Raw genomic sequence first — 100,952 nt, 5'->3', positions numbered from 1 at the left:
GTGGGGGGGGGGGGGGTGCGGTTGCGGGGGCATTGACGCCCCCCCCCCTGCGGGGGGGGGGCCTCCCCGCCAAACCCCCCGCCCTCCCGGGCCGGGGCACTACCATCCTGCCTGTTACTTCTTGTTCGGCACTTCAAAGCCAAGCTTGTCCACCTGTTGCGGGTGCTGCGGTACGCGCTTGAGCTTGTCGGTGTTGACGTCGTACTTGTCGCGCAGGCGGAGGGCCAACTGGCGGTAGGTGGCGTTGTCCATGTCCGGTTCGCGGGCGAAGATCCAGGCCATTTCGCGACCCGGGTAGCCAATCAGCGCCCAGGAGTAATCCGGCGCCACTTCCAGGATGCGGGTATGGGTGGGCACCACCCGGTAGAACCAGGTGCGCCAGCGGCGGTTGCCACTGTCTTCGTCAACCTTGGCGCGGATCTCGATCTCTTCTGCAGGCTCGGCAAACCCGTCACGGAACTGGTACTGGATCGAAACCTTGTTGTCGTCGCGCAAGGTATAGGTGTTGACGCTGGCCACATGGCCGCGCTCGATGAAATTGGGCACCCGGCCAATCACATACCAGCGGCCCATGAAGCGCTGCAGGTCAATCGGCCCCTCGGCAATTCCCTCCACCGTCGCCGTCGGGGCAGTCTCCTGGGCGTATGCCGGGCTCAGCGGCAGGGCCAGACTCAACAACAAAACGGACAGGAAGACGGGAATCGGTCGCATTACGGGTAGGGCACCTATGAAGGTCAGGGCTGCATGTTCGGCGGGCAGTGATGCGCCCGTCAATGGCAGGTCGCAGTCTGTGAGATGGCGGCCGCCGAGGATGCATTCCAACACAGCCATGTTGCCGGAGAACGTCATGACCAAGCCGCTCGCATCGTCATCCCGTCGTAGCACGCCTGAAGCGCCCGATCCTCGGGTGTTGCGGTGCGTCAGACAGGCGGCCCTGGCGGGGCTGGCGCTGGTCCTGGTCTGGCCGGCGGCGCGTGGTCACAGCACGTGGATCGGCTGGATGCCGTTGTGGCTGTTGGGTATGCCGCTGAGTGCCTGGTGGGCCTTGTACCGCTTTCGCCTACCCGCAGCTTGGCGGAATCGCCACGCCAAGCCGCGTAAGCGCGGGCCGCAAGCCACCCGTGGCCGTCGCCCGGCCCGGCGCCGTCTGCCGCAGGCGGCCTGACCTTCGACACGTGGGGCAGGGGCGGGGCCTGTGCTAGCGTTCGCGGCCTATGACCGCATGGAGCCAACATGTCCCGACTCACCTCCGCCTGCCTTGTGGCAGGCCTGCTTTCCACCAGCCTGGCCGGTGCCGCCGTGGCCGCTGAAGACACCCAGGACAAGTACGCCTGGCTGGAAGACGTCACCGGCGACAAACAGCTGGGCTGGGTGAAGGAGCAGAACGCCAAGTCCGAAGGCCGCCTGGCCGTGACCCCGCAGTTCAAGGCGATGGAAGCCGGCATCCGTGAGGTGCTGGATTCGGACGCCAAGATCCCGGGCGTGGAGAAAATCGGCGACTACTACTACAACTTCTGGAAGGACAAGCAGCATGAGCGCGGCGTGTGGCGCCGCACCACGCTGGTCGAATACCGCAAGGCCGAGCCGTTGTGGGAAACCGTGCTGGACCTGGACGCGCTGAACAAGGCCGAGGGTGAGAACTGGGTATGGCACGGCGCCAACTGCCTGCGCCCGGAATACAACCGCTGCCTGATCGCGCTGTCGCGCGGTGGCGCCGATGCCGATGTCACCCGCGAGTTCGATGTTTCGAAGAAGGACTGGATCAAGGACGGCTTCTTCCGTCCGGAGGCCAAGGGCGGCCTGGGCTGGATCGACCAGGACAACGTCTTCGTCTATACCGATTTCGGTGATGGCTCGATGACCACCTCCGGCTACCCGCGCGTGGTCAAGCGCTGGCAGCGCGGCACCCCGATCAGCGCCGCAACCACCGTGTACGAAGGCAAGCCGGAGGACATGTACATCTCGGCGATGCACGATGACACGCCGGGCTTCGAGCGCAACTTCGTCAGCCGCACGATTGCCTTCTACAACAATGAGCTGTTCCTGATCGGTGCCGACGGCAAGCTGACCAAGGTGGACGCGCCGAATTCGGCCGAGAAGGGCATCCGCCGCGAGTGGCTGACCCTGGAGCTGCGCGAGCCGTGGACCGTGGGTGGCAAGACTTACACCGCCGGCTCGCTGCTGGCGACGAAGTTTGATGATTTCATGGCAGGCAAGCGCGAGTTCGACGTGCTGTTCGCGCCGACCGACACCACCTCGCTGGCCGGCACCACCTGGACCAAGTCGCACGTGGTGTTGAACGTGCTGGATGACGTCAAGAACCGCCTGAAAGTGCTGACCCATGGCAAGGACGGCTGGGTGAGCAGCGATTTCACCGGCGCACCGGCATTCGGCACCATTGGTGTCGGCGCGGTGGACGCGGATGAAAGCGATGCGGTGTGGATGACCGTCACTGATTACCTGACCCCGACCACGCTGGCCCTGGCCGAAATCGGCAAGCAGCCGGAAGTGCTCAAGACCATGCCGGCGTTCTTCGATGCCAGCGACAAGGTGATCGAGCAGCACTTCGCCACCAGCAAGGACGGCACCCGCGTGCCTTACTTCGTGGTGCACGACAAGGCGATGAAGCTGGACGGCTCCAACCCGACCCTGTTGTACGGCTACGGTGGCTTTGAAATCTCGCTGACGCCGAGCTATTCCGGCGGCATGGGCCGGGCCTGGCTGGACAAGGGCGGCGTGTATGTCGTGGCCAACATCCGTGGTGGTGGCGAGTATGGCCCGCGCTGGCACCAGGCGGCGCTGAAGCAGAACCGTCACAAGGCGTATGAGGACATGGCGGCGGTGGCGCAGGATCTGGTCACCCGCAAGATCACCTCGGCCAAGCACCTGGGCGTGCAGGGCGGCAGCAACGGCGGCCTGCTGACCGGCAATATGCTGACCCAGTACCCGGAGCTGTTCGGTGCGGTGGTGGTGCAGGTTCCGCTGCTGGACATGAAGCGTTACAGCCACCTGTTGGCCGGCGCCTCGTGGATGGCCGAGTACGGCAACCCGGATACGGCCGATTGGGACTTCATCAAGACCTTCTCCCCGTACCACCTGTTCGACCCGGCCAAGAGCTACCCGCCGGTGCTGTTCACCACGTCCACCCGCGATGACCGCGTGCACCCGGGCCACGCCCGCAAGATGGCGGCCAAGATGATCGACGCTGGCAAGGACGTGACCTACTACGAGAACATCGAAGGCGGCCATGGTGGTGCGGCGAACAATGCGCAGGCCGCGCATATGTCGGCACTGGCTTACAGCTTCCTGTGGGAACAGCTGAGCAAGAAGTGATGCCTGGTTTGAAGTGATGCAAAACAAACGCCACCGAAAGGTGGCGTTTGTTTTTGCTTCGGCTTAAGCCCCTCTCCCGCCTGCGGAAGAGGGGTTGGGGTGAGGGCAGAGCGGAGTCTTGTTAGTGAATTGCGGTAGGCATTTCAAAAGCTCAAAAGCTCAAAAGCGTCCTCCCATCCGCCCTCCGGGCACCTTCCCCCGCAAGCGGGAGAAGGGAATGGCGAAAGCCCAAGCCCAAGCCCAAGCCCAAGCCAAAGCCAAAGCCAAAGCCAAAGCCAAAGCCAAAGCCAAAGCACTCCTGCTTGCTGTTTGATGCCTTGCTTCTGCTCCCTCCCTTTCGCCACGGGCGAAGGGGAGGGCTGGGGAGGGGTGCCTTTATTCTTCTAGCTTTTAGCCCTCAGCTCTCAGCCAACTTTCCGAGCCAACCAGCTCTCCAACCCACGCCCAATCCGCTCCACCGCCTCCTGCAAACGCCCAACATCCTGCGTATACGCAATCCGCACATGCTGGTTGGCGCGGTGGTTCCCAAAATCCAGGCCAGGCGTAAACGCCACATGCTCGGTCTCCAGGAAGTGTGCACAGAACGCCTGCGCATCATCGGTAAACGCGCTCACGTCGCAGTACAGGTAGAACGCACCTTGCGGCTCCACATCAATCCGGAACCCAAGCCCCCGCAACGCCGGCAACAGATAATCCCGCCGCTGCCGGAACTGCTCGCGTCGCTGCTCGAAGATCGAAATCGTCTCCGGCTCGAAACAGGCCAACGCCGCATGCTGCGCCATCGACGGCGCGCTGATGTACAGGTTCTGCGCAAGCTTCTCCAGCTCGGGCACCGCGCGCGGCGGCGCCACCAGCCAGCCCAACCGCCAGCCGGTCATGCCGAAATACTTGGAGAAGCTGTTCAGCACGAACGCCTCGTCATCTACCTCCAGCACGCTGGGCGCATCAAAGCCATAGGTCAGGCCGTGGTAGATCTCATCCACCACCAGATGCCCGCCACGCTCCTTCAGTGCGGAAGACAAGCCAGCCAATTGCCCGGCATCCAGGGTGGTGCCAGTCGGATTGGCAGGCGAAGCCACCAATGCCCCAACGCTGCCAGCATTCCAATTGGCCGCAATCGAGTCCGGGGTCAGCTGATAGCCACTTTCAGGCCCCACCGGCACCAGCTGCGCCGCACCTTCCACCAGCCGCAGGAAATGCCGGTTGCAGGGATAGCCGGGATCGGCCAGCAGCCAGTGCTTGTCCGGGTCCACCAGCAGGCTGGAGGCCAGCAGCAGCGCGCCCGAGCCGCCCGGGGTGACCAGAAACCGCTCCGGGTCGATATCCAGGCCGTAGCGCTGGCCGTAGAAGCCCGAGATGGCCTGGCGCAGGGCGGGCAGGCCGCGCGCCGCGGTGTAGCGCGTATGGCCGGCCGCCAATGCGGCTTGGCCGGCGCGGACGATGGGCTCGGCGGTGGTGAAATCGGGCTCGCCGATCTCCAGGTGGATCACGTCGTGGCCTTGCTGCTCCAGCGCGTTGGCGCGGGCCAGCAGCGACATGACGTGGAAGGGCGCGATCTCCTGACTGCGGCGGCTGTATGGGGCGTGCGGGGTGTGGGGCGTGTTCATCGCTGCATGATAGGCGCCGTTGATGGCAGCGGGGCAAGCGCCGGGCATGGCACACTGTGGCCTGCTGCACTGGATGCACCACCGCTGTTCCGGAGCGAACCCGATGAAACCTCTTCTTTGCCTGTTGGTTGCAAGCCTGATGATCAATACCGCCGCCGCGTCCCAGCCCACCCCGCCCGATGTCGAGAAGCGCCCGCATACGGTGACTGCCCCGTTTGGTGCGCAACGCGAGGATGTGTACTACTGGCTGCGCGACGACGAGCGCAAGGAGCCGGCGATGCTGGCTTACCTCAACGCCGAGAACGCCTATACCGACGCCCTGATGGCGCCGCTCAAGCCGCTGGAGGACAAGCTGTACGCCGAGATCGTCGGCCGCATCAAGCAGGACGATGCCAGCGTGCCGTACCGCGAGCGCGGCTACTGGTACTACACCCGCTACGAGACCGGCAAGGATTACCCCATCCACGCCCGCCGCAAGGGTGACATGCAGGCCCCGGAAGAGGTGCTGCTGGATCTCAATACGCTGGCCGAAGGCAAGGGCTATTACGCCGTCAGCGACATGGACATCAGCCGCGACAACACCTTGCTGGCCTATGCCGAAGATGGCGTCGGCCGCCGCCAGTACACCATCCGCTTCAAGGACCTGGGCACCGGCAAGCTGCTGGATGACGTGATCGAAGGCGTTTCGGCCAATGTGATCTGGGCCGATGACAACCGCACCCTGTTCTACGTCGAGAATGACCCCGAAACCCTGCTCACCGTGCGCGTCAAGAAGCACGTGCTCGGTACCCCGACCAGTGCCGACGTGCTGGTCTACGAGGAGAAGGACGACAGCTTCTACATGGGCATCGGCCGCACCCGCGACGACCGCTTCATCACCATCGGCGTGGACAGCACCGTGTCCTCCGAGCTGCGTTACACCTCGGCCGCCAACCCGGGCGAGTTCACCGTGCTGGCCAAGCGCGAGCGCGACGTCGAATACGACGCCGACCACTACAACGGCCAGTGGGTGATCCGTACCAATGCCGATGGCGCCACCAACTTCAAGCTGGTCACCGCGCCGGAAGGTGCCACTGACCGCAAGCAGTGGAAGGATTGGGTCAAACACGATCCGCAGGTGCTGATCGAAGGCTTCGAGCTGTTTGACGGCTACACCGCCATCGCCGAGCGCGCCGAAGCGCTGGAGCGCGTGCGCCTGCTGTTCGCCGATGGCCGCAGCGAGTTCGTCAAGGCCGATGAGCCTGCCTACTCGATGGGCCTGTCAGTCAACGCCGAGCCCGATACCGAGTGGCTGCGCTACACCTATACCTCGCTGACCACCCCGGCCACCACCTACGAACTCAACGTCAAGACCGGCGAGCGCCGTCTGCTCAAGCAGCAGCCGGTGATCGGCTATGACCCGAGCAAGTATGAAACCGAGCGCGTCTGGGTGACCGCCCGCGATGGCGCGCGCATTCCGGTGTCGCTGGTCTACAAGAAGGGCTTCAAGAAGGACGGCACCGCCGCCCTCTACCAGTACGCCTATGGCAGCTACGGCATGTCGATGGACCCGGGCTTCAACCAGAGCGTGGTCAGCCTGCTCGATCGTGGCGTGGTCTATGCCATCGCGCATATCCGCGGCGGCGAGGAAATGGGCCGCAGCTGGTACGAGAACGGCAAGCTGCTGCACAAGCAGAACACCTTCAACGATTTCGTCGACGTGACCCGCGCGCTGGTCGCACAGGGCTATGCTGCCAAGGACCGCGTCGCGGCCTCGGGCGGCAGCGCCGGTGGCCTGCTGATGGGCGCGGTGGCCAACCAGGCCCCCGGCGACTATCGGGTAATGGTGGCGCAGGTGCCGTTCGTCGACGTGGTCACCACCATGCTCGACGCCAGCATCCCGCTGACCACCAACGAGTACGACGAGTGGGGCAACCCGGAGCAGAAGAAGTACTACGACTACATGCTCAAGTACTCGCCGTACGACAACGTCACCGCGCAGGCCTATCCGTCGCTGTTCGTCGGCACCGGCCTGTGGGATTCGCAGGTGCAGTACTGGGAGCCGGCCAAGTGGGTGGCCAAGCTGCGTGACGTCAACACCGGCAGCCAGCCCATCGTGTTCCGCACCAACATGGAGGCCGGCCACGGAGGCAAGTCCGGTCGCTTCCAGCGTTACAAGGAACAGGCCGAGTCCTTCGCCTTCGTGCTGTGGCAGCTGGGCCTGGCCGATTGATGCAGCCGGGTCGTAGCGATGCCTGATACACCACCGCCACGCGATCCTCCCGATCCACGCACGCGCCCACCGCGCCTGCGCTGGGCGTGGTGGCTGCTGGCCTATGTAAGCCTGGGCGTGGGCATCGTCGGCATCTTCGTGCCGGGGCTGCCCACCACCGTCTTCGTGCTGATTTCGGCGTGGGCGGCCTCGCATGGCTCCGAGCGGCTGCACCGCTGGCTGCTGGATCACCCGCGCTTCGGCCCGGCCATCCGCGACTGGCAGGCGCACGGCGCGGTCAGCCGCAAGGGCAAGTGGATGGCCAGCCTGACCATGCTGGCCTGCGCCCTGATCACCCTGTGGTGCGTGCCGCTGGCCTGGGTGAAATGGACCTCCATCAGCATCATGGCCTGTGTCTGCCTGTGGCTGTGGCTGCGCCCCTTGCCCCCCGGCGAACGCTGAACGGAACGCGCCTGCCATTCGGACTTCATGGTCCAGTGGCTATACTCCGGGGATGAACACGACGTCCCGTTTCCTGATTCTCATCCCGGCGGCCCTCCTGCTGCTGGGTCTCAGTGCCTGCGGTAACAAAGGCCCCTTGGTGATGCCGCAGAAGCCGGTGCCGATCGAGGAACAGGAAGTCATCCCGGCCGAGCAGCCCGCTGCCGATCCGGCCACCGACAAGGTTGACCCGGCTGCCGACAAGAAGGCAGATCAGGCGCTGGACGATGCAACCGGTGGTGATGGCGTCAATGAGTAAGTCGGCAACAGGGCGCCTGCAGTTCAGCAAGATGCATGGCGCCGGCAATGATTTCGTGGTGTTGGACCTGCGTGATGGCAGTGCGCCGCCGGATGCAGCGCAGGCAGCGCTGCTGGCCGACCGTCATCGTGGCGTCGGCTGCGACCAGATCCTGACCATCGAGGCCCCGCGCAGCGAAGGCGCGGTAGCGTCCTACCGCATCTGGAACTCCGACGGCTCCACCTCCCAGCAATGCGGCAACGGCGCGCGCTGCGTGGCCGCCTGGCTGGTACGCGACGGCGCGGCGCAGGGCGACGATTTCATCATCGACAGTCCCACCCGCACCCATGCCGTGCAGCGCCTGGCCAATGGCGAATACGCCGTGGCCATGGGCAAGCCCGAATTCGAGCCGGCACAGATTCCGCTGCTCGGCTTCCCGCGTGCGCGCGAGGAGTACATGACCTCGCTGCAGGGCGAGAACGTGCGCTTTGGCGCCGTATCGATGGGCAACCCGCACGCCGTGCTGGAAGTCGGCTCGGTCGACGCCGCACCGGTCGAGCGGGTAGGGCCCTTGCTGCAGCAGAACCCCTCGTTCCCGGAATCGGTGAATGTCGGCTTCGCCCAGGTAATGGATGCCGGCCACGCCCGCCTGCGCGTCTACGAGCGCGGCGTTGGCGAGACCCTGGCCTGCGGCAGCGGAGCCTGCGCGGCGGCGGTAGTGCTGATGCAGCGCGGCCGCCTGCAGCGTGACGCCTTGATCTCCTTGCCCGGTGGCGACCTGCGTATCCAATGGCCGGCAGACGATGCCGAGATCGTGATGTCCGGCCCGGCAGCATTCGTATTCGACGGAGAGTGGATGGGATGAACGACACAGTCGAGAAAATCGGTGCCCATGAAGTCGCAGCCTGGCTGCGGCGTCATCCGACCTTCCTCAAACAGTTCCCCGATCTGGCACTGACCATGGTGGTGCCGCGCGACGACGGCCCCACCGCCTCGCTCGCCAGCTACCAGCTGGAAGTGCTGCGCGACAAGAGCCGCGAGCTGTCGCGGCGCTTGGCCGACCTCGGCGCCAACGCGCAGATCAACGAGCGCCTGGCCGTGCGTACCCACCAGCTGACCCTGGCGCTGATGCGCCAGACCAGCGCCGCCGACACCCTGCGCGCGATGGCCGCCTCGCTGGAAGAAGATTTCGCCGGCGACCTGGTGCGCATCGTCTCCTTCGACGACGTGCCGGAACTGGCCGAAGCACCGTGGCTGCAGGTCATCGCCAAGGACGACGCCAAGCTGGCGCCGTTCCACGACTGCCTGCAGGACGGCGAGCCCATCTGCGGCCGCCTGCAGCAGGAAAAGAACGTCGTGCTGTATGGCGAGCGCGTAAACGAAGTGTCGTCCACCGCATTGTTGCCGCTGCCGGGCGTCGGCCTGATCGCGGTAGGCAGCTACGACCCCAACCGCTTCTATCCCGGCATGGGCACGCTGTTCCTGCGCATGATGGGCGAATCGCTGGTGGCCGGCCTGCAGCGCTTCCGCAGCGCTTGAGTGGAGTGACGCGGCGATGAGCGCCGTCCAGGCATTCCTGTCCTATCTGCAGGTCGAGCGCCGCATGTCGGCGCACACGCTGGACGCCTACCAGCGCGACCTCGCCGCGCTCACGCAATGGTGCGAAGCGCACGACGTCGCCGATCCGCAAACCCTGCAAGGCGACCAGCTGCGCGAGTTCGTCGCCAGCGAGCACCGCCGCGGCTTATCAGCAAAGAGCCTGCAGCGCCGCCTATCGGCCTGCCGCAGCTTCTACGCTTGGCTGCTGAAGAACAACGTCATCGACAACAGCCCCGCAGCCGGACTGCGTGCGCCCAAGGCACCGCGCAAACTGCCGCAGGTGCTGGACGCCGACGAAGCCGTGCAGCTGGTCGAACTGCCCACCGACGCCCCGCTGGGCCTGCGCGACCGCGCGCTGTTGGAACTGTTCTATTCCTCGGGCCTGCGCCTGAGTGAACTCTGCGCCATGCGCTGGCGCGACCTCGATACCGCCACCGGCATCGTGCTGGTGCACGGCAAAGGCAACCGCGAACGCACCGTGCCGGTCGGCTCGCATGCAATGAACGCATTGCAGGAGTGGCGCAGGGAAAGCGGCGGCACCGGCGAGAAGCCTGTGTTCCCGGGGCGCAGCGGCGGCCCCATCAGTCAGCGCGCCGTGCAGATCCGCATCAAGCAACTGGCGCAACGCCAAGGGCTGTTCAAGAACGTGCACCCACATATGCTGCGGCACAGTTTCGCCAGCCATATTCTGGAATCCTCAGGCGATCTGCGTGGTGTGCAGGAACTGCTGGGGCATGCGGATATTGCAACCACGCAGATATATACGCATCTGGATTTCCAGCATCTGGCCAAGGTTTATGATGCTGCGCATCCTAGGGCTAAGCGGAAGAGTTGAGACCGGCGAAAGCCCCCTCGGATCATGAATAGGTGGATGATACAAACCACTTGGCTTTTTCAGGTTTATATGCCCTGAAGAATGAGCTGTTGATAAGGTGGGGCAACTTACAATGAACGGCTCGCCCCCTCTGGGGCTTGGAGGGCATGCTATTTATTTGCTTTATTTACTTTCGGCTAGTACCTCCAGGGGCGTTCAGCTTTTTTTGCCATTCCGTTGGATGTTCTTCATTGGACCTGTTGTGAGGGTGTTTTCCGCTTCCCTCTCCTTTTAGGACAGCTTCGGAGAATACTTTGATGACGAAGTGGCGAAGGCAGATGGATGAGGCGATAACTAGGATTGCTGAAACAGCGACTTCCCAACTGGATGCGGTGTCTGACGTGACGCGGAGAGGCATTGCGAACGGCATCGTTGGCGGGAAGAATGAGAGGGCAACGATAAAACCATTGTCGGGCTCCTTCGCGCCACCGAGGCAAAGTAGAAGGCATGTCATTGGCAACAGGATCAGTGTGTTCCTTATCGGGGATGTAGAGTTGGGGAGCAGCGCTGAGGCAAGGGAGAAAATGAGGCTCCAGAGCAATAGTCCCAGTGCTCCACTTGCTATGGCCATCGACAGATGCGCCCAGCTTCTAACCGCTGCGTAAATGTCGGATACTTCGAGGATTCCAAGTATCACTGCTGTGGCTATGCCGTAGGCAGCGTACGCGGCAATTGTCTTGAGTCCATGTAGACCGGCTGCGATAATCTTCCCATCTAACCAGATCGCCGGTGTGATAGCGGCGAGTACGATCTCGCTGATTCTCCCGAACTTCTCACCTGCTATCCCTTGCATTATTAAGGAGAGCGCGGAAATGACGCCCATAATCGTCAGTATCATTATGCTTATGGAGATAATGTAGCGGTCGGGCCTGGCTTTTCCCAATGCTCCCTTTGTAGTATGCGGGATCAACTGAAGGGGGCGGATGATCTCGTTGAATTGTTGCTCTGATACTCCTTCGCGCTTTGAGCTGATCTTTAGGTGGAAGGGTGCGAAGCTCTCTATAAGCGCTTCCTGCCAATACACCCTTTTGCTTGTGTACAAGCGGTAAACAGCAGGCTCCTGCTCTACTAAAAGACCCGCCAACTCCCCATTCTCAATTTTTTTGAGAGAATCTTCGTGAGAGCTGGCAGACGTGGGGGTGAAGTTGAATCGTTTGGATGAAGAGGCAGGGAATAGGTCGACGTTTGGTGTCTCTATGCCGATATTTATTCCTGTAGGTGCTGATAGCGCTATCATCGCGTCGCCGCCGAAGCGAATAAGTGCTATCAGTGAAAGGATCAAAAGGCTGATTATTTCTCCCCTGATGTCAAAGAATCTAAGAAACTCGAAACGGGCGACGTCTAGTACTCTACGGTCCATCCTTGACTCCGGATCGGTTGGATGCGATGGCGGATACGTAAGCTTGGTGGAGGTTGGGACGGGTGATATCGATGTCCAGGACGGCATCGTGGCGGCTAATTTCGACGAGTGCGGTGGTAAAGGCGCTAAGGGCTATTTCAGGGAACTCAATTGTCAGTCGATTTTTCACGTGTCCAGTCACGCGGTGGGGCGGAAGGTTGCTGAAGCTTGGGGCAGCGCCCTGTTTTACTCGTAATGTGACGGTGCGCATGGATGGCTCCACATTTTCAGTGCACCCCATTTCATAACCGCTGATAGTTGAAGTGCGCCCTGATTGAATGAGCGTGATGTTTGAGGTGATACGCTCAACCAGCGCGAGCTGGTGCGCGGAGATGAGAACTGCTGCCCCCTCGCTAGCGCAATCAATAAGCATGTCAGATATGAAATCTTGATTGATGGGGTCCAGTCCTGAGAATGGTTCGTCCAGTACTAGAAGGCTTGGGCAATGCATCAGGCATGCGGCTAGCTGCAATTTTTGTTGATTTCCTTTTGATAATGATCTGACCTTTTGATTTCTCTTCGGATGGAGGTCTAGACGGTGAAGCCACTGCTCCAGTAGGTCCGGTATTCGACGGGTCCTAATTGCTCGTAAGCGCGCCCAGTATTTCAATAACTGCTCTACTGCGACATCTTGATATAGGCCACGCTCTTCGGGTAGAAATCCTAGTTGTTCTTTTGCAAGCGCGATTTGTATGTCTTGACCACGCCAGATTACGCGCCCAGCGTCCTTGCGAGTAAGCCCAGCGATGATGCGAAATGTCGTGGATTTTCCAGCTCCATTGGGGCCGATGAGCGCCGCGATCGATCCCTGTTCAACGGCGAACGAGGCATCATCAACAGCCATGGTTTCGCCGAAATGCTTTCTTACTGATTCAACCTGGAGCAATTGAGTGCCTCCGTTCGTCATTCAAGCAAAATTTTCGATCTCGGCCGTACGAACTTGACGCCAGCCCCTGAGGAAGGCTGAATCGCTGTCGCGCACCGCCGACCAGACATCCAGAGCTTCTTCCCGTCCAGACGCAGCGTTGGCCAGCGCTTCGAATGCGGCGAGACGGATGCGTTCGATTTCATGCTTTGCAGCGATGAATCTGAGGATGTCTTTGTGTTCGTCGTTCCCTAATGCAGCTGCCGCGCCGAATACGGAGCCTGCAGATGTGCGGTTGATGAGTGCTGAAATTCTTCCGCTGTTCAGGTCAAATGCATACTGATCCATCACCGAAGCTCTTATAGAGTTCTCCATGATGTTCAATGAAACCGAGAACGAGGTTGGGGGTAGTTGATTATGAATGTCTGTAAAAGCACGATAGAGGAGTATTTTTCCTCTGGAAAGACTGCTTCTCTCGATGTATCGAAGATTAACCTTTTCGCCGTTGACTCCATCGCACTCTTCGTAGTCGTATTCGTAGTAGTCACTTTCATAGCCAGGGCCTTGGTAGCCGACGGTCAGGAAATTGAAGTTGTGGTCGTGCGGCTGGTGGTAAAAAAATGGTTCCGTACCACTGCTCTTTACCATTTGGTCGTCAATCGCTGGCCATAGACAGGCTCTTAAAAAAAATGGCTGCCCATTCCGCTGCGGTGGATACATCATGAAAACTTGTGCGGAATAGCTATTTGCTGCCTGAAGATTGCGATAGTCCTTTAGCTCGGAGCAAATCATTTCTGCGAGGAATTTTCGATTGTTCGACAATTTCTTCAGCGCAGTTGACGCGGATGCCAGTGAATCCTGGTCCATGGGCTGAATATTGTTCTCAAACAAGAACTCAACCAGGTCGCCAAGTTCGATCGAAGTACTGTCGTCACAATCAATTTTTATCGGCATTCTCATATACCTTCATCAATGCAACGGTCTTTGCGGCGGCTTCACGAACTTGCGGGTTGCGGTCCTGATCTTTCATATGGGTAAGGAGCGGAGCAGACGCGCTTGGATCCAAGACAATAGCTTCTCGCATGGCGTGCCATCGGACGAAATGGTCAGGGTGGTCCTTCGCTATCTCGATAAGCGGATCTACGCCAGGATGCCAATCCAATTCTCGTAGTAGCGTTGCGAGGAGTTGAATGCGAGAGGATTTCATATCTGCTGCAGTGAAGGAATGAAGCTGTCCTTCAATTCCATAATGAACATTCACTGCTGCTCTGGGGCTGTTGCGAGTTGCAATGGCAAAAAGAACAGGGGAGTCGCAATAGGCAATGGACATCCCGGTCGAACCGCCCTCCAAAAATAATATATCTCCGTCTGCTACCTTTTTATTTGGTTGCCGTTGCATTTCACGGAAGCAAAGCGGGTCTTCGCGGTGGAACGGTGTTGCCGACCATAAGTTAAGCGTAGCGTTGCCACCTTTGATGAACTTGATGGCTGAGTCCGTGCCTTGCATGGTTACGCCGGATACTCGGGTCTTGCTCTTATTTCCCTTCTTGATACGGTGAGAAACCGGACCCATGGAGACCAATGAGACGCGCAGTTCGTCGCTATCGAAAAGCACGATTCCGGTAAGCGCATCGCTGTCGATTGTTTTTGCCGCCGTGGCATAGAGGGGATGGTTGGCGAACCGGAGCAACTCCTCGGAGATCAATGTTTCTATGCGTTCGGCGGATACTAGAGATACTGCTTCGCACAGCTGTTCTCGCACAGCGTCTACTTTATCTTCGTGGGATAGTGATTCTGCGATTGACCTCATTCTGCTTGTTGCGCCGATTGAATCCAATCGCCCCTCCAAGCCAAGTGTCTCGCTTGATAATCTGAAGAAGTTTGTTTGGTTGTCGATGTCATTGCAGATGGCTAGAACTTTAGATGGATCCTTCATCGTGTCGCTCGCCTCTTTGTGCCGACGCAGGAAAGAAACCTGCGTCGGCGGTCACTTAGTTGATCTGTCGATTGATGAATACACCTGCCACGACGCCCAGCGCGAAGCACGCGGGACCAGCTGTTTCATCAAAGCCCGCCTTGCCATGGATGGCGACATCGCACGGGAGTGTTGGCAATTCGCGAATGCTCGGCATTTGTATCTCCATTTATTTAAAGGACGGCCACGATTACCATGACAACAACGGATACCGGTTCGATGGTTGACTCTATTTGCGAGCTGCCATTGATGCCCACTTCAAACGCCAAGCTGGGTAAGCCTGAGTGTATTGCCTGCTCCATTTTTGGCTCCTTTGAGAAATGAATACTCCTAGATGTCACAGGCCGGGCAGTGCTACGCGGCGAGCTGTGACGATCTTGTTTTATCTGCGCCGGGGAGATTTCGCAAACTCTCAAAAATTTTCGAGGGGCGCCATTTCTCATGTTGCGGTTCCCCGGGATCCGAGTATTTCAGGCGGTTCTGGAGCGCGAATGGGCGATGCCTACACTAAAGTGTTGGTTACTCTTGCTCGAAGTTAAATAGTGGTTCTTACCCATCGCTGCGAACTAACGGAAGACGCTGCGCCGTTTCTCAATGTGTACCGCATGCCTGACTACGCCAGGTCGGAAAACCGGTTTGTGCATAAACATGACTCTTGGAAAGACCGAAATTGGATAGGTCGGCGTCCACGCAGTCATAGGAGTACCAAAAATTTTTAGGGGAGCTGGGGGGCGCGTGTTATGGTAAACGGGGAGGCATAGGTCAGATTGATTAGAGAGACGTCGAGATCAGAGAAAGATTGATTGCAATAGGCGCTAATCATTGGTACGCGGAGGAAGTATGAAGATTTTATTCTTTAGGCTTCCGGTGTCACTGACGTCCGCTGCACTTCTGTCCTTTTTGTTCTTGGTGGCCTTCACGACGGGGTGTTCCCGGCGCGCCGTCGAGAAAGCTCCAGATTGCAGTGCCGAGTACTCGGCCATAGTGGAGTCCGTCGGCCGTGATCCTGAGTTTGTCAAATACACGAACGTGAGGATCACTGATGAAGTTGTCATCCTTTGGGAGGATGTTGCTTCTCATCAAAAGGCGTGCCCCGGTAATCACGGAAGCCTCCGTATCATTGCTTCATCACATCCTGATTTCAATTCACGCAGGCCTTTTGTATTTGTCGAGCGGCTTTATTACGACGAAGATGCGGCGTTTATCGGCCTTCACCTTGTACCCTCCGGGAAGAACGTTGACGCCCTGATGAGAAAGAAGAACGGGAAGTGGAGAGTTGTGGAGAGTACTTTTAGGGAGGAATAACCATTTTTCGGTAGCACGCATATGCGTTCCTCTACTACTGCGCGCTGATTTCCTGCCGCGCCAGTCGCAGTGCCATGTATGCCTGACAGAGCCGTTGTTGAAGTAGGCTTCGTCGAGGTTTGAGTTCGATGAAGGCTTGGAGTAAGGCTGCGTCTTGGTTGCTCACCTGCCAAATTCTTCTGCAACGTGATGCGGGTGTTGAGCAATAGCTCCAGGTTCACCCCATTGCGGGGTTTGAACTAGGATGAACTTCCCGTTCTGACAAGGATGTCGGCCATGCAGCGCATAGCTCTCTTTTTTCTTATTGTAATTTTCAGCGAATGGGCAGCTTCAGATACGGTTTGGCGAGGCACCAGCCCTCAATCATCCGTCAACGGCTCGGGGGATATTACGGGGCCGATGGGTGCGGCCGTCAGTTTGTCCGGTGAGTCGACCGGTACAGAGGGCTTTATTGGAGCCATCACTTCGATTGACGCGCATGGCTACCGAGGGCAGGAGGTGGTTCTTTCCGGCACATTGCAGGTGAAACAAGGCGTGGGGAGTGCCAGCCTCTGGGGGCGCGCTGATGGACCCAACGGACGGATTGCGTTCGAGAGTTCCGCCGGTGAGCCGGTGCGCTCCGGTGATGGGGCCCAAACGAGGGAAATTAGGCTGTATGTTCCGTTGGACAGCACCCGTCTGAAGCTTGGTGCGACGCTTGCGAGTGCCGGGCATGTGGGCGTCGAGCACGTCACGCTCAAAGCAGAGCCCGTCACTGTGAACGGCGTGTCAGCCTACGACATGCTCGACCATGCCATCGCCGTCATCCAGGCAAATGCGTTGAATGCAAGCCGGGTGGATTGGAATGCAGAGCGGGCCGTGCTTCTGACAGACGAGCTGAAAGCACTGCCATCACAAGAGGCTTACAGCAGAATCCAGAAAGTACTTGTCACATTGGAAGATCGCCACAGCTCCATTCGGGCGCCGAAGCGTGCAATGGCGCTCCGTGAAAGTGCCATTGCAACGCAGCCGATTGAAGCCAGGAGCATGCAGGACATCGGCTACCTGCTCGTTCCCGGACTAAGCGGAACCGATCTGGTCGCTAGCCGGGCTTTCAGTGCCTTGCTTTGCAAGCAGGTCGCAAGCCTCGCGCCGACATCACCGAGAGGTTGGATCATCGACCTGCGTGCAAACCCCGGGGGCAATATGTGGCCGATGATCAATGGGCTGCACTCATTTCTGGGCAGCGCCAACGTCGGCGCGATCAAAGAGCGCGATGGGGTTGTAACCCCATGGCAATCCAGGCGCTCGGATGCATGCAGCGTGGAACTGTCGCGCAGCCGTGTTGCTGTTCTTGTCGGGCCGAGGACGGCAAGTTCCGGGGAAGCGGTGGCGGTTGCTTTCCGTGGTCGCCCTGAGACCAGCTTTTTCGGCGAGCCAACTGCGGGACTCTCAACCTCCAATAGAAGCTTTGGTCTTCCTGATGGCGGCGTGCTTGCGTTGACGACCGCGGTATTCACCGATCGATCTGGGGTTGAGTATCCACGCGGTATACAGCCCGAGAATTTTGTGCCGGCTGATCAGAATGTGATTCAGGCAGCAACGGAATGGCTGCGCGCGTCGCCTTGATAGCATGCAGCGGATGGGTAGTTGTAGCAGCGGCTGGTTGAGTGGTAGATGCACCCCGCAGAATAAGCGCCTTGTAGGCGATGGTGTGGGAGCATCGAAGCCAGCGGTCCGAGTGATTTGCACAGACTCGGCTTGAAAGAGCCGATTCAATGCAAGAATCTTGCCGTGCGTTCCTGCGAATGGACCTGCTTCTACAAAGATGCCCGGCCTTTGTTGGAGGCTTGTTGCCTGGCTTGAGGGTTCAACTCAATTTTCAGGGCCGCGGCGAACAATGATCATCTCCTTTGCGTGGTGCTTCTCCAGATCCATTCGATCCAGCTCCAGATACTTCGGATAGAGCTCGCACCTGCGGGCGATTTCCTCGGGCATCGAAGCCTTCATTTCTGTTCTCATGGCATCGCCCATGTGGGAAAAAATCGCTTCCACTCCAGAGATGAACCTTGCATGCTTCTGCGGATCTCCGTCGGCGCTTTTCAAGGCAAAAGATGACATGGCAGCCTCGATTTCCTCCATGAAAGGGAGATGGCGATGTTGCCAGGCCGCGTAGCTGTCCGAGTTTGCTTTGCCTTGGTCTGGAAACCTCTCCGTACAGAGTTCCCCAATCATCTTGGCTGTACGAATGGCGCCATAGACTCTGCTGAGATTTGTTTCATAGCTTTCGCTGGCGGTACTTGCCGGAGTTTCCTGGGCGCAGGCGCTGGAGCAGCAGATCAGCGCGAGCAACGTCAATGTCATTCCCTTCATCATCAACCAAGTTTCATCGCGGCGGGGAAGTTTAGTACACCGCTATGTCGGGTGCAGCAGGCAGCCAGAGCGGGAAATTTGGGGTCAGAGTCGGGTTGCTTGAAGCTTGGTTTCGATACTCCACATGCAGGACCATCGCTTGACGTGGTGAATAGGCCGAAACCGGACCTTCAGTTGACGGCTGGAGGTGACGCCGTGCTGCTCGTTGGGGCATAGAGGCCGTCATAGCCGGGTATCGATCCAGCTGCCGGCAGATAGCCCCTGTTGTCGCCAACGAAGCGGTTGTTCTGGATCGGCGTGACACCGCATTCCGGTACGCAAACCCAAGCTGTGCCGGCAGGCCCGCGCACATAGACGCTGTGGGGACTCAGGTCGGACAGCAGGTATCCGGCCGGCTCATAGTAGGGTGCTGACTCTCGACCTTTTTGACGGCTGGCATGGACGTTTCCAAGCAGAGCAATCACCGTGGCTCCCCCGCCGTGTGCTGAGCGGATGTGCCTGGCCATACCTGCGTCCCTTGATCCGGCCATGCCATCGTCCACGGCCAGCACGCTGATTGCTGCACCTTCAGTACGAAGTGTTCGTAGACGATGCAGCAGTTTCAACATGGCCACGCTGGATCGCCCGTCCTGAGGCTGGCGTGCCCAGAATTGGGTGGCTAGAAATGCCGCCTGGTCCGCATCGGAACCCTTGCTTGCCAGGAAGTTGTCCAGGCTTGTCTGCTCTTCGATTGGAATCTCCAGCGCGACTACCACTGGACTTCCTGACGTTGCGCTGGCGCAGGCGAGGTCGCCAATCAGTGCTGGTGTCTCGTTGGTGCCATGGACTTCACCTACCAGCAGCAGGCTTGCAGCGGGCATGTTCAGAGGCCAGCTGCAGTTGGTGTTCTCATTGGCTGAAGCAACGTCATTTGCGAATGCACCTGACGCCAGCAGCAGAAGTGGAAGGAGTGACTTCATGTCGAGACCCTTTGTCGAGATGCATCCGTGGCACGCCCTCACTGTACACGGTCGCGGCCGGCTGCCGCCGCTGTGGAACAGGCGTGGGACGTATGATGCAGGACTTGGCTTTCCTTCGCTTGATCGCTCGGCATCCCCATGACCAAACTGCTCATGACAAGAATCGATGTGCCCGGCTGGGCACGTCCGTTTGCAACCGATGTCGATGCGGAGTTTGACGCACGGCTCCATCAGGCCGCCGAGTCTCAGATGGCCGAGATCCATGCCGCTGCCCATCAGCTGGTCCAGCGCTACGTTGACCAGGTGGCGGATGACATGCTGTTCCCCGACAAGGGAAGAATGACCGGTGATTACTGCGTTTCCGAGCTGCGTTATGACGTTTTGAGAACTGATTCTTTCCAGAAGGAGGAAGCGCACCGGCTAAGCCTGTTTGTGCGCTGCCTGGAACATCCCTCCGCGCAGCAGCAAATAGATCTCGATTACCTCGGGCTTGAGGTGCACTTCCTCTGGAATGAAGAAAGCGCAAGCTTCGAAGCTACCGGCGATATCGATTCAAGCTCGATCTGAGCAGGCCGGTGCCAAGTGACCATCGGATTTGAACTGCCACTTTGAAAACAACGTCACCAGCGAGAATCGCGCTTCAAGGTGGGATCAGGTGATTGCAGCTCCCGTGCCCCGGCATTTCGGGAAATTGCTGCAGCCAAGGAAGCGCTGCCCCGTGCTTCTATTGACCCGCTGCACCAATGCACCTCCGCAACGAGGGCATGGCGCGGCATCGGGCGCTGGGTGCACTGATGTCTGCAGCGTTGGTTCCGTGCGCTGATTGATTGGCACGGGTGCATCTTCCACTGTCTTCAACGACTGGATCATTGCCAGCAGTTGTTCGCCGCCGATCAGTTCGATGGGCTTCTCGCGCGCGAAGGCCTCCGCATCCGGAGTGAACGTGCCGATACAGACAATCTTGACGGACTGCGCTTGGTGATGGGCAAGAAGCCCGGCCATCTCGCGCACCACGCTGACGCCTACCTGTTGGCGCTTCCACTGTTTGCATTGAACCAGCGTGCGCCGGCCGTCCTTGCGCAGGATGAGGTCGATTCCGCCATCGGGGCCACCCAGCCCGGTCTCTTCCACCGCATAGCCCTGGCGGCGGAATGCTTCGCCGACGAGCTGTTCGAACTGGCGCCAGCCGCCGGCCGCCAGGCTTTCGAGCGTGGTGCGTGTGTCCAGGAAGCGGCGGCGTTTGCGGGCATTGAGGTAGGAGGCCAGGGCCGCGAACCAGCAGATGCCGAGCAGCACCCATGCCAGCGGCACGAAGACAGGACTGGATTGTTGGGCAAAGGCTTGCGCCAGCATGCCGCCTTGAAGGGACAGGAACCATTGGATGCCGTAGCGCACCAGGATGAAGCCGATGATCCCTGCGAGGATGCCTACTGGCCACGGCGTGGTTGCCAATGTGCCGATAGGAGATTGTTTTGTTCTGCGTCCCATGCGAACCCCCTGCTCCAGAGGGCAAGTTAGCGCTTGGGTGGGGTGTTGTCATCAGGTTGGTCGATTTGTAGGAGTGCGGTGTAAGGCGCGAAGCTTGTTGTATTGGGTGTTTGGCAGCGGGTTGTGCTGGTGGTGTTTTTGCTTCGCGGCTTACGCCGCTCCTACAAATGCGGCGGGGCTGTTATCGGACTGGCAACGCTATCGGGCGTAGCGGGGCTGCGTCACCGCCGCGGATCTTCAATGGGCCGCCGATGAAGGCGAATTCGTAGACCTTGTCGCGGGCCAGTTCGTCCAGCGCGATCAGCTCGATGATCGGTGCGCCTTGCTGGGCCAGCAGGTAGGTGTGCAGCGGGACGTAGTCGTCGGCCACTTCCGAGGGGAAGGTCTCGAAGCTGAGGTTGTCGGCGCCCACGATCATCGCGCCGCCGTCCTCCACCAGGAAGCGTGCCGCATCCAGGCCCATGCCCGGCGGGTTGGCCATATAGGCCTTGGGCTGGTTGAACAGCTGCATGCGTCCGGTGCGGATCAGCACGATGTCGCCTTGCTGCAGGCTGACCTTCTGCCGGCGCAGTGCATCCTGCAGGTCCTGGCGGGTGACGCGGTAGCTGTCTGGCAGCATGTCCACGCCCTTGGCGCCGGCGACGTCGATCAGGATGCCGCGGGCAACCAGCGGTGGAAACTTCTCGATGCCGGTGACCTTCCAGCCGCGATCACCGAGGTGTTTGCTGGCCTCGAAGCCGTTCCAGATCTTGCCGTGGATGCCGAAGTGGTTGAGCGCGTCGATATGCGTGCCGGTGTGGCTGTACATCGAGAATGCGGTGCCGGTGTAGCTGCGGGTGCTGTTCATTGTTTCGCCCACGCCCATCGGGTCATCGATCACCGTGCCCTGCGGCGTGTGGGTCATCCAGAACTGGTAATGCGGATCGCCGGCGTCCTGCCAGCTCGGCATGCCGACGTAGTAATCGGTGGCCAGGTCGTAGACCTTACCGCCGCTTAGCCGCGACAGGATCGCCGCGCGTGATGCTTCGGTGATCAGGTTGAGCCGGCCGATCTCGTCGTTCGGGCCCCAGGGGCTGACACCGACCTGCTGACCGGAGCGGAGTGGCTCGGCCGTGGCTGAAGGGTGCGCCGACGAGGGCAGGGCGGTGGCGGCCAGCAGCAGGCCGAGCGCAGTGGTGAGGTTGCGGATATTCATCGGAAAAGCTCTGTGCGGGGGAACGACGCGATGGCGTCGCAACAGGCACGCGGTGGCGTGCACGGGTCTCCGTTTTGCAGCAGGGCCGCCGCGCGCAATGCGTCGGCTGTCGGTCGCGTTGCTGGTAAGGGCAGCGCGCCGACATCAGGCCCGGCTCAGCGGGAGAACGCAGCTTAGGTAGCCGTCGCAGCGCGAAACAGCGGCTGCCGGGCAGCTCAGTATTCGCTGGGCGTCAGCAATCCAGGCCGGCGCAGCGGGGCAGGGCGTCGTGCAGGAAGTCGATGAAGGCGCGCACCTTGGGCTGCAGGTGGCGCTGGGTCGGGTAGACCGCGTAGACGATGCGCTGCGGGTAGTGATGATCCGGCAGCACCTGCTGCAGCTGGCCGCTGGCCAGGGCGGGCGCGGCCAGGAAGGAAGGCAGCGCGCCGATGCCGGTGCCGGCCACCAGCAACTCGCGCAGCAGCAGGCTGTTGTTGGCGCTGACGCGGGTCGGCTGGGTTACCGTCACCTGCCCATCGGGGCCGTGCAGCGGCCAGCTGCCGGGCGAATCGGACAAGCTGTAGGCCAGCAATGCGTGCTCGCCCAGCTGCGCTACCGTGGTCGGGGCTGGATGCTGCTGAAGATAGGCGGGCGCAGCGCACAGCACCTGCTGCAAGGAGGCCAGGCGGCGTGCGACCAGGCTGGAGTCGTGCAACTCGGCGCGTATCCGCAGCGAGACATCGAAGCCTTCGCCCACGGCGTCCACCACCCGGTCTTCCATCACCAGGTCCAATGCCAGCTGCGGGTGCGCTGCCAGGAACCGTGGCAGCAACGGCGAAAGCGTGCTCAACGCGAACGAAAGCGGTGCATTGACCCGCAGCCGTCCGCTGACCTCGCCGCTCTGCTGGGCGATGCCGCGTTCCAGCGCATCCAGCTCATCGAGCAGGCGGCAGCACTCCAGGTAATAGGCCTGGCCGGTATCGGTCAGGCTCATGCGGCGGGTGGTCCGCTGCAGCAGCACCACGCCCAGATGCGCTTCCAGCGCACGCAGCTGCTTGCTCAAGCCTGCCGCCGACATGCCAAGGTCTTCGGCCGCACGCGCCAGGCTGGCACGCTCGACAATCCGCCGGAAAGCACGCATCAGGTTGAAGGAATCCACGGCAAGCCTCACGACAGAACGCGCACAGGGTAAAGAAAACCGGGGTCAGAGTCAGGTTTGAAGGCTGCAGGGATTTCTTTCAACAGTCCTGCGCAATGCCGACAAGACCGGGCAGCCGTGCTCGCGATCGACGTTCCGCCAGCGTCATCATACTCCTGTCGCGTCGCTTCATAGGTGCTGCCGCCTCGTTGCAAGGAGAAGCCGCTGGCCTTGCCGGGCTCCCACGCGGCGATGCAGAAATTGTCAGGCGTCCTTGCTCAGGGTGTAGGCTCGCGTTGCGTCGCAGGCGGGTTGCTACGCGTCGTAGATCAACGCTGGTTTCTGCTGCCGAGGAGTTCGCATGACGGTCAAGCGCATGGACAACGTTGGCATCGTGGTCGAGAACCTGGATGCCGCCATCGAGTTCTTCACAGAACTCGGCCTGATCCTGGAAGGGCGCATGCCGATCGACGGTGAGTGGGCTGGGCGTGTCACCGGTGTGCGCGGCCAGCGTGTCGAGATCGCCATGATGCGTACGCCTGACGGGCATGGCAGGCTGGAACTCTCATGTTTCCACGCTCCGGCCATCGCTGCCGATCACCGTGCTGCACCGGTGAACTCGTTGGGCTATCTGCGCATCATGTTCGCGGTTGAGGACATCGACCAGACCCTTGCCCGGCTCAGCAAGCTTGGGGCCTCGGTGGTTGATCAGGTAGTCAACTACGAGGATACGTATCGGCTGTGCTACATCCGTGGTGTGGAGGGAATCCTGATCGGCCTGGCCCAGGAGCTGGTGCCCCGCAGGCCCGGTGATACCTGACATTGGGGAGCTTTGCCGGAGCGCTGGCCGCAGTCTGCCAGCGCGTCTTGATTGGGCGGTGGTGAGTTTGGCTGCACGCGAATGCACGGGGAAGCTGTTGTTGGTTGGCGCCAGGCAAGCGCGCCGCTTGACGGCATCAGGGTCCGCTGTGACTATCCGCGTATTCATCAGGGCTAGCAAGGTTCCCCATGTCTGGCTTGCTTGGCGGGTTGATAGAGGGCGTTGTGGATTTCGTGACGGATATATGGGTGCTGCGCAGGCAGCGTTCGGGCAGGAATCTGCCGACGAAGTCCCTTGGCAGGGATGCTGCAGACGTGGTGCTGTTCGATATCTGGGCCTTGCTGCTGTCGATCCTCGGCTTTGCCTGCTTCGCGGCGATGTTCTTCGCGGCCGAATTGCCGTTGTGGATCAGCCTGGTGCCCGCGGCGGCGGTGGTGATTTACCTGCTCTATCGCTGGTTCGCGCTGGTGCGCGCGGAATAGTCATCGCTGCGCGGACGCATTGGCGGATGACAGGTCCGATGATGGCGAGCCTTGGATTGCAGGCGATGCGATGCTGCGGGCCTTCAATCACCGAGATGCACCATGGCGTCCTTTCAGCTGCGCGGGTTGGATCCTGAACTTTTCGCTGGGCTTTTTGAGCTTGATGATGCGGCGCTTGGCGCACGCCAGATCGTGCGCGTCATCGCGACCGGGACATCGGGCTTTCCCTGCCGGGTGAGCCTGGCCGATGCGCAGGTGGGCGAGGAGCTGTTGTTGCTTCCGTTTCAGCACCAACCGGCGGACTCGCCGTATCGTGCCAGCGGCCCCGTTTTCGTACGGCGTGGGGCCGCGCCCGCGAAACTGCGCGTCAACGAGGTGCCAACCCAGGTGCAGCGGCGTCTTGTTTCCTGGCGTGCCTACGATGCCGATGATCGGATTCGGTTTGCCGAGGTCTGCGAAGGTATCGATGTCGGCGCCGGTTTGCAGCAGGCCTTCGATGATCCGGGCGTGGCTTATGTGCACCTGCATTTTGCACGTTATGGTTGCTATTCCTGCCGCGCGGACCGGGTGTGAGAGCGGTGGCGGGCAAGCGTTTGATCCCCTGCTCCTGCGCGCTGCACTGCACGCGGCGAAACGGCGAAGGTACCTTGCTGACGAATAGGGGGAAGGCGTTGCAGGTGGCGACAGGCCTGCAAGGGGATGGATGGTTGCTGGAACCCTCCTGTGCAGGATGGCCCGGCACTGCGTGTTGTCCGGCTGGGGTTTGCGACTAGACTGGGCCGACGAATAAGGAGATTCCGATATGGGCTATGGATCCGGGCAAGCTGTTGGCGGTTCTGTGAGTGCGCAGGAAAGTCGTTGTGCCGTGTTGTTGCTGCTGGATACATCAGAGGCAATGGGGCGTGAGCGCATTGATCGGCTCAACGCCGCGCTCATGCAGTTCAAGCAGGCCTTGTATGCCGATCCGGAGACGGCAAAACGCGTTGACATTGGAATCGTCAGCTACGGCCCGGTACGCACGGCGACCGATTTCGTGGCGGCGCAGAGCTTCTATCCCCCGTTCCTGCTCACCGCCGCGGATGCGCCCATGGGGGCGGCGATCGAACAGGGATTGGCGCTGATCCGTGAGCGCAAGGAGACCTACAACGACCGGGGGCTCAGCTACTACCGGCCGTGGCTGTTCCTGATCAGTGCGGGAGCGCCCAGCGATGATTGCCAGCGGGCTGCTGAAGGTATCAGCGACGGTGAGGCCAACAAGGACTTCCAGTTCTTCGCGGTAGGCGTGGAGGGAGCGGACATGCAGGCACTACGACAGGTATCGGTGCGCGCGCCGTTGACCTTGAAAGGCCAGCAGTTCGATCAGCTGTTCAGTTGGTTGTCCGCTTCCATCGCTGCCGTCGTTCGTTCGGCACCGGGCGATACGGTGCCGTTGAGCAACCCGACTGCGGGCGGCGGCTGGGCGGCAGCATAGCGGTGGCCACAGGCGCCGGCGCGTTCGCAGCAACGGCGCAAGCCGCAACCCGATATCAGTCGCGTCGCCCGAGTACCTGCAATCCCGGCAACCGCCGGCTTCGCGGTCAACGCCGCTCCTGGCAGGTGTTGCATGCGTGGGGAAGCCCTGCCGGGCACGGCTTGGCACTACATGGTGGAGGGTGGCTTGATCCATGTCAGTGCACCTGTTGCGTGCGCGGCGCATGGTTGTCCTCCAAGCGTGGAGGCGTCGCGATGGCCAAACCTTTTCCGTTGAACCCCAAACACCCCGAGCGGATCTGCTGGGGCTGTGACCGCTATTGCGCCACTGATGCGCTGGCCTGCGGCAATGGCTCGGGGCGCACGCAGCACCCGGCGGAGCTGCAGGGTGAGGATTGGTATCTGGCGTGGGGAATCGAACCGGAGCCGGGGCGGCCGGGAAGGGCGGCGCTGGAGAAGAAGTTGTAGGAGCGGCATGAGCCGCGAAGCTCGCGGTTTGTCAGGTCACGGGCTCTCTTGCGGCTCCAGTGGTGTCGGCTTCGCGGCTTGCGCCGTTCCTGCGAGGTGATCGGTTGGATTGCTTGGAAGGCCTCTGCCGAGCATGGCTCGGCACTACATGAGGCGTCGGTTTTCTGAATGGTGGCTGTCGCTGGCGGGCGGAGGCTTGATCGCGACGCTGACCGGCCCCATTACCGGTGAACAGTATTCCGGAGGCCGTATGGACCCCAGTCAGAACCCGAACGTGTTTCATGCCACCACCATCTGCTGCGTGCGTCGCGGCGAGCATGTGGCGATTGCTGGCGATGGTCAGGTCACCCTGGGCCATACGGTGATGAAGGGCAATGCGCGCAAGGTGCGCCGGCTTGGTCGCGATGGCCAGGTGCTGGCGGGCTTTGCCGGTGCAGCCGCGGATGCCTTCACCCTGTTCGAGTTGTTTGAAGCCAAGCTTGAAAAGCACGGCCAGCTGACCCGCGCTGCGGTGGAGCTGGCCAAGGATTGGCGCACCGATCGCCGCTACGGCAAGCTCGAAGCCCTGTTGGCCGTTGCCGACCGCGAGACCTCGCTGATCATCAGCGGCACCGGCGATGTGATCGAGCCGGAGGACGGCATCATCGCGATTGGCTCGGGCGGTTCCTACGCGCTCAGCGCGGCGCGGGCTTTGCTCAAGCACACCGATCTGGATGCACGTGGCGTGGCCACCGAGGCGATCAACATCGCCGGCGGCATCTGCATCTACACCAACACCAACGTCGTGGTGGAAGAGCTCTGAGCTCTTCGGCCATCAACCGCGAGTACCCCATGAGCCATAAGATCGAAGTTTCCTCCGCCACCATGACGCCGCGCGAGATCGTGCAGGAGCTGGACCGTCATATCGTCGGCCAGCACGACGCCAAGCGCGCGGTCGCCATCGCGCTGCGCAACCGCTGGCGCCGCATGCAGTTGCCCGTCGAGCTGCGCAATGAAGTGATGCCGAAGAACATCCTGATGATCGGCCCGACCGGCGTCGGCAAGACCGAAATCGCGCGTCGCCTGGCCACGCTGGCCAATGCGCCGTTCGTCAAGGTTGAAGCTACCCGTTTCACCGAGGTTGGCTACGTCGGCAAGGACGTGGAGCAGATCATCCGTGACCTGGCCGATACCGCGGTCAAGCTGTACCGCGAGCAGGCCAAGGTGCGCGTGCGCACGCAGGCCGAAGAGAAGGCTGAAGACCGTATTCTTGATGCCTTGCTGCCGCGTCGCAGCGTCGGCATTGGCTTCGACCCGGAAGCGGCACGCAACGAGCCGTCGGCCGCCGATAACGAAACCCGCATCAAGTTCCGTCGCATGCTGCGCGCCGGTGAGCTGGACGAGCGCGAGATCGAACTGGATGTTGCCGCCAACGTCAGCATGGACATCATGACCCCGCCAGGCATGGAGGAAATGGGCCAGCAGCTGAAGTCGATGTTCGCCAACCTGGGCAGCGCCAAGTCGAACAAGCGCACGCTGAGCATCAAGGCCGCGCGTCCGCTGCTGATCGAAGAGGAAGCCGGCAAGCTGGTCAACGAGGACGATATCCGCAGCGCGGCGATTGAAGCCTGCGAGCAGCACGGCATTGTCTTCATCGACGAGATCGACAAGGTTGCCAAGCGCAGCGATGCAGGTTCGTCCGGCGGCGATGTCTCGCGCGAAGGCGTGCAGCGCGACCTGCTGCCGCTGGTGGAAGGTTCCAACGTGTCGACCAAGTACGGCACGGTGAAGACCGACCACATCCTGTTTATCGCCTCCGGTGCGTTCCATCTGGCCAAGCCGAGCGATCTGATTCCCGAGTTGCAGGGGCGCTTCCCGATTCGCGTGGAACTGGGTGCGCTGAGCAAGAATGATTTCGTGCGGATTCTCACTGAGCCGAAGGCGGCGTTGACCAAGCAGTACGAAGCCTTGTTGGCGACGGAAGGCGTCAAGGTCAACTTCACTGCCGAGGCGGTGGACCGTCTGGCGGAGATCGCGTTCCAGGTCAACGAACGGCAGGAGAATATCGGTGCACGTAGGCTGCACACGGTGCTGGAACGCTTGCTGGATACCTTGAGCTATGAGGCACCGGATCGTGATGGCGACAGCATTGCGATCGACCCGGCGTATGTGGACAAGCACCTGGGTGAGCTGGTGAAGGACCCGGATCTGAGTCGCTATATCTTGTGATGATTGGTTTGGGTTGATGAGAAGCGGCGGCACGTTGGTGCCGCCGTTTTTTTTTCGTGTGTTTTGTTTGTTGGCATTGCGAGCCAGGCCCTTGCCGAGCATGGCTCGGCACTACCTGTGCACGGCGGCGCCTGGGCTTTAGCCCTCCCTTTGCCGCAGGCAAGGGGAGGGTTGGGAGGGGTGTTTTTGCCTTTGCCTTCGCCATCGCTTGCTTCGCGGCTCACGCCGCTCCTACAAGGCTGCTGCGGCGCTGTGACCTTGTTCGGTACGGCCTCTGTCGAGCACGGCTCGGCACTACCTGTGCACGGCGGCGCCTGGGCTTTAGCCCTCCCTTTGCCGCAGGCAAGGGGAGGGTTGGGAGGGGTGCTTTTGCTTTTGCCTTTGCCTTCCCCATCGCTTGCTTCGCGGCTCATGCCGCTCCTACAAGGCTGCTGTGGCTCTGTAACCTTGCTTGGTACGGCCTCTGCCGAGCATGGCTCGGCACTGCAGGTCTTGCTTAGTCTTCGTCTGGTGGTGGCAGCGGCGAAGGATCAGCGCCGGGTATGAACACGCCGGGCTGCACGTAGTGCGCCATCAATGCGTCCAGCATCTCGCGGCTGTCGCGCTCCAGGTCGAACTGGGTGGGCTCGAGCATGGCGCTGTACAGCACGCCGGTCAGGCCTGCATGGAGGATGCGCGCGCTGGTTGCGGTGTTCACGCCATCGCGCAATTGGCCCAGTTCGCGCGCGCGTTCAAAGGCTCGGCGGAAAATCGCCATCTCTTCTTCGACGCTGTCGTGCTGGAGTTGCTGCATCGCCAGGCTTTCGGTGGACAGGTCGTTGCGCAGCATGATTTCCATCATCTCGCGCAATCGCGGATCGGTGGCCAACTCGCTCAAGGACACCAGCATCGCCGAGCGCAGGTCCAGGATTGGGGTGTTGCGCAGTGGCGAGTAGGTCTGGCGCAGGCGCTTGATGAACGGCACGCGCTCGCGGTTGATCATCGCTTCCAACACTTCGGTCTTGTTCTTGAAGTGCCAGTACACCGCGCCACGGGAAACGCCCACGCGCTCGCCAATCGCGGCTAGCGAGCTGCCTGCAACGCCGTGTTCATGGAAACAGGCCAGCGCGGCATCCAGGATGCTTTCGCGCGTGGCCGCTGCCTCTTCTTTGGTCTTTCTGGCCATTGCTCTGTGCAAATGCTGGATGAAACCGACCTGAATTGTACCCGTTTACAAACATCCGTGTATGTATGTATATTTCCGCGGCTTGCTCTGCAGGATGGCCGTGATGTGCGTAGTGGTGGCGGTTGCCACGGCTGTGCCCGTAACGTATGTGGTACGGAAGGATATGCCCGGGCGTATCTCATGTTCCGCCCGATCCTCGAGCGCCACTTTTCCTCATTGAGCTCCTCTCCCATGCCTGCTATCAGTCGCTACCGTCTCGTCGCGCTTTCCCTTGCACTATCCGTCGCGCTCGTTGCCTGCAAGGGCGGCGGAGAGCCGCCGCAGCAGGGTGGGCCGGGTCAGGTCACCGTGGTCACGCTGAAGCCGGAAACGGTCACTTTGACCCGTGAATTGGCCGGCCGTGCAAACGGCTACCAGGTTGCCGAAGTGCGCCCGCAGGTCAGTGGCATCGTCGCCAAGCGCCTGTTCACCGAAGGCAGCGTGGTCAAGGCCGGCGATCCGCTGTACCAGTTGGATGACGCCGCTTACCGCGCGCAGGCCAACAGCGCCCGCGCGCAGCTGGCCCGTGCCGAAGCCAGCGCCAATGCTGCCCGACTGGCCGCGCGCCGCAGCAGCGAGCTGGTCAAGTCGCGGGTGATCAGCGTGCAGGATGACGAGAACGCACAGGCCGCCTGGAAGCAGGCCGAGGCAGACGTGCTTGCCGCCCGCGCATCCCTGGATGCGGCCAACGTGACGCTGGGTTATGCCCGCATCACCGCGCCGATCAGCGGCCAGATCGGCAAGTCCTCGGTCACCCAGGGCGCGCTGGTCAGCGCCGGCCAGGCCGAGCCGCTGGCCACCATCAACCAGTTGGACCCGATCTATATCGACGTCACCCAGTCGTCGGCCGAACTGCTGCAGCTGCGCCGCGAACTGGCCGCCGGTCGCCTGGAAGGCGCCTCGGAACTGCCGGTCGACATCGTGCTGGAAGACGGCAGCACCTTCGCCCACAAGGGCAAGCTGGAGTTCTCCGAAGTCAGCGTTGATCCGGCCACCGGCAGTTACCTGATGCGCGTGCGCGTGGAGAACCCGGACCAGGTATTGATGCCGGGCATGTTCGTGCGTGCCGTGCTGGGCAGTGGCGTGCGCCCGAACGCACTGCTGGTGCCGATGCAGGGCATCGCGCGCGATCCCAAGGGCGATACCTCGGCGATGGTGGTGGATGCCGAGGGCAAGGTTGCCGTTCGCCCGGTCAAGGTCAGCCGCACCGTCGGTGACAAGTGGCTGGTCGAGGACGGTCTGAAGGCAGGCGACAAGGTCATTGTCGAAGGCCTGCAGAAGATTGGCCCGGGGATGCCGGTGCAGGCCACCGAGAAGGGTGCCGAAGCCGCCAAGCCAGCTGCCGCGCCCGCCGCGGCGCCGGCTGAAAAGCAGTAAGCGGAGAACTACATGGCACGCTTCTTTATCGACAGGCCCATCTTCGCGTGGGTCATCGCCATCATCATCATGCTTGCCGGCGCGCTGGCAATGCTCAAGCTGCCGATCTCGATGTATCCCGAGGTCGCGCCGCCCGCGGTGTCCATTTCCGCCAACTACCCGGGCGCTTCGGCCAAGGTGGTCGAAGACTCGGTGACGCAGATCATCGAGCAGAACATGAAGGGCCTGGACGGCCTGATGTACTTCTCCTCCAACAGCTCCTCCAACGGCCAGGCCAGCATCACCCTGACCTTCGAGAGCGGTACCAATTCCGACATCGCCCAGGTGCAGGTGCAGAACAAGCTGCAGCTGGCGATGCCGCTGTTGCCGCAGGAAGTGCAGCGCCAGGGCATCAACGTTGCCAAGTCCAGCTCGGGCTTCCTCAACGTGCTGGGCTTTGTTTCCGAAGACGGCAGCATGGATGAGAACGACATCTCCGACTACGTCGGTTCCAATGTCGTCGATCCGCTGAGCCGGGTGCCGGGCGTGGGCTCGATCCAGGTGTTCGGTGGCAAGTACGCCATGCGCATCTGGCTGGACCCGACCAAGCTGCAGACCTACAAGGTCTCGGTTGACGAGGTCACCGCTTCGGTCAGGGCGCAGAACGCGCAGGTTGCCGTGGGCCAGTTGGGTGGTGCGCCGGCAGTCAAGGGCCAGCAGCTCAACGCCACCATCAATGCGCAGGACCGCCTGCAGACGCCGGAGCAGTTCCGCAACATCGTGATCCGCACCGAGAGCGACGGCTCCACCCTGAAGCTGGGCGATGTCGCCCGCGTCGAGCTGGGCGCGGAAACCTATGATTTCGTCACCCGCTACAACGGCAAGCCGGCCTCCGGCCTGGCCATCACCCTGGCCACCGGTGCGAACGCGCTGGAAACCGCCGAGGGCGTCAGCAAGACCCTGGACGAGCTGAAGGCCAACTTCCCGGCTGGCATGACTGCGGTGATTCCCTACGACACCACGCCGTTCGTGAAGGTGTCGATCAAGGGCGTGGTCAAGACCCTGCTGGAAGCCATCGTGCTGGTGTTCGTGGTGATGTATCTGTTCCTGCAGAACTTCCGCGCCACCCTGATCCCGACCATCGCCGTGCCGGTGGTGTTGCTGGGTACCTTCGGCATCCTCGCGGTGCTGGGCTTCTCCATCAACATGCTGACCATGTTCGCGATGGTGCTGGCGATCGGTCTATTGGTCGATGACGCCATCGTGGTCGTGGAAAACGTCGAGCGCATCATGTCCGAGGAAGGACTGTCGCCGCTGGAAGCCACCCGCAAGTCGATGAGCCAGATCACCGGCGCACTGGTCGGCATCGGCCTGGTGCTGTCGGCGGTGTTTGTGCCGATGGCCTTCATGAGTGGCTCCACCGGCGTCATCTACCGGCAGTTCTCCGCGACCATTGTTTCGGCGATGGCCTTGTCGGTGCTGGTTGCCATCGTGCTGACCCCGGCACTGTGCGCCACCATGCTCAAGCCGCTGAAGAAGGGCGAGCACCACGTTGCCCACACCGGTATCTCGGGCCGTTTCTTCAACTGGTTCAACAACGGCTTTGACCGCACTAGTGGCACCTACCAACGCGGTGTGCGCGGCATCCTGCATCGTCCGGGCCGTTTCATGGCGGTGTTCCTGGCACTGGCGGTGGTGATGGGCCTGCTGTTCGCGCGCCTGCCCAGCTCGTTCCTGCCCAACGAAGACCAGGGCATCCTGATGGCGCTGGTCAATGCACCGGTCGGCGCCACCCAAGAACGCACTCTGGAGTCGATCTACAAGCTGGAAGACCACTTCCTGAAGAACGAGAAGGACGCGGTTGAATCGGTGTTCTCGGTGCAGGGCTTCAGCTTCTCCGGCATGGGCCAGAACTCGGGCATGGCCTTCGTCAAGCTCAAGGACTGGAGCGAGCGCAGTGCCGACCAGGGCGTTGGGCCGATCACCGGCCGCGCGATGGCTGCCCTTGGCCAGATCAAGGACGCCTTCATCTTCGCCTTCCCGCCGCCGGCCATGCCGGAGCTGGGTATCGCCTCGGGTTACACCTTCTTCCTGAAGGACAACAGCGGCGCTGGCCACGATGCACTGGTCAATGCACGCAACCAGCTGTTGGGCATGGCGGGCGAAAGCAAGCTGCTGGCCAACGTGCGCCCGAACGGCCTGGACGACACCCCGCAGCTGCGTCTGGACATCGACGTGGCCAAGGCCGGTGCGCACGGTCTGTCGCTGGACACCATCAACAGCACGCTGGCCACCGCCTGGGGTTCGAGCTACGTCGATGACTTCATTGATCGTGGCCGCGTCAAGCGCGTGTACGTGCAGGCCGATGACGGCTTCCGCATGAACCCGGAAGATTTCAACCTGTGGACGGTGAAGAATTCCTCGGGCGAGATGGTGCCGTTCTCGGCGTTCGCCAGCCAGCGTTGGGATTACGGCTCGCCGCGCCTTGAGCGTTACAACGGTGTCTCCGCACTGGAAATCCAGGGCGAAGCCGCACCGGGCGTAGCCTCGGGTGACGCCATGCTGGAAGTGGAAAAGCTGGCCAAGCAGTTGCCGCCGGGCTTCAGCATCGAGTGGACCGCCGTGTCCTACCAGGAACGCGAAGCCGGTTCACAGACGCCGCTGCTGTACACGCTGTCGCTGCTGATCGTGTTCCTGTGCCTGGCCGCGCTGTATGAAAGCTGGAGCGTGCCGACCGCGGTGCTGATGGTTGCCCCGCTGGGTATTCTCGGCGCGGTGCTGGCCAACACCATGCGCGGCATGGAGCGCGACGTGTACTTCCAGGTGGCGATGTTGACCACTGTGGGCTTGACCTCGAAGAACGCGATCCTGATCGTCGAGTTCGCCAAGGAGCACCTTGAGAAGGGTGCAGGTGTAATCGAAGCGACGATGCATGCGGTCCGCGACCGTCTGCGTCCGATCATCATGACCTCGCTGGCCTTCGGTCTGGGCGTGTTGCCGCTGGCGATCGCCTCCGGCGCGGGTTCGGGTGCACAGCGCGCCATCGGTACCGGCGTGTTGGGCGGCATGGTGGTGGGCACCTTGCTCGGCCTGTTCTTCATCCCGCTGTTCTTCGTGGTGGTGCAGCGCTTGTTCAACCGCAAGCAGCTGGCCAAGAACGGCGACCTGCCGCAGCAGTAACGGGGCAGGGCAGTTGCAAGCAAAAGGCGCCGAAAGGCGCCTTTTGTTTTTTTAGCCCCTCTCCCGCCTGCGGGGTGAAAGAGGGGCGTTTACAAACCATCGGTTTGTGCCCCTGTTGAACGAACTTGCGCCAGCGCAAGGGCCGGGGCGCGGAGCGGGGGTTGCGGTGAGGGCAGCTATGGGTCTGGAAAGCCCCAAAAACCAACCCCTCCTCAACCCTCCCCTTTGCTGTGCAAAAGGGAGGGGGCTGGAAGCAAGGCAAAAAAAAACCGGGCCAAGCCCGGTTTTTCCTATGCTTCGTTGACCGCCAGCTCCAGTAACTGAGCCTTCTCAACCGCGCCCAGACGTTGGGCAAATACCGCCAGGCGGTTGCAGAGCTCGGCCTGGTGTTCCGGATATGCCGCTACCAGTTCACGCTGAACCTGTTGGTAGGCATCCCAGAACGGGGCCGAGCAGCGATGTTGTGCGTACTGCTGTCGCAATTGCTCCCCAGCACGCTGGAGGGATTGGCGACTGCTGTGTTGGATGGGCGTTGTATACATCGCTTCACCTCGATGGCAGTGCCCCTGTACCCCGAGCATAGCGCTGTTTTTCTTACGATCTGGCTACAGCGTCTAATTTCACTGTGAGATTAATAGGGTTTTATTCAGATTCGGCCCCGTTATTCGCCGATATCTTCATTCCAGACATCCGGGTTCTCGGCGATATAGCGGCCCATCATCTCGATGCAGCTGGCGTCATTCAGGTCGATGACGTTGACGCCGTTCTCGCGCAGCCAGTCGATGCCACCCGGGAAGCTGACCGATTCGCCCACCACCACGGTGCCGATATTGAACTGGCGGACCAGCCCGCTGCAGTACCAGCACGGGGCCAGGGTGGTGACCATGATGGTGTTACGGTAGCCGCGCTGGCGGCCAGCCTTGCGGAAGGCGTCGGTTTCGCCATGGATGGAGGGATCATCTTCCTGGATGCGGCGGTTGTGGCCGCAGCCGAGCAGGCGGCCATCGTTGTGGTACAGCGCCGCGCCAATCGGGATGCCGCCTTCGGCCAGGCCCTGGCGGGCTTCGGCGATGGCGGTTTCGAGCAGGGCGCGGTAGTCCGGAGTGGTGATCATGCAAGGTCCTTGTGGTGCCGTGGCGATTATCATAGCGGCCGGATTCAGCCTGCTGGCGGCGCAATCGGGCTGTCGGTGCGATAATCAGCGGCATGAGCGAATCCCCCTACAAGACCGGCACCACCCACTTCGGCTTCCGCGATGTACCGGCCAAGGACAAGCAGAAGCTTGTCGGCCAGGTGTTCACTTCCGTGGCCGACAACTACGACCTGATGAACGACCTGATGAGCCTGGGTATTCATCGGCTGTGGAAGCGCTACTTCGTCGCTACCGCGCAGGTGAAGCCGGGCGACCGCGTGCTGGATCTGGCCGGCGGTACCGGTGACATCGCGGTGCTGCTGAAGGAGCGCATCGGTGCCGAAGGCAGCGTGGTACTGGGCGATATCAACGCCGGCATGTTGTCGGTGGGACGCGACCGTCTGACCAACCGCGGCCAGGTCTCAGGCTTCGAGTGGGTGCAGCTCAATGCGGAGGCGCTGCCTTTCCCGGACCAGAGTTTTGATCTGGTGACCATTTCCTTCGGCCTGCGCAATGTGACCGACAAGGAAGCGGCGCTGCGCGAGATGTACCGCGTGCTGAAGGTAGGCGGGCAGGCGCGCGTGCTGGAGTTCTCGGAAGTGACCGTGGACTGGTTCAAGCCGGTCTACGATTTCCATTCGTTCAAGGTGCTGCCGAAGCTGGGCAAGCTGTTTGCGCGCGGTGATGCCGACAGCTACCAGTACCTGGCTGAGAGCATCCGCAAGCACCCGCCGCAGGAAGAGCTGAAGGCGATGATGAGCGAGGCCGGTTTTGGCCGCTGCCATTACAAGAACCTGAGTGCGGGGATTGTTTCGATTCACTCCGGTTACAAGCTTTGAGGCTTGGTTGCTGGGTGGGTTGAGGAAAGGGCGGCCATGGGCCGCCTTTTTCGTATGGGGAAGCGGTGCTGCTGGTTTTGTTTTTTGCGGGTAAGGCCCCTGCCGAGCACGGCTCGGCACTACGCCTTTGCCCCCTCCCTTTGGCCGCAGGCCAAGGGGAGGGCTGGGGAGGGGTTGGCTTTTCAGCTTCTGGCTCTGCTGGTAAGGCTCCTGCCGAGCATGGCTCGGCACTACGTCTGTGCTCCCTCCCTTTGGCGCAGGCCAAGGGGAGGGATGGGGAGGGGTTGGCTTTTCAGCTTTTGCCTTGGCCCTTCTCCCGCTTGCGGGAGAAGGGTTGGGATGAGGGGCGCTTTTGATCTTGCTGGCAAGGCCTCTGCCGAGCATGGCTCGGCACTACAGGCGCGCGCGTTGAAGCCCTCCCTTTGCCGAAGGCAAGGGGAGGGTTGGGAGGGGTGCTTTTGCTCTGCTCTTGGTCGGGATCATGACGCAATGCGAAGAGCGATCCCCGCCTTCGCGGGGATGACGGGATCAGGCATTTTCTGGCGCGGACCTTGCCGCACCCGTCGGTTGCCGCACTGCCGCATCCATCAAAGACTTTCGGGTTTAAAATCAACGGTTGTTCCCTGAACCGGTTCCAGATCAATGCGTTCTTCGTTCCTGATGCTGCCCTTGGCCGTGGCGCTCGTCGCTGGCTGCGCCAAAGAGCCCGCAGCCCCCACCGTCGACCCCGTCGCCCAGAAGCCCGCCGCCGCCGTGAATACCGTCAGCCGCAGCCACGATGAAAGCTCCTATGCAGAGCCCGAAAAGGTCGTCATCAAGGACGTGGCGCTGGACCTGAAGGTCGATTTCGACGCCAAGCAGATCGGTGGCACCGCCACTTATACGCTGGAGTGGAAGGACAAGGCGGCCAAGCAGCTGCTGCTCGACACCCGCGAGCTGAGCGTGGAGAAGGTCGAGGCCCTCGCCTCGGACGGCGCTGCCACCCCGCTGCAGTTCGCGCTGGCACCGGCTGACAAGGTGTTCGGCAGCAAGCTGAGCATCGAAACCCCGGCCCAGCCGACCTCGGTGCGCATCACCTACCACACCGCGCCGACCGCTTCTGGCCTGCAGTGGCTGGAGCCGTCGATGACCGAGGGCAAGAAGCTGCCCTTCATGTTCAGCCAGTCGCAGGCGATCCACGCCCGTTCCTGGGTGCCGTTGCAGGACACCCCGAGCGTCCGCTTCACCTATAGCGCGCATGTCACCAGCCGCCCGGACGTGATGGTGCTGATGAGCGCCGACAACGATCCGAAGGCTGCACGTGATGGCGATTACGCCTTCAAGATGCCGCAGCCGATCCCGTCCTACCTGCTGGCCATTGCCGCCGGTGACCTGGTGTTCGAGCCGATCTCCGAGCGCTCCGGCGTATGGGCCGAGCCGACCATGGTCAGCAAGGCCACCAAGGAATTCGAAGACACCGAAAAGATGATCGGTGCTGCCGAGAACCTGTACGGCGAATACCGCTGGGGCCGTTACGACATGCTGGTGCTGCCGCCGTCGTTCCCGTTCGGTGGCATGGAGAACCCGCGCCTGACCTTCGCCACCCCGACCGTCATCGTTGGCGACAAGTCGCTGGTGTCGCTGGTCGCGCACGAACTGGCGCATAGCTGGTCCGGCAACCTGGTGACCAACGCCAGCTGGAAGGACATCTGGCTCAACGAAGGTTTCACCACCTACGTGCAGGGCCGCATCACCGAGGCGCTGTATGGCACGGAGATGGCCGAGATGGAGCGCGAAATCGACCAGACCGATCTGCTCAACGAAGTGAAGGACATGAGCCCGGCCGACCAGGCACTGGCGCTGCCGCCGCTCAACGAGCGTGATCCGGACGAAGCGCTGAGCAATGTCGCCTACGTCAAGGGTGCCTGGTTCCTGCAGTTCCTGGAGCAGCGCTTTGGCCGTGCGGTGTTTGACCCGTTCCTGCGTGGCTGGTTCAACGACCATGCCTTCCAGAGCGCCAACACCGACCAGTTCGTCGCGTACATGACCAAGAATCTGCTGCCGAAGAATCCGACGGCGGTTACCGAGGCCGAGCTGAAGGCATGGCTGGAAGAACCGGGTATTCCGGCGTTCGCCACCAAGGCGCGTTCGCGCAACTTTGCGGTGGTCGACACGGCACGCATCGCCTTCCTCGGCAGCAGCGCGCTGCCGAGCAACCAGGTGACCCGCGAGTGGAACACCCAGGAGTGGGTACGCTTCATTGACGGCCTGGGTGCAACCCAGCCGATCGAGAAGCTGGCCGCGCTGGACAAGGGTTACCACTTCACCGGCACCCCGAACGGCGAGATCGCGATGCGTTGGTATCCGCTGGCAATCCGCAGTGGCTATACCGATGCGCAGGCGGCCGCTGGCGAGTTCATCCAGAAGGTGGGCCGTCGCAAGCTGGTGCTGCCGATCTACGCTGAACTGCTGAAGACGCCGGAAGGTCTGGCCTTCGCCAAGGAAGTATTTGCCAAGGCCAAGCCGGGCTACCACCCGATCACCACCGCGTCGGTGGAAGACATGATCGCCAAGGCGGAAGCAGCACCGAAGCAGGACGCTGCGCCGAAGCAGTAATCGGCTTCAGCGGGCTTCAACCCAGACGGCGAGCTTCGGCTCGCTGTCTGTTTTTGTGCTGCCTCAAATTCTGCAGGTAGTTGTAGCCCGGGTAAGCGCAGCGCAGCCGGGGCCGTTTGCGCGGAGCCTTTTTGTAGAGCCGAGCCATGCTCGGCTGGGCGTTACCGGTAAGGCCTCTGCCGAGCATGGCTCGGCACTACCTGGCGGCGGCGTTGTTGTGCAGGTTGTACGACACGCCCGAGCGCGTCGGCTTCCTGCGTCGTAGCCGCAATCAGACTCGACCGCAGCCCTCAATTGTGGCTCTTTGCCGCCGCAAGCGGCAGCTCCTTCAATATCGCCTTGTCGATCTTCGCCGCCACCCCAACACTGCGACCGGCAAGATTGACCACGCTGTACTGCACCGCCACGCCCAGCACCTGGGTAGCTTGCGACATATCCAGCCCGTAGGACTGGCGCAGCCATTGCAGCATCCCCGACGTCGCCAGCCGCAGCGCATCGTCGCTGGAACCCGACTGCCCCAGGGTCATGATCTGCGTGGGGGATTCAACGCGCGGTGTGGCGATGGACTGTTTCTTGATCAGCTCCACTTTCAGCACCACGTCCAGCGAGGTCTCCAGTGCCCATTGGCTGGTTTCACCGTCGCCCTGCAGGGCATGGCCGTCGCCGACGTATAGCAATGCGCCGGGTTGCTGCACCTCAAGGTAGACCGTGTTGCCTTCGACCATGGCGTTGAAATCCATGTTGCCGCCAAAGTCGCCGGTGTCGCCGGTGGAGAACGGCGGGTAGCCGAAGCCCGGCGCAACGGCGAGGCCGCCGAGCATCGGCTTGACCGGGATCTCGAAGTTCTTCAATGCGCCGCTGGCGCCCTGCGGACGCGCCATGCCGCGCATGCGATCCAGTTCCCAGCGCACCGGCTTGCCCAGCGACGCGGTCTCGGTGGCAATGCGCGGTGTCTTCAGGCGGCCGACGATACCGTCGAGGCTGTCGGCGTAGTCGCGATTGAGCTTGAGCGAACGGAGGGTGATCGCCAGCGTGTCGCCGGGCTCGGCACCGGCGACGAAGAACGGCCCGACCTGCGGATTGCCGAACAAGGCACGGGTGATGCCGTGCTCGTCGACGCCACCGGAGTCCAGGGTTTTGGTCTGCACCGAATCGCCAGGCCAGATCACCAACGCCGGCGCGCGCTCGGCGCTGAAGGTATTGGAGTAGTCGCTTGGGGTGAAGTCATGCAGGCGCGGTGCCTTGTCCGGCCGTGGCGGCACTCGCCAGGCGCTGAAATCATGCGTTGCACGCGCGCTGCGGTTGTTGGTGTCCGGCTCATCGCTGCGGCCCTGCATGTGGCTGCCATCGATGCGCCCGTCGTAGTGATAGACCTGACCGTCACTGCCGGTTGCGGTGAACTTCAGCTGCGCGCCGTTCAAGCTGCCGCTGATCGGGTCGCCCCCCAATGTTCCGCTGACCTGCGTGCCTTGCACATCCAGATTCAAGGTCTGCCTGGCGCTGTTGCCCCATAGATCGGTGGCCAGGATCCATTGATCGGCGGCGAGGGCATGGAGCGGGAGTACGGACAACAACAGCGATGACCATCTCAGGGAAGTGCGCACGTTGCGTGTGTCTGCGAAGGGCCCGGCGGGCGTGTTCGCGGAGTGTACGAACGGGCAGGTCGCCGTCGCAGTGTCAAAGGTAACTACATTTGTAGTCAGTCCGGCTGTTCGTGCAGCCGGGTGATGATTCCTGCGGCAGGCTGCACGCTACCGGAGTGGGCGTGCGCTGCGCTCAGGGCGCGCGCGCACCGCCAGGAACATGTCCACGCAGTCGTGCATCAGCCGCTGCTGCGCGCTGGCGTCCAAGGGCGCGGCACCCATGGCGATCTGGGGCCAGAACGCGAACGCCTTGACCATGCCCTGCAGCTGATGGGCGGCGTCGGCCGGGGTGATGTCGTCGCGCAGGCGGCCATCGGCCTGTGCTGCGCGGATCCAGGTGGTCAGGCCTTCTTCCTTCTCGGCCAGCTTGTCCATCATCACCCGTGCCCGTTCCGGTGCATGCACCAGCTCGGCCATGGCCACCCGCGACAGATCGATGAAGCTGATGTCGCTGAGCAGGCGCAGCTTCTGCGCGACGAAGCCCAGCAACTGTTCGCGCAGTGGTCTGGCTGGATCGTAGGCGAGCGCGTCCAGCGACTGGCTGGCTTCCCACAGTTGCCAGAGGATGGCGGTGAACAGCTCGTCCTTGCTGGCGAAGTGGTTGTAGACGGTGCGCTTGGATACCTCGGCGGTGGCGGCGATGCGGTCCATGCTGGTGCCGGCAAAGCCCAGTTCACGGAACTCGGCCACTGCCGCGCGCAGGATGGCCTCGCGTTTGCGGTCGGTCAGGCGGAGCGGGCGCTTGGAATCGGTCATCCGCTTATTTTACACCGTTCAGTTTACTTTCCTCGAAATGGAAGTAAACTCATTGGTGTACTTTTATCGGCAAGCCCAGCCATGAAGCGTCGCCTGCCTCGTTTCCTCCTCCTCATTACGGTGCTGATTGCCATGTCCATTGGCCTGCTGACCTGCGGTGCACGTCCCGCCGCTTCCTATGACCAGTCGCCGCAATACGGCGAGGGGCGTTTCCACAACGTGGCCAAGCAGGCCCCGCTTGGTTTCGTGCGGGGTGCCAAGGTGTGGTGGCGGTTCCTGTTCGACAAGCCGGCCGATGCGACGCCGCAGGTGGCGATTCCGGTACATGCCTTGACCCGGCAGGCCTTGCTGGACGCACCGGACGACAGCCTGTGGCGGCTGGGTCACTCGACCATGCTGATGAAGCTGGATGGTCACTTCTGGCTGACCGACCCGGTATTCTCCGAGCGCGTTTCGCCGTTCTCGTTCATGGGGCCCAAGCGCTTCCATGCGCCGCCGCTGTCGATTGATGAGTTGCCGGAAATCACCGGCGTCATCATTTCGCATGACCACTACGATCACCTCGACCACGACGCGGTGCTGGCGCTGGCGCCGAACGCGCGGCACTTCGTCACTGCGCTGGGTGTGGGCGATCGCCTGCAGGCCTGGGGCGTGCCCGAGGAAAAGATCACCCAGCTGGATTGGTGGCAGGAAGCCCGGGTGGAGGGCCTGAAAATCGCGGCCACACCTGCGCAGCATTTCTCCGGTCGCGGTTTGTCCGATGGCAATCGCACCCTGTGGGCATCGTGGGTGATCGATACCGGCAGCACGCGGATCTTCTTCAGTGGCGACAGTGGTTACTTCGATGGCTTTGCGAAGATCGGCGAACGCTACGGCCCGTTTGATCTGGCGATGGTCGAGACCGGTGCCTACGACGCCCAGTGGCCCGGCGTGCACATGCAGCCGGAGCAGAGCCTGCAGGCGCATCTGGATGTACGCGGCAAGGTGATGATGCCGATCCATAACGGTACGTTTGACCTGGCTTTGCATCCCTGGACCGAGCCGTTCGAGCGGATCACCGCATTGGCGGCAGAGCAGGGCGTGCTGCTGACCGCGCCGCAGATGGGTGAGCGTCTGGATATCCGTGCGCCTGCGCCTTCGACGCATTGGTGGCGGATGGGCGGGGAGTGAGGGCTGCGGTTGTAGTTGTTGCTGTTGTTGTTGCCGCTGTTGCTGTTGCTTCTAGTGCCGTCATTCCCGCGCAGGCGGGAATCGCTCTTGTTGTTGCCCTTGCCTTTGCATTTGGTGTTACGCGAAGCCAAAGAGCCAGAGCGATTCCCGCCTGCGCGGGAATGACGGCATAAAGGCAGGGCAAAGCAAAAGCGCAGGCAAACGCGAATGCGGAAAAGGATCGTGCCTCCCAATCCCCAACATGCTCTAAAGTGAAGCCCATCGCGCTCACCACGCGCCCTGTTCACCGGAGCTGTTTGATGAAACCCCTGATCCTCGGCGCCCTGTGCGTCTTTGCCCTCGCCGCCTGCAGCAACCCGGAGGCCGAGCGCCAGCAACAGGAGGCCGCTGCCGCGCAGGAGCGCGCCAAGCGCGAAGCCGACGCCGAGGGCATCGGCAAGCTCTACGACACGGCGGTTACCGGCGCCGATTGGGAGCGGGCGCGGATCCATGGTGCTGCATTGCTTGACCAGTACCCGGACTCGGAAACCGCCAAGCGCATCGAGCCGGGCTTTGCCGAAGTGCGGGAGAAGGCTGTAGCCGCTGGCGAACTGCGCCGCATGCAGGCTTTGTGGAGCTACAACCAGGTGCCGGTCAAGGGCGGTACCCAGCGCTCGGCCGCGATCCTCAGCAAGGACCGGGTGGAAGTGGATAGCACCGGTCCCAAGCAGGTGAACCTGGTGTTCCGCGATCACCCGGAGTGGAAGCGCCACGCCTACCTGGTGCTGCAGTCCAGTGACTTCGCCAAGGCCTGCTACCGTGCCTGCCAGGTCAAGGTCAGCGTCGACGGCGCGCCCGCCCGCAACATGGCTGCGCATCGCCCGGATACCGACGAGGCCATCGCCATGTTCATCGATGACAACCGCGGCCTGTGGCGGCAGGCACGCAAGGCCAAGGTCATCGAGATCGAATTCCCGGTGCAGGCTGGCGGCACCCGCAAGGCGGTGTTCGAGGTCGGTGGCTTGGACGGCAGCCAGATGCCGAACTGGGATTGAGGCCGGTGCTTGCAGACAGGGCGGGGCGTTGCGACGTCGCCGCCAGCCGTCATTGGGTGTTCGACATGGACGGCACCCTGACCGAGCCGGTGCATGATTTCGAATTGATCCGGCGCGAGCTGCAGATTCCTTCCGGTGCGGACATTCTTGAACACCTGGCCGGCCTGCCGCCGCAGCTGGGCGCTGACAGCCACGCCTGGCTGATGCAGCACGAGCGGGAGCTGGCGGAGGCCTCGGTCGCAGCGCCGGGGGCGGTGGCCCTGGTTCGCGCGCTGCATGCCGCTGGTTGCCGGCTGGGCATCCTTACCCGCAATGCACGCGAGCTGGCGGAAGTGACCCTGGCGGCGATTGGTGTGGCGGATTGCTTTGCCAGCGAGGAAATCATCGGCCGCTGGGAAGTGGCGCCCAAGCCGTCACCGGCTGGCTTGCAGTTCTTTGCCGCGCGCTGGCACGTGTTGCCGGCGCAGATGCGGATGGTTGGGGATCATTACTACGATCTGGCCACCGCGAAGGCTGCTGGCGTGCCGGGCATCCTGATCAATGTGCCGGATGACCCGTGGCCGGGCATGGCGCAGTGGCAGTTGCGCGATTGTGCGCAGTTGCTGCAGCAATGGCAGGCCGCAGAATCCCGGTAGAGCCGAGCCATGCTCGGCTGAGGCGTTACCGGTGAAGCCTCTTGTGGGAGCGGCGTAAGCCGCGAAGCCGGGAATGCTGGGTCGCGGGTGTGTGCTGCAATCTGGTGGTGTGCGAGCTTCGCGGCTTACGCCGCTCCCACAAATGCCATGTGGCCGGAAGATTGCCGGTAAGGCCTCTGCCGAGCGTGGCTCGGCACTACGCTTTGAGCCCCTCTCCCGCTTGCGGGAGAGGGGTTGGGGTGAGGGGGAGCTTTTCGCTTGTAAAGCCCCTGCCGAGCATGGTTCAGCACTACAGAAAAAAACGGCGCCGAAGCGCCGTTTTTCTCAGAGGCTGTAGCCGAACTGCTGCTTGAACTGCTCGTTGAACTCGGCGAAGTCGAAGCGCTGGTTCTGGGTGCCCGGGTGTTCCACCTTCAGCGCGCCCATCAGGTTGCTCATGCGGCCGACGGTCAGCCAGTCCATGCCCTTCTCGATGCCGAAGATCAGGCCGGCGCGGAAGGCGTCGCCACAACCGGTCGGGTCGACCACGCGGCGCTCGTGCGCCGGCGGGATGTCGAAGCTCTTCTCCGGGGTGTGGATGATGGCGCCGCGCGGGCCCTGGGTGGTGATGTAGGCCTTGGTCCGGGCGACGATGTCGGTCTCGCTCCAGCCGGTGCGCTGCTGCAGCAGGTTGGACTCGTAGTCGTTGACCACCACGTAGTCGGCCTGCTCGATGAATTCGCGCAGTTCCGGGCCGTTGAACAATGGCAGCGCCTGGCCCGGATCGAAGATGAAGGGGATGCCGCATTCCACGAATTCGGCGGCGTTCTGGATCATGCCCTCACGGCCGTCCGGCGCGACGATGCCGAAGGTGACGCCCGGCACATCGCGCACGTGGTTGTCGTGCGAGCGCATCATCGCGCCCGGGTGGAAGGCGGTGATCTGGTTGTTGTCGTGGTCGGTGGTGATGAAGCACTGCGGGGTGAACATGTCTTCCAGCACCCGCACCTGGCTCAGGTCGATGCCCATGCGCTCGAAGTGCTCGCGGTACGGGCCGAAGTCCTGGCCAACGGTGCCCATCGGGATCGGGCTGCCGCCCAGCAGCTTCAGGTTGTAGGCGATGTTGCCGGCGCAGCCGCCCAGTTCGCGGCGCATGCGCGGTACCAGGAACGACACGTTCAGGATGTGCACCTTGTCCGGCAGGATGTGGTTCTTGAACTGGTCCGGGAACACCATGATGGTGTCAAAGGCTAGGGAACCACAGATCAAAGCGGACATTGCGAACAGGCCTATACGTAAAAGGGAAAGGCCGTCGCGCACGCGCAGACGACCCGGCGCGATGGCGCGCCAAAGTGCGTAAGGTTACCGGCTGCGGCGGCCCACGGCCACAAGCAAGGATGTACCGCAGCTGCCCGGCGTGGTCGAAAGCCTCGATTTTCCGTGGATTTTCCTTGCTCGGGCGGGGGTGGGTTGATAGGCTAACTGCCCTCATTTTCTGCCCATTTTTTCGCCAACCGGCGTGGGCGCGACACCCCTCAGGATCACTTCCCAGATGTTCAAGAAGCTGCGTGGCATGTTCTCCAATGACCTGTCCATTGACCTGGGCACGGCCAACACCCTCATCTATGTGCGCGGCCAGGGCATTGTGCTGAACGAGCCATCCGTCGTCGCCGTGCGCCAGGACCGTGCCATCGGTGGCACCCGTTCGGTGGCTGCCGTCGGCGCCGAGGCCAAGCAGATGCTCGGCCGTACCCCGGGCCATATCACCACCATCCGCCCGATGAAGGACGGCGTCATCGCCGACTTCACCTATACCGAGGCGATGCTCAAGCACTTCATCAAGAAGGTGCACAAGTCGCGCGTGCTGCGCCCCAGCCCGCGCGTGCTGGTCTGCGTGCCGGCCGGTTCCACCCAGGTCGAGCGCCGCGCCATCAAGGAATCGGCCGAGGAGGCCGGTGCGCGTGATGTGTTCCTGATCGAGGAGCCGATGGCAGCTGCGATCGGTGCCGGCATGCCGGTCACCGAGGCGCGCGGCTCGATGGTCATCGATATCGGCGGCGGCACCACCGAAGTGGCAGTCATCTCGCTGAACGGCATTGTCTATTCGGCCTCGGTGCGCATCGGCGGCGACCGTTTCGACGAGTCCATCACCAATTACGTGCGTCGCAACCACGGCATGCTGATCGGTGAAGCCACCGCCGAACGCATCAAGGTGGAGCTGGGCTGCGCCTACCCGCAGGCGGAAGTGATCGAGATGGAAATCTCCGGCCGCAACCTCGCCGAGGGCGTGCCGAAGATGATCAAGATCAGCTCCAACGAAGTGTTGGAAGCCCTGCACGAGCCGCTGTCGGGCATCGTCTCGGCGGTCAAGCTGGCGCTGGAGCAGACCCCGCCGGAACTGTGTGCCGACGTCGCCGAGCGTGGCATCGTGCTGACCGGTGGTGGCGCCCTGCTGCGTGACCTGGACCGCCTGATCTCCGAGGAAACCGGCCTGCACGTGCAGGTGGCCGATGACCCGCTCACCTGCGTGGCCCGCGGTGGCGGTCGTGCGCTGGAGCTGGTCGACATGCACGGCAACGAGTTTTTTGCGCCGGAGTGATCCGCAGGGAATGGGGGCTGGGGAAGCGGGAATGGGGGGCAGGGCTTCCTGCATCTGGTTCCACTCTCCGGCATCCGCTTCCCCGAACCATCGGCGTGACGCCAGTCGCGCCGTTTCCATACCTGATTCTTCATTTCCCACTCCCAGCCTTCTGTCGTGCCCCCTTACGCCGGTCCTCCCGTAGCCTCCCGTCAGGGGGATGCCAGCAGCACGCTGCGTCTGCTGGCGTACCTGGCCTTGGCCATCACCTTGATCGTGCTGGATGACCAGGGCGGCTGGATGTCGCGTCTGCGTGCCCAGGCCAATGTGCTGGTGCAGCCGGTCTGGGCGCTGGCCGGTGTGCCGGGCCGGGTGGGGGCCTCGGTCAAGGACAATGCGGCCAGCCATAACCAACTGGTCAGCGAGAACCGCGAGTTGCGCAACCAGCTGTTGATCGCCAATGCACGCCTGACCCGGCTGCAGACCGCCGCGCTGGACAATGCCCAGCTGCGCGAGCTGCTCAACGTGGCCGAGCGCAATGGCCTGGACGTGCAGCTGGCCCCCATCCTCGATATCGACCTGGACCCGGTGAAGCAGCGTCTGGTGCTGGATTCGGGTAGCCGCGCGGGCGTGCATGTCGGCCAGGCGGTGATCGATGCCGGTGGCCTGATGGGCCAGGTGATCGCGGTGACGCCTGCACATTCGACCGTGCTGCTGCTGACCGATCCGGACCACGCGGTACCGGTGGCGGTGGCGCGCAACGGCGTGCGGCTGATCGTCTACGGTCGTGGCGACCGCCTGGAACTGCGCGACATCCCGCTCAGCGCGGGCGTGGAAGTAGGCGATGAGATCGTCACCTCCGGTCTGGGCGGGCGTTTCCCGGCCGGCTTCCCGGTCGGCAAGATCCTGAAGCTGCGTCCGGACGATACCCATGCGTTCCTGGTCGGCGAGCTGGAGCCGGCGGCCAAGCTGGACCGTGGTCGCAACGTGCTGCTGCTGCGTTCGGTGCCGGCGCTGCCGCAATTGCCGGACAGCAATGCAGGCGAATCGGCGCCGGAAGCCACGGCCGCAGGCGGCCCATCCATGGCTCCGGTCAACCGCATGGGCGCGGCAGCTGCCGTTGTTCCTGCCGCCGGCAACGCCACCAATCCTCCGGCTGCGGCGGCCACGCAGGCCCCGTCAAGCACGCCAGCGAGCGAGCCGGCTGCTGCAGGCCCAGCGCCCGCCCCGGCGACAACGCCCGCCACCGAGCCCACACGCCCGGCAGCACCTGCGAGCGCTGACAACCCAACCCCGCCGCAGGTGCGCCCATGAGTCGTCTGCGCAACAAGGGCTGGGTGATGCCGGTCAGTTTCGTGCTGGCCTTGCTGCTGGCGTTGATCCCGCTGCCCGAGCTGCTGCTGCCGGTGCGCCCGTACTGGTTGGCACTGGTGCTGGCCTATTGGGTGATCGAAACCCCGGACAAGGTCGGATTGGGCTTCGCTTTCTGCATCGGTCTGCTGGCCGATGTGATGTTTGGTGGCATTCTCGGCGAGCAGGCGCTGCGGCTGGTGGTGATGGCCTTCATCCTGCAGCGCTTCCGCGCCCGCATCCGTTTCTTTCCGCTGTCGCAGCAGGCCCTGGCCATGGGCGGGCTGTTGTTCAACGATCGCGTGATCGATGCTGCCATCCACCTGCTGGTGGGTGAGCCGCTGCTGCCGTGGAGCTACTGGGTGGCACCGCTGCTGGGCATGGCCTTGTGGCTGCCGCTGTATGTACTGCTGGATGCGGTGCGGCTGGGCAAGCGCGGGCGCTGACGTATGGCGTCGCGCCGCCAGAGCAAGAACCCGCATGCCGAGGCCGAGCAGTTCCGGCGGCGTGCGGCCATCGGTTTTCTCGGGGTGGTACTGGCCCTGGGTTTCCTGGCGGCCTGGTATTTCAAGCTGCAGGTGCTGGACCACGACATCTACGCCACCCGCTCCGAAGCCAACCGCATCAAGGCGCGGCCGGTGGTGCCCGGGCGTGGCTTGATCTACGACCGCAACGGCCGCCTGCTGGCCGAGAACGTGCCGGCCTTCCGCCTGGACGTGACTGCCGACAAGGTCACGGACATGGACGCCACCCTGGCCGGGCTGCAGAAGATCTTCTCGCTCAGCGAAGAAGACATCGAGCGCTTCAAGCAATCGCGCAAGGCGCGCCGCGGCTTCATGCCGGTGACGCTGAAGCTGCGGGTCAGCGACGACGAGATGGCGCGCTTCGCCGTGGACCGCTGGCGCTACCCGGGCGTGGAACTGGAACCCTATCTGACCCGGCGTTACCCCTACGGCGATCTGTTCGGCCACATCATCGGCTACGTCGGCCGTGTCGACGATAAGGATCTGGAAGAGCTGGGCGAGGGCAATGCGGCACTGACGCACATCGGCAAGTCCGGGTTGGAGCGTTTCTACGAAACCCAGCTGCGCGGCAAGATCGGCTACGAGCAGGTCGAGACCAATGTGCAGGGCCGTGCGATCCGTACGGTGGGGCGGGTGCCGGCGCAGTCGGGCACCGATCTGCGGCTGTCGATCGATGCCGACCTGCAACGCGCCATGGTGGCGGCGTTCGGCGAGCAGGAAGGCTCGGCGGTGGCGATCGATCCGCGCACCGGCGAGATCCTGGCCATGGTCAGCCTGCCGTCGTTCGACCCCAATCTGTTCGTCAACGGCATTTCCCACGCTGACTTCAAGCGTCTGAACGAGAACCCGTCGCGGCCGCAGTTCAACCGGCTGGTGCTGGGTGGCGTGGCGCCGGGTTCGACGGTGAAGCCTTTCCTCGGCCTGGCCGGCCTGGACAGCGGCCTGCGCCGCCCGGAAGACAAGATCCTGTCGCGCGGCATGTTCTACCTGCCGGGTGTCAGTCGTGGCTGGGGTGACGCCAACCGTGGCGGCCATGGCTGGACCGATCTGCGCAAATCGATCACCCAGTCGGTCAATACCTATTACTACCAGCTCGGTATCGACATGGGCATCGAGCGCTATGACGACTACATGGGCAACCGCTACGGCTTTGGCCAGCCCACCGGCATCGATCTGGCCGGCGAGATCGGCGGGATCCTGCCGTCGCCGGCGGCCAAGCTCAAGTCCAACAAGGAGCGCTGGTATCCGGGTGACACCGTCAATGCCAGCATCGGCCAGGGCCTGTGGAAGGTCACGCCGTTGCAACTGGTGCGCGGTGTTGGCGGCCTGGCCACCGGCCAGCTGCGCAGACCGCATCTGGTCATGGAGCAGCGTGCCGGCTTCGACCACGACTGGGCGCCGACGCCGCAACCGGCGAGCCGGCCGATCAGCCCCAATCCGGCCAACGTGCAGGCGGTGCGCGAGGGCATGATGGGCACCATGCAGCCCGGCGGCAGTGGTTGGCGGTCCGCAGCCGGTGCGCAGTACCGCATGGCAGGCAAGACCGGTACCGCCCAGGTCATCAGCCGCAAGGGTACGGCTGCCTTGAATCCGCGCAGCCTGCCGATGCATCTGCGCCATCGCGCGCTGTTCGTGGGTTTTGCGCCGGCCGAGGAGCCCGTGATCGCCATTGCCATTGCGGTGGAAGGCGGCGGCTATGGTGGTTCGGCCGCCGCGCCTATCGCGCGCAAGGTGTTTGATGCCTGGTTGCTCGGGGTGATGCCCGAAGGCCTGCAGCCGCTGGATGCCGAGCGCGGCACGGTGGCGGTGGGCGTGGCCACCTTTGATACCGAAGACGCGGGTTGGCGCGCGCGCGGTGAGTTGGTGGCGCCGCAGTTTGCCGATCTGCCGATCATGGTCGGCGCGCCTGCGCCGTTGCCGGGTGGGCCGCCGCAGCCGGTGCCTGAGGCGCTGCCCGGCGTTGCGCCGGCGACGGCACGTCCGCCGACGCCGGCAGCAACGCCTGTGGAGGCACGTCGATGAGGGATTTCCTGCGCTGGGCGTTGGAGATGGGCCAGCGGCTCAGCCGTGGCCTGGACTGGCCGCTGCTGTTTGCCCTGCTTGCCTTGATGGCCATTGGCCTGTCGGTGCTGGACAGCGCCGGTGGCAGCGGCCTGGTGATGGCGCAGGGTGCCCGCTTCGCGGTGGGGCTGGTGGCCATGTGGGCGATCGCGCGGGTATCGATCCTGCGCATCCGCGCGTGGACGCCGATGATCTATGCATTCTCGATGCTGCCGCTGCTGGCGGTATTCGTACTTGGCACCGGCAAGTACGGGCGACAGTGGTTGAACCTGGGCCTGTTCTACCTGCAGCCGGCCGAGTTGTTGAAGGTCAGCCTGCCGATGATGGTGGCCTGGTACCTCAACCGCATGCCCTTGCCGCCGCGCATTCCGGTGGTGCTGGTGGCGGCGGTGATCATCGGCGTGCCGACCGGGCTGGTGATGTTGCAGCCGGACTTCGGTACCGGTGTGCTGATCGCCGCCAGCGGTGCCTTCGTATTGTTGCTGGCCGGCCTGCCGTGGTGGTGGGTGGGCGTGGGCGTGGGCGGTGTTGCCGCAGCCGCGCCGGTGGCCTGGTTCTGGCTGCTGCGGCCGTACCAGAAGGACCGCATCATGATGTTCCTCGACCCCGAGAGCGATGCGCTGGGCGCGGGCTGGAACATCATCCAGTCCAAGATCGCCATCGGTTCCGGTGGGCTGACCGGCAAGGGCTGGGGGCTGGGCTCGCAGTCACACCTGAACTTCATCCCCGAGCAGACCACCGACTTCGCCTTCTCGGTGCTCAGTGAGGAGTACGGCTGGGTGGGCGTAGCCGTGGTGCTGGCGTTGTACCTGTTCGTGATCGGGCGCTGCCTGTGGATCGCGGTGGATTCGCGCGATACCTATTCGCGCCTGCTGGCCGGCGCCACCGGCCTGGCGTTCTTCGTCTACATCCTGGTCAACGGCGGCATGATCTCCGGGCTGTTGCCGGTGGTGGGTGTGCCGATGCCTTTGATCAGCTACGGCGGCACCTCGGCGGTGTCGCTGCTGGCCGGCTTTGGCCTGGTGATGGCGGTGCGTGCGCATCGGCCGGTGCACGGCGGCTAGCGCAACGCTGTTGCGTGAATTGCAGATTCATCTCATGCAATGTTGCGAGCTTTGATCCAGATCAAACACCTGGTTTCACTAAACCTTCACACTATGTCCCGTCACTGGCGCGCGCATCGCGCTGTGACTGCCAGCTCGCCGTATGGGGCAGCTGGCAGGTTGGCATCTGGCGGGATGACGGGGGGAGCCGTCGTCCCGGGTCCCCCGGGCGCTGACGCGAGTGTCGGTCATCTCTGCGGGATGGGGAGATGGCCGACGCTCCTTTTTTACCTTTGAGCGCCGCTTGTGAAGCTGTCGCCGGCGCTGTCACGCGCCCTTTCTACATGGCTGGTAGCCGTCACTGACAGGACAAGCCTGCCAGCAAACTGTTGTCTATGCCGCCAACGTAGTAGGGGTATCCGGGTGCGGCGTCGCTCTCATCTTCGGAAAGATGGACATAGGCCAGTTGTTTTGGCGGTTTCGACATATGCCAGAACGTCCCGATACCGGTTTTCTTGTCCAGCATGCACACATCAAACGATGCCGTTACCCGCGCATCGCCTGCACTGTAACCGGCAAAAAATGCCGTCAGCAGATCAAGGTGGTGGCGATGGAACGCATGGATATCATCAAAGAAGAACGCCGGGCGCAGCTGCTTGTTGAATGCATTGTATTCGGCTTGTTCAAGCAGCTTGTCTGCGGACGAAAACTGCGTGACGAAAGGTTTGATGATCTCGCAAAGGATGCGGTCTGTTTTGACTGATACGCAATGCAGCTGAAACCCTACGCGTCCAGGTGCGGTGAAGAAGATATTTCCGTTGGAGATATCAGGTGGGACACCGCTGTTTGTACGGATCTGTTTGGCAGTTTTGGCAAGCTGAGCAAGATTTATGGGGCCGCCATCGCTCACGTTTTTTAAGAATAATCTCAAAAAATTGATCTTCAGAAAAACATCGCCGGAAGCGGCGATAGCACCGTATTTCCAAGGGTAAACCTTGCGGTAATTGGTGAGCACACACTCCGGTGCACCTGGGTTTGACTGCTGCGTCAATACTGCGCAATGATCTCCGGCGAGGATTAGATGATCCTGCGTATCGGCGGCGATGATCAGCGTCACTGCTATAAATCTCCATGGAAGTGCATCGTATATAAAGGAACTATGACATGCCCGGTAACTTCATCGTCAAGGCCAGTGACCACCCATTTCTGCAGGGCGAGTTCAGGGTAATTGGACTGCCAAAGTTACCGGACACCCGGCTCAAGTTGTTCGACGAAGGTTTTGTGCTGAAGGACAAGACAAGCGGCGAGCCTCTGCCCAACGTTTCCTATCGCATCCTGCTCGAGGACGGCAGCTATCTGGAGGGCATCACCGATGCGTTCGGACGCACGCAGGTGGTGAAAACAGCAAGCTCCGAAATGCTGTCTTTGGAAGTGAAGGGGGTTTGAACCGATGATCATTGTCCCTGTCGCGCAGCACATCTTTCGCCGCATTGCCGAATCCGCCACCTCGCCCATATCCAAGACGGCGCGCAGGGAAGTTCGGGTCGAAAGGCCGGAGAACGTGCTGCATATCGACGCCATTGCGCTTGCACCGGAAATCTTCGAGGAAGATAGCGAGGCAGACGAAAACCGTGTGGCAATCGAAGGCTCAACCGAGCCGCAGGCGATCCCGCATAAACACCCGATGGTCAAGGTCGAGCCCGTGACCAACCGGATCGCGCACCGCGAGCTGAAGATTCGCATCTGGAGCGAAGGCCGCCCCGACAATCACCATGCAGGCAAGACGGTGACATGGACGATGGTGCCGCTGTTCGTGCGCCCTGTGGCAGAAGGCGAGGAGGCAGCCGCTGCTGTTTTCCGGGGTGATTGGGCGCAGGCGGCAGTCGCGCATCGTGACCGCTTCGAGGCGCCAGCCGAGTTCACCGCCACTGGGTTCGCTCGCGTCAGTCAGGAGCAGGCAACCACCACCGTGGACGATACCGGCCACACCGCCATCCGCACCAACCTGCCGCCCGTTGCGTTCAATGCTGCGCGCATCAGCGTGCAGTTGGAGGGCGAGGCTGCAGCAGTCGAGCTGATTGACCTGGAAGTGCCGGGCATCATCGTGATCGACCCGGGGCATGGGGGTGCAACCAACGTTGATGGCTCCTCGGCCAACAATGCGACTTCACACACCAGCCGTGTTCTGGAAAAGGAACTGACGCTTGATTTGGGCCTGCGGACCAGAACGGCATTGCGCGCGTTGCGTGTCGGTGAGAATCAAAACCTGCGGGTTCACATGACGCGAGCCGGTGACGAAAATAAGAAGGGAATTGATCGTGCAAAGATCGGCCAGGACAACGGCGCTGATGTTTTATTAAGCATCCATTTCAATGGAGCAAATACGGTGGCGCGAGGCACCGAGACGCTGGTCCGCCCTCGCGCGAGTAACGTAAATTTTGACCAAGACACCGCGTTGGCGCGAAGAGTAAATGACGCAGCTTACAACGCAATTCTCGCGCATGACGCTGGGGCAAGAAATCGGGGGATTAAATCTGAAAGGGATCTTGCGGTTTTAGGTGATAAGCCGTTGGGGAATACCTCCGTCTATCACCCTTTGCGCGCTGCACTTTTGGAGGTGGAGTTCATCGATAACGAGAGCGTCGACAAGCTGCTCAGCATCGATGAGGGCTACGAGCAGGTCAGACAGGATATCTGCGATGCCATCGCCGGCGCATTGCTTGAAGATTTGAGGATGAATCAATGAACCATTTGCGCCTATTGCGGAACAATGCGCTCTTTCACAGCAGCCGGGTGCTGCTTTGCCTGATTCTGTTTGGCGCGTTTCTCGTGACGGGTTGTACATCCGAAGCGGTCGCGGTGGCGCCGTCACCTGCTGAGTCTCCCCTCACAACGTCGCCGTCGCCGACGGAACAGCGGGCAGTTCGTTATCTACTGACAACGGTGCCCGTGGACGAGGTAGCACCGCGACGGCTAGCAAAATTGCCAGACATGCTGGCCGGATCCGGATCCGGATCCGGATCTGAGCGCGCGCGGATCATTAGACACAATCTGGGCGTGATAAGGTCTGCTTCCCTTTTGGGCAGAATTTCTGGCGCTGAAGTCAGCCCAGATCAGAAATGGGTTTTGGTCTCTATCGGTGAAATGGGGTATGCGATTGCTTCCGCTGAATCATTGGCCAAATCATTCGCAGATATCGCCAAGCCGCCGAGGATCCCCGATGGTTTCGATGACGCAACCGCTATTGGTTGGATGATTCTCGACGATGATCACTTGATCGGGCAGGCCGACCTTCCTTCACTGGATCCTGGGGTGGGGATGACCCTTTCCGAAAAGGATTCGCTTCCGCCCCGGGATACGCTGATTTATATCTACGCCCTCTCCAGCGGGAAAACGACGCGCGCCGAGATTGACGGAACATTACCGCGCCCTCTCAATATTTATAGAGATGCTGAAGGTCGTCTGCTTGTTTTGGATTCTTCCTATGACGAATGGTCTGGCGCGAAGGTCATTCAGATTCCGGAGCCTTGATTCCGGTCCGAAGACCGCGTTTGTATGCTTCCGTGCGTGCCCGAGCGTTATGCACCGCCGAGGTTTTCTGGAAAGAGCGGGAGTTTATCCGGGTTGCATCAGGTCGGTCGGAACCTCCGCGATGCCGTCGCCGGCGCATTGCTTGAAGATTTGAGGATGAATCAATGAAGCAGCTACGCCTATTGCGGAACACGGCACTCTTTCACAGCAGCCGGGTACTGCCTTGCCTGATCCTGTTTGGCGCGGTTCTAGTGACGGGCTGCGCATCCGAAGCGGTCGCGGTGGCGGCGTCATCCGCTGAGCCCCCCGGCACAACATCGCCATCGCGACCGCCGACTGAACAGCGGGCAGTTCGCTATCTGCTGACAACGGTGCCAGTGGACGAGGCATCACCACGACGGCTAGGAAGGTTGCTAGACATGCTGGTCGGATCTGGATCTGGATCTGGATCTGGATCTGAGCGCGCGCGGATCATTAGACACAATCTGGGCGTGATAAGGTCTGCTCCCGGTTGGGACAAGATTTCTGGTTCTGAAGTCAGCCCGGATCAGAAATGGGTTTTGCTCGATATCGGCGAAGCGGGGTATGCGATTGCTTCCGCTGAATCACTGGCCAAATCATTTGAAGATATCCCCAGGCCGCCGAGGATCCCTGATGGTTTCGATGACGCAACCGCTATTGGTTGGATGGTTTTCGACGACGATCACTTGATCGGGCAGGCCGACCTTCCTTCATTGGATCCGGGGGTAGGGATGACCCTTTCGGAAAAGGATTCGCTTCCGCCTCGGGATACGCTGATCTATATCTACACCGTTTCCAGCGGAACAACGACGCGCGCCGAGATTGACGGAACATTGCCGCGTCCTTTCGATATTATCGAAGGTCCTGGGGGCCGTATCGTTATTGCAAATAATTTTTAATCTCGAATTGCTTGGCGCGAAGATTATTCAGATTCCGGAGCCTTGATCCCCTGGCTCCGAAGAGCGCGTTTGTATGTTTTCGTGTGTGCCCGAGCGTCATGCGTCGCGGGTATTTTTGAAAGAGCGGGTGCGTGTCCGGATTGCAGCAGGTCGGTCGGAACATCCGCGATGCCGTCGCCGACGTATTGCCTGAAGATTTAAGGATGAATCGATGAAGCAGCTACGCCTATCGCGGAACAGTGCGACCTTCTTTCACAGCAGCCGGGTGCTGCTTTGCCTGATCCTGTTTGGCGCGGTTCTCGTGTCGGGTTGCACATCCGAAGCGGTGGCGGTGGCGGTTTCGTCACCGGAAGAAAAGCCTGCAACGTTGTCATCGATAGCGTCGCCGGACCAGCGGGCAGTTCGCTATCGGCTGACAGGTGTGCCAGTGGACGAGGTAGCACCGCGACGGGTAGGAGAGTTACCCGACATGCTGGTCGGGTCTGGGCCTGAGCGCGCGCGGATCATTAGACACAATCTGGACGTGATAAGGTCTGCTTCCCTTTGGGGCAGGATTTCTGGTTCTGAAGTCAGCCCGGATCGGAAATGGGCTTTGCTCTATATCGGTGAAGCGGGGTATGCAATTGCTTCCGCTGAGTCATTAGCAAAATCATTCGAAGACATCGCCAGGCCACCGAGATTTCCCGATGGTTTCGATGACGCAACCGCGATTTATTGGGTCATTCTCGACGACGATCACTTGATGGGGCAGGCCGACCTTCCTTCGCTGGATCCGGGAGTAGGGATGACCCTTTCGGAAAAGGACTCGCTTCCGCCTCGGGATACGCTGGTTTATATCTACACCCTCTCCAGTGGAAAGACGGCGCGCGCCGAGATTGACGGAACATTGCCGCGCCCTTTCCGCATTTCTGCAGATCCTGAAGGTCGTCTGCGTATTTTGAGTTTTGATGATCTTGAAGAGTTCGGCGCGAAGATCATTCAGATTCCGGAGCCCTGACCCGCAGCGATTGCGGGATTCCCAGCCCGAGGCGTCGGCAGTGGGTGCAGCTGCTTTGTGAAGGACTGCAACGCCATCAGGCCGATTCGCCCGTGGTTGCCACCCATCAGAAGTGGAAGGCACCGGTACGGCACTCGCAAGATCGAACCACCCCGCTGGGCAGTCCGGGCGGGGCGGAGGGCTTGCGTTCCATTTGGGGGCCAATGCCGTGTTTGGGAGAGTTGGCCGCCTGTCTGGCGCATTCACCTTCAAAGGTCCCCAGCAGGCAGGGGCCGAGCGCTTCAATCCTGTTGTGATTCATGGTCTTATTGATGGAAATTCATCTTTGACCTGCTAATCTCGCCCGATGATTAGACGCGCCCTGGTTTGTTGCCTCACCCTCGGCATGGTTGCCTGCGCAACCCAGCCGAAGTCTCCTGCCCCCCTGCCGGCCCCGGCGGAAACGCCGGTCAAGCCCAATGCCGGCCCGGCCGAGGCCGTCCCCGAGGCCCAGGCAAGCCTGCCGCCGGTGGATCTGACCCCGGTGCCGTTTGAAACCGCCCGCGCCAATTTCGTGCGCGATACGGCGGCCAAGTACCGCATCGACCCGGCCTATATCGAAGCTACCCTGGCCCAGGCGCAGATCCGCGAGCCGATCATCGCGGCGATGTCGCGTCCGGCCGAGCGGGTCAAGCCGTGGAACGAATACCGGCCGATGTTCATCACCCAGGCCCGCATCGATGGCGGTCGTGCCTTTCTGGCGCAGCACCGCGATGAGCTGATTCGGGTGCAGGAGCGCACCGGCGTGCCGGCCGAAGTGATCGTCTCCATCATTGGCGTGGAAACCAGCTACGGCCGCAATGCCGGCAACCACCGCGTGCTCGATGCGCTGTACACCCTGGCCTTCAAGTACCCGCGCAGCGGCGACCCGGCCAAGCTCGAGCGCGAGGTGCGCCGCGAACTGTTCTTCCGCGATGAGCTGGCCAAGCTGTTCGAGTTGAGTGCGCTGGAAAAGCTCGACATCACTTCGCTCAAGGGCAGTTACGCCGGTGCGATGGGAATGGGTCAGTTCATGCCGTCCAGCTACCTGGACTTCGCGGTGGACGGCAATGGCGACGGCCGCCGTGACCTGTTCAACAGCTATGACGATGTGTTCTCGTCCATCGCCAATTACTTCGTCAAGAAGGGCGGCTGGATCCGCGGTGGCACCGTTGCGGTACCGGCGACGCTGCAGGCCGGCTTCGAGGAGTTCAATCCCACCGACTGGACCCCGACCTATACCGTTACCGAGCTGGCGGCGCGTGGTTACCAGCCGGTCACGCCGGTGCGCGCGGTCAACGCCAAGGCCACTCCGGTGACCTTGGAAGGCAGCGACGGCAAGCAGTACTGGCTGGGCTTCCAGAACTACTACGCAATCACCCGCTACAACATCTCCAAAATGTACGCGATGGCCGTATTCCAGCTGTCCCAGGCCATCGCCGGCAAGGAGCTTCCCCCGGCATGAACATCAAGTGGCTGGTCCCTGCGTTGATCGTGCTCGGGCTGGCCGCCTGCAGCAGCGCCCCCAAGAAGTCGGCATCCGGTACAGCGGGTGCCAGCTCGGCATCGCGGCCGGCGACGGTGGTGCACGGGCGTGGCAGTGCACGCGGTGAATGCCCTGAGGGCTCACCTTATGCCAAGGCGCAGGAAGACCTGTCCACCCGTGGCAACTACACCGCTGGCGGCCTGTACAAGCCCGGTGTAAGCGACTCCACGCCGAGCTATATACCCAATGTGGACTGCATTCCCGAGCCGGTGGTGACCAACGAGGCGCGCTCGGCGGTCGGCAATCGGTCGCCGTATACGGTGCTGGGCAAGCAGTACCAGATCATGGATCGCGTCGATAACTACGTGGAGCAGGGCACTGCCTCGTACTACGGGCAGAAATTCCACGGGCGCCTCACCTCCAACCGTGAGGTGTACGACATGTACGCCTTCACCGCCGCGCACAAGACCTTGCCGCTGCCGAGTTTTGCGCGGGTGACCAACCTGGACAACGGCGAGTCTGTGATCGTGCGCGTCAATGATCGTGGCCCGTTCCATGAAGGCCGGGTCATTGACCTCAGCTATGCCGCTGCCGTGCGGTTGGGCATCACCCAGCGCGGCACCGGGCGGGTGGAGGTGCATGGCCTGACCCCCGGCAGCGAGAACCTGCAGGCCTCCGGCGACAGCCGTCGTGCCCGTCGTGAGCGTGCTGCTGCGACGGTTGCCGCCGCAGTGCCGGCAACGCGGCCCGCAGCAGCGGCACCCAGCCGCATGGACCAGTTGGTCGAGAAGCTGCCGGCCGCCCCGGCCCGACCGGTTGCCGGCAGCGCCGACCATTTCGAAACCTGGATGAAGGACAACGGGGTGCGTGTCGCCACCGGTCGTCCAGCCACCACCAGCGCGGCCAGCACGGCGGCAGCCCCGGTACGCGTCCAGGCATTGCCGGCATCGTCGGAGCTGCTGCAGTTCACGCCGCCGGCCGGCGGCGCGGTGGCCGCAGCGTCGGTGCCGAAGGCCGCGCCAGTGGCACAGCCTGACCCTGCTTCCCGCGCGCTGGGCGCGATCCTGCTGCAGGTGGCCAGTTTCTCCAGCCGTGACAATGCAGCAAGGGCCTTGGGCCAGCTGACCTCGGCCGGTATCGTCGGGGCCAGCCTCAGTGACATCGTCAGCGGCGGCCGTACCTTGTGGCGCCTGCGCGTGCCGGCCAGCGACAACAACAGCGCCACGGAACTTGCCGGGCGCATTGCCGGTCTTGGATTTGGCCTGCCACAAGTGGTCCGCGATTAACCCCAGCCATACCGGGGTGCCGCCGTCTGGCTGGCGGCGCCCTACAATGACCGCCCGAATTTTTCTTCCTCGTCCATCAGGAACCGTTTTCCGATGAAATTCCGTTTTGCCGCCGCTGCACTGGCCACCACGCTCGCCGTGGGTCTGGCCTCCGCCCAGACACCCACCCCGACGCCGACGCCGACGCCTGCACCGGCCGCCGCTGTCGCTCCGGCACAGGTGGCAACGCCGCCTGCACCGGTTCCGACCACGGCCACGGCATGGGTGCTGATGGATTACGCCACCGGCCAGGTGCTGGCGGGCGAGAACATCCATCAGCCGGTACCGCCGGCCAGCATCACCAAGGTGATGACGTCCTACGTGCTGGCTGCCGAGATGAAGACCGGCAAGATCAAGCCGGACGACCAGGTGATGATGAGCGAGCGCGCCTGGCGCGAAGGCGGCGCAGGCACCGATGGCAGCTACAGCGGTTTCCCGGTCAACCAGACGGCGCGTCTGGAAGACATGGAAAAGGGCATGGCAATCCAGTCCGGCAACGATGCGGCGATCGCGTTGGCCGAACATGCGGCCGGCAGCCAGGAAGCGTTTGCGGCGTTGATGAACAGCTACGCCGCCAAGATCGGCATGAAGGACTCGCACTTCGTCAACGCACACGGCCTGAACGCCGAGGGCCACCAGTCCAGCGCCTACGATCTGGCGCTGCTGGGTCGCGCCTTCGTGCGCGACTACCCGGAGACCTATGCCTACAACAAGATCAAGGAATTCACGGTAGGCAAGATCACCCAGCCGAACCGCAACCTGCTGTTGTGGCGTGACCAGAGCGTGGACGGCATCAAGACCGGCCACACTTCGGCTGCCGGCTACTGCCTGCTGAGCTCGGCCCAGCGCGGTGACCAGCGTCTGGTCGCGGTACTGATGGGCGGCGCGTCGGAGAAGCAGCGTGCCGATGACAGCCTGGCGTTGTTGAACTGGGGTTTCCGTTTCTTCGAAACCCATCGCATGTATGAGCCGGGCAAGGCGGTGACCACGCAGCATGTGTGGAAGGGCGCGGCCGATGAGGTGCAGTTGGGTGTGGCGCAGCCGATGCTGGTGAGCGTGCCGCGTGGCCGTTACAACGATCTGAAGCCGTCGATGGACGTGCCGAAGGAGTTGGTGGCGCCGATCACTGCAGGTCAGCAGATTGGTACGGTCAAGGTGTCGCTGGATGGCAAGGTGGTTGCCGAGGCACCGTTGGTGGCTGTGCAGGCGGTGGAAGAGGGCGGTTTCTTCAAGCGTCTGTGGGATGCCTTCATGATGTGGTGGAAGTCCGAATAAGGGCTCTTACCGGCTGAAAAGCCGAGCGGCGTTGCGGTGTTCTGTCGACTGGAACTGAGTCGATGGGGCGCAGCAACGCCGCTTTTGTTTTGCCGGCGGAGCGCCGCTCAGTCGCCCCTTGGCCAAGTGCAGCTCAGCTCCAGATGCCGTTTTGGCCCCAAGTGCAGCTTTGCTCCCTCCCTTTGCCGCAGGCAAGGGGAGGGTTGGGGAGGGGTAGCTTTCGCAGTTGCAGCTGCAGTCGCGGTTGCTTTGGACTTTGACTTACCGGGCCCCTTCCGCAGCGACGGAGCCAGTGGGAAGAACCCGAAGGGCGACGTGCATGGATGCACGTCGTTTTTCGCCACGACAGGGATGTCTCGTCGAAAAACGACGCACATCCGTGTGCGCCGCCCCGTTCGGGGTCTTGTCTGCCAGCTCCGTCGCTGCGGAAGGGGCCCGGTAAGTCAAAAGCTGAAGAGCGGAAGCCGAAGCAAAAGCCGGAGCGAAAGCGCCCTCACCCCAACCCCTCTCCCGCACGCGGGAGAGGGGCTGGCAATGCGTCGGCTGCTAGTACATTAGCCCCTCTCCCGCGTGCGGGAGAGGGGTTGGGGTGAGGGCGCTTTTTGCCTTGTCGCTTTTACAGCGCGAGTGGCTGCAATTGTTCACCGCTGCAATCAAAGCGTGCGACTGATGGTGAAGCTGCCGAATACCGGGGTCTGTTTCTGACCGTCAAATTCGCGGGTGCGGTGGTAGCGGGCCAGGGCGAATTTCCATTTGCCACGCATCACCGCAACGCCATATCCGATGTCGCCTACCAAGGCCCGCTTGTCCACGCTGTGACTGTTGCGGAAGGTGTTGCCATCCAATGTGATGTCGCGCAGTACCCAACGCGCGTCACTGGTGACGAACAGGTGGCTGGACCAGCCTTCGGCGCGGCCGCGGCGGGTGGGTGCCGTGTTTTCGCCGGCCGGGCGCATCGGTGAACTGCCGAAGTCATCTGGCAACTTCCAGCCAAAACGTACTTCACCGCCAACATTGGCATACGTGGCAAGGTTGCCGATGGCGCCGCCCCAATGGCTGATCGCGTCCCAGCCCCAACCTGCAGCGTTGCCTTCCGCAGGCCAGCGCTGCATGCGCTCATGCAGCAGTTTGAATATCGGCTCGTCGTGCAACTGGTTGTCCCAGCCCATGAATTCTTCATCGCCCAGGACGCTGTGCACCGCGTCCTGTACCTGCTTGCCCTGTGCCGATGGGCCGATCATTCCCAAGGCCAGCTGGGTGGTTCGCAGGTGGTTGCCGTTGCGCGCGTTGTAACCGAAATTGACCATCAACACCGCCGCATACGGGCGGTCATCTTCGATCAAGTCGCTGCGGGTGCTGTCAGTAGGCGTGTACAAGCCCTGGCCGAAGCTGAAGATCATGTTCTGCTGCTGGAACTCACCGGGGTGTAAACGTTCCAGGTGCCGATTCATCCAGCGCGCAAGGCGCGGCAGGCAGGGGTCGTCGGTGTAGTCCTGCAGGTTTGGCGACACCAAGGTGAACATCGCGCCATTGGTGTATCCCTGATCCTGCTGCGCGCCGCCCAGCAGATCATTGTCGACGCGGAAGTTGATTGCAGGCGGGTGATCATCCAGGGCACTTTGCGTGCATTGCTGCGCCGCCCAGGCCGGTGCGATTGCGAGGCTGCCTGTAAACAACAGCATTCGGGCAGCGTTTTTCATGGGGAGGCTCCACGCCAGCAGGATGACATGCAGCTTAGTGGTGCGTTGTTGACCGGCATATCGCTATCGAGCGGACAGATTGTTGTGAGTGTGATGGTGGCTTTTCATGCGCATGTGCGCGCAACAGGTGGCGTTCGTGGACGTTGCCGTGATTCCTGCGCGGTAGCAGCGGTGCAGGTGGCATGTCGGATCGCGACGGCTATTTTCGCTTCTTTCCGCGCCTGCCTTTGGCCGGACTGGCGGGATAGAGGTTTGCTCCGGTGGGACAGTCATCATCCGTCCCCGGAGTTGCGCGCAGGCCGTGATTCGAAAATTGCGGTTCGGTACTGCAGGAGGGTGTTCGATGCGTGTCCGCTGACGCCGCTGGCCATGAGCCGGTCCGGTTCCGGCAGGAGGTTGGCCTGGCGACGCTGATCCGGCTGAGCTCTGGGCATGAGGTGCGGGTCCGGGGGCGGGGATTGTGCCGGCCACCGATGGGACGGTGCGGCGGCCCCGGCGGAGGGGCCGGGCAGGGCAGGCTGTCCTGTGGATCGCCGCCCATCGCCAGTCGCCGGACCTTGTCTGGCGCTCCTGTTGCCCGAAACCGGGGGCGGAGCTGCCGTTTCAGCCCCATAAAGGGAGCCCCCTCACAAAAACGTCATGCATCCTGATGCCCGTCTGGGTTAGGATTCCGGCGGACCGGACCGTGCTCGTCTGCTAGGTAACATCAGGGACAGAGTCTTACCGCAAGGTCTCTAAGCCAAAGGAACGCACCTCGTAAGGTGCAGGTTAATGGGGAAGTATCAGATGCGTAACGTTTTTTCGCCGCTCACCGCAGCGGTCCTCACTCTGGGCATCGCTGCGGCAGTCAGCAGCCAGCCGGCCCATGCCGCGTTCAAGACCAAGGGCACCCAGGCGCAGCAGCAGCGCCAGCAGGCTGCCGCGCAGATTCCGACCTGCCAGCGCCCGATCGGTACGCTGTCGGTGATCGAGCCGGAAGACTCCACCAACTGGTGGACCGGCCAGCAGCTGCCGGCGCCGTCGCGCCTGATCAAGGCCTTCGTCAACCGCTCGCGTTGTTTCACCCTGGTGGACCGTGGCGCCGGTATGGCCGCAGGCCAGTTCGAACGTGAATTGGCGGCCAGCGGCGACCTGCGTGGTCGTTCCAACGTCGGCAAGGGCCAGATCAAGGCCGCCGACTACGTGATGATCCCGGATCTGGTCTCGCAGAACAGCAACGCCGGTGGCAATGCCATTGGCGGCCTGCTGGGTGGCCTGATCGGTGGTCGCGCTGGCGCGATCGTGGGTGGCTTGAACTTCACCAGCAAGACCGCTGACGTGGTGCTGACCGTGACCGACGTGCGTTCGTCGGAGCAGGTGGCCATTTCCGAAGGCTCGGCGCGCAAGAGCGACATGGGCTTTGGCGCCGGCGGCGGCCTGTTCGGTGGTAGCGGCCTGGGTGCGGCCGGCGTTGGTGGTTATGCCAACACTGAGATCGGCCAGGTGATCACCATGGCCTACCTGCAGGCCTATACCGACATCATCGCCCAGCTGGGTGGTCTGCCGGAGAACGCTTCTGCCGCCAATGCGCAGCAGGCAGTGACGGTCACCCGTGCCGGTCGCCTGCTGGCGAATGCGCGCGGTACCGGTGCGCCGGTACGCACCCTGGAAGCCGGGATGATGCTGTACCCGACCGGCACCAAGGAAGGCGTGATGTGGGAAGTCGAGGATGAACTGGGCAACCGTGGCTGGGTGTCGTCCACCCTGCTGCAGCTGTCCAAGTAAGCCTGGGTTTATCCCGCAGAAGGGCCGCGCAAGCGGCCCTTCTGGTTTCTGGGCGGGGCTGTGGTGCCGGGCCATGCTCGGCAGGGGCCTCCCCGACAACGCGCCTTGCAGGAGCGGCGTCAGCCGCGAAGCTGGCCATCTGCATCAATGGCAATGCCCGCAACCTGAACATCCTTGAGCTTCGCGGCTGACGCCGCTCCCACAGCGAGCGATGCCGGGAAGGCCCCTTGCCGAGCATGGCTCGGCACTACAGGTGGCCGGCATGGAAGGCTGCAATCCGGCTGTGGCCTTGGGTTTGTAGGCGTTCGCCCCGATAATGGCGGCATGGAAATCAAGTCCGACAACCCTGAACACGGCTTCCAGTTCCCCGGTACGTTTGAGCTCAGCGCCATGGGCGCGGCCAATATCGGTCTGGAGACGGAGCTGCCCAAATTGCTGCAAAGCGCCGGTATCGAGGTGCTGGAAGAGCGCATCAGCTGGAAAGCGTCCTCCAACGGCAAGTACGTCTCGGTGCGTATCGCCTTCAAGGCCGACAGCCGCGAACAGTACGACGCCGCCCACACGGCGATGCGTGAGCATCCGGAAGTGAAGTGGACGCTGTAACCGCCTGTGCGGCAGAAACGCAGTGCAAGACGCTGCGGCCCGCATTGCTGCGTGATCTGGGCCGGCAGGGCTATGAGCCGGTCTGGCACGCCATGCAGCAGTTCACCGATGCCCGTACCGATGCCAGCACCGACGAGGTGTGGGTAGTCGAGCACGATCCGGTGTTCACCCTGGGCCAGGCCGGCAAGGACGAGCATGTGCTGGCGCCGGGCGACATCCCGGTGCTGCACGTGGACCGCGGCGGCCAGGTGACCTATCACGGTCCGGGCCAGATCGTGGTCTACCCGCTGCTGGACCTGCGCCGGCTCGGCATCGGTGTGCGCGATTACGTGTGCCGCATCGAGCAGGCCATCATCGATACGTTGGATGAGTGGAACATCGGTGCCGAGCGCATGGACGGCGCGCCCGGTGTCTACGTGGGCGGCGCCAAGATCGCCGCGCTCGGCATCCGCGTGCGCCGCGGCTGCAGTTTCCACGGGCTGGCGTTCAATGTGTCGCTGGACCTGGAGCCCTTCCACCGCATCAACCCCTGCGGCTACGCCGGGATGCAGGTGACCTCGGTGCTAGACTTGGGCGGTCCTTCGGGCATCGAAGCGGTCAAGTCGGTGCTGCTGTCCTATCTGGCCCAGCAGTTCGGCCTGGCTTTGCAGCCGACGCCCGAACTGCCCGATCTGACTACGCGGCTCTGAGACCGCTGATAACGCCATGACTGAATCCACCACGCGCTCCATTCCCCTGCAGGTCGTGCAGGGCGACATCCCGTCCGCGCCGTTGCAGGCCGGTGTCAAACAGCTTGGCGGCGACAAGATCAACCGCTCGCCGGTGCAGTTCGCCGACGCGCCGGTGCTGCGCAAGCCTTCCTGGATCCGCGTGCGCATTCCCTCGGGCAATGCCGTGGCCAACCTCAAGGCCAAGTTGCGCGAGAACCGTCTGGTGACGGTGTGTGAAGAAGCCAGTTGCCCGAACATCCACGAATGCTTCGGCCATGGCACCGCCACCTTCATGATCCTGGGCGAGGTCTGCACCCGCCGCTGCTCGTTCTGCGACGTGGCCCACGGCCGGCCCAAGCCGCCGGACGCCAATGAGCCCGCCAGCCTGGGACAGACCGTGGCCGACATGGGCCTGAAATACGTGGTGGTGACCAGCGTCGACCGTGATGACCTGCGCGACGGCGGTGCCCAGCACTTCGTCGACTGCATCACTGCCATCCGCGAGAAGTCGCCGGGCACCCGCATCGAGGTGCTGACCCCGGACTTCCGTGGCAAGGGCCGCATGGAGCGCGCGCTGGAAATCCTCGCGCAGAACCCGCCGGACGTGTTCAACCACAACATCGAGACTGTGCCGGACCTGTACCGCAACGTACGCCCGGGCGCGGACTACCAGTGGTCGCTGACCCTGCTGAAGAACTTCAAGGCACAGCACCCGAACGTGCCGACCAAGTCCGGCATCATGCTCGGCCTGGGCGAAACCTTCGAGCAGGTGCAGGCAACCTTGCGTGACCTGCGCGCGCACGACGTGGAAATGGTGACCATCGGCCAGTACCTGCAGCCGACTGCCCACCACCACCCGGTGCTGCGTTACTGGACGCCGGAGGAGTACAAGGCGTTCGAGGATTACGGCTACGAACTGGGCTTCACCCATGTTGCCTCCGGCCCGATGGTGCGTTCGTCCTACCATGCCGACCAGCAGGCGGCCGGTGCCGGCGTCGCTGTCTGAACCAGTCCCCAGCATCCTGCTGCGGCCCGTTGCCGCAGCCGGGATCGCGTCGATTCGAGTGGTGCCACCGCAGCGATTCACAAACTGCTACGGGGCGGCAGCTACTCTGGAGCCAAGCAAGGTGACAAGTGCCGAAACTTTCGGCACTGTCGGCGTGTCGAACTTGCCCGCAGTCTCCCCACAACATTCGGTGCCACGAGTATTTTGATGAACTACCGAGTTCCCGTTTTCCTGCTGGCCCTCGCGCTGACCGCTCCCGCCGCCTTGCTGGCGCGCGCCGATACGGCCTTGCCCTCGGCAGCGACCATCGACCAGGCCACCACCTCCAAGCTGGTCTACGGCTTGTTGTCGGACAGCCGTTACGCCTACCGCCCGCGCCAGCTGGATGCGGCGACCTCGCAGGACGTGTTCAAGCGTTACCTGGAGTCCTTGGACAGCGGCAAGCAGTTCTTCACCAAGGAGGACGTGGATCGCTTCGCGCCGTTGGCGGCTCGGACCGGTGACGCCATCCGTTCCGGCGAGCTGGATCCGGCCTACCAGGTGTTCGCGGTGTACCGCCAGCGGGTGGGCGAGCGCGTGGCCTATGCCCGTCGCCTGCTGCGGCAGGAGCCTGATTTCACTGTTGAAGAGCGCTTCAACTACGACCGCAAGGACGTGCCGTGGGCAACCAACGCCGAGTTGGACGAGCTGTGGCGCAAGTCGGTCAAGAACGACTGGCTGCGGCTGAAGCTGGCCGGCAAGCCGGCCGCTGACATCCGCAAGACCCTGGACAAGCGTTACGACACCCTGCTCAAGACCATCAATGAGCTCAAGGGCGATGACGTGTTCTCGTTCTACATGAACGCCTACACCAGCGCCGTCGACCCGCACACCGACTATTTCACCCCGCGCACGGCCGAGAACTTCAACCAGGCCATGTCGCTGTCGCTGGAGGGCATTGGTGCCCAGCTGCAGCGCCAGGACGACATGGTGGTGATCCGTGAGGTGGTGCCGGGTGGTCCGGTGGCGATGGACGGCACGCTCAAGGCCGGTGACCGCATCGTCGGTGTCGGCCAGGGCCGTTCCGGCCCGATCGAAGACGTGATCGGCTGGCGCATTGACGATGTGGTCGGCAAGATCCGCGGTGCCAAGGATACCCAGGTGCGCCTGGAATACATCCCGGCCGCCGAGGGTGTGGACGGCAAGCACCGCATGCTGACCCTGACCCGGCAGAAGATCCGTCTGTCCGAGCAGGCCGCCAAGGGCGAGACCATGACCATCCCGGGCACTGCCGGCCAGCAGGAGCGCCGCATCGGTGTGGTCAAGCTGCCGACCTTCTACCAGGACTTCGAAGGCCGTCGCCGCAATGCCGCCGACTATGCCTCCGCTACCCGCGATGTCGCCAAGCTGCTGGCCGGTTTCAAGGCCGACAAGCTGGACGGCGTGGTGCTGGACCTGCGCAACAACGGCGGTGGTTCGCTGGACGAAGCCATCGAGTTGACCGGTCTGTTCATCGAGCAGGGTCCGGTGGTGCAGGTGCGTGAATCCGGCGGCCGCGTCACCGTCAACAACGACCGCAACCCGGCCGTGGCCTGGGACGGCCCGCTGGCGGTGCTGATCAACCGTGGCTCGGCCTCGGCCTCGGAGATTTTTGCCGGTGCCATCCAGGACTACGGTCGTGGACTGGTGATCGGTGAAACCACCTTCGGCAAGGGCACCGTGCAGAACGTGGTGCCGCTGGACCGTTGGCCGGCCAGCGAGAAGGAACGCTTTGGCCAGGTCAAGCTGACCATCGCCCAGTTCTTCCGCGTCAGCGGCTCCAGCACCCAGCACAAGGGCGTGGTGCCGGACCTGGCCTTCCCGGCCAGCGTCGATGCCAGCGAGTTTGGTGAAAGCACCTACGACAACGCGCTGCCGTGGACCCGCATCGCTGCCGTGCCGCATACCCAGTACGGTAACTTCGCTCCGATCGTGCCGCGCCTGGAAACCCAGCACGACACCCGCATCCGCGCCGACCGCGAGTTCCAGTGGTGGGAAGAGGACGTGCAGCAGTTCCGCACCGAGGCCGCCAAGAAGTACGTCTCCCTCAACGAGGCCGAACGCCGCGCCGAACGTGACAAGCAGGAAGCGCAGCGCAAGCAGCGCCAGCAGATCCGCAAGGACCTTGGCCTGCCGCTGGATCCGTTGGCCGAGGACAGCAATGACGACGGCTTGACCGGCAACGAGCGTGACATCGTCAAGGATGCGGCGCGTGAGAAGGCCGCCGAAAAGCGCCCTGATCCGCTGTTGAAGGAGTCGGCCTCGATCCTGGCCGATGCCGTGAACCTGCTGGAGAAGGACCGCCCGCTGTCGGCGCAGGTGCTGCCGCAGTCCACCGGCCCGGGCCGCTGGGCCGACTGAACGCCGCAAAACGCTGCGCACAGCCTGGCTGAGCGCAGCGACAATGGTTTCCGCACGCATTCAACGCCGTCAACGTAGCGCTACGTTGGCGGCGTTATGCTGTGGATCTACGCTGACTGTGGAGGTGCCCATGCGCCGACATCTGCTGCATGCGCTGGCCGCTGTGAGCGTGCTGCTCACCGCCTGCGGAAGCAAAGCCGTCAACAGCACCTTGCTGCGCGAATCCTTCGATTCGGGCGATACCTATACACGCAGCGTCGATGCGGCACCGGCGCAGGCCTGCGAGGCCGCGCGACGCGCGCTGCTCGGCCAGGGCTTTGCGATCACCCGTGCCGACGCGAGCAATGTGGAAGGCAACAAGAACTTCCAGCCCAAGGACGAGGTGCATGAGCAACTGGTGCTGCGGGTGTCCTGCGCGGCGCAGGGCGTGGACAAGGCACAGGTGTTCGTCAGCGCGGTGCAGGACCGGTACGCGTTGAAGAAATCGCCGACTTCGGCCAGCGTCGGCGTCGGCGCGTTGGGCTCGGTGTCGCTGCCGTTCGGCAGCAACGACGACTCGCTGGTGCGGGTTGCCAGCAGCACCGTGCAGGACGCGCAGTTCTACCGCAATTTCTTCGGTCGCCTGCAGTACTACGTGGAGCAGGCGGCACAGCCGGTTCCGACGGAACCGGCACGATGAGGTTCGGCTGGCGCGCGAAGCAGCGGGCTGGCCGATGGACCTTGTTGCTGTGCGCGCTGGCGATGCCGTTGCTGGCTGAGGCGGGCTGCCATATGGCCTTGCTGGAGCAGCTGGGCTGGCAACTTGGGGCGAGCGGGAAGCCCACGCCGCAGATCACCGGCGGTGATCCATGCCGGCGCGCTTCGCTGGCCGACGCACAGGCGCAGGGTGATCTGCGCTTGCAGGTGCCGAGCGGCTACAGCGCCGCACAACGTGAACAGCTGGCCGAGCAGGTATTGCAGCAGCAGGCGAGCATCTGCGCCTACGCCTTCCAGCTGGGGGATGCGGCGCGTACCGCCAGTTCGCGCTTGCAGGACAACCCGGGTTATCGCTTCACGGCGCTGCAACTGGGCTGGATCGGGTTTGGCGTACGCGGTGCCCGTGCACAGGGTTGGCAACGCTTTCGCAGTTTTGGTCGTGGCTATGCGCCGCAGGCACGCAATTCCGTGGCGCTGGAGGCATTCTATTCCGGCCGGGTACGTTCCGAGTGCGGGGTGGGGCGGCAGGTGGCGCAGCTGGCGACGTTCCGTGAGTTGTTCGGTGATGCCGCCTTCGATACTGCGTTCAGTTCCGGCGAACTGTCGATCGGCACCTTTCTGAGCCTGCATGACACCCAGAGCATCCTGCTGGGCAGCAGCGCAGGTGAATTGTTCGGTGACGGCAAGGCGGTGCGCACCTCCGCGTTGGGCCGGCAGGCGTTCATGGGCGCGCCGGGCTATATCGTGCATGCTTTCGATGCCACCTATCTGGATGACATCAACAACCAGGCCGAGAATTTCGTCATCACCGATGTCAGTGCCGCGGCCGCCGGGGCCTTGGCGCGGCATGGCGGCTTTGTCCATTACGATGCACTCAACAAATGGTTGTGGGAGCTGGCCCAGCAGTTGCCAGGCAGCGGCTGGCGGCGCTTCGAGCGGCTGCTGTACGAGCGCGACGGCGCCTTGCGCGCGGCGCTGCCGGAGGCACAGCGGGATGTGCTGGCACAGATGGATGCCGTACTGGCCGACCCGGTGTACCGCGAGCTGATGCTGTACGTGCACCGTCAGGGCGTGCGCCCACTTGGATATCACGTGGCGCGCCTGCTGGACCGCAATCCGCGTACGCCGTTTGTCATCGAACTGGTGCTGCACAATCTGCACACCACCATCTACCAACGCTGGCTGCAGGCCCGTCTGCGGGCCTGCGCAGCAGGATATCCACTACCGTCGGAGGAGCTTCAGCATGGAATTGGGAATGATCGGCCTGGGTCGCATGGGCGCCAACATGGCACAGCGTCTGCAGCGTGCGGGGATTGCGGTTACCGGCTTTGATCCCGGTGAGCAGGCGCGTGCGCAGGTGGCCGGGCACGGTATCGCTACCGTGGATGGCCTGCAGGCGTTGGTGCAGGCGCTGCCAGCGCCACGTGTCTTGTGGTTGATGGTGCCGTCCATGGTGGTGGATGCCACGCTCGACGCGTTGTTGCCGCTGTTGTCGGCCGGCGACGTGGTGATCGACGGCGGCAACTCCTGGTACAAGGCGTCCCTGCAACGTGCCGCCCGCAGCGCCGAGGCCGGGGTCGCGTTCGTGGATTGCGGCACCAGCGGCGGTGTGTGGGGGCTGCAGGAGGGTTACTGCCTGATGATCGGCGGTGAGGCCGAGGCGGTGGCGCGCCTGTCGCCCGTGTTCAAGGCGCTGGCGCCTGCCGCAGACCGCGGCTGGGCCCATGTGGGGCCGGTCGGCGCCGGACACTTCAGCAAGATGGTCCACAACGGCATCGAGTACGGAATGATGCAGGCCTACGCCGAAGGCTTCGCGTTGATGGAGAAGAAGGCCGAGTTCGGGCTGGACCTGGCCCAGTTGGCCGAAGTCTGGCGACATGGCAGCGTGGTGCGTTCCTGGCTGCTGGACCTCAGTGCCAACGCGTTGCAGGCCAATCCGGCATTGGACGGGATCGCGCCGTATGTTGAGGACTCCGGCGAAGGCCGCTGGACCGTGGCCGAGGCCATCGATCTGGATGTGCCTGCGCCGGTGATCACCTTGTCGCTGCTGGAACGGCTGCGCTCGCGCCAGGAAAATTCGTTCAGCGACCGCATGCTGGCAGCGATGCGCAATGAGTTTGGTGGGCACGCGATCAAGCCAGCGGGCGAGGCCGGCTGAGGCTTTTCCACTCGCGTGCCTGGCGATATCTGCAGGTCCGGTTGAGGGGGAGTGCACGGGTACACGTATTCGTGCAATCCTTGGCTGACAGTCAGCGATGCTGTCGTGCTGGTCACGCTGCCATCAACTGATCCCGGATCGACACCGTCGATGAATCCCGGGCCGTCGCGACACGCGCCGGTCCGTCAGCACGCAGGGGAAGGAATGGCGACACGATTGAGCGATGATGGCTGGAGCCGCTGGCGCCTGTTCGGGTTGGGGCTGGCCGCGTTGTTGATCATCGTGGTGCCGGCCTTGACCCTGCAACGGTTGGCGGCCGACAGCGTGAATGCGTCCAACTGGGTCGTGCATACCCAGGCGGTGGGCGCGCGCCTGTACAACCTGCAGGCGGATATCCGTGACGTCGAATCGGCGGCGCTGACCTTGTCCAAGGGCATCGATTCGCCGGCACTGCAGGAGCGCCTGCAGACAGCCGACCGCATCGGCGTCAACCTGACCGAACTGGCGCAACTGGTCAGCGACAGCCCGGAACAGCTGGTGCGCATCGGCAAGATGGACTCGATGCTGGAGCGGCGCATGGCGCTGGCCAGGGAAATCGCCGCCAGCACCGATTCACCCCGACAGCGTGAGCTGATCGAGGAAATGACTTTCCAATACCCGATCCGGCAACTGGTGCAGGAGCTGCAGGATCACGAGGACGCGCTGCTGGTGAAGCGCGCAGCCAAGGCGAGGGACCAGCAACAGCTTGCGTCGATGGTGACCTGGACCGCACTGGCGGTGCAATTGCTGCTGTTGGGGCTGGTGCTGTGGCTGTTGCAGCGGCAGATCGGTGGCCGTGCCGATGTCGAGCTTCGCCTCAGCAAGGCCAGTGCGCGCGCAAGCGCAGTGCTGCAGACCGTGCGTGAACCCATCGTGCTGCTCGACGACAAGCTGCGGGTGGTACTGCACAACACCGCATTCACCGAGCTGTACGGTGTCGACGATGCCGATATCAGCCTGCGCCAGCTGCAGGACATAGGCGAGGGTGCATGGGAAGACCCGCTGGTCCGCCAGCGCCTGGCCGATGTACTGCTGCGTGGGCGCGAGCTGTGGGATTTCGAACACCAGCAACGCAGCGTGGATGGCATGCAACGGACGATGTTGATCAACGCACGGCGCATGGCCTTGCCGGACGCTGAAGATGACGTGGTGTTGATGACGATCAGTGATGTCACCGTGCAGCGTGCGGTGCAGCAGCACGTGGAGGAGCTGAACCGCCAGCTCGAAGGCAAAGTAGAGCAGATGGCCGACGTCAACCGTGAGCTGGAAGCGTTCAGTTACTCCGTGTCGCATGACCTGCGTGCGCCGCTGCGGCATGTAGCCGGCTTCTCCGACAAGCTGGCACGTCATCTGGGCGAGACGATAGACAGCAAGACCCAGCACTACCTCGAGGTGATCAGCAGTTCGGCGCAGCTGATGGCGGCCTTGATCGATGATCTGCTGGTCTATTCGCGGTTGGGCCGCGGGGCAATGCGCCTGCAGCGCGTGGACATGCAGTCGTTGGTGGCCGATACCCGCGCGCTGCTCGATTCCAACCTGAAGAACGAAGCCGGGGCGGACGGCAAGCTACGCGAGGTGGAGTGGCAGATCGGCAGGCTGCCGGTGTTGGTCGGCGATGAGAACATGCTGCGTCAGGTCTGGTTGAACCTGCTCGGCAACGCCGTCAAGTACACCGCCGGTCGCGACAAGGCGGTGATCGAAGTCAGCGCCAGGCAGCTGCCGGATGGCAGCCACCAGTTCAGCATCACCGACAATGGCGCCGGTTTTGACATGCAATACGCTTCCAAGTTGTTCGGTGTGTTCCAGCGCCTGCACAAGGCCTCGGAGTACCCCGGCACCGGCATTGGCCTGGCCAGCGTACGCCGGGTATTGACCCGTCACGGCGGCCGCATCTGGGCCGACGCACAGGTCGATAAAGGCGCCACCTTCACCTTCGTTCTTCCCCAGGCAACCGAAACATCCAACAAGGACACCGTGGAATGAGTCCCCTGCGTACCATCCTGATTGCCGAAGACAGCCAAGCCGACGCCGAAATGGCGATCGACGCGCTGCGCGATGCCTCCCTGGCCAACCCCATCGTGCATGTCGAGGACGGGGTCGAGGCCATGGACTTCCTGCTCCGGCGCGGCGCCTTCGCCCAGCGCGAGGAGGGCTTGCCGGCCGTGTTGCTGCTGGATATCAAGATGCCGCGCATGGATGGACTTGAGGTGCTGCGGCTGATCCGCGCAGACGAGGAACTCAAGCGCCTGCCGGTGGTGATCCTGTCTTCTTCGCGCGAAGAAAGCGACCTGGCCCGCAGCTGGGATATGGGGGTCAACGCCTACGTGGTGAAGCCGGTGGATGTCGACCAGTTCTTCCAGGCGGTGCGTACCATCGGCACCTTCTGGGCGGTGATCAACCAGGCACCGGAGCACGAGTAAACACAGATGCCGAACAAGGGAGCGCCATTGGGGCTGCTGCGGATCCTGCTGGTGGAGGATTCGCCGGAGGATGCCGAACTGGTCATCGACCAGTTGCTCGAGGCTGGCCTGGAGCTGGAGTTCGAGCGTGTCGACAACGAGCCGGCAATGCGCGCTGCCTTGGCGCAAGGCGTACCGGATGTCGTGCTGTCCGACCTGAGCATGCCGGGCTTCTCCGGCTACCAGGCATTGCAGATCCTGCGTGAGTTGCACCCCCGGGCACCTTTCATCTTCGTCTCCGGCACGATGGGTGAGGAAACTGCGGTGGAGGCGCTGCAGCACGGCGCCAATGACTACATCATCAAGCACCAGCCGGCGCGGCTGCCCTCGGCGGTGGCACGTCTGGTGCGCGAGACCCGCAGTGAGCTGGAACGGCTGCGGGTGGAAGATGAGTTGATGCGTGCACAACGGCTGGAGAGCCTGGCCCTGCTCGCCGCAGGACTCAGCCATGACCTGCGCAACATCCTGCAACCGCTGCTGATCATCCCCGACCTGATCCGCGACCGCAGCGATGATCCCAAGGTCATCCGCCTGGCCGATGTCATTGCCGAATGCGGGCGCCGTGGCCACGAGATGGTCGAGTCGATGCTGTCCTTCGTGCGCGGCTCACGCCAGCCCAGCGAACGGATCGTACTGCAGCGCCTGTTCCAGGCGGTGGGCATGCTGCTGAAGAGCAGCCTCCCGCGCAATGCCGAGCTGCACCTTGAAGTCTCCGACGACCGCATGGCGGTTGAAGCCAATTACACCGAGCTGCAGCAGGTGTTGCTGAATCTCGCGCTCAACGCCATCCAGGCGATGCCTGACGGTGGACGCCTGAGGCTGGTCGCCGAGCGCGTTGTCGGCGAAACCGACAAGGTGCGCATCCGTGTCAGTGATGATGGCATCGGCATGGATGCAGCGACGGTACAACGCCTGTTCACGCCCTTCTTCACCACCAAGGCAGATGGCACCGGCTTGGGGCTGGTGTCCTGCCATCGCATCGTCGAGAGCATAGGCGGGCAGATCCAGGTGCAGAGTCAGCTTGGCGAAGGCACGACCTTCGAACTGCTGTTGCCGATGTGCGAAAGCACCGCCAGCGAAGATGCCGAACCACTGGAACGAACCCGGGTCGGCCATGGTGAGCGCCTGCTGGTGGTGGATGACGAGGCCACACGTCTGTCGCTGCTGGGCAATGCGCTGTCCAGCCAGGGTTATCGCATGCGTCTGGCCAGCGATGGCGCGGTGGCGATGCGGCATCTTCAGGAGGCTGGCCTGCCGGACGTGGTGCTGGTGGACAGCGGGATTCCGCTGCTTTCGGCGGGTCAGTTGCTGGCGGAGATGCAGGCGATGGGGTATCGCGGCCCGGCGATCGTGCTGGAGGATGCCAACGCGCCGGCGTTCGCCGATGGCCAGGCGCCTTCGGGTATCAGCGTGCATGTGCTGCCCAAGCCCTTGGAGATGCAGCGGGTATTCCGTGCGGTAGCAGACGCATTGGGCGTGGGCTGAAGCATATGCGGGCTGGCGATGGCTGGCCTATCATGTGCGCCCCCTCCCTACGATGCGGTGCTCAAGCTCGTCCATCGTGGCGCGTGCGGGCCTGCAGGCAAACCAACTCATGACCACCGTGCTCCTCAGCCTGGGCAGCAACCTGCAACCGCAGCACTACCTGCAAGCGGCTGTTGCCGTATTGCGCGAACGTTTTGGCGCGATCAGCGTCTCCCCGGCCTACCGCACCCCGGCCGTGGGATTCGACGGACCCGACTTCCTCAACAACGCAGTGATGCTGGACACCGACCTGCCGCTGGGCGAGTTGGATGATTGGTTGCACGCGGTGGAGGACGCGCACGGCCGCGATCGTTCCGGACCGCGTTTCAGTGACCGGACCCTGGATATCGATGTGGTCTATTACGGCGACCTGGTGGTGGAAGGCCCGGGGCATCTGCGCATCCCGCGCCCGGAGTTGAAGCATGCCTTCGTACTCAAGCCGCTGGCCGACATCGCCCCGGATTTCATCGACCCGGTGCGCGGGCTGAGCCTGCAGCAGATGTGGCAGCAGCACCCGCAGCATGGGCAGGCGTTCGATACGGTGGAGCTATAACGCTGTACCTGTAGTGCCGAGCCATGCTCGGCATTGGTTTTGGCGGTAATGCCCCTGCCGAGCATGGCTCGGCACTACGCTTGTCTCCCTCCCTTTGCCGCAGGCAAGGGGAGGGCTGGGGAGGGGTGGCCTTTCGCTGGTAAAGCCCCCTGCCGAGCATGGCTCGGCACTACGGGAGTCTTGGGCGGCCAAGGGCTCTTGAGCCCCTCTCCCGCTTGCGGGAGAGGGGTTGGGGTGAGGGCAGCCTTTCGCTGGTAAAGCCCCTTGCCGAGCATGGCTCGGCACTACAGGTGCGGGGCACTAGGTCAGCAGGCGGCCGCCGTCCAAGCGCAGGGTCTGGCCGGTGATGTAGCCGGCATCGTCCAGCAGCCAGCGTACCGCCGAGGCGATCTCGTGCGGGGTGCCGAGGCGGTCCAGGGGAGTGCGCTCCATCAGCTTCTGCTTGGCCGCCTCGCTCTTGCCCTGTTCGGGCCAGAGGATGGCGCCGGGGGCAATCGCGTTGACCCGTACATGTGGCGCCAGCTCCAGCGCCAGCGAGCGGGTCACCATCTCCAGCGCGGCCTTGGCCGAGCTGTAAGCCGGGTGCTCGCGCAGCGGCTGGGTGGCGTGCAGGTCGGTCAGGTTGACGATGGCGCCGCGCTGCTTGATCAGGTGCGGGGCGGCGGCCTGCGCCAGGAAGAACGGTGCGCGCGTATTCACCGCGAACAGTTCATCCCATTGCTCCGGCTGGACCTGCCCGAACGGGGTAGGGAAGAAGTTGGAGGCATTGTTGACCAGCGCATCCAGCCGGCCGAAGTGGCTGACCGCCTGTTCCACCAGGTCGGGCAGGGCGGCCACGTCGCGCAGGTCGGCCCCCAGCGCCAATACGCTGCCCGCGCGCTCGCTTTCCAGGTCGAAGGCCAGTGACTGCAGCTCCTCGCTGGATTGGTGCGCGTGCAGGGCGATGCGGTAGCCATGGGCATGCAGGTGACGGGCAATGCCGGCGCCGATGCGGCGCGCGCTGCCGGTGACCAGGGCCACCCGTTGGGATTCTGTCATCTGGGATTTCCTTACTCAGCTATCCTGTGCATTGTCCTCGCAAACCGCCGCATCATGCATTCCGACCTGCCAACCCCCGATTCAGACGCGCTTGCCCACAGCGAGCAGCTGGCCGCGCACCTGCGTGCGGACATTCTTGCCCAAGGCGGTGCGGTGCCGTTTTCACGCTTCATGGAGTTGGCACTGTATGCGCCGGGTTGGGGTTATTACAGCGCCGGTGCCAGCAAGTTTGGTGCCGCCGGTGACTTCGTCACCTCGCCGGAGATCGGCGCGCTGTTTGCCGCCACCACCGCCAACGCGGTGGCGCCGGTGCTGAAGCAGCTCGGCCCGCAGGCACGCATGCTGGAACTGGGCGGCGGCAGTGGCGCGTTTGCCGAAGTCATGCTCAAGCGCCTGCTGGAACTGGATGCGCTACCCGAGCGCTACGCCATCCTCGAACCCAGCGCCGACCTGCGCGAGCGCCAGCGCGAACGCCTTGAGCGCGCACTGATTCCGCCGGTGTTCGCACTGGTGGAGTGGGTGGACCGACCGTTCGACGACGATTGGGACGGCGTGCTGTTCGCCAACGAGGTGATCGATGCGTTGCCGACGCCGCGCTTCCTCGCTGACGAAGGCGAGATCTATGAAGAGACCGTGGAGCTCGACGGCGAAGGCCGCTTCGTGCGCGGTGCGCAGCCGGCGGACCCGCTGCTGCTGGGCGCAGTGCGGCACGTGGAACGCTATCTGGAGCGCCCGTTCGCGCACGGTTACCGCTCCGAGGTGCTGCCGCAGCTGCCGTACTGGATCCAGGCGGTGGCCGGCGGCATGCAGCGTGGTGCGATGCTGTTCGTCGATTACGGTTATTCGCGCAGCGAGTTCTACCAGCACGACCGCACGGACGGCACGATGCGCGCGTTCTACCGTCACCGCGTGCACAACGACGTGTTCCTGTGGCCGGGCCTGCAGGACATCACCGCCTCGGTGGACTTCACCGCACTGGCGGAAGCCGGTACCAACGCGGGTTTCGAACTGGCCGGATACAGCAACCAGGCCAACTTCCTGCTCGGCAATGGCATCACCGATCTGCTGCTGCAGGCTGAAGCGCGCACCGATGAAGTCGGTCAACTGCGCCTGCGCGATCAGCTCAAGCGGCTGACCTTGCCGACCGAGATGGGCGAGCGTTTCCAGGTGATGGGCTTCAGCCGTGACGTCGACATGTCGGCGGCCTTCCTGCTCGGTGACCTGACGTGGCGGCTGTAAGCACCACGCTGAAGCCACTGCGGCGGCAGGGGTTCTGGTTGGGCCTGTGGTGTGCGGCGGTACTGGCGGTGATCGTGGTGTGCCTGATCCCGCCGCCCGAACTGAACCTGCCGCAGAACAGCGACAAGGTCGAGCACCTGCTGGCCTACTTCATCCTGTCCGCCAGTGCGGTGCAGCTGTTCGGCAGCCGCCGCGCGCTGTGCTGGGTGGCCGCAGGATTGGTGGCGATGGGCGTTGGCATTGAGTGGGCGCAGGGCGCGCTGACCGCCACGCGCATGGCCGATCCGATGGATGCCCTAGCCAACACCAGTGGTGTACTGATCGGCATGCTGACTGTGCTGACGCCGCTGCGGGATTTACTGCTGCGGCTGCAGGGGCGTTGAGCCGATAGCGTCCCGCCTGCGCGGTGTCAGAACCGGGCCTGGTTGCGGCTGCAACTTAATTCTTTAGATAAATCAGCCATTTCCGCTGTCATGGCACTTACGCAGGCGGCCCTTGGGCTGCTACGTTGGCGCCATCACAGGCACCGCCATGGTGCCGGTGATTTTGCAAAGTCGGTGCGGTGCGGGACGTGGGTGGAGAGGACTCACGTACCGCACCGCGCCTTCCCGGCGATTTCTCCCCGGGCCTTACTTCTTCGGCTGCAGATGCACCTGGTCCAGCACCCACATCTGCGGACGGGTATCGCCGCTGAAGGTCATGCACAGGTCGGTGATCTGCCCGGCACCGGCTTGCAGCGGTGCTTCCAGTTCAATGAAGCCATCCTTGCCCGGCTGCTGCGGCAGCGGCACGGTCGCCAGCACGCGGCCCTCGCAGCCGGCACGCACTTCAAATTCGCCGTACTGGCTCACCGGCTTGCGGAAGCCGCGTTTGGCTTCCTCCGGACGCAGCAGGCCGAAGTTGTAGGGAATGCGGCCGGCGCGGACCTTGACCGAGGCGATGTCCTGCAACTGCGCGTCTTCCCACAGCCAGCACGGGTTGAAGATGGTGACGTCGAAGTTGTCGCGCTCACCGTGCAGCGGGTTGTCGTCGACCAGACGCAGCAGCAGACGGCCGCCCTGCGGGCATTGCGCCAGGGTCTTGTCGGTGCGGGTCAGCAGTGACTGCGCATCGAAGTTCCATTGGCTGGGCTTGTCGGCCACCGGCTTGCCGTTGAAGAAGGTCAACGCGGTCAGCACGGTCGGCACCGGCAAGGTCAGCGCGCCGGGATAGGCCGGTGATTGCGCGGTCGGCGTGCTGCCGTCGGTGGTGTAACGGATGTCGCGGTAGCTGAGCGGGTTGGAAAGCTCGACCGTCACCTTCTCAGCTGCACGATCATCCTGACGCTTCATCGCCACCGACAACGCGGTCTGGCCGTAATCAATGCCCAATCCCTTGTAGCGCTGCAGCTGCGCCGGCAGGCGTGCGAGGAAGTCGTCGTAGCTCTTGTTCTGCAGCGGCGTCCAGGCGATCTCGGACAGCGCCGCCAGGCGTGGGAACACGTTGTGCTTGAGGTCCTTGCCGTTGCGGGTGTGCTCGGTCCACATGTTGGCCTGCACACCGATCACGTGCTTGCGCTGCGCCGGGGTCAGCTCGGCCGGCACCGGGTCGAACGCATAGACGCGCTGCATCGAGGTGAACTTCGGACGGCCGGTGGGTTCTTCCGGCAGATTGGTCTGCAGGAAATCCAGGTACAAGGTGTTGCCCGGGGTCATCACCACGTCGTGGCCATGGGTGGCCGCTTCGATGCCGCCTTCGATGCCGCGCCAGGACATCACCGTGGCCTGCGGCGGCAGGCCGCCTTCGATGATCTCGTCCCAGCCGATCAGCTTGCGGTCGCGGTCTTCCAGGTACTTTTCCAGCCGCTTGAGCATATGCGACTGCAATGCTTCCTCGTCCTTCAGACCAAGCTCGCGGATATAGGCCTGCACCTGCGGCGAATCCTGCCACTGGTACTTCACCGCCTCGTCGCCGCCGATATGGATGTACTGGCCGGGGAACATCTCCAGCACTTCGGCCAGGATGTTCTCCAGGAACTGCAGCGTCTCCTCGCGCGGGTTGAACAGATAGGGGTTAACGCCCCAATTGGCGGATGGTTGGGTCGGGCCGTCGACCACGCCGTGCTCCGGATAGGCCGCCACGGCCGCCTGTGCATGGCCCGGCACGTCGATTTCGGGAACGACGGTGATATGACGTGCAGCGGCATAGGCGACCACATCACGGATCTGTTCCTGGGTGTAGTAACCGCAATACAGGTGCGGCTTGCCGTCAGGACCAACGCCCGCTTCCCCCGCGGCAGCACGGCAGCTGCCCACTTCGGTCAGCTTCGGGTAGCGCTTGATTTCCATCCGCCAGCCCTGGTCATCGGTCAGATGCCAGTGGAAGGTGTTGAGCTTGTGCGTGGCCATGGCATCAAGGATCAGCTTGATGTCGTCGATGCTCTGGAAGTGCCGCGCCGAGTCGAGCATGAAGCCGCGCCAGTTGAAACGCGGTGCATCCTCGACCTGCATCGCAGGCAGGGCGATGCTGGCCGAAGGCGCAGCTGCCAGCAGCTGCCACAACGACATCGCGCCATAGAACAGGCCGCGCGCGTCGCCGGCCTCGATCACCACACCGTCGCCATTGATGCTCAGTGCATAGGCCTCCGGCGAGGCCGCAGCCTTGTCCTTGCGGATGCGGAACTGGATGGCGCCCTTTGCCGGGCCACTGCTGTCCGCCTTGAGCTGCAACGGCGTGGTGCGTGCCAGCAGCTGGGTGAACTGGCTGGCGACCTCGCCTGCGCCTTCGGCAGCGATGACGCGGGTGGATGCATCGACGGAGAAGCGGCCGTTGCCCGGCAACACCGATACCGGGCGCGGGATGATGCTGGCGCCGGTCACTTCGGCCGGCAACAGTTGGACGCTTGCACTGTTGGCGGCAGCACCTGCATGGCCACTGGCAGCGCCCAAGGCGAGCAGCAGCGCAGCGTGCAGGGCATGGGTGGAAAGTCGGTGTCGGTGCATCATGGTTCCTCGTTGTTGACGGCTGGCGCGTTGACAGCCGCTGTTGCGTTTACAGTTGATGTTGCGGTTGCTGCGATCCGCTGGGGGAGGAAGGCAAGACGGGCGGCCCGACAGAGGCCTGGGCGGTGGTTGCGGTGCTCGACTGGATCATCGCATCAAGTGCAAAACCCATCAGCACGCCTTCGATATCGGCTGCAACAAGCACATTCGCATGATGGGCCAGGTTGCCGGCGATGCCCCACTGGAAGCCGCGCCCGGAGGGCAGTGCATGGGTGGCGAGCAGGCGTCCATCGCGTCGGTCGAGTACGCCTACGCCAGCGCCGTGCTCAAGGAAATAGGGATGGCCAGCGGCCATGCCGACCAGCAGATGATCGCCCAGCGCCAGTGGTGTGCCCCAGCTCCAGCCACCAACATCGGTGCGCCACAGCACACGCCCACTGACGATATCGATGGCACTCACCTTGCGCAGGTCCGAGGAGCCGATGTACAGCGTGTTGCCGTCGAAGGAAGGCTCGGATTCGATCCACGAGGTCCAGAACTGGGTCAGCCACAGCGGGTTGCCGGTGCTGGCATCGATTGCATGCAGCACGCCGCTGCGGTCGTTGCAGAACACACGGCCGCGATGCACCACCGGTGCTGCGCCCGGGCGTGCGGCCAGGCGGTACTGCCATAGCGGCGTGCCGGTACGTGCATTGAGGGCCTGCACCACGCCGGCCTCGGTGATTGCGAACAGCTGGGTGCCGTCGCTGGCCAGTCCATGCTGGATACGGCCAGCAAGCTGGCGCTTCCAACGGCTGGCGCCGGTGCGCATGTCCAGCGCCTGCACGCTGCCGTCGCTGCCGCCGATATAGATCTGGCCGTTGCCAAGCAGCGGGCGCGGGCCTTGCCATTCCCAGGACGCCGATTGCGGTTGTGGGGGCTCGCGGCTGCTACGCGCGTCCTGGATCGACGAGCGCCACTGCTCGCGGCCGGTCTTGCGGTCAAGCCGATGCAGGTAGCCACCATCGCTGCTGATGAAGACCGCATCGTCGGTGACCTGTGCGCTTGCATAGACCGGGTAGCCCAATGCGCTACCCCAGCGCAGGCTGCCATCGGCAAGGTCGACGGCAAACAGGGTGCCCGCGGTGGTGCCGATATAGGCAATGCCATCGGCGACAACCGGCGAGGCGAAAATCTGGCCACCAAGGTGGACCTTCCAGCGCGGGCCTGGCAGGGCCTGGGGCGCTGTGTTTGCTGTGGATTCGTTGGGAAGCGCGGCGGGCGTGCCACGGCGCAGGCGCAGGCGTTCGCCGCTGCCCAGCAAGGTGCCGGTCAATTCCTTGTCCTGCATCCGCAGCGCCATGTGCAGGGTGCGATGGACCAGGGTGTTGCTGTCGTCGAGATCGGCCTTGCCGTGCAGGGGCAGTGAGCGCAGGTGGGCGATGGGCAGATCAAGTTGCATGTCATAGCGGCCGTTGGCGTCGGCCTGCAGGTTGAGCCCGATGCTGACCTTCTCGCGTGGGCTGCCGATCTCGCCGAGCCAGTAGCCGGAGAGGTCGTCGGCAGCGCTTGCAGCGCGTGCCGGCAGCAACAGCAGGCAAGCCAGGACCGCCAGCAGCGGAAGGTGGCGGTGAAGGGTATTGGCTTTCGGCTGTTCCATGCAGTGATGCCCGGTGCGTGCTGGTTGGCTGGCAGGAACCTGGCGGGAGCACTCGGCTCCCGCCAGGCGGTGTTGCATTACGGCTTAGAAGGCGAAGCGCAGTGAGGCCGAGTAGCGGCGTCCACTGTTGTAGACACCGCGGGTGAGCTGCTTCACGCCGGAGTAGGTGTGGTACTGCTCGTCCAGCAGATTCATGCCCTCCAGGCTCAAGGTCAGGTGGTCATTGACCTTGTAGGCCACCGACGCATCCAGCGATGCGTAATCCATCGTCCACAGCTGGCGCCCACCGCTGACCTGGGTGAAATACTTGTCACGCCAGTTGTAGGTGATGCGGGCATTCCAGTTTTCGTTCTCGAAGAACGGGCTCAGATTGAACTGGCGTACGGAGTTGAACGGCAGCGGACGGCCATCGGTGGCTTCACCCTTGGAGTAGGTGGCGTTGGCGATCATGCCGAAGCCCCAGCCAAAGTTCTGCTGCCACGCCAGTGATGCGCCCTTGATCTTGGCGTCGCCGGCGTTCTGCGGACGGTCCACCAGGAACTGGTCATCGCGGTTCTGGTTCTGGTTGAAGTGGGTTTCCACGCGCGAGGCCATCAGGATGTAGTCGGCTACATCGCGATAGAAGATCGAGCCGGCCAGGATGGCATCCTTGGTGAAATACCACTCCGCCGAAAGGTCCAGATTGGTGGAGCGGTAGGGCTTTAGATCAGGATTGCCGCCACCCCCCTTGAGCGACTGGTCGGCCAGCCACAGGTAGCTGGAAACGTCGGCGTATCCGGGACGGGCCATGGTCTTGGCGATGGAGAAGCGCAGCACCACATCATCAGCGGCATCGTAGACAAGGTTGAGGTTGGGAAGCGTGTTGTTGTACTTGCTCTTCTTCACCCGCCACTCGTACTGCCCGGTCGGGCAGGAAGTGAGATTGACCCGGCAGTTCCAGGCACCGGATCCGACGTCGGTCTGTACGTAACGCACACCGACGTTGCCGCGCAGCCGGTCGAAGCTGAAATCGGCCTGCACGTAGGCGGCCTGGGTGTCTTCTTCAATCGTCCAGGTATTGCGGATGAACTCGGCGGCATTGAACGTGGCCAGCTGAGGCATGGGCGAGCCTGGTGGGAGCCACTCGCCGCCCAGGATGTAGTCCGACAGGGCCCAGCCATCAATGAAGAAACGGTTGCCCAGGTCGCCATAGCCGCTGAATCCGTCCAGATAGTTGCTTGGCATTTTCTGGGGAGAGAACTGGGAGGCGGACGGAGTCGCGCGGGTCAGGCTTACGCCCAGCTGTGTCTGGCCGGTTTCGTGCTGGCGTTGCTTGTAGCCGCCGCGGATCATGTAGACCGGCGAATCGAGCTTGATGCCGAAATCCACTTGGCCATAGGTTTCCTTGTCCAATGTCGGCTTTTCGACCAGGTTGCCGCCCCAGCCCGAATCCAGCTGAAACATGCTGGGGTCGGTGAACGGGTTGGGACCCTGGAAGGTCACGCTGCCCGGCTGGCTGGGGGCGTTCTCGATCGACCAGGTGTAGTCGGTGCGGGCCAGGAAGCTGCCAAAGACCTGCTTGGGGCCGGCCTCGGCCTTGGTGCTGCCGATATGGGTGGACGCGAACCAGCGCTCATCGTTCCAGTCGGCCTTGATGTCGTAGGTTTCCGATTCCACGGCGGCGCGTCGGCTCTGCAGGTCGAAGATGGCAAGGCCATTCTTGTGCGTGCCGCTGGTGATGATGCCGTCCTTGACGGTCAGATCGGTCAGGGTGAACAGGCTGTTGTAGGTGTTGCCTGGATTGACGAACATCGCCTGCACGGTGTGATCGAAATTGGCATCGATCTTCAGCGCGTTCAACTCAATGTTGAGCTGTTCCAGCGGCTTGAACTGCAGCGACGCGGAGAAGGTGTCGCGCTTGCGCTCCTGGTTGAAGAAGTGCGCGCTGATCGAGTTCGGGCCGACTGCATCCAAGTTGTTGCTCAGCGTCTGCTCGCAGCTACCGACGCAGCTCGGGTTGCCGCCCGGGGCGTTCACCACCGAGCCACCGCCACCCAGGCCGGAGTAGTAGTTCTGGCCGACCACGCTGCCGTAGGACTCGATGCCCTGACGGCGGATACTCTCGTTCGAGCGCTGTGCCGAGACGATGACGCCAAAGTTCTCGGACGCGTTCTTCCAGCCGAAAGCGGCTGATGCTTGCGGATCGGTGTTGCTCACCAGCTCATTGCGGGTATAGCTGACGCGACCAGTGAGGCTGAACTGCTCGGGCATGTCCAAAGGCCGGCGCGTGGAGATGTTCACCGTGCCGCCGATGGAGCCTTCTTCCAGGCGCGCTTCCGGCGACTTGAACACTTCCACCTTGCCGACCAGTTCCGGTGCCAGCAGCGAGTAGTTGAAGGTGCGGGTCGGGAAGTCGGACATGTTCCAGTCGCCCGAGGCGATGGACTGGCCGTTGAGCAGGGTGCGGTTCAAGGCCGGGTCAACGCCGAGGATGCTGACACGCTCGCCTTGGCCATAGGCGCGGTCGATGGTCACGCCGGGGATGATGGTCATCGCTTCGGCGACGTTGGTCGCGGGGAACTTGCCTACGTCTTCAGCGGTGATCACGTCGACGATGCTGTCGGCATTGCGCTTGGACTCAAGCGACTGCTGCAGGCTGGCGCGGATGCCGGTGACGACGACGCGGTCCAGTTCGGTTGCCGCCTCCGGCTGCGCTTCCTGTGCGCTGGCCGCAAAACTGATCGCCAGACAGCTGACGATGGCGGCGGTTAACGGTGACTTGCGGTGTTTCAAAGGTCTCTCTCCCTTTGCTGATGGATGGCCGGCAAGTGCTGCTGGCCAGTGATTCCCGCATCCCTTCGGGTGTGCGGAGAAACAGCGCGGCTGCCGTGATGGCCGGCCACGTCGAACGCGGTGTCAGTTCAGAAACAGGCCGGTTGCAGCAAACGTAGAGAGCGCTCGAAAACGCGCGCTGTTGGAAGTGGATCGGATGTACTGCCGGCCTTGCTTGTCCACGTCATACCTCGATGGGTGGGTGGGGCGGGTGACTACCGTCGTTCAGCTCGGGGTGGAGTTTGCGTGTATTTGTTTTCAATTTGCAAAAATAATTTTCACGAAAAACTGGTGCGTTGGAATCTCTATTTCATACTGTAGCTGCTGTTTTTTAAGGATAAATTGAATGAAAAGGAATATCCATTCATTCCTCCTGAAACTTATTGGAGTGAATTTAAGGCGTTTTTGAAAATTATGTTTATCTTCAATTCATTGATAATCCAGATTCCGCTTGCGGGCTTTTCGGGGCGTTGCGGCTGCGATTGCAGTTGCTCCAGTTGGTGCAGGCTGCGCGCGTTGCGCCGTCGCCCGCGGCGGGTAGTTGGAGGCGCGCCAACGACGCATCGCGGGTAAAAAAAAGCGGGCCTGGAAATCCCAAGCCCGCTGGAGAAAAGACAACAGAACCAGTGAAACGGGTAGCTACGCCTTAGAAGGCAAAGCGCAGCGTGGCCATGTAGCGGCGGCCGGTGCGGTACAGGCCGCGGATGACCTTCTCGGTGTTGGCGACGCCCGGAACCTCGGCGTAGGAGCGGTATTCGCTGTCGAGCAGGTTCATGCCATCCAGACCCAGGGTCAGGTTGTCGGTCAGCTTGACGTTGATGTTGGCATCCAGCGAGTCGTAGTCATCGGTGACCAGGAAGTTGCCGCGGTCAGCCTGCGTGTAGTACTTCGAACGCCACGAGTAGGTGACGCGCGCGCTCCAGCGCTCGCTCTCGTAGAACGGGCTGAAGTTGACCTGGTTCTTGGAGTTGAACGGCAGGCGGTTGCCGGCATCAGCCTTGGCGTCAGCGTAGGTGTAGTTGGCGAGCAGGCCCAGGCCGTTGTCCAGGCTGGTCTGGAACGCGGCCGAGAAGCCCTGGATCTTGGCGCCACCGGCGTTGTTCGGACGCGAGATGTCGTACTCGGTATCCGTCTGCTGCGACTGGTTGTAATGGGTTTCCTTCTGCGTGGTCACCAGGATGTAGTTGTCGACCTTCTTGTAGAAGGCGGTACCGGCCAGGATGGCGTTCTCGGCGAAGTACCACTCGGCCGACAGGTCGAGGTTGGTGGACTCGTACGGATCCAGGTTCGGGTTGCCACCGCCACCGGTCAGGGTCTGGTCGCCAATCCACAGGTAGCTGGACATGTCGCCGTAGTTCGGACGCGAGATCACCTTTGCCGCCGAGCCACGCAGGACCACGCTGTCATTCAGGTCGTAGGCGACGTTGAGGTTGGGCAGGACGTTGTTGTACTTCTTCTTGACCGTGCTCAACACATAACCGTCTGCCGGGCAGGGGCTCTTCAGCGAAGAGCAGGTGTAGCCGGTGCTTTCCGATTCGGTCTGCACCAGGCGCACGCCGAAGTTGCCGCGCAGGCGGTCATGGCTGAAATCAGCCTGGATGTAGGCGGCGTTGATGTCTTCCTTCACCGTCCAGGTGTTGGCGGCGTAGGACGGATCGCTGAAGGTGCTCGGCGTCGGCATGGTCTGCCACGGGGCCAGCCACTTGCCGCTGTTGATGTAGTCGGCCAGTGCCCAGCCGTCGATCATGAAGCGGTTGCTCAGGTCACCCACGTTGCCGAAGCCGCTGAGGTAGCTGTTCGGCACATCCTTGGGGCTGAACTGGTCGGCGGTCAGGTCGCCATAACCCTTGATCGATGCCAGCGATACACCCGCCATCGACTGCGAGGTCTCGTGCTCACGACGCTTCAGGCCGAAGCGGACCTGGTAGATCGGCGAGTCCAGGGTGACGCCGCCGTCGACCTGGAAGTAGCGCTCTTCGTCCTTGGTCGGCTTGGTCACGATGTTGCCGCCCCAGCCTGCGCCCCAGTTGGTGGCGCTGGGCGGATTGGTGTGCCAGCCACCGGCCGGGCCACCGCCGTCAAAACGGTAGGCGGACGGGTCGGTGAACGGGCTGCCGGCATGGCCGGGCTTCATGTGCGTGGTAACGTCGGTGACCGGGTCGGTCTGGTAGCCGTGGAAGTTCAGGCTCGGGGTCTTGCCGCTGATGTCGTAGCTGTAGTCGGCCTTGTTGAGGAACTCGCCGAACACCTGCTTGCCGGTGCCGCCGCTTGCCTCCGAAATGCCGGCGTGGGCCGAGGCGAACCAGCGCTCGTCCTTCCAGGTGAACTTCAGGTCGTAGGAATCGGTGTCCACCGTGGCCTGGCGGTTGAGCAGGTCATACACGGTCAAGGCGTTGCGGAACGAGGCCTTGGTCATCACGCCGCCATCGACGGTGACGTCGGTCAGGCCGCCCAGCGAGTTCCATGGATTGCCGTTGAAGGCAAACATGGAGTGGGTCATGTTGTCGTACTTGGCCTTGACGTTGAGTGCGTTGAACTCGATGTCCAGCTTTTCGGTCGGCTTGAACTGCAGGGCAACGGACAGGGTGTCGCGCTTGCGCTCCTGTTCGAAGTAGTGCGCGCTGATTGCGTTCGGCGCGACCGCATTCGGGTTGGCCAGCAGGGTGGTGGCGCAGGTGCCCACGCAGCTCGGCGGCATGGTGGTGGCCGGGTCGGTCGACCAGTCGGTGGTGGTGGTGGTGATCGAGTTCGGCGAGCCACCCTTGCCGTTGATGTAATCCTTGCCGCTGACCGTGCCGTAGGACTCGATGCCGTCACGACGGATGTTTTCGATCGAGCGCTGGGCGGACACGATCACGCCGAAATTGTCGGCGTCGTTCTTCCAGCCGAACATTGCCGACACCGACGGATCGCCGGCTTCGACGCGGTCGTTGTACAGGTAGCCGACGGCGCCGGAAATGGTGGTGCCGCCCAGGTCCAGCGGCTTGCGCGTGGAGACGTTGACGGTACCGCCAATGGAGCCTTCCTCAAGCCACGCTTCCGGTGACTTGTAGACTTCGACCTTGCTGACCAGCTGCGGCGCCAGCAACGAATAGTTGAAGGTGCGGCCCGGCTGGTCCGAGATGAACCAGTCGGCCGAGGCAATGGTCTGGCCATTGAGCAGGGTGCGGTTCAAGGCCGGGTCGGTGCCCAGGATCGAGACCTTTTCGCCCTGGCCGAAGGCCTTGTCGATGGTCACGCCGGGAATGATGGTGATGGCTTCGGCGACGTTGGTGGCCGGGAACTTGCCCACGTCTTCGGCGGTGACCACGTCGACGATGGCGTCGGAGTCACGCTTGGAGTCCAGCGCCTGCTTCAGGCTGGCGCGGATGCCGGTGACAACCACGGTATCCAGCTCGGTGGCCTGCTGGCCGGCGTCCTGCGCGTGCGCGGAAAAGCTCAGGCAGGTGACGATGGCGGCGGATAGTACGGACTTGCGGTACCTCATGATGTCTCTCCTCATCATTGATGGATGCCGGCGAACTGGCCGGAACTTGTGTCACGGGAAGCTGGGCATGAGCGGGTTGCTGCATGCGCCGGGTCTACTGCGGAGTGCGGTGCGCTGGGATCGATTTCCCTGCGTCCCAGATACCAACTGGCGGCGCCGATGACGCCCAGTTGCCCGTGCTCTACCAACTTCACGGGGATGCGTTGCAGCGCTTCGCGCATCGGTCCCTTGTTGAGGAAACGTTCGACGAAGCTGCTGTTCAAAAGGAACGGGCTGATCTTGGGCAGGATGCCGCCAGCCAGGTAGATGCCACCCTGTGCGCCATACAGCAGGGCCATGTCGCCGATGGTCGAACCGAGGACTGCGCAGAACAGCTGCAGTGCCTGCACGGCAAGCGGATCGCTGCCATCGCAGGCGGCGGCGCTGATGGCGTCGGGGCTGGTGTACGCCGGCGCGCTGTCGCGTACGGCGCACAGCGCGTTGTACAGATTGAGCAGGCCTGGGCCGGACAGCGCATGTTCGATGGCGACATGGCTGCGCCCGCGCAGCATGTGCTGCAGCACGGCGACTTCCAGCGGCGTGCTGGCACTCAAGGAGGCCTGCCCGGCTTCGGTGGCCAGTACCATCGAGCGGTTGCCATTGGGGATCCACAGGGCGGCGCCCAGGCCGGTGCCGGGGCCGACGATCAATACCGGGCCATCGCCGCTGGCCGGGCCGCTGAGCTGCAGCGCGTCGCCGTCCTTGATGTGGGCGGCAGCATGGGCAACGGCTTCGAAATCATTGACCAGGTGCACGGCGGCGAAACCAAGATCATCGCGGATGCGATTGCACGACAGTGGCCAGGGCAGGTTGGCGGAAATCACGGTGCCATCGGGCAGGGCATAGCCGGCGCTGGCGATGGCGCACTCGCGCACCGTGGCGCGGTCCACCGGGAACTGGGCAAGGATGCTGCTCAGGTCCGGGTAGTCGGCGCAGCGGTACTGGCGATAGCCGAGGAGCTGCATGGGCGCGCTGGCGCTGCTGCCCGGCTGCACCAGGCCGACGCGGACATGGGTGCCGCCCACATCGGCGGCCAGCAGCGGCGCGGCAGATGCAGGAGTGGTCAGCTTGGCTGTTGGATTCAGGCTGGCTACCACGCACGTCCCCTGGAAGTTGGCGCGACACCTGTGATGGCGTTGCGGCATGCGGAGTGTCGTGGCTTCGTGACAACGATGTCAAGGCGCACTGCAAAAAATTTTCATCCTCATGGGGATGCAGATGCTGCCTATATATCAATGATTTCAGTGATTATTTTTGTTTCATTTGAAATCCAGGGGCGCTTTTGCATTGAATCTGGCGGGGTTGCTGGAGTCGCGTGAAATTTTTTGGCACGCCAAGGGCGCCTGCAGGAGCGACGTAAGCCGCGAAGCCGGGGGCAATGAAATGGAGGGCTTTCCTGTATCGCTGATCGGCAACGGGCATCGGTGGGTCGATGTACAGGGCAACTGTTGGCTGTTGGATCAGCTGCTTCGCGGCTTACGCCGCTCCCACACCGTCCCACACATCCGGAACTTCCAATGGCCTGGAGGCAGACAGCAGAAGGCCACCGCATGTGGTGGCCTTCCGGGTTACATCACACCGCCGTGCGGATTATTTGGCGGGTTCAAGCTTGATCCAGTCCAGCGTCCACATGTTGGGACGGGTGTCGCCGGTGAAGCGCACGCACAGGTCGCCACGGTTGGCCGGGGCGCTGATCGGGGCATCCAGTTCCAGGAAGCCGTCGGCGCCCGGTTCGGCCGGCAACGGGATCGAGGCCAGCGGCTTGCCTTCGCAGTTGGCCAGGATCTCCATTTCGCCGTGGGCGGTACGCGCCGGTGCGAACTTGCGCGACGGTTCGTCGTGGGCCAGCTGGAAGTTGTACGGGATGCGACCGGCACGCACCTTGACGCTGGTGATGCCGGACAGGTCGACGTCACTCCACAACCAGCAGGGGTTGAAGATGTTGACGTTGAAGATTTCGCGCTCGCCTTCGGCCGGGCCGTCATCTTCCAGGCGTAGCAGCAGCTTGCCACCGTTCGGGCACAGGCCGAGCTGGGTGTCCTCACGGACCAGTAGCGAGGCCGCATCCAGCTGGAAGCGGCTGGCCGCTGCCAACGGCTTGCCATCAAAGAAGGCCGCGGCCTGTACCTGCACCGGCACCTTCAGCTGCAGCGGCTGTGCGTACAGCGGCGAGCTGGCAGTAACGGCACTGCCGTCAACGGTGTAGTGCACCGGGTAGCCCAGCGGATTGTTGAGGCTCACCTGCACCGCACCGGTGCGGTGCTCGCCCTTGTCCTGCATGTCCACCTGGAACGGCGTCTTTGCATAGGCGATGTTCATTGCCTGGTAGCGCTGCAGCTGGCGCGGCAGGCGCTGCAGGAAGTTGCTGAAGCTGCGCTTGTCCTGCGGGGTCCAGCCGGTCTCGGCGACCGCAGCCAGGCGCGGGAACAGGTTGTGCTCCAGGTTCTGGTTGTTGCGGGTGTGCTCGTTGAACATGTTGGCCTGCAGGCCCAGGATGTGCGAACGCTTGTCGGCGGCGAGGTCGGCCGGTACCGGCTCGAACTCATAGGCCTTCTGCAGGGTGATCGTGGTCGGCCGGCCCGGCGGCTCGTTCGGCGACTCGGTCTGCAGGTAGTCCATATACATGTGGGTGACCGGTGACATGATCACGTCATGACCTTCGCTGGCGGCCTTGAGCCCGCCCTCGGTGCCACGCCAGGACATCACCGTCGCTTCCGGCGGCAGGCCGCCTTCGAGGATCTCGTCCCAACCGATCAGGCGGCGATCGTGCTGCTCCAGGAACTTCTCCAGGCGCTTGATGATATGGCTCTGCATTTCCATTTCATCTTTCGCGCCGAGTTCGCGCATGCGCTCCTGCACGCGCTTGGAGGCGATCCACTGGTCCTTGACCGCTTCGTCGCCACCGACGTGCACGTATTTGGAGGGGAACATCTCAATCACTTCTTCCAGCACGTTCTCCAGGAACTGGAAGGTGGCTTCCTCGGTGTTGAACAGGTTGGGGAACACGCCCCACTGGTTGTCGATGACCAGCTTCTGGTCAGTGGTGCCCAGCTCAGGGTAGGCGACGATGGCGGCGGTGGCGTGGCCGGGCACGTCGATTTCCGGGATCACCTGGATATGGCGTTCGGCCGCATAGGCGATGATTTCGCGGATCTGCTCCTGGGTGTAGTAACCGCAGTACTGGCGGGCTTCGCCGGTGGCGGCATTGCGGCCGGCATCACCCAGCGGCACGCGACAGCTGCCGACTTCGGTCAGCTTCGGGTAGCGCTTGATCTCCATGCGCCAGCCCTGGTCGTCGGTCAGATGCCAGTGGAAGGTGTTGAGCTTGTGCTGCGCCATCGCATCCAGCAGCTTCTTGATCTCGTCCATGCTCTGGAAGTGACGCGCGGAATCAAGCATGAAGCCACGCCACGGGAAGCGTGGGGTGTCGTTGATGGTGGCGGCGGCGACGTGGCCGGGCGTATTGCCGGTCAGCAGCTGGGCGGCGGTGACTGCACCATAGAACAGGCCAACGTCATCGCCGGCGCTGATGTCGATGCCGGTGTTGGACACCTTCAGCGCGTAGCCTTCGGCGGTGTTGGTGGCCGATGGGTCCAGACGGAAGCGGATCTGCGCCTTGCCGGCGTTGTCGGTCACGGCCAGGGTCGGGCCGCCGTTCTGCTTGAGCAGGGTCACGAACTGCGCGGCGGCGCGGCGTGCGGCCTCGTCATTGCCACCGACGCGTGCGGAGTGCTTGAGCACGAAGTCCTTGCCACCATCGGCCTGGTAGTTGGCCGGCAGCGGAATGAGCGTAGGGGCGGAGGTGGTGTCGGCGGCCTGCACCTGCAGGGCGGACATGCCCAGCAATACGCAACTGCTGAGCCACGGTGCGCGGCTGCGCTTGTGGAAGGACTTCGTCATGGGCGGAGCTCCTGTCTGTTTTTGCATGGGCGGCAGTGTGTCCTGCCGCATGGATCTTGTGTAGTGCCGAGCCATGCCCGGCAACGCAGTTACATGTAATGCCGAGCCATGCTCGGCAACCCGGCGCTGCCGAATGAAACCCATGCCGAGCATGGCTCGGCACTACATAAAAAAGCCGGGCCCGGAATGATCCAGGCCCGGCGGGTCACGCTAACCGGCAATGTTGCCTGCCGGCATGAATCAGAACTTGAAGCGCAGGTTGGCCATGTAGCGGCGGCCGGTGTAGTACTCCGCAGCCAGTGCCTCTTCCTGGGCAACGTACTGGCGGTACTTTTCGTTGAGCAGGTTCATCGCATCCAGCGACAGGCTCAGGTTGTCGGTGAAGTTCCAGCCCAGGCTTGCGCTCAGGTCGGCATACGCGGCGGTGGTGGCAGCCGGTGCACCGGCAACATAGCCAACGCCTTCGTACTTGCTGCGCCAGTTGTAGTTGACACGAGCGCTGAACTGCTCATTTTCAAAGTACGGGCTGACGCTGACGGTGCTGCGCGACAGGTAGGGCATGTTGTTGCCAGCATCGGTATCGCCGGTTGCGTAGGTGTAGTTCGCGATCAGACCCAGGCCGGTGTCGCCGAAGGCCTGCTGGTAGTTGATGTTGAAGCCACGGACGCTGGCACCACCGGCATTACGCGGACGGGTGACGCTGTAGTCGCAGAAGCCGTCGGCGGCGCAGCCATGCGAGCCGATCATGGTCAGCCAGGTAGCTACGTTGCTGTCACGCATCGAATTGTAGCGACGCTCCATGCCCGGGGTCTGCAGCACGTAGTTCTGGGTCTGCTTCAGGAACACCGAGCCGGCCAGCACCGACTGCGGAGCGAAGTACCACTCGGCGGACAGGTTGAAGTTGTAGGCCTTGTACGGGTCCAAATCCGGGTTGCCGCCCGAGCCGGTCATCTGGTTGTCGTTCAAGAACAGGTTGTTCGACATCAGGTTATACGGCGCCCACGCAATGACCTTGGCTGCCGAGGCGCGCAGCACCACGTCACCACCATTGTCGTAAACGAGGTTGACGGACGGAAGCATGTTGCTCTTCTTGCTCTTGCTCGTCTGCCACCAGTCAGCCGGGGCCGGCAGCACTGGCTGGTTGTCGCCGAACACGTAGGCGCTGCTGTCGGTCTTGGTCTGCACATAGCGCAGGCCCACGTTGCCGCGCAGGTTGCCGGTGGAGAAGTTCAGCTGCGTATAGGCGGCCGTGGTTTTCTGTTCCAGCTCCCAGGTGTTGTTCAACAAGCTGCTTGCATCGGATCGCGTGTAGTCCACCGGGCTGCCATTGATCCAGGCAATCACATTGCCCTTGCCGATCTGCGGGTGACCACTGGTGTTGCCATACACGTTGCCCAGACTGCCCAGGCTGGTGTTGCCGATGGTGCCAAGGTCAGCCAACGTTCCGGTGCGCACACCGCCGTAAACGGCAAGGCCATAATTCTCGGTGTGCTCGTTGTGACGCACGCCGACCAGCAGCTGGTTGAAGATGCTGTCGAAGTTCTTGCTGAAATCCAGCTGTGCGTACTTGTCCTTGGCAGCGGAGCTGAATACGCCATTGTTGCCAAAGATGTTGCCCCAGTTTGCCGGGTCGTAGTAATGCGCCTGGTCATCAGCCTGGAAACCCTTGCGGTAATCCCAGCTGTAGGCGCCACTGTAGACCGGCTCGATCAGGTACTGGCCGATGTTCGGATTGTCGGACTTGCTGGTACCGATCTTGCCGCCCAGCTTCCAGCCGTCACCGCGGTACTGCAGGTCCAGGTCCACGCCCTTGGTGGTCACTTCCGAGAAGCGCACCTGGTTGTCGTAGATGATGCCGGTGCCGCTGCCGGGGTTGGCATTGGTGTGGCCGCCGGTGACGAAGCCGCCCGGGCCGGTCGGGTTGAAGTAGTCGACGGCCTGCATGGACGAGGTGTTCTGCGTCATGAAGTTGTACATCGACTGGTTGTAGCTGTCGAAGTTCTCCTTGATGTACAGGCCGCTCAAGGTGCCCTCGAACTGGTCGTTGGGCTTGAATTGCAGGTTCACCAGGGCGCTGTCACGCTTGCGCTCCTGCTGGAAGTAGGCAACGTTGATTTCCTGCGCGACCTTGTCGGTCGGGCGCAGTTCGCCCTTGCCGACCTGGGCGGCGATGTTCGGGTTGACCTTGGCAAAGTCGGCAACAGTGCTGTAGCCGAAGATTTCGATACCCTGGCGATCGACCCGCTCTTCATGGCGTTGGGCGGCGACGTTGACGCCCCAGGTGGAATCGTTGTTCTTCCAGCTGTAGAGCACCGAGATGTTCGGGCTGCCCTTTTCGGCCTGGTCGTTGTAGCTGTAGCCGACCGAGCCGCTGACCGAATTGGCGTCCATGTCCAGCGGCTTGCGCGAATGCATCATCACGGTGCCGCCGAGGCTGCCTTCCGGCAGACGGGCTTCGGAGGACTTGATGATTTCCAGGCGACCCAGTACTTCCGGGGCCAGCATGGTGTAGTCGAAGCCGCGGTTCGGCGACTCACCATACAGCCAGATGGCCTGGGCAACCGAGTGGCCGTCGATGAAGCTCAGGTTGAGGCTCGGGTCGGTGCCGTCGATGCTGACGCGCTCGCCCTGGCCGAAACGGCGGTCGATGGTGACACCTGGCATCAGTGCCATGGCTTCGGCGGCGTTGGTGTTAGGGAACTTGCCGATGTCTTCAGCGGTGATCGACTCGGATACCGTGTCGTTGTTGCGCTTGGTATCCAGCGACTTTTCCAGGCTGGCGCGGATGCCGGTGACCGTCACGGTGTCCAGGTCGGTGGCGTTCTGCTGGGCTTCCTGCGCGTGTGCGCTGAAGGCGAGGCAGCTGACGATGGCTGCCGAAAGAAGGGTCTTGCGATGCATGTTGTCTCTCCTCAACATCAAGATTGATTGGCACTGCGTGCCGCGTTACTACGGGTCCTGCTGGTGGATCTGTTGCTTATGCTGCTGAAGGCTTACTTGGCCGACTTTTCCAGATACCAACTGGCGGCGCCGATGACGCCCAGTTGCCCGTGCTCTACCAGCTTCACGGGAATGCTTTGCAACGCCTTGCGCATCGGCCCCTTGTTGAGGAAGCGTTCGACGAAGGTGCTGTTCAAAAGAAATTGGCTGATCTTCGGCAGGATGCCGCCAGCCAGATAGATGCCGCCCTGCACGCCGTACAGCAGGGCCATGTCACCGATGGTCGAGCCGAGGATGCCGCAGAACAGCTGGAGGGTTTCCACGGCCAGCGGGTCGCTGCCATCGCAGGCGGCGGCGCTGACGGCGTCCGGCGTGGTGTGCACCGGCGTGGTGCCACGCACCGCGCACAGTGCGTTGTACAGGTTGAGCAGGCCGGGACCGGAGAGTGCCTGTTCGATCGACACATGCGGACGGTCCTGCAGCATCTGCTGCAGCACGGCGATTTCCAGTTCGGTGGTGGCTGCCAGCGAGGCCTGGCCGGCTTCGGTGGCCAGGACCACCGAGCGGTTGCCGACTGGAATCCACACCGCGGCACCCAGGCCGGTGCCGGGGCCGATCACCAGCGTCGGGCCGCGTTCCACGTCGGTCGGGCCGGTGAGCTGCAGCACCTGGCTGGCGTTGATGTGGCCGGCCGCGTGCGCGACGGCTTCGAAATCGTTGACCAGGTGCACGCCGGCAAAGCCGAGATCATCACGGATGCGGCTGGACGACAGCGGCCACGGCAGGTTGGCCGAAATCACCGTGCCATCCGGCAGCGCGTAGCCGGCGGTGGCGATCACGCAGTGCTCGACCGGCGGGTTGTGGCTGGCGAAGTCGGACAGGATCGCGCTGAGGCTGGGGTAGTCCGCACAGCGATACTTGCGGTAGGACAGGACATCGATGGCCGGATCGTTTGCCGCTGCTGCCTGGATCAGACCGACGCGGACGTGCGTACCGCCCACGTCGGCGGCGAAGAAGGGCCGGCTGGCGGGGTCAAGGCGGGTGGTCTGTAGTGGGGGGACGACAGCAGTCACTCGGGTTCCCTATGGCGAGGCGGAGCGCCCGGAGAGGGCACCAATCGGGGGCGAGTCTGTAATCGTTCTGACAACGATGTCAACGAATAATTGAAACTTTCGATGTTGCGCCGCAGCGCATCTGCGCAAACCTTGGGGCGCCTGCATTTGTTGCATCCGATAACGTGTAGTGGCTTACGTTATGGGGTTTTTCGCAGAAAGCCTGATTCTTCCGGGCTTGTAGGGCATTCCTGATGATCTATCGGAATAGGCCGCCGAGGTGACGTTGTTGACAAACTTGTCCGCAGCAAACAATAAATGTGACAACGTTGTTCCCACGTAATCGCCTGACGGCTCGATCCGTCTCCCGCATCCGCAGGAGCTTTGCCCATGTCTGCTGTTCCCGACTCGACGCCGCGTACCAGCACGGCATCTTCCATCGCCGTGGTCGGCGTGCTGTTTTTCATTCTTGGCTTTTTCACCTGGCTCAACGGGCCGCTCATCACCTTCGTGCAGCTGGCCTTCCAGGTCAGCGAGATATCCGCGTTCCTGGTGTTGATGGTGTTCTACCTTTCGTATTTCTTCCTCGCCATTCCCGCGTCGTGGATCCTGCGCCGCACCGGCATGAAGAAGGGGTTGGCCTTGAGCCTGGTGGTGATGGCGGCGGGCGCGGCGGCATTTGGCCAGTTTGCTACCTGGCGGGTTTTCCCGGGTGCATTGGCCAGCCTGTTCGTTCTTGGCGGAGGTTTGGCGCTGCTGCAGACGTCGGTCAACCCCTATATCTCCATCCTCGGCCCGATCGAAACGGCCGCACGTCGCATCGCTTTGATGGGCATCTGCAACAAGATCGCCGGCATCCTGGCGCCTCTGTTGCTGGGCTCGCTGGTGCTGCACGGCGTGGGGGATCTTGCCGCCGAAGTCGCCAAGGCCGATCCGGCCACGCGCGAAGCATTGCTGGATGGGTTTGCCGGCGGCATCCACACGTTCTACATGGTGATGTTCGCCATCCTGCTGGTGGCATCGGTCGCGGTGCTGCTGTCGCCGCTGCCGGAAGTCAGCGCCGAAGAATCCAACGCCGCGCCGGAACAAAGCGGTACCGCTGCCAAGCGCAGCATCTTCCAGTTCCCGCACCTGTGGCTGGGCGTGGTCTGCCTGTTCCTGTATGTCGGTGTGGAGGTGATGGCCGGTGATGCCATTGGTACCTACGGGCACGCCTTCGGCTTGCCGCTGGACCAGACCAAGTTCTTCACCTCATTCACCTTGTTCGCGATGCTGCTCGGCTATCTGGCCGGCCTGGCGCTGATCCCGCGCTATATCTCGCAGGAGAAGTACCTGGCCGTGTCGGCGGTGCTGGGCGTGCTGTTCACCCTCGGCGCGTTCTTCACCCACGGCTATGTGTCGGTGGGCTTCGTGGCTGCCCTCGGCTTTGCCAATGCGATGATGTGGCCGGCGATTTTCCCGCTGGCGATCCGCGGCCTGGGTCGCTTCACCCAGACCGGTTCAGCGCTGCTGGTGATGGGTATCGCCGGCGGCGCGATCATCCCGCAGGCCTTCGCCCTGCTCAAGCACGCCTACCCGGAGCACTTCCAGCTGGTGTTCGCGGCGCTGATGATCCCCTGCTACCTGTACATCCTGTACTTCGGCACCGTTGGCCATAACGCGGGCAAGGCACGTGGCGCCTGAATCAAGCATCATGGCGGCAATCGAGCCAACGCGGGAACCGGTAATGCGTAGACCCACCATCAAGGATGTCGCCGAGCGGGCCAAGGTCTCTTTGAAGACCGTCTCGCGGGTGATCAACAACGAGCCTTCGGTGATGCAGGCCACCCGCGCGCGCGTGCTGCGCGCGGTGGCCGAGCTGGACTATGAGCCGGATCCGTCCGCGCGCAACCTGCGCAGCAACACCACCTTCGTGATCGGGCTGGTCTACGACAACCCCAATCCGTACCACATCATCGGGGTACAGAACGGCGTGCTGTCGGCCTGCCGCGAAACCGGCTTCGGCCTGCAGATCCATCCCTGCGACTCGACCTCGCCGATGCTGGCCGAGGAACTGGCCGACTGGGTACAGCGCTCGCGGCTGGCCGGGCTGGTGCTGACCGCGCCGATGTCCGAGCGCCCGGAGTTGGTGGCAGCGCTCAACGCGCGTGGCATCAAGACCGTGCGCATCATCGCCGCCACCGAAGACCCGGGCGATGGTGCCTGCGTGTTCGTGGATGACCGCGACGCGGCCTATGAAATCACCGAGCACCTGATCCAGCTGGGCCACCAGCGCATCGGCTTCCTGTGGGGGGGTACCTCGCACCGCTCCAGTGGCGAGCGCTATGCCGGCTACGAGGCGGCATTGAAGGATTACGGGATCAACCTGGACAAGCACCTGGTGATCCCCGGTGACTACACCTTCGACGATGGCTTCCGTGGTGCGCGCCGCCTGCTGGCGCTGCGCGAACCGCCGACCGCCATCTTCGGCTCCAACGACGAAATCGCCGCCGGCGTGCTGGCGGCGGCCAATTCGGCCGGCTTGAACGTGCCGTATGACCTGTCCATTGCCGGCTTCGAGGACAGCCCGTTCTCGCGCCAGTCATGGCCGGCACTGACCACCGCCAAGCAGGCCACCGGCGATATCGCCCGGCATGCGGCGCGGCTGCTGATCAGCCAGCTGCGTACCGACGCCTACGAAGACAGCCCGGCCCAGCTGCAGAACCAGGGCTTCGTACCGCAGCTGGTGGTACGTGGCTCCACCGCGCCGCTGCGCCAGCAGGCGTCGCGACCTCCTTCATCTCCCCCCGACCTTTCCGAGTAATGATCCATGGCACTGCCCAGTGAAACCGAAACCCTGATGTTCAACGAGGCGGCACAAAGCGCCTCTGTCATCGCCGCCCAGTTCGCACGCAACCGCGACGTGGTGCAGGCCCTGGCCGCAGACCTGCGCCAGAACCCGCCACCGTTCGTTGTCACCTGCGCACGCGGCAGTTCCGATCACGCGGCAACCTATGCCAAGTATCTGTTCGAGACCCAGCTTGGCCTGGTGACCGCTTCGGCGTCGCCGTCGGTGGGCTCGGTCTATGAAGCACCGCTGCAGCTGCGCGGCGCGCTGTACATCGTCATCTCGCAGTCGGGCAAGAGCCCGGACCTGCTGCGCAATGCCGAAGCTGCCA

84 protein-coding genes (1 of these 84 cut by a window edge) are annotated in these 100,952 nt (G+C 62.8%); 55 read left to right on the top strand and 29 right to left on the bottom strand.

Annotated features, from left to right (window positions below):
- Nucleotides 1–114: 114 nt before the first annotated feature.
- The gene (locus ACVOLQ_RS00955; RefSeq protein WP_313173293.1) at nt 115–711 is read right to left on the bottom strand and encodes a lipocalin family protein; all 597 of its coding nucleotides are present in this window, start codon (nt 709–711) and stop codon (nt 115–117) included.
- Between the two features lie 136 nt (nt 712–847).
- Here ACVOLQ_RS00955 and ACVOLQ_RS00950 point away from each other — a divergent pair, with 136 nt between their 5' ends.
- A complete protein-coding gene (locus ACVOLQ_RS00950; RefSeq protein WP_313495411.1) occupies nt 848–1,165 on the top strand; it encodes a hypothetical protein in 318 nt (105 codons plus the stop codon).
- A 68-nt stretch (nt 1,166–1,233) separates the two neighbouring features.
- Entirely contained in the window at nt 1,234–3,333 is a 2,100-nt protein-coding gene (locus ACVOLQ_RS00945; protein WP_481526751.1) for a prolyl oligopeptidase family serine peptidase, read from the top strand.
- Nucleotides 3,334–3,737: 404 nt separating this feature from the next.
- Here the strand turns inward: ACVOLQ_RS00945 and ACVOLQ_RS00940 are convergent, their stop codons facing one another.
- Nucleotides 3,738–4,940 (bottom strand): pyridoxal phosphate-dependent aminotransferase, encoded by a 1,203-nt coding sequence (locus tag ACVOLQ_RS00940; protein ID WP_481526750.1) that lies wholly within the window; start codon nt 4,938–4,940, stop codon nt 3,738–3,740.
- Between the two features lie 103 nt (nt 4,941–5,043).
- Here ACVOLQ_RS00940 and ACVOLQ_RS00935 point away from each other — a divergent pair, with 103 nt between their 5' ends.
- From ACVOLQ_RS00935 to xerC, 6 genes are read left to right on the top strand one after another with little or no spacing between them, the layout of a single operon-like run.
- Nucleotides 5,044–7,152 (top strand): S9 family peptidase, encoded by a 2,109-nt coding sequence (locus ACVOLQ_RS00935; RefSeq protein WP_481526749.1) that lies wholly within the window; start codon nt 5,044–5,046, stop codon nt 7,150–7,152.
- An 18-nt stretch (nt 7,153–7,170) separates the two neighbouring features.
- Nucleotides 7,171–7,593, top strand: a complete 423-nt coding sequence (locus tag ACVOLQ_RS00930; protein WP_282269558.1) for a YbaN family protein — start codon at nt 7,171–7,173, stop codon at nt 7,591–7,593.
- 52 nt (nt 7,594–7,645) lie between these two features.
- A complete protein-coding gene (gene lptM, locus ACVOLQ_RS00925; RefSeq protein ID WP_313495419.1) occupies nt 7,646–7,891 on the top strand; it encodes an LPS translocon maturation chaperone LptM in 246 nt (81 codons plus the stop codon).
- Nucleotides 7,884–8,735 carry a diaminopimelate epimerase gene (gene dapF / locus ACVOLQ_RS00920; protein ID WP_313173286.1) on the top strand — a complete coding sequence of 284 codons (852 nt, stop codon included), beginning with the start codon at nt 7,884–7,886 and terminating at the stop codon, nt 8,733–8,735. The genes lptM and dapF overlap by 8 nt, the downstream gene beginning before the upstream one ends.
- Nucleotides 8,732–9,409: a DUF484 family protein gene (locus tag ACVOLQ_RS00915; protein WP_481526748.1), complete on the top strand. Its 678-nt coding sequence runs from the start codon at nt 8,732–8,734 to the stop codon at nt 9,407–9,409. Before dapF ends, ACVOLQ_RS00915 begins: the two co-directional genes overlap by 4 nt.
- A 16-nt stretch (nt 9,410–9,425) precedes the next feature.
- The gene (xerC, locus tag ACVOLQ_RS00910) at nt 9,426–10,304 is read left to right on the top strand and encodes a tyrosine recombinase XerC (protein WP_481526747.1); all 879 of its coding nucleotides are present in this window, start codon (nt 9,426–9,428) and stop codon (nt 10,302–10,304) included.
- A gap of 166 nt (nt 10,305–10,470) precedes the next feature.
- On the opposite strand, the gene ACVOLQ_RS00905 is transcribed toward xerC, so the two are convergent.
- From ACVOLQ_RS00905 to ACVOLQ_RS00885, 5 genes are read right to left on the bottom strand one after another with little or no spacing between them, the layout of a single operon-like run.
- Nucleotides 10,471–11,703 carry an ABC transporter permease gene (locus tag ACVOLQ_RS00905; protein ID WP_481526746.1) on the bottom strand — a complete coding sequence of 411 codons (1,233 nt, stop codon included), beginning with the start codon at nt 11,701–11,703 and terminating at the stop codon, nt 10,471–10,473.
- Nucleotides 11,693–12,628: an ABC transporter ATP-binding protein gene (locus tag ACVOLQ_RS00900; RefSeq protein ID WP_481526745.1), complete on the bottom strand. Its 936-nt coding sequence runs from the start codon at nt 12,626–12,628 to the stop codon at nt 11,693–11,695. The genes ACVOLQ_RS00905 and ACVOLQ_RS00900 overlap by 11 nt, the downstream gene beginning before the upstream one ends.
- A 21-nt stretch (nt 12,629–12,649) precedes the next feature.
- A complete protein-coding gene (locus ACVOLQ_RS00895; protein ID WP_481526744.1) occupies nt 12,650–13,561 on the bottom strand; it encodes a transposase in 912 nt (303 codons plus the stop codon).
- On the bottom strand, nt 13,545–14,543 hold the full coding sequence (locus ACVOLQ_RS00890) for a HEAT repeat domain-containing protein (protein ID WP_481526743.1): 999 nt from the start codon (nt 14,541–14,543) through the stop codon (nt 13,545–13,547). Before ACVOLQ_RS00890 ends, ACVOLQ_RS00895 begins: the two co-directional genes overlap by 17 nt.
- A gap of 55 nt (nt 14,544–14,598) precedes the next feature.
- Nucleotides 14,599–14,739, bottom strand: a complete 141-nt coding sequence (locus ACVOLQ_RS00885; RefSeq protein ID WP_313173279.1) for a hypothetical protein — start codon at nt 14,737–14,739, stop codon at nt 14,599–14,601.
- 683 nt (nt 14,740–15,422) lie between these two features.
- On the opposite strand from ACVOLQ_RS00885, the gene ACVOLQ_RS00880 reads away from it, so the two are divergent.
- Together ACVOLQ_RS00880 and ACVOLQ_RS00875 are read left to right on the top strand one after the other, a co-directional pair.
- Entirely contained in the window at nt 15,423–15,887 is a 465-nt protein-coding gene (locus ACVOLQ_RS00880) for a hypothetical protein (protein ID WP_481526742.1), read from the top strand.
- A gap of 276 nt (nt 15,888–16,163) precedes the next feature.
- Nucleotides 16,164–17,495, top strand: a complete 1,332-nt coding sequence (locus tag ACVOLQ_RS00875; RefSeq protein WP_481526741.1) for a S41 family peptidase — start codon at nt 16,164–16,166, stop codon at nt 17,493–17,495.
- 246 nt (nt 17,496–17,741) lie between these two features.
- Here ACVOLQ_RS00875 and ACVOLQ_RS00870 read toward each other — a convergent pair whose 3' ends face one another.
- Together ACVOLQ_RS00870 and ACVOLQ_RS00865 are read right to left on the bottom strand one after the other, a co-directional pair.
- A complete protein-coding gene (locus ACVOLQ_RS00870; RefSeq protein WP_481526740.1) occupies nt 17,742–18,242 on the bottom strand; it encodes a hypothetical protein in 501 nt (166 codons plus the stop codon).
- Nucleotides 18,243–18,409: 167 nt separating this feature from the next.
- Nucleotides 18,410–19,198, bottom strand: coding sequence for a hypothetical protein (locus ACVOLQ_RS00865; protein WP_481526739.1), 789 nt, complete (start codon nt 19,196–19,198; stop codon nt 18,410–18,412).
- A gap of 138 nt (nt 19,199–19,336) precedes the next feature.
- Between ACVOLQ_RS00865 and ACVOLQ_RS00860 the strand changes: the two genes are divergently transcribed.
- Nucleotides 19,337–19,765: a hypothetical protein gene (locus ACVOLQ_RS00860; RefSeq protein WP_481526738.1), complete on the top strand. Its 429-nt coding sequence runs from the start codon at nt 19,337–19,339 to the stop codon at nt 19,763–19,765.
- An 84-nt stretch (nt 19,766–19,849) separates the two neighbouring features.
- Here ACVOLQ_RS00860 and ACVOLQ_RS00855 read toward each other — a convergent pair whose 3' ends face one another.
- The 3 genes from ACVOLQ_RS00855 to ACVOLQ_RS00845 form a co-directional block, all read right to left on the bottom strand.
- Entirely contained in the window at nt 19,850–20,686 is an 837-nt protein-coding gene (locus ACVOLQ_RS00855; RefSeq protein WP_481526737.1) for a restriction endonuclease, read from the bottom strand.
- Nucleotides 20,687–20,867: 181 nt separating this feature from the next.
- Nucleotides 20,868–21,881, bottom strand: a complete 1,014-nt coding sequence (locus ACVOLQ_RS00850) for a cyclase family protein (RefSeq protein WP_481526736.1) — start codon at nt 21,879–21,881, stop codon at nt 20,868–20,870.
- Nucleotides 21,882–22,113: 232 nt separating this feature from the next.
- The gene (locus ACVOLQ_RS00845) at nt 22,114–23,019 is read right to left on the bottom strand and encodes a LysR family transcriptional regulator (protein ID WP_303747513.1); all 906 of its coding nucleotides are present in this window, start codon (nt 23,017–23,019) and stop codon (nt 22,114–22,116) included.
- Nucleotides 23,020–23,359: 340 nt separating this feature from the next.
- On the opposite strand from ACVOLQ_RS00845, the gene ACVOLQ_RS00840 reads away from it, so the two are divergent.
- The 7 genes from ACVOLQ_RS00840 to hslU all read left to right on the top strand — a co-directional run bounded on the left by ACVOLQ_RS00840 (nt 23,360) and on the right by hslU (nt 28,446).
- The gene (locus ACVOLQ_RS00840) at nt 23,360–23,818 is read left to right on the top strand and encodes a VOC family protein (RefSeq protein WP_481526735.1); all 459 of its coding nucleotides are present in this window, start codon (nt 23,360–23,362) and stop codon (nt 23,816–23,818) included.
- A gap of 188 nt (nt 23,819–24,006) precedes the next feature.
- A complete protein-coding gene (locus ACVOLQ_RS00835) occupies nt 24,007–24,300 on the top strand; it encodes a hypothetical protein (protein ID WP_313495312.1) in 294 nt (97 codons plus the stop codon).
- Between the two features lie 102 nt (nt 24,301–24,402).
- Complete coding sequence (locus ACVOLQ_RS00830) at nt 24,403–24,873, top strand: DUF1203 domain-containing protein (RefSeq protein ID WP_481526734.1); 471 nt, start codon at nt 24,403–24,405, stop codon at nt 24,871–24,873.
- 265 nt (nt 24,874–25,138) lie between these two features.
- Nucleotides 25,139–25,771, top strand: a complete 633-nt coding sequence (locus ACVOLQ_RS00825) for a vWA domain-containing protein (protein ID WP_481526733.1) — start codon at nt 25,139–25,141, stop codon at nt 25,769–25,771.
- A 254-nt stretch (nt 25,772–26,025) separates the two neighbouring features.
- A complete protein-coding gene (locus ACVOLQ_RS00820; protein ID WP_313174614.1) occupies nt 26,026–26,238 on the top strand; it encodes a DUF3079 domain-containing protein in 213 nt (70 codons plus the stop codon).
- 250 nt (nt 26,239–26,488) lie between these two features.
- Nucleotides 26,489–27,040 carry an ATP-dependent protease subunit HslV gene (gene hslV, locus ACVOLQ_RS00815; RefSeq protein ID WP_055772387.1) on the top strand — a complete coding sequence of 184 codons (552 nt, stop codon included), beginning with the start codon at nt 26,489–26,491 and terminating at the stop codon, nt 27,038–27,040.
- Between the two features lie 29 nt (nt 27,041–27,069).
- Nucleotides 27,070–28,446, top strand: a complete 1,377-nt coding sequence (gene hslU, locus ACVOLQ_RS00810) for an ATP-dependent protease ATPase subunit HslU (protein ID WP_313495317.1) — start codon at nt 27,070–27,072, stop codon at nt 28,444–28,446.
- 496 nt (nt 28,447–28,942) lie between these two features.
- Here the strand turns inward: hslU and ACVOLQ_RS00805 are convergent, their stop codons facing one another.
- Nucleotides 28,943–29,611: a TetR family transcriptional regulator gene (locus ACVOLQ_RS00805; RefSeq protein WP_481526732.1), complete on the bottom strand. Its 669-nt coding sequence runs from the start codon at nt 29,609–29,611 to the stop codon at nt 28,943–28,945.
- A 231-nt stretch (nt 29,612–29,842) separates the two neighbouring features.
- On the opposite strand from ACVOLQ_RS00805, the gene ACVOLQ_RS00800 reads away from it, so the two are divergent.
- Entirely contained in the window at nt 29,843–31,027 is a 1,185-nt protein-coding gene (locus ACVOLQ_RS00800; RefSeq protein ID WP_481526731.1) for an efflux RND transporter periplasmic adaptor subunit, read from the top strand.
- Between the two features lie 12 nt (nt 31,028–31,039).
- On the top strand, nt 31,040–34,186 hold the full coding sequence (gene smeE / locus ACVOLQ_RS00795; protein ID WP_313173008.1) for a multidrug efflux RND transporter permease subunit SmeE: 3,147 nt from the start codon (nt 31,040–31,042) through the stop codon (nt 34,184–34,186).
- A 290-nt stretch (nt 34,187–34,476) separates the two neighbouring features.
- On the opposite strand, the gene ACVOLQ_RS00790 is transcribed toward smeE, so the two are convergent.
- The gene (locus ACVOLQ_RS00790; RefSeq protein ID WP_481526730.1) at nt 34,477–34,728 is read right to left on the bottom strand and encodes a hypothetical protein; all 252 of its coding nucleotides are present in this window, start codon (nt 34,726–34,728) and stop codon (nt 34,477–34,479) included.
- A gap of 119 nt (nt 34,729–34,847) precedes the next feature.
- Complete coding sequence (locus ACVOLQ_RS00785; RefSeq protein WP_481526729.1) at nt 34,848–35,300, bottom strand: nucleoside deaminase; 453 nt, start codon at nt 35,298–35,300, stop codon at nt 34,848–34,850.
- 92 nt (nt 35,301–35,392) lie between these two features.
- Between ACVOLQ_RS00785 and ubiE the strand changes: the two genes are divergently transcribed.
- Nucleotides 35,393–36,157, top strand: a complete 765-nt coding sequence (ubiE, locus tag ACVOLQ_RS00780; RefSeq protein WP_282270503.1) for a bifunctional demethylmenaquinone methyltransferase/2-methoxy-6-polyprenyl-1,4-benzoquinol methylase UbiE — start codon at nt 35,393–35,395, stop codon at nt 36,155–36,157.
- Between the two features lie 642 nt (nt 36,158–36,799).
- Nucleotides 36,800–38,752: a M1 family metallopeptidase gene (locus ACVOLQ_RS00775; RefSeq protein WP_481526728.1), complete on the top strand. Its 1,953-nt coding sequence runs from the start codon at nt 36,800–36,802 to the stop codon at nt 38,750–38,752.
- A 290-nt stretch (nt 38,753–39,042) separates the two neighbouring features.
- Here the strand turns inward: ACVOLQ_RS00775 and ACVOLQ_RS00770 are convergent, their stop codons facing one another.
- Both ACVOLQ_RS00770 and ACVOLQ_RS00765 read right to left on the bottom strand, forming a co-directional pair.
- Complete coding sequence (locus ACVOLQ_RS00770) at nt 39,043–40,356, bottom strand: acetamidase/formamidase family protein (RefSeq protein ID WP_481526727.1); 1,314 nt, start codon at nt 40,354–40,356, stop codon at nt 39,043–39,045.
- Nucleotides 40,357–40,503: 147 nt separating this feature from the next.
- Nucleotides 40,504–41,151, bottom strand: a complete 648-nt coding sequence (locus ACVOLQ_RS00765) for a TetR/AcrR family transcriptional regulator (protein WP_481526726.1) — start codon at nt 41,149–41,151, stop codon at nt 40,504–40,506.
- Nucleotides 41,152–41,283: 132 nt separating this feature from the next.
- Between ACVOLQ_RS00765 and ACVOLQ_RS00760 the strand changes: the two genes are divergently transcribed.
- The 3 genes from ACVOLQ_RS00760 to ACVOLQ_RS00750 all read left to right on the top strand — a co-directional run bounded on the left by ACVOLQ_RS00760 (nt 41,284) and on the right by ACVOLQ_RS00750 (nt 43,990).
- Nucleotides 41,284–42,321, top strand: a complete 1,038-nt coding sequence (locus ACVOLQ_RS00760) for an MBL fold metallo-hydrolase (RefSeq protein ID WP_481526725.1) — start codon at nt 41,284–41,286, stop codon at nt 42,319–42,321.
- Nucleotides 42,322–42,620: 299 nt separating this feature from the next.
- A complete protein-coding gene (locus ACVOLQ_RS00755) occupies nt 42,621–43,355 on the top strand; it encodes a hypothetical protein (protein ID WP_481526724.1) in 735 nt (244 codons plus the stop codon).
- Nucleotides 43,356–43,420: 65 nt separating this feature from the next.
- Complete coding sequence (locus tag ACVOLQ_RS00750) at nt 43,421–43,990, top strand: HAD family hydrolase (RefSeq protein ID WP_481526754.1); 570 nt, start codon at nt 43,421–43,423, stop codon at nt 43,988–43,990.
- Nucleotides 43,991–44,314: 324 nt separating this feature from the next.
- Here the strand turns inward: ACVOLQ_RS00750 and ACVOLQ_RS00745 are convergent, their stop codons facing one another.
- Entirely contained in the window at nt 44,315–45,247 is a 933-nt protein-coding gene (locus tag ACVOLQ_RS00745) for a carbohydrate kinase family protein (RefSeq protein ID WP_313173015.1), read from the bottom strand.
- A 274-nt stretch (nt 45,248–45,521) separates the two neighbouring features.
- On the opposite strand from ACVOLQ_RS00745, the gene ACVOLQ_RS00740 reads away from it, so the two are divergent.
- The 5 genes from ACVOLQ_RS00740 (at nt 45,522) to rodA (ending at nt 51,546) form a co-directional block, all read left to right on the top strand.
- Nucleotides 45,522–46,568, top strand: a complete 1,047-nt coding sequence (locus tag ACVOLQ_RS00740) for a rod shape-determining protein (protein WP_005419402.1) — start codon at nt 45,522–45,524, stop codon at nt 46,566–46,568.
- A gap of 156 nt (nt 46,569–46,724) precedes the next feature.
- Nucleotides 46,725–47,861 carry a rod shape-determining protein MreC gene (gene mreC, locus ACVOLQ_RS00735; RefSeq protein ID WP_481526723.1) on the top strand — a complete coding sequence of 379 codons (1,137 nt, stop codon included), beginning with the start codon at nt 46,725–46,727 and terminating at the stop codon, nt 47,859–47,861.
- Nucleotides 47,858–48,343, top strand: coding sequence for a rod shape-determining protein MreD (gene mreD / locus ACVOLQ_RS00730; RefSeq protein ID WP_313173017.1), 486 nt, complete (start codon nt 47,858–47,860; stop codon nt 48,341–48,343). Before mreC ends, mreD begins: the two co-directional genes overlap by 4 nt.
- Before the next feature lie 3 nt (nt 48,344–48,346).
- Nucleotides 48,347–50,443 carry a penicillin-binding protein 2 gene (gene mrdA / locus ACVOLQ_RS00725; protein ID WP_481526722.1) on the top strand — a complete coding sequence of 699 codons (2,097 nt, stop codon included), beginning with the start codon at nt 48,347–48,349 and terminating at the stop codon, nt 50,441–50,443.
- The gene (gene rodA / locus ACVOLQ_RS00720) at nt 50,440–51,546 is read left to right on the top strand and encodes a rod shape-determining protein RodA (protein ID WP_313173019.1); all 1,107 of its coding nucleotides are present in this window, start codon (nt 50,440–50,442) and stop codon (nt 51,544–51,546) included. Before mrdA ends, rodA begins: the two co-directional genes overlap by 4 nt.
- Nucleotides 51,547–51,883: 337 nt before the next feature.
- On the opposite strand, the gene ACVOLQ_RS00715 is transcribed toward rodA, so the two are convergent.
- Nucleotides 51,884–52,642 carry a hypothetical protein gene (locus ACVOLQ_RS00715; RefSeq protein ID WP_481526721.1) on the bottom strand — a complete coding sequence of 253 codons (759 nt, stop codon included), beginning with the start codon at nt 52,640–52,642 and terminating at the stop codon, nt 51,884–51,886.
- Between the two features lie 47 nt (nt 52,643–52,689).
- Between ACVOLQ_RS00715 and ACVOLQ_RS00710 the strand changes: the two genes are divergently transcribed.
- The 8 genes from ACVOLQ_RS00710 (at nt 52,690) to ACVOLQ_RS00675 (ending at nt 61,077) form a co-directional block, all read left to right on the top strand.
- Nucleotides 52,690–52,971: a hypothetical protein gene (locus ACVOLQ_RS00710; RefSeq protein WP_481526720.1), complete on the top strand. Its 282-nt coding sequence runs from the start codon at nt 52,690–52,692 to the stop codon at nt 52,969–52,971.
- 4 nt (nt 52,972–52,975) lie between these two features.
- Nucleotides 52,976–54,271, top strand: a complete 1,296-nt coding sequence (locus ACVOLQ_RS00705; RefSeq protein ID WP_481526719.1) for an N-acetylmuramoyl-L-alanine amidase — start codon at nt 52,976–52,978, stop codon at nt 54,269–54,271.
- On the top strand, nt 54,268–55,056 hold the full coding sequence (locus tag ACVOLQ_RS00700; RefSeq protein ID WP_481526718.1) for a hypothetical protein: 789 nt from the start codon (nt 54,268–54,270) through the stop codon (nt 55,054–55,056). The genes ACVOLQ_RS00705 and ACVOLQ_RS00700 overlap by 4 nt, the downstream gene beginning before the upstream one ends.
- 164 nt (nt 55,057–55,220) lie before the next feature.
- Nucleotides 55,221–55,976, top strand: a complete 756-nt coding sequence (locus tag ACVOLQ_RS00695) for a hypothetical protein (protein ID WP_481526717.1) — start codon at nt 55,221–55,223, stop codon at nt 55,974–55,976.
- Between the two features lie 211 nt (nt 55,977–56,187).
- Nucleotides 56,188–56,973 (top strand): hypothetical protein, encoded by a 786-nt coding sequence (locus tag ACVOLQ_RS00690; protein WP_481526716.1) that lies wholly within the window; start codon nt 56,188–56,190, stop codon nt 56,971–56,973.
- A 346-nt stretch (nt 56,974–57,319) separates the two neighbouring features.
- Nucleotides 57,320–58,456, top strand: a complete 1,137-nt coding sequence (mltB, locus tag ACVOLQ_RS00685; protein ID WP_481526715.1) for a lytic murein transglycosylase B — start codon at nt 57,320–57,322, stop codon at nt 58,454–58,456.
- 365 nt (nt 58,457–58,821) lie between these two features.
- Nucleotides 58,822–59,763: a septal ring lytic transglycosylase RlpA family protein gene (locus ACVOLQ_RS00680; RefSeq protein ID WP_481526753.1), complete on the top strand. Its 942-nt coding sequence runs from the start codon at nt 58,822–58,824 to the stop codon at nt 59,761–59,763.
- Between the two features lie 93 nt (nt 59,764–59,856).
- On the top strand, nt 59,857–61,077 hold the full coding sequence (locus ACVOLQ_RS00675) for a D-alanyl-D-alanine carboxypeptidase family protein (protein WP_481526714.1): 1,221 nt from the start codon (nt 59,857–59,859) through the stop codon (nt 61,075–61,077).
- A 653-nt stretch (nt 61,078–61,730) separates the two neighbouring features.
- On the opposite strand, the gene ACVOLQ_RS00670 is transcribed toward ACVOLQ_RS00675, so the two are convergent.
- The gene (locus tag ACVOLQ_RS00670; RefSeq protein WP_481526713.1) at nt 61,731–62,777 is read right to left on the bottom strand and encodes a lipid A deacylase LpxR family protein; all 1,047 of its coding nucleotides are present in this window, start codon (nt 62,775–62,777) and stop codon (nt 61,731–61,733) included.
- A 786-nt stretch (nt 62,778–63,563) separates the two neighbouring features.
- Between ACVOLQ_RS00670 and ACVOLQ_RS00665 the strand changes: the two genes are divergently transcribed.
- The 12 genes from ACVOLQ_RS00665 to folK all read left to right on the top strand — a co-directional run bounded on the left by ACVOLQ_RS00665 (nt 63,564) and on the right by folK (nt 76,668).
- A complete protein-coding gene (locus ACVOLQ_RS00665) occupies nt 63,564–64,541 on the top strand; it encodes a CsgG/HfaB family protein (RefSeq protein WP_313173031.1) in 978 nt (325 codons plus the stop codon).
- Nucleotides 64,542–64,865: 324 nt separating this feature from the next.
- Nucleotides 64,866–65,144: a DUF493 family protein gene (locus ACVOLQ_RS00660; protein WP_313173032.1), complete on the top strand. Its 279-nt coding sequence runs from the start codon at nt 64,866–64,868 to the stop codon at nt 65,142–65,144.
- The gene (gene lipB / locus ACVOLQ_RS00655; RefSeq protein WP_481526712.1) at nt 65,132–65,833 is read left to right on the top strand and encodes a lipoyl(octanoyl) transferase LipB; all 702 of its coding nucleotides are present in this window, start codon (nt 65,132–65,134) and stop codon (nt 65,831–65,833) included. The genes ACVOLQ_RS00660 and lipB overlap by 13 nt, the downstream gene beginning before the upstream one ends.
- A 16-nt stretch (nt 65,834–65,849) precedes the next feature.
- The gene (gene lipA / locus ACVOLQ_RS00650; protein WP_313495373.1) at nt 65,850–66,860 is read left to right on the top strand and encodes a lipoyl synthase; all 1,011 of its coding nucleotides are present in this window, start codon (nt 65,850–65,852) and stop codon (nt 66,858–66,860) included.
- Between the two features lie 207 nt (nt 66,861–67,067).
- Nucleotides 67,068–69,239 (top strand): carboxy terminal-processing peptidase, encoded by a 2,172-nt coding sequence (locus ACVOLQ_RS00645; RefSeq protein WP_313173035.1) that lies wholly within the window; start codon nt 67,068–67,070, stop codon nt 69,237–69,239.
- A 130-nt stretch (nt 69,240–69,369) separates the two neighbouring features.
- A complete protein-coding gene (locus ACVOLQ_RS00640) occupies nt 69,370–69,918 on the top strand; it encodes a DUF2242 domain-containing protein (RefSeq protein WP_481526711.1) in 549 nt (182 codons plus the stop codon).
- A 62-nt stretch (nt 69,919–69,980) separates the two neighbouring features.
- Nucleotides 69,981–71,267 (top strand): hypothetical protein, encoded by a 1,287-nt coding sequence (locus ACVOLQ_RS00635; protein ID WP_481526752.1) that lies wholly within the window; start codon nt 69,981–69,983, stop codon nt 71,265–71,267.
- Nucleotides 71,179–72,093, top strand: coding sequence for a phosphogluconate dehydrogenase (NAD(+)-dependent, decarboxylating) (gene gnd / locus ACVOLQ_RS00630; protein ID WP_481526710.1), 915 nt, complete (start codon nt 71,179–71,181; stop codon nt 72,091–72,093). Before ACVOLQ_RS00635 ends, gnd begins: the two co-directional genes overlap by 89 nt.
- 204 nt (nt 72,094–72,297) lie before the next feature.
- Nucleotides 72,298–74,115 (top strand): sensor histidine kinase, encoded by a 1,818-nt coding sequence (locus ACVOLQ_RS00625; RefSeq protein WP_481526709.1) that lies wholly within the window; start codon nt 72,298–72,300, stop codon nt 74,113–74,115.
- Nucleotides 74,112–74,552, top strand: a complete 441-nt coding sequence (locus ACVOLQ_RS00620; RefSeq protein WP_313173039.1) for a response regulator — start codon at nt 74,112–74,114, stop codon at nt 74,550–74,552. Before ACVOLQ_RS00625 ends, ACVOLQ_RS00620 begins: the two co-directional genes overlap by 4 nt.
- A 6-nt stretch (nt 74,553–74,558) precedes the next feature.
- On the top strand, nt 74,559–76,076 hold the full coding sequence (locus ACVOLQ_RS00615; RefSeq protein WP_481526708.1) for an ATP-binding response regulator: 1,518 nt from the start codon (nt 74,559–74,561) through the stop codon (nt 76,074–76,076).
- A 109-nt stretch (nt 76,077–76,185) separates the two neighbouring features.
- A complete protein-coding gene (gene folK, locus ACVOLQ_RS00610) occupies nt 76,186–76,668 on the top strand; it encodes a 2-amino-4-hydroxy-6-hydroxymethyldihydropteridine diphosphokinase (protein WP_313495361.1) in 483 nt (160 codons plus the stop codon).
- 300 nt (nt 76,669–76,968) lie between these two features.
- Here the strand turns inward: folK and ACVOLQ_RS00605 are convergent, their stop codons facing one another.
- Nucleotides 76,969–77,706 (bottom strand): pteridine reductase, encoded by a 738-nt coding sequence (locus ACVOLQ_RS00605; protein WP_481526707.1) that lies wholly within the window; start codon nt 77,704–77,706, stop codon nt 76,969–76,971.
- Nucleotides 77,707–77,760: 54 nt separating this feature from the next.
- Between ACVOLQ_RS00605 and ACVOLQ_RS00600 the strand changes: the two genes are divergently transcribed.
- Both ACVOLQ_RS00600 and ACVOLQ_RS00595 read left to right on the top strand, forming a co-directional pair.
- Complete coding sequence (locus ACVOLQ_RS00600; RefSeq protein ID WP_481526706.1) at nt 77,761–78,945, top strand: class I SAM-dependent methyltransferase; 1,185 nt, start codon at nt 77,761–77,763, stop codon at nt 78,943–78,945.
- Nucleotides 78,933–79,328, top strand: a complete 396-nt coding sequence (locus ACVOLQ_RS00595) for a VanZ family protein (RefSeq protein ID WP_313173043.1) — start codon at nt 78,933–78,935, stop codon at nt 79,326–79,328. Before ACVOLQ_RS00600 ends, ACVOLQ_RS00595 begins: the two co-directional genes overlap by 13 nt.
- Nucleotides 79,329–79,574: 246 nt before the next feature.
- Here the strand turns inward: ACVOLQ_RS00595 and ACVOLQ_RS00590 are convergent, their stop codons facing one another.
- The 8 genes from ACVOLQ_RS00590 to ACVOLQ_RS00555 all read right to left on the bottom strand — a co-directional run bounded on the left by ACVOLQ_RS00590 (nt 79,575) and on the right by ACVOLQ_RS00555 (nt 97,815).
- On the bottom strand, nt 79,575–81,926 hold the full coding sequence (locus tag ACVOLQ_RS00590; protein WP_481526705.1) for a beta-N-acetylhexosaminidase: 2,352 nt from the start codon (nt 81,924–81,926) through the stop codon (nt 79,575–79,577).
- A gap of 49 nt (nt 81,927–81,975) precedes the next feature.
- Nucleotides 81,976–83,565 (bottom strand): outer membrane protein assembly factor BamB family protein, encoded by a 1,590-nt coding sequence (locus tag ACVOLQ_RS00585; RefSeq protein WP_481526704.1) that lies wholly within the window; start codon nt 83,563–83,565, stop codon nt 81,976–81,978.
- 84 nt (nt 83,566–83,649) lie between these two features.
- Entirely contained in the window at nt 83,650–86,337 is a 2,688-nt protein-coding gene (locus ACVOLQ_RS00580) for a TonB-dependent receptor (RefSeq protein ID WP_313494804.1), read from the bottom strand.
- Nucleotides 86,338–87,022: 685 nt separating this feature from the next.
- The gene (locus tag ACVOLQ_RS00575) at nt 87,023–89,863 is read right to left on the bottom strand and encodes a TonB-dependent receptor (protein ID WP_481526703.1); all 2,841 of its coding nucleotides are present in this window, start codon (nt 89,861–89,863) and stop codon (nt 87,023–87,025) included.
- Nucleotides 89,864–89,877: 14 nt separating this feature from the next.
- On the bottom strand, nt 89,878–90,999 hold the full coding sequence (locus tag ACVOLQ_RS00570; protein ID WP_481526702.1) for a glucokinase: 1,122 nt from the start codon (nt 90,997–90,999) through the stop codon (nt 89,878–89,880).
- A 493-nt stretch (nt 91,000–91,492) separates the two neighbouring features.
- Nucleotides 91,493–93,802, bottom strand: coding sequence for a beta-N-acetylhexosaminidase (locus tag ACVOLQ_RS00565; RefSeq protein WP_481526701.1), 2,310 nt, complete (start codon nt 93,800–93,802; stop codon nt 91,493–91,495).
- A 240-nt stretch (nt 93,803–94,042) separates the two neighbouring features.
- Nucleotides 94,043–96,703 (bottom strand): TonB-dependent receptor, encoded by a 2,661-nt coding sequence (locus ACVOLQ_RS00560; protein WP_481526700.1) that lies wholly within the window; start codon nt 96,701–96,703, stop codon nt 94,043–94,045.
- 92 nt (nt 96,704–96,795) lie between these two features.
- On the bottom strand, nt 96,796–97,815 hold the full coding sequence (locus ACVOLQ_RS00555) for a glucokinase family protein (protein ID WP_481526699.1): 1,020 nt from the start codon (nt 97,813–97,815) through the stop codon (nt 96,796–96,798).
- A 369-nt stretch (nt 97,816–98,184) separates the two neighbouring features.
- On the opposite strand from ACVOLQ_RS00555, the gene ACVOLQ_RS00550 reads away from it, so the two are divergent.
- The 3 genes in view from ACVOLQ_RS00550 to ACVOLQ_RS00540 are tightly spaced (at most 43 nt apart) and all read left to right on the top strand, a layout consistent with a single transcriptional unit that may run on beyond the window.
- Nucleotides 98,185–99,477, top strand: coding sequence for a sugar MFS transporter (locus ACVOLQ_RS00550; protein WP_313173052.1), 1,293 nt, complete (start codon nt 98,185–98,187; stop codon nt 99,475–99,477).
- A gap of 43 nt (nt 99,478–99,520) precedes the next feature.
- A complete protein-coding gene (locus ACVOLQ_RS00545; protein WP_293714555.1) occupies nt 99,521–100,597 on the top strand; it encodes a LacI family DNA-binding transcriptional regulator in 1,077 nt (358 codons plus the stop codon).
- Between the two features lie 6 nt (nt 100,598–100,603).
- Nucleotides 100,604–100,952, top strand: partial view of an SIS domain-containing protein gene (locus ACVOLQ_RS00540; protein ID WP_481526698.1) — the 5' portion only. The gene runs 680 nt beyond the window's last position; the window shows 349 of its 1,029 coding nt (coding positions 1–349); it begins with the start codon at nt 100,604–100,606; its stop codon lies beyond the right edge, outside the window.

Source organism: Stenotrophomonas sp. STEN031, assembly GCF_056759975.1.
Note: the sequence above shows the minus strand (reverse complement) of the source record. Positions and strands in the feature narration are given on the sequence as shown.

Bases quoted from the DNA above. Each gene is read 5' to 3' on its own strand.
- ACVOLQ_RS00955 (WP_313173293.1), bottom strand. From the start codon at position 711: ATGCGACCGATTCCCGTCTTCCTGTCCGTTTTGTTGTTGAGTCTGGCC.
- ACVOLQ_RS00930 (WP_282269558.1), top strand. From the start codon at position 7,171: ATGCCTGATACACCACCGCCACGCGATCCTCCCGATCCACGCACGCGC.
- folK (WP_313495361.1), top strand. From the start codon at position 76,186: ATGACCACCGTGCTCCTCAGCCTGGGCAGCAACCTGCAACCGCAGCAC.
- ACVOLQ_RS00775 (WP_481526728.1), top strand. From the start codon at position 36,800: ATGCGTTCTTCGTTCCTGATGCTGCCCTTGGCCGTGGCGCTCGTCGCT.
- ACVOLQ_RS00785 (WP_481526729.1), bottom strand. From the start codon at position 35,300: ATGATCACCACTCCGGACTACCGCGCCCTGCTCGAAACCGCCATCGCC.
- ubiE (WP_282270503.1), top strand. From the start codon at position 35,393: ATGAGCGAATCCCCCTACAAGACCGGCACCACCCACTTCGGCTTCCGC.
- mreD (WP_313173017.1), top strand. From the start codon at position 47,858: ATGAGTCGTCTGCGCAACAAGGGCTGGGTGATGCCGGTCAGTTTCGTG.
- ACVOLQ_RS00695 (WP_481526717.1), top strand. From the start codon at position 55,221: ATGAAGCAGCTACGCCTATTGCGGAACACGGCACTCTTTCACAGCAGC.
- ACVOLQ_RS00885 (WP_313173279.1), bottom strand. From the start codon at position 14,739: ATGCCGAGCATTCGCGAATTGCCAACACTCCCGTGCGATGTCGCCATC.
- ACVOLQ_RS00560 (WP_481526700.1), bottom strand. From the start codon at position 96,703: ATGCATCGCAAGACCCTTCTTTCGGCAGCCATCGTCAGCTGCCTCGCC.
- ACVOLQ_RS00565 (WP_481526701.1), bottom strand. From the start codon at position 93,802: ATGACGAAGTCCTTCCACAAGCGCAGCCGCGCACCGTGGCTCAGCAGT.
- ACVOLQ_RS00550 (WP_313173052.1), top strand. From the start codon at position 98,185: ATGTCTGCTGTTCCCGACTCGACGCCGCGTACCAGCACGGCATCTTCC.
- ACVOLQ_RS00840 (WP_481526735.1), top strand. From the start codon at position 23,360: ATGACGGTCAAGCGCATGGACAACGTTGGCATCGTGGTCGAGAACCTG.
- ACVOLQ_RS00705 (WP_481526719.1), top strand. From the start codon at position 52,976: ATGATCATTGTCCCTGTCGCGCAGCACATCTTTCGCCGCATTGCCGAA.
- rodA (WP_313173019.1), top strand. From the start codon at position 50,440: ATGAGGGATTTCCTGCGCTGGGCGTTGGAGATGGGCCAGCGGCTCAGC.
- lipA (WP_313495373.1), top strand. From the start codon at position 65,850: ATGACTGAATCCACCACGCGCTCCATTCCCCTGCAGGTCGTGCAGGGC.
- ACVOLQ_RS00835 (WP_313495312.1), top strand. From the start codon at position 24,007: ATGTCTGGCTTGCTTGGCGGGTTGATAGAGGGCGTTGTGGATTTCGTG.
- ACVOLQ_RS00605 (WP_481526707.1), bottom strand. From the start codon at position 77,706: ATGACAGAATCCCAACGGGTGGCCCTGGTCACCGGCAGCGCGCGCCGC.
- ACVOLQ_RS00640 (WP_481526711.1), top strand. From the start codon at position 69,370: ATGCGCCGACATCTGCTGCATGCGCTGGCCGCTGTGAGCGTGCTGCTC.
- ACVOLQ_RS00915 (WP_481526748.1), top strand. From the start codon at position 8,732: ATGAACGACACAGTCGAGAAAATCGGTGCCCATGAAGTCGCAGCCTGG.
- ACVOLQ_RS00750 (WP_481526754.1), top strand. From the start codon at position 43,421: ATGGACGGCACCCTGACCGAGCCGGTGCATGATTTCGAATTGATCCGG.
- mrdA (WP_481526722.1), top strand. From the start codon at position 48,347: ATGGCGTCGCGCCGCCAGAGCAAGAACCCGCATGCCGAGGCCGAGCAG.
- ACVOLQ_RS00710 (WP_481526720.1), top strand. From the start codon at position 52,690: ATGCCCGGTAACTTCATCGTCAAGGCCAGTGACCACCCATTTCTGCAG.
- ACVOLQ_RS00755 (WP_481526724.1), top strand. From the start codon at position 42,621: ATGAAACCCCTGATCCTCGGCGCCCTGTGCGTCTTTGCCCTCGCCGCC.
- ACVOLQ_RS00875 (WP_481526741.1), top strand. From the start codon at position 16,164: ATGCAGCGCATAGCTCTCTTTTTTCTTATTGTAATTTTCAGCGAATGG.
- ACVOLQ_RS00865 (WP_481526739.1), bottom strand. From the start codon at position 19,198: ATGAAGTCACTCCTTCCACTTCTGCTGCTGGCGTCAGGTGCATTCGCA.
- ACVOLQ_RS00855 (WP_481526737.1), bottom strand. From the start codon at position 20,686: ATGGGACGCAGAACAAAACAATCTCCTATCGGCACATTGGCAACCACG.
- ACVOLQ_RS00760 (WP_481526725.1), top strand. From the start codon at position 41,284: ATGTCCATTGGCCTGCTGACCTGCGGTGCACGTCCCGCCGCTTCCTAT.
- ACVOLQ_RS00860 (WP_481526738.1), top strand. From the start codon at position 19,337: ATGACCAAACTGCTCATGACAAGAATCGATGTGCCCGGCTGGGCACGT.
- ACVOLQ_RS00940 (WP_481526750.1), bottom strand. From the start codon at position 4,940: ATGAACACGCCCCACACCCCGCACGCCCCATACAGCCGCCGCAGTCAG.
- ACVOLQ_RS00680 (WP_481526753.1), top strand. From the start codon at position 58,822: ATGGATCGCGTCGATAACTACGTGGAGCAGGGCACTGCCTCGTACTAC.
- ACVOLQ_RS00545 (WP_293714555.1), top strand. From the start codon at position 99,521: ATGCGTAGACCCACCATCAAGGATGTCGCCGAGCGGGCCAAGGTCTCT.
- ACVOLQ_RS00935 (WP_481526749.1), top strand. From the start codon at position 5,044: ATGAAACCTCTTCTTTGCCTGTTGGTTGCAAGCCTGATGATCAATACC.
- ACVOLQ_RS00765 (WP_481526726.1), bottom strand. From the start codon at position 41,151: ATGACCGATTCCAAGCGCCCGCTCCGCCTGACCGACCGCAAACGCGAG.
- hslV (WP_055772387.1), top strand. From the start codon at position 26,489: ATGGACCCCAGTCAGAACCCGAACGTGTTTCATGCCACCACCATCTGC.
- ACVOLQ_RS00620 (WP_313173039.1), top strand. From the start codon at position 74,112: ATGAGTCCCCTGCGTACCATCCTGATTGCCGAAGACAGCCAAGCCGAC.
- ACVOLQ_RS00850 (WP_481526736.1), bottom strand. From the start codon at position 21,881: ATGAATATCCGCAACCTCACCACTGCGCTCGGCCTGCTGCTGGCCGCC.
- ACVOLQ_RS00670 (WP_481526713.1), bottom strand. From the start codon at position 62,777: ATGAAAAACGCTGCCCGAATGCTGTTGTTTACAGGCAGCCTCGCAATC.
- mltB (WP_481526715.1), top strand. From the start codon at position 57,320: ATGATTAGACGCGCCCTGGTTTGTTGCCTCACCCTCGGCATGGTTGCC.
- ACVOLQ_RS00660 (WP_313173032.1), top strand. From the start codon at position 64,866: ATGGAAATCAAGTCCGACAACCCTGAACACGGCTTCCAGTTCCCCGGT.
- ACVOLQ_RS00950 (WP_313495411.1), top strand. From the start codon at position 848: ATGACCAAGCCGCTCGCATCGTCATCCCGTCGTAGCACGCCTGAAGCG.
- ACVOLQ_RS00745 (WP_313173015.1), bottom strand. From the start codon at position 45,247: ATGTCCGCTTTGATCTGTGGTTCCCTAGCCTTTGACACCATCATGGTG.
- ACVOLQ_RS00690 (WP_481526716.1), top strand. From the start codon at position 56,188: ATGAAGCAGCTACGCCTATCGCGGAACAGTGCGACCTTCTTTCACAGC.
- ACVOLQ_RS00645 (WP_313173035.1), top strand. From the start codon at position 67,068: ATGAACTACCGAGTTCCCGTTTTCCTGCTGGCCCTCGCGCTGACCGCT.
- lptM (WP_313495419.1), top strand. From the start codon at position 7,646: ATGAACACGACGTCCCGTTTCCTGATTCTCATCCCGGCGGCCCTCCTG.
- smeE (WP_313173008.1), top strand. From the start codon at position 31,040: ATGGCACGCTTCTTTATCGACAGGCCCATCTTCGCGTGGGTCATCGCC.
- ACVOLQ_RS00625 (WP_481526709.1), top strand. From the start codon at position 72,298: ATGGCGACACGATTGAGCGATGATGGCTGGAGCCGCTGGCGCCTGTTC.
- ACVOLQ_RS00585 (WP_481526704.1), bottom strand. From the start codon at position 83,565: ATGGAACAGCCGAAAGCCAATACCCTTCACCGCCACCTTCCGCTGCTG.
- ACVOLQ_RS00675 (WP_481526714.1), top strand. From the start codon at position 59,857: ATGAAATTCCGTTTTGCCGCCGCTGCACTGGCCACCACGCTCGCCGTG.
- ACVOLQ_RS00615 (WP_481526708.1), top strand. From the start codon at position 74,559: ATGCCGAACAAGGGAGCGCCATTGGGGCTGCTGCGGATCCTGCTGGTG.
- ACVOLQ_RS00945 (WP_481526751.1), top strand. From the start codon at position 1,234: ATGTCCCGACTCACCTCCGCCTGCCTTGTGGCAGGCCTGCTTTCCACC.
- ACVOLQ_RS00665 (WP_313173031.1), top strand. From the start codon at position 63,564: ATGCGTAACGTTTTTTCGCCGCTCACCGCAGCGGTCCTCACTCTGGGC.
- ACVOLQ_RS00790 (WP_481526730.1), bottom strand. From the start codon at position 34,728: ATGTATACAACGCCCATCCAACACAGCAGTCGCCAATCCCTCCAGCGT.
- ACVOLQ_RS00590 (WP_481526705.1), bottom strand. From the start codon at position 81,926: ATGCACCGACACCGACTTTCCACCCATGCCCTGCACGCTGCGCTGCTG.
- ACVOLQ_RS00800 (WP_481526731.1), top strand. From the start codon at position 29,843: ATGCCTGCTATCAGTCGCTACCGTCTCGTCGCGCTTTCCCTTGCACTA.
- hslU (WP_313495317.1), top strand. From the start codon at position 27,070: ATGAGCCATAAGATCGAAGTTTCCTCCGCCACCATGACGCCGCGCGAG.
- ACVOLQ_RS00575 (WP_481526703.1), bottom strand. From the start codon at position 89,863: ATGAGGTACCGCAAGTCCGTACTATCCGCCGCCATCGTCACCTGCCTG.
- ACVOLQ_RS00600 (WP_481526706.1), top strand. From the start codon at position 77,761: ATGCATTCCGACCTGCCAACCCCCGATTCAGACGCGCTTGCCCACAGC.
- gnd (WP_481526710.1), top strand. From the start codon at position 71,179: ATGGAATTGGGAATGATCGGCCTGGGTCGCATGGGCGCCAACATGGCA.
- ACVOLQ_RS00905 (WP_481526746.1), bottom strand. From the start codon at position 11,703: ATGGACCGTAGAGTACTAGACGTCGCCCGTTTCGAGTTTCTTAGATTC.
- ACVOLQ_RS00880 (WP_481526742.1), top strand. From the start codon at position 15,423: ATGAAGATTTTATTCTTTAGGCTTCCGGTGTCACTGACGTCCGCTGCA.
- xerC (WP_481526747.1), top strand. From the start codon at position 9,426: ATGAGCGCCGTCCAGGCATTCCTGTCCTATCTGCAGGTCGAGCGCCGC.
- ACVOLQ_RS00805 (WP_481526732.1), bottom strand. From the start codon at position 29,611: ATGGCCAGAAAGACCAAAGAAGAGGCAGCGGCCACGCGCGAAAGCATC.
- dapF (WP_313173286.1), top strand. From the start codon at position 7,884: ATGAGTAAGTCGGCAACAGGGCGCCTGCAGTTCAGCAAGATGCATGGC.
- ACVOLQ_RS00830 (WP_481526734.1), top strand. From the start codon at position 24,403: ATGGCGTCCTTTCAGCTGCGCGGGTTGGATCCTGAACTTTTCGCTGGG.
- ACVOLQ_RS00700 (WP_481526718.1), top strand. From the start codon at position 54,268: ATGAACCATTTGCGCCTATTGCGGAACAATGCGCTCTTTCACAGCAGC.
- ACVOLQ_RS00820 (WP_313174614.1), top strand. From the start codon at position 26,026: ATGGCCAAACCTTTTCCGTTGAACCCCAAACACCCCGAGCGGATCTGC.
- ACVOLQ_RS00740 (WP_005419402.1), top strand. From the start codon at position 45,522: ATGTTCAAGAAGCTGCGTGGCATGTTCTCCAATGACCTGTCCATTGAC.
- ACVOLQ_RS00635 (WP_481526752.1), top strand. From the start codon at position 69,981: ATGCCGTTGCTGGCTGAGGCGGGCTGCCATATGGCCTTGCTGGAGCAG.
- ACVOLQ_RS00890 (WP_481526743.1), bottom strand. From the start codon at position 14,543: ATGAAGGATCCATCTAAAGTTCTAGCCATCTGCAATGACATCGACAAC.
- ACVOLQ_RS00895 (WP_481526744.1), bottom strand. From the start codon at position 13,561: ATGCCGATAAAAATTGATTGTGACGACAGTACTTCGATCGAACTTGGC.
- ACVOLQ_RS00870 (WP_481526740.1), bottom strand. From the start codon at position 18,242: ATGATGAAGGGAATGACATTGACGTTGCTCGCGCTGATCTGCTGCTCC.